At 71.1% G+C, this 112,446-nt stretch carries 103 protein-coding genes and 3 pseudogenes (2 of these 106 only partly in view); 41 read left to right on the top strand and 65 right to left on the bottom strand.

Annotated features, from left to right (window positions below):
* On the top strand, positions 1–19 hold the end of the coding sequence (gene bla / locus HNR67_RS25190; RefSeq protein WP_185004691.1) for a class A beta-lactamase. It extends 902 nt beyond the left edge of the window; only the last 19 of its 921 coding nucleotides appear in the window; its start codon lies off the left edge, out of view; the stop codon is at positions 17–19.
* 4 nt (positions 20–23) lie between these two features.
* Here the strand turns inward: bla and HNR67_RS25185 are convergent, their stop codons facing one another.
* A complete protein-coding gene (locus tag HNR67_RS25185; RefSeq protein WP_185004690.1) occupies positions 24–911 on the bottom strand; it encodes an AraC family transcriptional regulator in 888 nt (295 codons plus the stop codon).
* A gap of 145 nt (positions 912–1,056) precedes the next feature.
* Here HNR67_RS25185 and HNR67_RS25180 point away from each other — a divergent pair, with 145 nt between their 5' ends.
* A complete protein-coding gene (locus HNR67_RS25180) occupies positions 1,057–1,815 on the top strand; it encodes an SDR family NAD(P)-dependent oxidoreductase (protein WP_185004689.1) in 759 nt (252 codons plus the stop codon).
* Here HNR67_RS25180 and HNR67_RS25175 read toward each other — a convergent pair.
* The 6 genes from HNR67_RS25175 to HNR67_RS25150 all read right to left on the bottom strand — a co-directional run bounded on the left by HNR67_RS25175 (position 1,812) and on the right by HNR67_RS25150 (position 8,823).
* Positions 1,812–2,240, bottom strand: coding sequence for a nucleoside deaminase (locus tag HNR67_RS25175; RefSeq protein ID WP_185011078.1), 429 nt, complete (start codon positions 2,238–2,240; stop codon positions 1,812–1,814). The two genes, HNR67_RS25180 and HNR67_RS25175, sit on opposite strands and share 4 nt — an antisense overlap.
* Positions 2,241–2,251: 11 nt before the next feature.
* A complete protein-coding gene (locus tag HNR67_RS25170) occupies positions 2,252–3,439 on the bottom strand; it encodes an oxygenase MpaB family protein (RefSeq protein WP_185004688.1) in 1,188 nt (395 codons plus the stop codon).
* A gap of 2,054 nt (positions 3,440–5,493) precedes the next feature.
* Positions 5,494–6,099: a response regulator transcription factor gene (locus HNR67_RS25165; RefSeq protein WP_185004687.1), complete on the bottom strand. Its 606-nt coding sequence runs from the start codon at positions 6,097–6,099 to the stop codon at positions 5,494–5,496.
* Complete coding sequence (locus HNR67_RS25160) at positions 6,096–7,187, bottom strand: sensor histidine kinase (protein WP_185004686.1); 1,092 nt, start codon at positions 7,185–7,187, stop codon at positions 6,096–6,098. Before HNR67_RS25160 ends, HNR67_RS25165 begins: the two co-directional genes overlap by 4 nt.
* A 14-nt stretch (positions 7,188–7,201) precedes the next feature.
* Positions 7,202–7,930, bottom strand: coding sequence for an ABC transporter permease (locus tag HNR67_RS25155; RefSeq protein WP_185004685.1), 729 nt, complete (start codon positions 7,928–7,930; stop codon positions 7,202–7,204).
* Positions 7,930–8,823: an ABC transporter ATP-binding protein gene (locus HNR67_RS25150; protein ID WP_185004684.1), complete on the bottom strand. Its 894-nt coding sequence runs from the start codon at positions 8,821–8,823 to the stop codon at positions 7,930–7,932. The genes HNR67_RS25155 and HNR67_RS25150 overlap by 1 nt, the downstream gene beginning before the upstream one ends.
* Positions 8,824–8,993: 170 nt before the next feature.
* Here HNR67_RS25150 and HNR67_RS25145 point away from each other — a divergent pair, with 170 nt between their 5' ends.
* The 3 genes from HNR67_RS25145 to HNR67_RS25135 are packed head-to-tail and all read left to right on the top strand — an operon-like array spanning position 8,994 to position 13,040.
* The gene (locus HNR67_RS25145; protein ID WP_221490044.1) at positions 8,994–11,972 is read left to right on the top strand and encodes an endo-alpha-N-acetylgalactosaminidase family protein; all 2,979 of its coding nucleotides are present in this window, start codon (positions 8,994–8,996) and stop codon (positions 11,970–11,972) included.
* A 14-nt stretch (positions 11,973–11,986) separates the two neighbouring features.
* On the top strand, positions 11,987–12,631 hold the full coding sequence (locus tag HNR67_RS25140; RefSeq protein ID WP_185004683.1) for a LuxR C-terminal-related transcriptional regulator: 645 nt from the start codon (positions 11,987–11,989) through the stop codon (positions 12,629–12,631).
* The gene (locus tag HNR67_RS25135) at positions 12,624–13,040 is read left to right on the top strand and encodes a hypothetical protein (protein WP_185004682.1); all 417 of its coding nucleotides are present in this window, start codon (positions 12,624–12,626) and stop codon (positions 13,038–13,040) included. Before HNR67_RS25140 ends, HNR67_RS25135 begins: the two co-directional genes overlap by 8 nt.
* 255 nt (positions 13,041–13,295) lie before the next feature.
* Here HNR67_RS25135 and HNR67_RS25130 read toward each other — a convergent pair whose 3' ends face one another.
* Positions 13,296–14,711: a tetratricopeptide repeat protein gene (locus HNR67_RS25130; RefSeq protein ID WP_185004681.1), complete on the bottom strand. Its 1,416-nt coding sequence runs from the start codon at positions 14,709–14,711 to the stop codon at positions 13,296–13,298.
* 136 nt (positions 14,712–14,847) lie between these two features.
* A complete protein-coding gene (locus tag HNR67_RS25125) occupies positions 14,848–15,306 on the bottom strand; it encodes an NUDIX domain-containing protein (protein WP_185004680.1) in 459 nt (152 codons plus the stop codon).
* A 53-nt stretch (positions 15,307–15,359) separates the two neighbouring features.
* Here HNR67_RS25125 and HNR67_RS25120 point away from each other — a divergent pair, with 53 nt between their 5' ends.
* Genes HNR67_RS25120 through HNR67_RS25110 form a run of 3 tightly spaced genes read left to right on the top strand, consistent with a single transcriptional unit; the run spans position 15,360 to position 17,907 of the window.
* Entirely contained in the window at positions 15,360–15,803 is a 444-nt protein-coding gene (locus HNR67_RS25120; RefSeq protein WP_185004679.1) for a hypothetical protein, read from the top strand.
* Positions 15,800–16,660: a tetratricopeptide repeat protein gene (locus HNR67_RS25115; protein ID WP_185004678.1), complete on the top strand. Its 861-nt coding sequence runs from the start codon at positions 15,800–15,802 to the stop codon at positions 16,658–16,660. Before HNR67_RS25120 ends, HNR67_RS25115 begins: the two co-directional genes overlap by 4 nt.
* A complete protein-coding gene (locus HNR67_RS25110) occupies positions 16,657–17,907 on the top strand; it encodes an AAA family ATPase (RefSeq protein WP_185004677.1) in 1,251 nt (416 codons plus the stop codon). Before HNR67_RS25115 ends, HNR67_RS25110 begins: the two co-directional genes overlap by 4 nt.
* Here the strand turns inward: HNR67_RS25110 and HNR67_RS25105 are convergent.
* Positions 17,897–18,319 (bottom strand): DUF6314 family protein, encoded by a 423-nt coding sequence (locus tag HNR67_RS25105; RefSeq protein WP_185004676.1) that lies wholly within the window; start codon positions 18,317–18,319, stop codon positions 17,897–17,899. The genes HNR67_RS25110 and HNR67_RS25105 overlap by 11 nt on opposite strands.
* Complete coding sequence (locus HNR67_RS25100) at positions 18,316–19,752, bottom strand: flavin-containing monooxygenase (protein WP_185004675.1); 1,437 nt, start codon at positions 19,750–19,752, stop codon at positions 18,316–18,318. The genes HNR67_RS25105 and HNR67_RS25100 overlap by 4 nt, the downstream gene beginning before the upstream one ends.
* A gap of 133 nt (positions 19,753–19,885) precedes the next feature.
* On the opposite strand from HNR67_RS25100, the gene HNR67_RS25095 reads away from it, so the two are divergent.
* From HNR67_RS25095 to HNR67_RS25080, 4 genes are read left to right on the top strand one after another with little or no spacing between them, the layout of a single operon-like run.
* The gene (locus HNR67_RS25095; RefSeq protein ID WP_185004674.1) at positions 19,886–20,800 is read left to right on the top strand and encodes an ABC transporter ATP-binding protein; all 915 of its coding nucleotides are present in this window, start codon (positions 19,886–19,888) and stop codon (positions 20,798–20,800) included.
* A complete protein-coding gene (locus tag HNR67_RS25090; protein WP_221490043.1) occupies positions 20,797–21,573 on the top strand; it encodes an ABC transporter permease in 777 nt (258 codons plus the stop codon). Before HNR67_RS25095 ends, HNR67_RS25090 begins: the two co-directional genes overlap by 4 nt.
* Entirely contained in the window at positions 21,564–22,814 is a 1,251-nt protein-coding gene (locus HNR67_RS25085) for a sensor histidine kinase (protein WP_312987994.1), read from the top strand. The genes HNR67_RS25090 and HNR67_RS25085 overlap by 10 nt, the downstream gene beginning before the upstream one ends.
* Positions 22,807–23,454, top strand: a complete 648-nt coding sequence (locus HNR67_RS25080; RefSeq protein WP_185004673.1) for a response regulator — start codon at positions 22,807–22,809, stop codon at positions 23,452–23,454. The genes HNR67_RS25085 and HNR67_RS25080 overlap by 8 nt, the downstream gene beginning before the upstream one ends.
* An 11-nt stretch (positions 23,455–23,465) precedes the next feature.
* On the opposite strand, the gene HNR67_RS25075 is transcribed toward HNR67_RS25080, so the two are convergent.
* Complete coding sequence (locus HNR67_RS25075; RefSeq protein WP_185004672.1) at positions 23,466–23,816, bottom strand: hypothetical protein; 351 nt, start codon at positions 23,814–23,816, stop codon at positions 23,466–23,468.
* 116 nt (positions 23,817–23,932) lie between these two features.
* Between HNR67_RS25075 and HNR67_RS25070 the strand changes: the two genes are divergently transcribed.
* Positions 23,933–24,109 carry a hypothetical protein gene (locus tag HNR67_RS25070; protein WP_185004671.1) on the top strand — a complete coding sequence of 59 codons (177 nt, stop codon included), beginning with the start codon at positions 23,933–23,935 and terminating at the stop codon, positions 24,107–24,109.
* Between the two features lie 177 nt (positions 24,110–24,286).
* Here HNR67_RS25070 and HNR67_RS25065 read toward each other — a convergent pair whose 3' ends face one another.
* Complete coding sequence (locus HNR67_RS25065; RefSeq protein WP_185004670.1) at positions 24,287–24,733, bottom strand: MarR family winged helix-turn-helix transcriptional regulator; 447 nt, start codon at positions 24,731–24,733, stop codon at positions 24,287–24,289.
* Between the two features lie 194 nt (positions 24,734–24,927).
* Complete coding sequence (locus tag HNR67_RS25060; RefSeq protein WP_185004669.1) at positions 24,928–25,776, bottom strand: GNAT family N-acetyltransferase; 849 nt, start codon at positions 25,774–25,776, stop codon at positions 24,928–24,930.
* A 188-nt stretch (positions 25,777–25,964) separates the two neighbouring features.
* On the opposite strand from HNR67_RS25060, the gene HNR67_RS25055 reads away from it, so the two are divergent.
* Entirely contained in the window at positions 25,965–27,416 is a 1,452-nt protein-coding gene (locus HNR67_RS25055) for an MFS transporter (RefSeq protein WP_312987989.1), read from the top strand.
* Here the strand turns inward: HNR67_RS25055 and HNR67_RS25050 are convergent.
* Genes HNR67_RS25050 through HNR67_RS25035 form a run of 4 tightly spaced genes read right to left on the bottom strand, consistent with a single transcriptional unit; the run spans position 27,400 to position 29,959 of the window.
* Positions 27,400–27,948, bottom strand: coding sequence for a hypothetical protein (locus HNR67_RS25050; protein ID WP_185004668.1), 549 nt, complete (start codon positions 27,946–27,948; stop codon positions 27,400–27,402). The two genes, HNR67_RS25055 and HNR67_RS25050, sit on opposite strands and share 17 nt — an antisense overlap.
* 9 nt (positions 27,949–27,957) lie before the next feature.
* Positions 27,958–29,094 carry a hypothetical protein gene (locus tag HNR67_RS25045; RefSeq protein ID WP_185004667.1) on the bottom strand — a complete coding sequence of 379 codons (1,137 nt, stop codon included), beginning with the start codon at positions 29,092–29,094 and terminating at the stop codon, positions 27,958–27,960.
* Positions 29,091–29,441 carry a WXG100 family type VII secretion target gene (locus HNR67_RS25040; protein WP_185004666.1) on the bottom strand — a complete coding sequence of 117 codons (351 nt, stop codon included), beginning with the start codon at positions 29,439–29,441 and terminating at the stop codon, positions 29,091–29,093. Before HNR67_RS25040 ends, HNR67_RS25045 begins: the two co-directional genes overlap by 4 nt.
* Before the next feature lie 11 nt (positions 29,442–29,452).
* On the bottom strand, positions 29,453–29,959 hold the full coding sequence (locus tag HNR67_RS25035; protein ID WP_185004665.1) for a YbaB/EbfC family nucleoid-associated protein: 507 nt from the start codon (positions 29,957–29,959) through the stop codon (positions 29,453–29,455).
* A 304-nt stretch (positions 29,960–30,263) separates the two neighbouring features.
* Here HNR67_RS25035 and HNR67_RS25030 point away from each other — a divergent pair, with 304 nt between their 5' ends.
* The 3 genes from HNR67_RS25030 to HNR67_RS25020 all read left to right on the top strand — a co-directional run bounded on the left by HNR67_RS25030 (position 30,264) and on the right by HNR67_RS25020 (position 36,005).
* Positions 30,264–33,023: an ATP-binding protein gene (locus HNR67_RS25030; RefSeq protein WP_185004664.1), complete on the top strand. Its 2,760-nt coding sequence runs from the start codon at positions 30,264–30,266 to the stop codon at positions 33,021–33,023.
* Entirely contained in the window at positions 33,020–35,671 is a 2,652-nt protein-coding gene (locus HNR67_RS45805; RefSeq protein WP_185004663.1) for an AAA family ATPase, read from the top strand. Before HNR67_RS25030 ends, HNR67_RS45805 begins: the two co-directional genes overlap by 4 nt.
* Positions 35,672–35,735: 64 nt before the next feature.
* Positions 35,736–36,005, top strand: coding sequence for a LuxR C-terminal-related transcriptional regulator (locus HNR67_RS25020; RefSeq protein ID WP_221490042.1), 270 nt, complete (start codon positions 35,736–35,738; stop codon positions 36,003–36,005).
* Here HNR67_RS25020 and HNR67_RS25015 read toward each other — a convergent pair.
* From HNR67_RS25015 to HNR67_RS24985, 7 genes are all read right to left on the bottom strand, one after another.
* Positions 36,002–38,143: a peptidase domain-containing ABC transporter gene (locus tag HNR67_RS25015; protein ID WP_185004662.1), complete on the bottom strand. Its 2,142-nt coding sequence runs from the start codon at positions 38,141–38,143 to the stop codon at positions 36,002–36,004. The genes HNR67_RS25020 and HNR67_RS25015 overlap by 4 nt on opposite strands.
* 13 nt (positions 38,144–38,156) lie before the next feature.
* Positions 38,157–38,573, bottom strand: a complete 417-nt coding sequence (locus HNR67_RS25010) for a hypothetical protein (RefSeq protein ID WP_185004661.1) — start codon at positions 38,571–38,573, stop codon at positions 38,157–38,159.
* Complete coding sequence (locus HNR67_RS25005; RefSeq protein WP_185004660.1) at positions 38,570–41,854, bottom strand: type 2 lanthipeptide synthetase LanM family protein; 3,285 nt, start codon at positions 41,852–41,854, stop codon at positions 38,570–38,572. Before HNR67_RS25005 ends, HNR67_RS25010 begins: the two co-directional genes overlap by 4 nt.
* Before the next feature lie 92 nt (positions 41,855–41,946).
* A complete protein-coding gene (locus HNR67_RS25000) occupies positions 41,947–42,171 on the bottom strand; it encodes a mersacidin/lichenicidin family type 2 lantibiotic (RefSeq protein ID WP_185004659.1) in 225 nt (74 codons plus the stop codon).
* Positions 42,172–42,284: 113 nt separating this feature from the next.
* The gene (locus HNR67_RS24995; RefSeq protein WP_185004658.1) at positions 42,285–46,586 is read right to left on the bottom strand and encodes a hypothetical protein; all 4,302 of its coding nucleotides are present in this window, start codon (positions 46,584–46,586) and stop codon (positions 42,285–42,287) included.
* Positions 46,587–46,731: 145 nt separating this feature from the next.
* The gene (locus HNR67_RS24990) at positions 46,732–47,838 is read right to left on the bottom strand and encodes an FAD-dependent oxidoreductase (RefSeq protein WP_185004657.1); all 1,107 of its coding nucleotides are present in this window, start codon (positions 47,836–47,838) and stop codon (positions 46,732–46,734) included.
* Between the two features lie 10 nt (positions 47,839–47,848).
* Positions 47,849–48,523, bottom strand: a complete 675-nt coding sequence (locus HNR67_RS24985) for a TetR/AcrR family transcriptional regulator (RefSeq protein WP_185004656.1) — start codon at positions 48,521–48,523, stop codon at positions 47,849–47,851.
* 133 nt (positions 48,524–48,656) lie between these two features.
* Here HNR67_RS24985 and HNR67_RS24980 point away from each other — a divergent pair, with 133 nt between their 5' ends.
* A complete protein-coding gene (locus tag HNR67_RS24980) occupies positions 48,657–49,595 on the top strand; it encodes a catalase family peroxidase (protein WP_185004655.1) in 939 nt (312 codons plus the stop codon).
* A 213-nt stretch (positions 49,596–49,808) separates the two neighbouring features.
* Here the strand turns inward: HNR67_RS24980 and HNR67_RS24975 are convergent, their stop codons facing one another.
* Positions 49,809–50,279, bottom strand: a complete 471-nt coding sequence (locus HNR67_RS24975) for a PaaI family thioesterase (RefSeq protein WP_185004654.1) — start codon at positions 50,277–50,279, stop codon at positions 49,809–49,811.
* A gap of 172 nt (positions 50,280–50,451) precedes the next feature.
* Here HNR67_RS24975 and HNR67_RS45800 point away from each other — a divergent pair, with 172 nt between their 5' ends.
* From HNR67_RS45800 to HNR67_RS24960, 3 genes are all read left to right on the top strand, one after another.
* A complete protein-coding gene (locus HNR67_RS45800) occupies positions 50,452–53,127 on the top strand; it encodes a hypothetical protein (RefSeq protein ID WP_185004653.1) in 2,676 nt (891 codons plus the stop codon).
* A 92-nt stretch (positions 53,128–53,219) separates the two neighbouring features.
* The gene (locus tag HNR67_RS24965; RefSeq protein WP_185004652.1) at positions 53,220–54,083 is read left to right on the top strand and encodes an NAD(P)H-binding protein; all 864 of its coding nucleotides are present in this window, start codon (positions 53,220–53,222) and stop codon (positions 54,081–54,083) included.
* Positions 54,084–54,151: 68 nt separating this feature from the next.
* Positions 54,152–57,634, top strand: a complete 3,483-nt coding sequence (locus HNR67_RS24960; protein WP_185004651.1) for an nSTAND1 domain-containing NTPase — start codon at positions 54,152–54,154, stop codon at positions 57,632–57,634.
* A 1-nt stretch (position 57,635) separates the two neighbouring features.
* Here HNR67_RS24960 and HNR67_RS24955 read toward each other — a convergent pair whose 3' ends face one another.
* Together HNR67_RS24955 and HNR67_RS46725 are read right to left on the bottom strand one after the other, a co-directional pair.
* The gene (locus HNR67_RS24955; protein ID WP_312987983.1) at positions 57,636–58,910 is read right to left on the bottom strand and encodes a beta-galactosidase; all 1,275 of its coding nucleotides are present in this window, start codon (positions 58,908–58,910) and stop codon (positions 57,636–57,638) included.
* Positions 58,911–59,015: 105 nt separating this feature from the next.
* Positions 59,016–59,408 (bottom strand): annotated as a pseudogene (locus HNR67_RS46725) (helix-turn-helix domain-containing protein); the annotation flags it as partial.
* A gap of 10 nt (positions 59,409–59,418) precedes the next feature.
* Between HNR67_RS46725 and HNR67_RS24950 the strand changes: the two are divergent.
* Positions 59,419–59,820 (top strand): hypothetical protein, encoded by a 402-nt coding sequence (locus HNR67_RS24950; RefSeq protein WP_185004649.1) that lies wholly within the window; start codon positions 59,419–59,421, stop codon positions 59,818–59,820.
* A gap of 67 nt (positions 59,821–59,887) precedes the next feature.
* On the opposite strand, the gene HNR67_RS24945 is transcribed toward HNR67_RS24950, so the two are convergent.
* Entirely contained in the window at positions 59,888–61,933 is a 2,046-nt protein-coding gene (locus HNR67_RS24945) for a putative bifunctional diguanylate cyclase/phosphodiesterase (protein WP_312987981.1), read from the bottom strand.
* Positions 61,934–62,022: 89 nt separating this feature from the next.
* Positions 62,023–62,379 (bottom strand): hypothetical protein, encoded by a 357-nt coding sequence (locus HNR67_RS24940; protein ID WP_185004647.1) that lies wholly within the window; start codon positions 62,377–62,379, stop codon positions 62,023–62,025.
* A gap of 67 nt (positions 62,380–62,446) precedes the next feature.
* Between HNR67_RS24940 and HNR67_RS24935 the strand changes: the two genes are divergently transcribed.
* On the top strand, positions 62,447–63,241 hold the full coding sequence (locus HNR67_RS24935) for a glycerophosphodiester phosphodiesterase family protein (protein WP_312987978.1): 795 nt from the start codon (positions 62,447–62,449) through the stop codon (positions 63,239–63,241).
* Positions 63,242–63,383: 142 nt separating this feature from the next.
* Here HNR67_RS24935 and HNR67_RS24930 read toward each other — a convergent pair whose 3' ends face one another.
* Positions 63,384–64,010 carry a transglycosylase family protein gene (locus tag HNR67_RS24930; protein WP_185004645.1) on the bottom strand — a complete coding sequence of 209 codons (627 nt, stop codon included), beginning with the start codon at positions 64,008–64,010 and terminating at the stop codon, positions 63,384–63,386.
* 79 nt (positions 64,011–64,089) lie between these two features.
* Between HNR67_RS24930 and HNR67_RS24925 the strand changes: the two genes are divergently transcribed.
* On the top strand, positions 64,090–64,848 hold the full coding sequence (locus tag HNR67_RS24925; RefSeq protein WP_312987976.1) for an MBL fold metallo-hydrolase: 759 nt from the start codon (positions 64,090–64,092) through the stop codon (positions 64,846–64,848).
* Here the strand turns inward: HNR67_RS24925 and HNR67_RS24920 are convergent.
* A complete protein-coding gene (locus HNR67_RS24920) occupies positions 64,838–66,145 on the bottom strand; it encodes an RNA-guided endonuclease InsQ/TnpB family protein (protein ID WP_221490040.1) in 1,308 nt (435 codons plus the stop codon). The two genes, HNR67_RS24925 and HNR67_RS24920, sit on opposite strands and share 11 nt — an antisense overlap.
* A gap of 202 nt (positions 66,146–66,347) precedes the next feature.
* On the opposite strand from HNR67_RS24920, the gene HNR67_RS24915 reads away from it, so the two are divergent.
* The 3 genes from HNR67_RS24915 (at position 66,348) to HNR67_RS24905 (ending at position 69,163) form a co-directional block, all read left to right on the top strand.
* Positions 66,348–67,760 (top strand): MFS transporter, encoded by a 1,413-nt coding sequence (locus HNR67_RS24915; protein ID WP_185004643.1) that lies wholly within the window; start codon positions 66,348–66,350, stop codon positions 67,758–67,760.
* 32 nt (positions 67,761–67,792) lie between these two features.
* Complete coding sequence (locus HNR67_RS24910; RefSeq protein WP_185004642.1) at positions 67,793–68,566, top strand: thymidine kinase; 774 nt, start codon at positions 67,793–67,795, stop codon at positions 68,564–68,566.
* A 249-nt stretch (positions 68,567–68,815) separates the two neighbouring features.
* Positions 68,816–69,163 carry an RNA polymerase-binding protein RbpA gene (locus HNR67_RS24905; protein ID WP_185004641.1) on the top strand — a complete coding sequence of 116 codons (348 nt, stop codon included), beginning with the start codon at positions 68,816–68,818 and terminating at the stop codon, positions 69,161–69,163.
* A 116-nt stretch (positions 69,164–69,279) separates the two neighbouring features.
* Here the strand turns inward: HNR67_RS24905 and HNR67_RS24900 are convergent, their stop codons facing one another.
* Positions 69,280–70,074, bottom strand: coding sequence for a polyprenol monophosphomannose synthase (locus tag HNR67_RS24900; RefSeq protein WP_185004640.1), 795 nt, complete (start codon positions 70,072–70,074; stop codon positions 69,280–69,282).
* Positions 70,075–70,322: 248 nt separating this feature from the next.
* On the opposite strand from HNR67_RS24900, the gene HNR67_RS24895 reads away from it, so the two are divergent.
* Positions 70,323–71,093 (top strand): arylamine N-acetyltransferase family protein, encoded by a 771-nt coding sequence (locus HNR67_RS24895; protein WP_185004639.1) that lies wholly within the window; start codon positions 70,323–70,325, stop codon positions 71,091–71,093.
* 214 nt (positions 71,094–71,307) lie between these two features.
* On the opposite strand, the gene HNR67_RS24890 is transcribed toward HNR67_RS24895, so the two are convergent.
* The 6 genes from HNR67_RS24890 to kdd all read right to left on the bottom strand — a co-directional run bounded on the left by HNR67_RS24890 (position 71,308) and on the right by kdd (position 78,258).
* On the bottom strand, positions 71,308–72,825 hold the full coding sequence (locus tag HNR67_RS24890; RefSeq protein ID WP_185004638.1) for a trypsin-like serine protease: 1,518 nt from the start codon (positions 72,823–72,825) through the stop codon (positions 71,308–71,310).
* 70 nt (positions 72,826–72,895) lie between these two features.
* Entirely contained in the window at positions 72,896–73,294 is a 399-nt protein-coding gene (gene kal, locus HNR67_RS24885) for a 3-aminobutyryl-CoA ammonia lyase (protein WP_185004637.1), read from the bottom strand.
* Complete coding sequence (gene kamE, locus HNR67_RS24880) at positions 73,291–74,037, bottom strand: lysine 5,6-aminomutase subunit beta (RefSeq protein ID WP_185004636.1); 747 nt, start codon at positions 74,035–74,037, stop codon at positions 73,291–73,293. Before kamE ends, kal begins: the two co-directional genes overlap by 4 nt.
* Positions 74,034–75,617 carry a lysine 5,6-aminomutase subunit alpha gene (kamD, locus tag HNR67_RS24875; protein ID WP_312987971.1) on the bottom strand — a complete coding sequence of 528 codons (1,584 nt, stop codon included), beginning with the start codon at positions 75,615–75,617 and terminating at the stop codon, positions 74,034–74,036. The genes kamE and kamD overlap by 4 nt, the downstream gene beginning before the upstream one ends.
* Complete coding sequence (locus tag HNR67_RS24870) at positions 75,614–77,239, bottom strand: amidohydrolase (RefSeq protein ID WP_185011064.1); 1,626 nt, start codon at positions 77,237–77,239, stop codon at positions 75,614–75,616. The genes kamD and HNR67_RS24870 overlap by 4 nt, the downstream gene beginning before the upstream one ends.
* Before the next feature lie 5 nt (positions 77,240–77,244).
* Complete coding sequence (gene kdd, locus HNR67_RS24865; RefSeq protein WP_312987969.1) at positions 77,245–78,258, bottom strand: L-erythro-3,5-diaminohexanoate dehydrogenase; 1,014 nt, start codon at positions 78,256–78,258, stop codon at positions 77,245–77,247.
* Positions 78,259–78,405: 147 nt separating this feature from the next.
* On the opposite strand from kdd, the gene HNR67_RS24860 reads away from it, so the two are divergent.
* From HNR67_RS24860 to HNR67_RS24850, 3 genes are all read left to right on the top strand, one after another.
* Positions 78,406–79,782, top strand: coding sequence for a KamA family radical SAM protein (locus HNR67_RS24860; protein WP_407645140.1), 1,377 nt, complete (start codon positions 78,406–78,408; stop codon positions 79,780–79,782).
* A gap of 1,096 nt (positions 79,783–80,878) precedes the next feature.
* Complete coding sequence (locus HNR67_RS44795) at positions 80,879–81,190, top strand: tyrosine-type recombinase/integrase (protein ID WP_246492588.1); 312 nt, start codon at positions 80,879–80,881, stop codon at positions 81,188–81,190.
* 385 nt (positions 81,191–81,575) lie between these two features.
* A complete protein-coding gene (locus tag HNR67_RS24850) occupies positions 81,576–81,842 on the top strand; it encodes a hypothetical protein (protein ID WP_185004633.1) in 267 nt (88 codons plus the stop codon).
* Between the two features lie 25 nt (positions 81,843–81,867).
* Here the strand turns inward: HNR67_RS24850 and HNR67_RS24845 are convergent, their stop codons facing one another.
* Complete coding sequence (locus HNR67_RS24845) at positions 81,868–82,821, bottom strand: hypothetical protein (protein ID WP_185004632.1); 954 nt, start codon at positions 82,819–82,821, stop codon at positions 81,868–81,870.
* 215 nt (positions 82,822–83,036) lie between these two features.
* Here HNR67_RS24845 and HNR67_RS24840 point away from each other — a divergent pair, with 215 nt between their 5' ends.
* Positions 83,037–84,206 carry a serine hydrolase domain-containing protein gene (locus HNR67_RS24840; protein WP_185004631.1) on the top strand — a complete coding sequence of 390 codons (1,170 nt, stop codon included), beginning with the start codon at positions 83,037–83,039 and terminating at the stop codon, positions 84,204–84,206.
* Between the two features lie 36 nt (positions 84,207–84,242).
* Here HNR67_RS24840 and HNR67_RS44790 read toward each other — a convergent pair whose 3' ends face one another.
* The 4 genes and pseudogenes from HNR67_RS44790 to HNR67_RS46720 form a co-directional block, all read right to left on the bottom strand.
* Complete coding sequence (locus HNR67_RS44790) at positions 84,243–84,914, bottom strand: hypothetical protein (protein ID WP_246492587.1); 672 nt, start codon at positions 84,912–84,914, stop codon at positions 84,243–84,245.
* Positions 84,911–85,180, bottom strand: coding sequence for a hypothetical protein (locus tag HNR67_RS44785; RefSeq protein WP_185011814.1), 270 nt, complete (start codon positions 85,178–85,180; stop codon positions 84,911–84,913). The genes HNR67_RS44790 and HNR67_RS44785 overlap by 4 nt, the downstream gene beginning before the upstream one ends.
* Positions 85,135–85,926, bottom strand: a complete 792-nt coding sequence (locus HNR67_RS44780; protein WP_185011812.1) for a WD40 repeat domain-containing protein — start codon at positions 85,924–85,926, stop codon at positions 85,135–85,137. Before HNR67_RS44780 ends, HNR67_RS44785 begins: the two co-directional genes overlap by 46 nt.
* A 178-nt stretch (positions 85,927–86,104) precedes the next feature.
* A pseudogene (locus HNR67_RS46720) lies at positions 86,105–86,488 on the bottom strand (cellulose binding domain-containing protein); the annotation flags it as partial.
* Positions 86,489–86,602: 114 nt separating this feature from the next.
* On the opposite strand from HNR67_RS46720, the gene HNR67_RS46715 reads away from it, so the two are divergent.
* Together HNR67_RS46715 and HNR67_RS44770 are read left to right on the top strand one after the other, a co-directional pair.
* Positions 86,603–86,989 carry a lytic polysaccharide monooxygenase gene (locus tag HNR67_RS46715; RefSeq protein WP_185004630.1) on the top strand — a complete coding sequence of 129 codons (387 nt, stop codon included), beginning with the start codon at positions 86,603–86,605 and terminating at the stop codon, positions 86,987–86,989.
* Positions 86,990–87,101: 112 nt separating this feature from the next.
* The gene (locus HNR67_RS44770; protein WP_312987963.1) at positions 87,102–87,227 is read left to right on the top strand and encodes a hypothetical protein; all 126 of its coding nucleotides are present in this window, start codon (positions 87,102–87,104) and stop codon (positions 87,225–87,227) included.
* A 292-nt stretch (positions 87,228–87,519) separates the two neighbouring features.
* Here the strand turns inward: HNR67_RS44770 and HNR67_RS24805 are convergent, their stop codons facing one another.
* From HNR67_RS24805 to HNR67_RS44760, 3 genes are all read right to left on the bottom strand, one after another.
* The gene (locus HNR67_RS24805; protein ID WP_185004629.1) at positions 87,520–88,134 is read right to left on the bottom strand and encodes an NAD(P)-dependent oxidoreductase; all 615 of its coding nucleotides are present in this window, start codon (positions 88,132–88,134) and stop codon (positions 87,520–87,522) included.
* A gap of 95 nt (positions 88,135–88,229) precedes the next feature.
* The gene (locus HNR67_RS44765; RefSeq protein ID WP_312987962.1) at positions 88,230–88,640 is read right to left on the bottom strand and encodes a nuclear transport factor 2 family protein; all 411 of its coding nucleotides are present in this window, start codon (positions 88,638–88,640) and stop codon (positions 88,230–88,232) included.
* Positions 88,637–89,119, bottom strand: a complete 483-nt coding sequence (locus HNR67_RS44760) for a nuclear transport factor 2 family protein (protein ID WP_246492586.1) — start codon at positions 89,117–89,119, stop codon at positions 88,637–88,639. The genes HNR67_RS44765 and HNR67_RS44760 overlap by 4 nt, the downstream gene beginning before the upstream one ends.
* A gap of 174 nt (positions 89,120–89,293) precedes the next feature.
* On the opposite strand from HNR67_RS44760, the gene HNR67_RS24795 reads away from it, so the two are divergent.
* The gene (locus HNR67_RS24795; protein ID WP_221490035.1) at positions 89,294–90,133 is read left to right on the top strand and encodes a helix-turn-helix domain-containing protein; all 840 of its coding nucleotides are present in this window, start codon (positions 89,294–89,296) and stop codon (positions 90,131–90,133) included.
* Between the two features lie 103 nt (positions 90,134–90,236).
* On the opposite strand, the gene HNR67_RS24790 is transcribed toward HNR67_RS24795, so the two are convergent.
* Positions 90,237–90,437 (bottom strand): hypothetical protein, encoded by a 201-nt coding sequence (locus tag HNR67_RS24790; protein WP_185004628.1) that lies wholly within the window; start codon positions 90,435–90,437, stop codon positions 90,237–90,239.
* Positions 90,438–90,748: 311 nt separating this feature from the next.
* Between HNR67_RS24790 and HNR67_RS44755 the strand changes: the two are divergent.
* Positions 90,749–91,006 (top strand): annotated as a pseudogene (locus HNR67_RS44755) (hypothetical protein); the annotation flags it as partial.
* Here HNR67_RS44755 and HNR67_RS24785 read toward each other — a convergent pair.
* From HNR67_RS24785 to HNR67_RS24775, 3 genes are read right to left on the bottom strand one after another with little or no spacing between them, the layout of a single operon-like run.
* On the bottom strand, positions 90,912–91,454 hold the full coding sequence (locus HNR67_RS24785; protein ID WP_185004627.1) for a hypothetical protein: 543 nt from the start codon (positions 91,452–91,454) through the stop codon (positions 90,912–90,914). The pseudogene HNR67_RS44755 and the gene HNR67_RS24785 overlap by 95 nt on opposite strands.
* A gap of 19 nt (positions 91,455–91,473) precedes the next feature.
* Positions 91,474–93,210, bottom strand: coding sequence for a DNA/RNA non-specific endonuclease (locus tag HNR67_RS24780; RefSeq protein WP_246493493.1), 1,737 nt, complete (start codon positions 93,208–93,210; stop codon positions 91,474–91,476).
* A 2-nt stretch (positions 93,211–93,212) separates the two neighbouring features.
* Positions 93,213–93,785: a sensor domain-containing protein gene (locus HNR67_RS24775; RefSeq protein WP_221490034.1), complete on the bottom strand. Its 573-nt coding sequence runs from the start codon at positions 93,783–93,785 to the stop codon at positions 93,213–93,215.
* Positions 93,786–94,111: 326 nt separating this feature from the next.
* On the opposite strand from HNR67_RS24775, the gene HNR67_RS24770 reads away from it, so the two are divergent.
* Positions 94,112–94,834, top strand: coding sequence for a class I SAM-dependent methyltransferase (locus HNR67_RS24770; RefSeq protein ID WP_185004624.1), 723 nt, complete (start codon positions 94,112–94,114; stop codon positions 94,832–94,834).
* 13 nt (positions 94,835–94,847) lie between these two features.
* On the opposite strand, the gene HNR67_RS24765 is transcribed toward HNR67_RS24770, so the two are convergent.
* The 14 genes from HNR67_RS24765 to HNR67_RS24700 form a co-directional block, all read right to left on the bottom strand.
* On the bottom strand, positions 94,848–95,636 hold the full coding sequence (locus HNR67_RS24765) for a hypothetical protein (protein WP_185004623.1): 789 nt from the start codon (positions 95,634–95,636) through the stop codon (positions 94,848–94,850).
* 15 nt (positions 95,637–95,651) lie between these two features.
* Positions 95,652–95,966: a type VII secretion target gene (locus HNR67_RS24760; RefSeq protein ID WP_185004622.1), complete on the bottom strand. Its 315-nt coding sequence runs from the start codon at positions 95,964–95,966 to the stop codon at positions 95,652–95,654.
* Positions 95,967–95,979: 13 nt separating this feature from the next.
* Positions 95,980–96,711 (bottom strand): hypothetical protein, encoded by a 732-nt coding sequence (locus tag HNR67_RS24755; RefSeq protein WP_185004621.1) that lies wholly within the window; start codon positions 96,709–96,711, stop codon positions 95,980–95,982.
* The gene (locus tag HNR67_RS24750; RefSeq protein ID WP_185004620.1) at positions 96,708–97,142 is read right to left on the bottom strand and encodes a hypothetical protein; all 435 of its coding nucleotides are present in this window, start codon (positions 97,140–97,142) and stop codon (positions 96,708–96,710) included. Before HNR67_RS24750 ends, HNR67_RS24755 begins: the two co-directional genes overlap by 4 nt.
* A gap of 354 nt (positions 97,143–97,496) precedes the next feature.
* Entirely contained in the window at positions 97,497–98,363 is an 867-nt protein-coding gene (locus HNR67_RS24745; protein WP_185004619.1) for a phosphotransferase enzyme family protein, read from the bottom strand.
* Positions 98,353–100,110, bottom strand: coding sequence for a carbamoyltransferase C-terminal domain-containing protein (locus tag HNR67_RS24740; protein ID WP_185004618.1), 1,758 nt, complete (start codon positions 100,108–100,110; stop codon positions 98,353–98,355). The genes HNR67_RS24745 and HNR67_RS24740 overlap by 11 nt, the downstream gene beginning before the upstream one ends.
* A gap of 40 nt (positions 100,111–100,150) precedes the next feature.
* Entirely contained in the window at positions 100,151–101,026 is an 876-nt protein-coding gene (locus HNR67_RS24735) for a polysaccharide deacetylase family protein (protein ID WP_185004617.1), read from the bottom strand.
* Positions 101,023–102,345: a glycosyltransferase gene (locus HNR67_RS24730; protein ID WP_185004616.1), complete on the bottom strand. Its 1,323-nt coding sequence runs from the start codon at positions 102,343–102,345 to the stop codon at positions 101,023–101,025. The genes HNR67_RS24735 and HNR67_RS24730 overlap by 4 nt, the downstream gene beginning before the upstream one ends.
* Positions 102,338–103,510, bottom strand: coding sequence for an iron-containing alcohol dehydrogenase (locus tag HNR67_RS24725; protein ID WP_185004615.1), 1,173 nt, complete (start codon positions 103,508–103,510; stop codon positions 102,338–102,340). Before HNR67_RS24725 ends, HNR67_RS24730 begins: the two co-directional genes overlap by 8 nt.
* On the bottom strand, positions 103,507–104,127 hold the full coding sequence (locus HNR67_RS46340; RefSeq protein WP_185004614.1) for a hypothetical protein: 621 nt from the start codon (positions 104,125–104,127) through the stop codon (positions 103,507–103,509). The genes HNR67_RS24725 and HNR67_RS46340 overlap by 4 nt, the downstream gene beginning before the upstream one ends.
* Positions 104,124–104,759, bottom strand: coding sequence for a hypothetical protein (locus tag HNR67_RS24715; RefSeq protein WP_185004613.1), 636 nt, complete (start codon positions 104,757–104,759; stop codon positions 104,124–104,126). The genes HNR67_RS46340 and HNR67_RS24715 overlap by 4 nt, the downstream gene beginning before the upstream one ends.
* Before the next feature lie 3 nt (positions 104,760–104,762).
* A complete protein-coding gene (locus tag HNR67_RS24710; RefSeq protein ID WP_185004612.1) occupies positions 104,763–105,725 on the bottom strand; it encodes a nucleotidyltransferase family protein in 963 nt (320 codons plus the stop codon).
* The gene (locus HNR67_RS24705; protein ID WP_185004611.1) at positions 105,722–107,065 is read right to left on the bottom strand and encodes an aminotransferase class III-fold pyridoxal phosphate-dependent enzyme; all 1,344 of its coding nucleotides are present in this window, start codon (positions 107,063–107,065) and stop codon (positions 105,722–105,724) included. The genes HNR67_RS24710 and HNR67_RS24705 overlap by 4 nt, the downstream gene beginning before the upstream one ends.
* Positions 107,062–108,330, bottom strand: a complete 1,269-nt coding sequence (locus HNR67_RS24700) for a hypothetical protein (protein ID WP_185004610.1) — start codon at positions 108,328–108,330, stop codon at positions 107,062–107,064. The genes HNR67_RS24705 and HNR67_RS24700 overlap by 4 nt, the downstream gene beginning before the upstream one ends.
* A gap of 478 nt (positions 108,331–108,808) precedes the next feature.
* On the opposite strand from HNR67_RS24700, the gene HNR67_RS24695 reads away from it, so the two are divergent.
* The 4 genes in view from HNR67_RS24695 to HNR67_RS24680 are tightly spaced (each overlapping or abutting the next) and all read left to right on the top strand, a layout consistent with a single transcriptional unit that may run on beyond the window.
* The gene (locus HNR67_RS24695) at positions 108,809–109,996 is read left to right on the top strand and encodes a M16 family metallopeptidase (protein WP_185004609.1); all 1,188 of its coding nucleotides are present in this window, start codon (positions 108,809–108,811) and stop codon (positions 109,994–109,996) included.
* A complete protein-coding gene (locus HNR67_RS24690) occupies positions 109,993–110,787 on the top strand; it encodes a hypothetical protein (RefSeq protein ID WP_185004608.1) in 795 nt (264 codons plus the stop codon). Before HNR67_RS24695 ends, HNR67_RS24690 begins: the two co-directional genes overlap by 4 nt.
* Positions 110,784–111,851 carry a hypothetical protein gene (locus HNR67_RS24685; RefSeq protein ID WP_185004607.1) on the top strand — a complete coding sequence of 356 codons (1,068 nt, stop codon included), beginning with the start codon at positions 110,784–110,786 and terminating at the stop codon, positions 111,849–111,851. Before HNR67_RS24690 ends, HNR67_RS24685 begins: the two co-directional genes overlap by 4 nt.
* Positions 111,848–112,446 carry the 5' portion of an ABC transporter ATP-binding protein gene (locus tag HNR67_RS24680; protein ID WP_185004606.1) on the top strand. 355 nt of this gene lie beyond the right edge of the window, so only the first 599 of its 954 coding nucleotides appear in the window; its start codon is at positions 111,848–111,850; its stop codon lies beyond the right edge, outside the window. Before HNR67_RS24685 ends, HNR67_RS24680 begins: the two co-directional genes overlap by 4 nt.

Raw genomic sequence — 112,446 nt, 5'->3', positions numbered from 1 at the left:
GGCCGCCACCCTGCGCTGAGCCGTCAGGGCGGGGTGAGCGCGCGCAGCCGGGCCGCGTCCTGGCTCGGCGGCGCACCGAACTGGCGCCGGTACTCCCGGCTGAACTGCGACGGGCTGTCATAGCCGACACTGTGCCCCACCCCAGCGACATCCCCTGGCCGGGTGGCTAGCAGCAACCTGGCCTCCTGCAACCGGATCTGCTTCTGGAACTGGATCGGGCTCATCGCGGTGACCGCCTGGAAGTTGCGGTAGAACGCCGACACGCTCATGCCTGCCCGCCGGGCCACGTCCTCCACCTGGAAGGACTGCCGGTAGTGGTCGCGGATCCAGCCGACCGCGCGGGCGATGTGCGCCAGGCTGCTGTCGGCCAGGCCGAGCTGGGCGACCGTCGCGCCCTGCTCGCCGGTGATCAACCGCCACAGGATCTCCCGCTTGTACAGCGGGGCGAGCACCCCGCGGTCGCGTGGCTCGTCCAGCAGGCGCAGCAACCGGAGCACCGCGTCCAGCAGCTCGTCCGAGGCGGTGCTGACCGCCAGTCCCAGCGGCGGGATGCCGCCGCCCCGGGGCAGGTCGGCCGGTTCGGCGCGCAGCAGCAGTTCGGCCACCGAGGCCGGGTCCAGGGTCAGGCCGAAGCCCAGCGCCGGGTTCGCCGCGCTGGAGTTGATGAAGTGCCCGTTCACCGGCAGGTCGACCGAGGCCACCAGGTACTGCCCGGCCCGGTACTCATACACCCGGTCCCCCACCCCGATGCGCTTCGCGCCCTGGGCGATCAGCGCGAACACCGTGCCGGACATCGACGCCGACGGTTCGGACGGCCGGTCGATCCGGGAGATCAGCACGCCGTCGATGGCGGTGGTCCCGTCGGGTCGCGCGTGCCGGTCCAGCAGCGTGCGGAGTTGATCCAGGAGCATGCCCAGATTCAAACATCCGAGCCGACTTCATTCCTGTCGAGTGGAGGATCAGGCAAGAGCGAGGGAGCATCGATCTATGGTTTCCGCAGGTGGCGGTGATGTGATTGGGCAGTCCGATTCCCACAGATGAACAGGTAGGCAAGCCATGCGGATCGCCCTCGTCACTGGCGCCAGCTCCGGTATCGGCCAGAGCGCGGCCATTCACCTCGCCCGGCGCGGCACCGGCGTGATCCTGACCTACGGCGCCAACAAGACCGGCGCGCAGGACACCGTCACCGCCATCGAAGCGGCGGGCGGGACCGCGGTCGCGCTGCCGCTGGATCTCGGCGACTCCGGTTCCTTCGCCGATTTCCGCGAGTCGGTGACCGCGGCGCTGCGCGAGCGCTGGGGCCGGGACAGCTTCGACGTGCTGGTCAACAACGCCGGCATCGCCGAGTCCGCGCTGTTCGCCGAGACCAGCGAGGAACTCTTCGACCGGCTGAACCGGGTGCTGTTCAAGGGCCCGTACTTCCTCACCCAGACCCTGCTTCCGCTGCTGGCGGACAACGGCGCGATCGTCAACATCGGCAGCAACTCCGCGCTGAACTCGGGCATGGAACCCGGGTACTCCGCCTACGCCTCGTTCAAGGGCGCGCTCACCGTGCTGAGCCGTTACCTGGCCAAGGAGCTGAGCCCGCGCGGCATCCGGGTCAACTCGATCTCCCCCGGCGCCACCCGGACCCGCCTGGCCGACAACGCCTTCGAACGCTTCCCCGAGGTGATTCCGCTGGTGGCGGCCAAAACCGCGCTCGGCAGGGTCGGCGAGCCCGACGACATCGGCATGATGATCGCCGTGCTCGCCTCCGAGGAGGGCCGCTGGGTCACCGGCCAGGAGATCGAGATCGCCGGCGGCTACAACCTCTAGTCCTCGCCGATGTCCTCGTTCCACAGCGCGGGATTCGCCGCGATGAACTCGGTCATCAGCGTCACGCATTCCGGATCGTCGAGCAGGGTGACCCGCACCCCGTTCTCGGCCAGCCATTCGTGCTGGCCGGTGAACGTCCTGGATTCGCCGACGACGAGGTTGCTGATGCCGAACTGGCGGATCAGGCCGGAGCAGTACCAGCATGGGGACAGCGTGGTGACCATGGTGGTGCCGCGGTAGGTGGGCTGGCGGCCGGCGTTGCGGAAGGCGGAGGTCTCCCCGTGCATGGAGGCGTCGCCGTCCTGCACCCGCCGGTTGCGGCCGCGCCCCAGCAACCGCCCGTCCGCGCCGAAGAGGGCGGCCCCGATCGGGATGCCGCCCTCGGCGCGGCCGGCCAGTGCCTCCTCGACCGCGACGGCGAGCATCTCCTGCGGCGTCACGGCTTCGGCCCGTCACCGTGCGCGGCACGGAGAACGTCCACATAGGCCTTGCGGGCGGCGTGGCCGTGCACCGCCTGCGCGGTACGGAAAGCCGGGATGCGCCGGTAGGTCAACTCGGCCACGGTGTTCACCGCACCGGCCACCCGGACCAGTGCGCGGGCGAGCGGATCATCAGGCATGCCAAGGGAATCCGCACTGGCCGGCCCGATCACGATCCGGCTGATCGCGGTGTGCACCCGCTCGGCCCACCGAGCCCGCACCTCACTCTGATCAGGCCGGGGCCGCTGGTAGGCCGCACGCAGGTCGGCGGCCAGAGTGCGAGAGTCGGCATCCGGGATCAGTTCGGTGGCGGCCTGCTCCCAAAGATGTTGCCACGCATCGGCTTCATCGGCAGGCAGCATGTCCTCCTCAATGCCGACCAGCCACCCCACATACCGCCACAAATGCAGGATGTCCGCGCGTTCCTGTGCGGTATAACGAATTCCGAGCGCCTGCGTGGCCTCCATGACTCCAAGGGAGAACATCAGGGTGAGCTGGTTGGCCTGGGCGTCGTTGAGCGGCTGGTCCCAGGCGGCCAGATCCCAATCGCCGCGCTTGAGCAGCACATCCCGGATGTGCGCGTGCACCAGCCGAACCCGCAACGCGGCCGCGTAACCCACCCCGCCGACAACCAGACTGCCCGGCGTGCTGACATCCAGCCACCAGCTGGCGGTGTTGAGCACCCGGCGACTGGTCGCCTTGCCGGTCTGGCCGGTTGAGGTCAATGTCTTGCACACCCGTAACGAGTGAAACCCCACCACCAGATACACATCGCACAGGCTGAACGCGGCCAACTTCCCCGCCCGGCTGATCGCCTGCGCCCCACTACGCAACCGATCCTGGTCAACCCAAGCGGGGGTCTTCTCCACCGCCCGGAAGAAGTCGACCAGTTCCGCGGGCGGATTCTCGATCGAGTCAATCCCGTCAGCACAAGCCCGACTGAACAACTCCCGCGCCTCACCCTTGAGCCGGTGCATCATCGCCACCAGCCCATCCCCGAGGGCATCCACCGTGGTGGCCCGATGCCGCAGGTGCTGCAGCCGCTCCGCACTGGGCGTACGCGCGGCATGCCCACGACGGGCGGCGGTGGTCCGGAACGCGCTGTTGGTCAACGCGGTCGACTCATCCAGACTGACCGACGTCATGCGAGGCTCCTCAGTGGGGGTGGTCGGGACCGATCACTCCCCCGGATTCTCACTCGGGCGGGGCGGATTTCGCCATAGTTTCCCGGGTCTCGGTTGGGAATCGCCGGGGGTTTGGGGAATGTGGGCGCGTGAGTGTACGCGAGGTGGGGTGGATTGTGTTGGGGTGTAAGCGAATTCTGGGGGTGTGGGGTTTGGGGTGGTGATGGGGGTGGGTGGGGGTGTGCGGGTGGGGATTGGGGTTGTGCTTGGGCAGGGGGTGGTGGGGTGATTCTAGTGGGTTGGGGTGGGGGTCACGTTGGTGTCCAGACTTTCGGGGGTTACTCAGGGGGTGTGGGGGTTTAGGGCGTGAGGGGTGGGGGGTTTGGGGCAGGAGGGGGCGGGGTGAGTTGGGTGGGTTGTTGCGACTGAATGCGATCGGGAGGGCACGCAGCGCAGTCGGGTTGCGCGTTGTGGGGGTTGTTGGGGGCGCTGTTTGTTGACGCGGGCTGCTCTTGTCACGCGCGGTGGGGGTTGGTGTGCGTGGGGTATCGGCTGTCGAATGTTTACACCGGCTGCTCAACGGATCGCGAGTGTGAGCGTGGGTGGGCTGCGGAGGGGCGGGTGGGAGCGATCTCGGGCGCGGGTAGCAGCGGGTGGGCACTGACGCCGGTGGGCATTGCGTCGAGCTGTAGTCGCGTGCTTTGTCGAAAACCCTTGTCTCATCGGGGATTTTGACCCAGTGAGGGACGCCGTCGCACGGCATCGGACTGTCCAGCTCGGACTCGCGGCCGTCTTCGGCCGGCTCTCGCTTGGCCCAATCACGCCTTGCTCGGGTACCGCCTGGCGGTACTCATGACGCCGGTGCGTATGCGGCCGCGTACTCCGCGTTTCCGTTGCGTGCCAGGGCGAGCGCGATAGCCCCGGCTGGCGGGGACTGGGGAACCGGAGGGCATCGGCCGAGGAGCGGGCGCCCAGTCGACGGCGGTGGGCGCGCAGTCCGGGCACGCGGCAGCGGAGCAGGAGCGAAGTCCAGACGCGCGGTCAGCGGATCGGGAGCGCAGCCCAGGCCCGCGGCCAGCGAGTCGGGCGCGCAGTCCGGGTGGCGCAGTCCGGGCGCACGGTCCGGATGCCCAGTCAGCGGGCCGGGTGCCCAAGCCAGCAGGACGGCCATGCGGCCAGCAGCCCCGACGCAGCGAACACATCCAGCACCCAGCCTGCGGACCAGCCCAGCAGCGGGGTTCGGGTCGCTCCGGCGTTGTCGCCCTCGGGCACGACTGCCCGGACAGGTTCAGCTCGCCTAACTGCGCGCCTGGACGGGGGCGGCTACCGAGGTCGAGCCTGGGCGACTACCGCCCGGGTCCCGGGCCGACTGGGGTGACCGGCCCACGAGGCCGGGCAGCGCTGACCAGCTCGGTTTCACGCCAGACTCGCCCCTTCACGCCAGCCTCGCCCCTTCGCTCCGGCCGACCTGAGCAGCGCCGCCGCGGCAGCCACGGGTTCAGCGCCGGCGACTCACCGCGTGGGCTGACAGCCCTCCCGCCGCCCACACCTACCGGCCCCGGACTCAGCACCCCGGTCTCACCAGCGAGCGCCCCAGCCCGACCGGACCTGAGCGAGCCCGACCGGACTCGACCGGCCCTGACCGACCCGACCAGGTCCGACCGGGCCCGAGTGCACCCGCTCCCGGCAGGCCCGAGGCGACCTGGACTGCTGCCTGGCCGACACACCGCGCCTTCTCGACCGGACCGTTGCGCCGCTGGGGCTGCTGGGTGGCCGGTCGGGCTGCTGCGTTGCCGATCGCCGGGACTGTCGTATCGCCGGGACTGTCGCGTCGCCGGGGCTGCTTCACCACCGTGAGCCCGTGCCGGGGTCCGCCGCCGCCACCGTTCCTCTGCGGAACGCAAAAACCCCTGTTTTGGTTGCCTTGATGTTTGGATCTTGTCACTCGATCGGGTCTGGAGTGCCCTGTCTCAGGCGTGTACCGAGCCAGTTTACCGCGCAATTGTGTGCTGGGTCACAGCGGGGTCTGCGAGTGGCAGCGTAGGCGTGGTATTGGGAAGAGCCAGGGGGGTGGGTTACAGCCAGCCGTGGTCGGTGGCGGCTCGGACTGCTTCTATTCGGTTGCGGGTGCCGGTTTTCTGGATTGCGGAGGACAGGTAGTTGCGGACTGTGCTCTCGGACAGGAACAGGCGGGTGGCCAGGTCGGAGACGGTGGCGCCGTTGGCGGCGGCGGCGAGGAGTTCGCGTTCTCGGTCTGTCAGGGGGTTTGGGCCGGAGCGGAGGGCTGCGGCGGCGAGGCCGGGGTCGATTACCTGTTCGCCTGCCAGGACTCGGCGGATGGCGGCGGCCAGTTGTTCCACGGGGCCGTCTTTTACCAGGAAGCCGCTGGCTCCTGCTTCCATCGCTCTTCGTAGGTAGCCGGGGCGGCCGAAGGTGGTGACTATCAGGATTCGGCAGGTTGGGAGTTCTCGGCGTAGGTCGGCCGCGGCTTCCAGGCCGCTGCGGATGGGCATTTCTATGTCCAGGACGGCTATGTCGGGGGTGGTGGCGAGGGCTTGGGGGAGGACCTGGTCGCCGGTGGCGGCTTCGGCTACCACCTCGATGTCCTCCTCCATGCTCAGCAGGAGGGACAGGGCGCCGCGCATCATGCCCTGGTCTTCGGCCAGCAGGACTCTGATCACGGCTGCTCCCCGGTGGGTACGGACACCCGCAGGGTGAAGCCGGCGGGGGTGGGGGTGGCGGTCAGTTCGCCGCCTGCGGAGTGGACTCGTTCGGTGAGGCCGTTGAGGCCGTTGCCCCAGGTGATGGGGGTCTTGGTGGGGGTTGTTCCGTCGTTGGTGATGGTGAGGACTGTGGTTCCGTCGACTGTGTGCAGGTCGATCAGGCAGCGGCGGGCTCTGGCGTGGCGGAGGACGTTGGTGACGCCCTCGCGGACCACCCAGCCGAGCACCGGGGGCGCTGCCGCCGGCAACTCCCCCGGGTCCGGTAGTTCCGCGGTCACGCCTGCGGCGACCAGGGCTGCTCGGGCGCCGGCCAGCTCTTCGGGCAGGCTTGGTTCGCGGTAGCCGGAGACGGCTTGGCGGACCTCGGCCAGGGCTCGCCTGCCTACCGCTTCGATGTCGGCTGCCTGGTCCTGGGCTTTGGCGGGGTCGCGGGGGATCAGGCGGCGGACGGCTTCGGCCTTGACCACGACCAGGGACAGGGTGTGGCCCAGTAGGTCGTGCAGGTCTCGGGCGAAGCGTTGGCGTTCCTGGCCTACGGCGGTGTGCGCGAGTTCCTCTCTGGCGGCTTCGAGTTCGGCGACGGCGCGGCTCAGGCGGAGGACGACGAAGGTCAGCATGCCGGCCAGGAAGGTCAGGAAGGCGCCGATGACGATGGGCGGGGCGTCGCTGCCCACCCACACGCCGAGCAGGTGCACCACCAGCACGCCGATCACGTTCACCAGCGGCGCGCCGTAGTCCACGGTGATCAGCGACCAGACCGCGAAGACGAAGGGCATCGGCAGGTACCAGAAGTCGCCGAACTCCCTGGCGCAGGTCAGCGCGATCGTGGTGAGCAGGACGGCCAGCGCGATCGGCGCCCGGGACGGGCCGCGTTTGTTGAGCACCAGCCAGACCGCGATGCCGTAGGTCAGCGCGAACGCCCCGAGCGCGGTGGCGCCCAGGGCGTTGGCGCGGACGGCGGGCAGGAGCAACGAGGCCAGCCAGGGCAGCATCGCCACCGGCGGGAGCTGTCCGTGCAGACGGTCGGTCACCGGCCTCGTACCCATCCCCGCACGGTAGATCATGCCCGGCGTCCGCCGCGCTGGTAGGCGTAGATCGCGAACACCCCGAACAGCGTCAACCACCCGATCAGGACGCCGATCCCGCCCATCGACGGGCCGCGGTCGAAGACCACCGCCCACGACAGGTCGGCGTAGCGGAAGGTCGGGGTGAAGCGGGCCAACTCGGCCAGCCAGTCCGGGAACGCGGCCAGCGGGATCCACAGACCGCCCAACATGGACAGTCCGATGTAGACGAACACGCTGGCCAGCTGCGCGGTGCGCACGGAGAGCAGGTAGCCGATGCCGATGCCCGCCGCGGCGAAGGGCGCGGTGCCCACCCAGAGCAGGCCGACCGCGGCCAGCCAGCTCGGCAGGGACAGCTCGACGTCGTTGATCAGCGCGCCGGCCAGGCAGACCGAGACGATCGGCGGCAGTGCCAGCAGCATCGAGATCAGCACCCTGGCCAGCACGATCCGCAACGGGGACAACGGGGTCAGCCGCAGTTGCCGCAGCCAGCCCATGGCCCGGTCCTCGGCAACGCCGACGCTGCTGTTGAGCACGCCGCTGATCGCGCCGAAGGCGGACATGCTGACCATGGTGTACAGCGCGGCCTGCCGCGGTTCCTGGCCGATGGCCACGTTGAGGTTGTTGAACACCACGTACATCACCAGCGGGGTGAGCACGCTCATCAGCAGGAACCCGGTGTCCCGCAACAACCTCTTGCACTCGATGAGCACGTATCCCAACATCACACAGCCGTCCGATCCTGCGCGGTGAGCGCCATGAATGCCTCTTCCAGTCCGGCCCCGGCCACTTCCAGGTCGCGGATCGCGCCGAGCTGGGCCAGCGCCTGCACGGTGGCGTCGGAGTCGGCGCTGCTCAGGTAGGCCCGCCCGCCGCGCAGCGACACCGAGAGCACGCCCGGCAGCCGTTGCAGCTCATCGGGTCTGCGGCCGTCCGGGTCCAGTGAGACGGTCCGGCCGCCGACCCGGCCGCGCAGCTCGTCCGGGGTGGCATCGGCGATGGTGCGGCCGCCGGAGATCACCACCACCCGGTCCGCGTTCTCCGCGACCTCCTCCAGGTAGTGGCTGGAGAAGAGCACGGTCCGGCCGCGGGCGGCGAAGGCCCGCAGGTAGGTCCAGAACTCGCGGCGGTGCTCGACGTCCAGCGCGGTTGTGGGTTCGTCGAGCACCACCAGCTCCGGGTCACCGGCCATGGCCAGCGCGAACTGCACCCGGCGCGCCTGCCCCCCGGACAGGGCATCGGCCTTGCGCTTGGCCAGGTCGGTGAGCCCGGCGAGTCCCAGCACTTCGGCCAGCGGCAGCGGAGAGGGATAGCTGCGCCGGACGAAGTCGACAAGCTCGGCCACGGTGACCCGCGGGATGAGCTTGGCGTCCTGGGGCAGCACCCCGATCCGCCCGGCCCGGATCGCCGCCTCTGGGGTGCCGCCGAACAGGCTGACCTGCCCGGAGTCCGGGGCGAGCAGGCCGAGCATCAGGTTGATCGTGGTCGACTTGCCCGCGCCGTTGGGCCCGAGCAACGCCACCGTCTGCCCCGCGGGCACGCTCAGGTGAACGCCGTTGACCGCACGTACCGGTCCGTAGGCCTTGGTGACCGCGTGGAGGTGGACTGCCTCGTTCATGGGGCCAACCGTATTTCCTGGCGTTTCCGCAGGTAAGAGAGCTTTGTCCAGGGCTGGGTAGGACAAATGTCCTGCGGTTGGGCTGTTCAGTTCTGATCGATCGTCTGTTGACTAATGATGTTTAGCGGCTTAGAACAAGCACATTCGCGCAGTCGATCGTGGAGGTGCCCGTGTCGACCCGCCAGTCACTCCTGGCCTTATCGGCCGCCCTGGCCCTGCTCGCCCCCGGCCTGACCGCCGTGGCCCAACCCAGCCTGACCCTGCGTTCGGCCGAGCTGAGCGTGGCGGTGGGCGCGGAGTTCCCCAGGGTGGTCGTCTACACCGACCGCCGCTCCGGCGCGGTGCTGCACGGCCGGTCCGCGCCACTGACCTCGATCCAGCTCAACGGCGCTGACCAGCGCGTCACCGGCACCGCCAGGTCCGCGGTCGACTCGGTGCGCTACGCCCTGACCTTCCCCGACCTGCCCGGCGTGCGCCTGGACGCCAGCCTGGCGCTGCGCGGGCGGACCCTGACCTTCCGGATCGACCAGGTGCGCGACACCGCGGCCTTCCGGGTGGGCACCATCGACATCCCCGGGCACGACCTGCTCACCGTGCGCGCCGCCGATCCGGCCCCGCAGGTGGCCGCGGCCAGGGTGGAACTGAACAAGAACGGCAACGGCGACCGGATCTACCCGGTCACCACCGCCACCACGCCGGACGCGACCCCGCTGGGCTCGGCCTACGGCATGGTCAGCACCGGGAAGCTGGCCGCGGCGATCGAGACCAACTCGACCTATGACAACAACGGCGGCGCGGGCGCGGATGAGAACGGGCGGATCTGGCGGCAGGCCAGGCAGACCCCGGACGGCCCTGCGGTGAGCGTCTGGAGTGGACGGTGGACGCACCGCGCCCAGGGCTCCCCCGACACCGAACCGGCGCCGTGGGCCAAGGTCACGCTGACCGGGGAGCGCAACGGCGACGGCGTGCTGGACTGGCAGGACGCGGCCATCGCCTTCCGGGACATCATGTGGCAGCCCAAGGGCTGGGAGAAGACCAAGGACCGGGTGGTGCAACGGATTCCGTTCAACATCGCCTCCTCGGCCACGCACCCGTTCACCCGCACCCTGGACGACACCAAGCGGGTCAACCAGGCCACCGACGGACTCGGCCAGTTCGTGCTGCTCAAGGGCTACCAGTCCGAGGGCCACGACGCCGCGCACCCGGACTACGGCGGCCACTACAACGAGCGGGCCGGTGGCCTGCGCGGACTGAACACGTTGCTACAGCAGGGCAAGCGCTGGAACGCCGACTTCGGCGTGCACGTCAACGCGACCGAGTCCTACCCGGAGGCGCGGGCGTTCTCCGAGACGCTGGTGGACAAGAACAACAAGCAGTGGGCCTGGATGGACCAGTCCTACCGGATCGACCAGCGCCGCGACCTCACCTCCGGCGACATCCAGCGCAGACTCGCCGAGTTGCAGCGGGAAACCCGTGGCGGGCTTGACTTCCTGTACTTCGACGTGTTCCGCGAGACCGGCTGGACCGCGGACCGGTTGCAGCGCGAGGTGCGGAAACTGGGCTGGGAGATGGCCACCGAGTGGTCGCACCGGCTGGAGCGCGAGACGCTGTGGACGCACTGGGCCACCGACATCGACTACAGCAGCGAGACCCACCGCGGCATCAACTCCAGCATCATCCGGCTGGCGCGCAACCACCAGAAGGACGTCTTCGTCCACCATCCGCTGCTGATGGGCGCGCGGATCGTGGAGTTCGAGGGCTGGACCGGGGAGACCGACTACCGCGCGTTCCTGGCCAACACCTTCGAGCAGAACCTGCCCACCAAGTACCTGCAGCACTTCCCGGTGCAGCGACTGTCCACTGTGGAGGCTGTGCTGGACGGCGGAGTGAGCGTGACCGCGCCCGGCGGCAAGCGCCAGTTCCGCAAGGACGGGAGGCTGCTCTATGACGACGGCGCCTATCTGCTGCCCTGGTCGCCTACCGCACCCGACAAGGCCTACCACTGGAACCCGGCGGGCGGCACGAGCACCTGGGACCTGCCGGTGGAACTGGCCGGGCAATCCAGTGTGCGGCTCTACCGGCTCACCGACGACGGACGGCAGCACGTCGGCGCGCTGCCGGTGCGCGACGGCAAGGTGACGATCACCGCCGAGGCGCGCACGCCGTACCTGGTCACCGCGCAGTCCCCGGCCCCGGCGCCGCGCCTTGGCTACGGCGAGGGCACGCCGACCGCCAACCCGGGCTTCGACTCCGGTGACCTCACCGGCTGGCGGACCAGCGGCGCGGCCAAGGTCGAGACCAACGACCTCGGCCAGCGGGAGGCCGTGGTGCGTGGTGGCGCGGCGAGCCTGAGCCAGCGGCTGACACTGCCGCGCGGGCAGTACGCGGCCTCGCTGATGGTGGAGGTCGAGCCGGGGAAGTCCCGGCCGGTCACCGTGTTCGCCGGGGGCAAGGAGACCAGGCTGGCGCGGTCCACGGTGACCAACATCGTGGCCTCGGAGGAGAAGAAGGGCACCAAATCCCAGCGGGTCCGGGTGTTCTTCAGCAGTGACGGCAGCACCGAGGTCGGCGTCCGGGTCGGCGCGGGCGATGCCGTGGTGCGGCTGGACGATCTGCGGGTGGTCGCCGCGCCCGATCCCGGTAACCGGTGGGATTTCGAGCGGGTGGACCAGGGCTTCGGACCGTTCGTGCCCGGCGGCGAGATCGCCCCCACCGACGCGCGCACCCACCTGGCCGAGAAGCACGCGCCGTTCACCCAGCGCGGCTGGAACGGCAAGGCCGTGGACGACGTGATCGAGGGGAACTGGAGCCTGAAGTCCTTCGAGTACGCCGCGCACCTGGCCTACCGGACCACCCCGGCCACCGTGCGCTTCGAGCCGGGACACCGCTACCGGGTGAGTTTCCGGTACGCCGCCGCGGGCACCGCCTACAGCTGGGTAGTCGGCGAGGATCCAGCCAACGGCGCGCCGAGGGACGTCTCGGTGACCCCGTTGCCCGCCCGCGGCGAGCCCGGCACGCACACCGTGGAGTTCACCGCATCGAGCACCGGGGACACCTGGGTGGGCCTGCGCAGGCCCACCGGCGGCGACGGTGAGGAGTTCACTTTGGACGAGTTTGCGGTGTTCGATCTCGACGCCGGCGGGCGGTGATCCAGAATGGGCCCGTGCGCGTCGTCATCGCTGAAGACCTCGTCCTGCTCCGCGACGGCCTGATCAGGCTGCTCCAGGCGCACGACTTCGAGGTGGTCGCTGCCGTGGACAACGGCCGTGACCTGCTGGAAGCCCTCGTCAAGCACCGACCGGACGTGGCGGTGTGCGATGTCCGACTGCCACCCACGTTCACCGACGAGGGCCTGCGGGCCGCGATCGAGGCCCGGCGCCGATTGCCGGGCCTCCCCGTCCTGATCCTGTCCCAGTACGTCGAGCAGCTCTACGCCCGTGAGCTGCTGTCGGACTCCGCAGGCGGCGTCGGCTACCTGCTCAAGGACCGGGTGGCCGACGTCGGGCAGTTCGTGGACGCGGTCCGCCGGGTCGCCGCGGGCGGCACCGCGATGGACCCCGACGTCATCGCCCAGCTGCTGGCCAGGCACTCCAGGGACAAACCCGTCACCGCCCTGACCCCACGCGAACGCGAGGTGCTCAGCCTGATGGCCGAGGGCCGCTCCAACGCCGCCATCGCGGCCAGGCTGTTCATCACCGAGAAGGCCGTGTCCAAGCACACCAACAACATCTTCAGCAAACTCGGTCTGTTGCAAGCCGAGGACGACAACCGCCGGGTGCTCGCCGTGCTGGCCTACCTCAATGGCTGAGCCGGGGCGGCACATCCCGCTGTACGCGCGACTGGTCCTGGCGGTGCTGCTGGGCGGGTTCGCGGCGGCGCCGCTGGTGACCACGGTGCTGGTCGGGGCGTACGCGGATCAGGCCGTGTTGTGGATGAGCGTGCTGGGCGCGCTGGCGCTGGTGGTGTTGTGGTTGCTGTGCTGGGCGCTGGCGGCGGCCACGCCGACGGTGACGGCCCGGACGGCCACGGCCGGTGGGCGGCGGGGGTGGGCGGTGGTGATCGCTCCGGTCGCGGTGGTGGTGTCGGTGGGGTTGTGGGTGGGGCTGGATCTGCTGGGGTTGGTGAGCGGACTCCAGCCGATCCCGCTCGGGCTGGTCGGGGCGGTCGGGTTGGGGGGCACGGTGCTGGTGGACTGGGCGCTGGACCGGCGGCGCTGAGCGCGGCTCAGTCGGGCTCCCGGTCGGCCATGGAATCGAAGAGTTCGACGATCTCCACCAGCTCGTCGAGTCCCGGGTACTCGCCGGTCGCCAGGTACTGCCGGAGCACCTGCGAACGGCCGTAAGACCCCGTCCGCCGAATCACCGCCCGCACCGAGCGTGACCAGAGCCCTGGCCAGCCGCGTCACGTTCTCCTCGTGGGAGCGGGGCTGGCCAAGGCGTTCCGTCGGGGGCTGCTGGTCGCGCCGAAGTCACTCACTGGTTGATGAACCAGCCGAAGGCGGCCTGCACCTCTTTGTCCGACTCCGAGACGTAGAACTTCGACGGCGGCCCCAGGTCGGCGATGTGGCTGGTGTACCGGATCTCCCTGGGGCACACCGTGCCGGTGATCTCCACCTTCTGGTCCACCACCAGCTTGCCGGTGCGCAGCTCGTATGCCTTCACCGGGATCGCGATCTTGTGGAAGGTCACGTCCGTGCGGTACTGCGGCGGGGTGCGCTTCTGGTACGGGCAGGTGCGCACCGCCGCGCCGTACTGCTTCTCACCCGCGCAGACCACCAGCACCGCCTCGGCCGCGTCGCCGACCTTCCACTCCCCCGGCAGCCGGCCGGTGAAGGCGTCGTTGCCGAACATCATGGCGCGGTTGGTGCCCTTGGCGTACGGGGCGGCGCCGCTGTAGGGGGCGGGGCGGGTGCAGTAGGCGGGGTTGGAGCCGCGGAGCAGGTTGCGCACGTTGGCCAGTTCGATCTCCAGGGTGGCCTTGCGGGCGCCGTCCTTGGCCTTGTCGGTGAGTTCGTGGCCGGGGTACTGGTCGAGCAGTTGCTGGAACAGGGCGCGGGCCCGCTCCCAGTCCTTGGCGTTCATGAACCCGTCGGCGCAGCCGGTGAGCGCGGCGGGGGCGGTGCGGCCGACGACCTCGGTGGAGCGGTCCAGCACGTTGCCCGCGGGTTTGCGCTCGCGCAGCCAGTCGGTGATCGCCACGGTCTGGCAGGGTTCCTTGGCCGGCAGGCCGCCGAGGAAGCCGTTGACGAGTTCGCGCACCATGTTCTCGTGGCCGGGCAGGTCGGTCAGCACCGAGGTGAGACCGTCGTAGCCCTGCTTCAGCTCCTTGACGTCGCCACGCAGCGCGGTGGTCAGCCTGCCGGTGGCGAGCTTGATCCGTTGGCAGGCGTCCACGGTGAGTTCGCCGCGCACGGTCGAGGGCGCGTCGGCCAGGTGGTGGCCGAGCCAGACCCGGTCCAGCGCGGACATCGCCTGGGTGCAGTCACCGCGTTGCTTGGCCTCGGCCACGGTCTGCTCGATGCCGGCGGCGTCGTAGCGCAGCAGGCCCACCGCCAGCAGCACGACCACGGTGGCACTCAGCCCGATCAGCCGCTGCCTGCCGTTGACCACCCGCTCCGCGCGCCGGGCCAGCAGGAAGCCGTGCGCGATCATCGTCAGCCACCAGGCGAGCACCACGAACTCGAACCAGCCGCTGCGGGACACCGCGCCCAGCAGGACAAGGAGCAGGATGGTGACCAGCGCGGTGAGCACGAACAACAGCCGGCGGCGCAGCATCAGGTAGCCGAGGCCGAGCAGCGAGGCGTTGCCCAGGGCCACCGCCAGCGGGTCGTGCCGCCGGGGCACCACCGGTGCGGGTTCCGGCACCGGCAGTGTCTGGTAGTAGTCCATGACGCCCCCTTGGTCGCGGCACAGGTTCAGGCCGTGACTCATTGTGGGCAGCAGGGTGGGGAGGGCTCCCGGAGATGTTCAATTCGTGACAGGAAGCGGCCAGTTGGCGCAGGGCCCGCTCGGACAGCCTGACCACTCAGTCCAGGCGTGCGATCAGCCTCTCCAGGAAAATCCGCTGCCCCTTCACCAGCTTCACCGCCGCGGTCTCCAGGTCGAACCAAGCCACCCGGTCCAGTTCCGGAAACTCCGCGAACTTCCCCGAGCGCGGCGGCCACTCCATCTGGAAGGTCCCCAGCACCACCCGATCCAGGTCCACCGAACCCGCCACCGCCCACACCGCGACCACCTTCGCCGACTGCCGCGCCTCCCCCAGCGACACCAGCTCCCCCTCGGGCGCCGGCAACCCCAGCTCCTCCAGGAACTCCCGCCGGGCCGCCTCCTGCGGCGGCTCGTCCTCGGTGTGCTCCCCCTTGGGGATCGACCACGCTGCCTCGTCCTTGTTCACCCAGAACGGGCCGCCCATGTGTCCCAGCAGGACTTCCGGGCCGTTGTCGCCATTGCGGTGGACCAGGATGCCCGCACTTCGCCGCGCCATCGGCTCAGGTTAGTCCGGTCGCGTAGGCTTCCTGCGGAACTGGAGGGGGCACGGTGTCCGACGATCTTCTCCGGCCGACGATCCGCACGTCAGCCGGGACCCAACGGCCTTGGCGGGTGGCCAGCCAGGCCTATGTCGCGTTCTTCGGCGGCGTGCTGGCGGTCACCCTCATCGGCTACCTCAACTCGCGGCGGCTGGGCGTGCCCGCGCGGGACCGGCGCTGGTTGCTGGTGATCGGCGGCGCGGCGCTGGCCGCGGAGCTGGTGCTCGCCTCGGTGCTGGCGGACCTGATCACCTCCAGTCCGCTGCGGATCGTCATCCGGGTGGTGGCGTTGCTGGCCTACTTCGCGATGGCGCGGTTGCAGCACACCCCGGAGCGGGTTTTCCAGTTGCGCGGTGGTGAGCACGCGAAGTTGTGGGGGCCGGGGCTGGCGGCGGTGTTCGGCTGTGGCATCCCGGAGCTGGTGCTGGTGGCGATCGTGGTGGTGGCGTCGTGAGTGCGGAGACCTTCGCGCTGGCTCAGCACTGGCTGACCATCGGCCAGGCCGAGCGGGCCCTGGACACGCTGTCCCAGCTGCACGGTGAGGACGCGGTCGGCTATCCGGCCACGCTGTTCCGGGCCACCGCGCTGTGGATGCTGGACCGCTCCGCCGAGGCCGCCCAGGTCGCCGCGGACGGGATCAGCCGGTTCGGGCCGGATCACTCGCTGCTGCGGGTGCTCGGCAACGCCCAGCACGAGCTGGGTGACTGGCCGCGGGCCGAGGAAGCGCTGCTCACCGCGTTGCACCAGGACCCGGAGGACGCGCAGCTGCTGTGCGATTACGCGCGGCTGTGCCTGTCCGCCGGGCAGGTGGACAAGGCCGAGCAGCTGGTGGGGCGGGCGGCCGGGATCGATCCGCACCTGCAGAGCGTGGGTCAGGTGCGGGCGATGGTCGCACTGGCCAAGGGACAGGACGCGGAGGCGGCGCGGCACAGCGCGAACAGCCTGGCGCACGATCCGGACAGCAGTGCGGCGCGGGCCATGCACGGCAACGCCGCCGCCCAGCTCGGTGATGTGGACGGCGCCTACCGCTCCTTCCGCGCGGCCGCGGCCGCCGAACCCGGCAACGCCGCCTTCGTGGAGGCCGCCAGGGAGGCCCGGCTGGCCGCGCATCCGTTGCTGCGCCCGTTGCGGCCGATGTACAAGATCGGGCCGATGAAGCTGTGGATCGGCTTCGTGATCGTGCTGCTGGTCCTGCGCTCGGCCGGGCTGTGGCCGCTGTCCACCGCGCTGACCGTCTGCTGGGTCGTGTACTGCCTCTACTCGTGGGTGGCGCCGCCGCTGGTGCGCCGCTGGCTGGAGCGAAACCGATGAGCGAGCACCGGATCGAGTCCCTGCGCCGCGCGGTCGCGGCCAGCCCCGAGGACGCCATGCTGCGGCTGATGCTGGCCGAGGAGCTGGCTTCGGCCGGGCAGCATCCGGCGGCGCTGGACGAGTACGACTGGCTGCTGCACCACGACGCCGATCTCACCGAATCCCTGGTGCACATCGGCGAACTGGCCGCCGCCGAAGGGCGGCTGCCGCTGCTGCGGGCCTGCCTGGAGCACGCGCGGCAGGCCGGGATCGTGGAGGGCGTCGGCAAGTTGCAGCGGCTGGTGGACGAGCTGCTCACCGCCCGCGGTGCGATCAAGGTGACCGCCGACGGCCGCGGTGGCGAACGCCCGGCCGGTCCGGCCGCACGGGCCGAGACGCTGACCTTCGACCAGGTCGGCGGCATGACCGAGGTCAAGCAGCTGATCCACCGCATGATCATCCTGCCGCTGTCCCGGCCCGAGCTGTACGCCAAGTACGGCCGGCGCACCGGCGGCGGGGTGCTGCTCTACGGTCCGCCCGGCTGCGGCAAGACCATGATGGCGCGGGCCACCGCCGGGGAGTGCGGGCTGCCGTTCGTGAACATCCGGATCGAGGATGTGATGGACCCCTACCTCGGGGTCTCCGAACAGAACCTGCACACCGCCTTCGAGTCCGCCCGCGCCCAGGCGCCCTGTGTGCTGTTCCTGGACGAGCTGGACGCGCTGGCCTTCTCCCGGCACAAGCACCACGGTTCGGACGCCCGCCGCCTGGTGGACGTGCTGTTGCAGGAGCTGGACGCGATCGGCTCGGACAACGACGGCGTGCTGGTGCTGGCCGCGACCAACGCGCCGTGGGATGTGGACGAGGCCATGCTGCGGCCGGGCCGGTTCGACCGGGTGGTGTTCGTGCCGCCGCCGGATGAGCCTGCCAGGGCGGAGATCTTGCGGGTGCTGCTGGCCGCCGCGCCCACCGACGGGGTGGATCCGGCGCGGCTGGCCGAGCCGACCGCGTTGTTCAGCGGCGCGGACCTGCGTGCGGTGACCGAACGCGCCATCGACGCGGTGATCGACGAGGCGCTGCGCACCGGGTCCGAACCGCCGCTGCGGATGGCCCAGCTGGAACAGGCCGTCGCGCAGATCCGTCCGTCCACTGTGGACTGGCTGGTGCGGGCAAAGGCGTATGTGGAGTTCGCCAACCAGTCCGAGCGCTACTCCGATGTGGCCCAGTACCTGGCGACCAAGGAGGTCCGGCGCAGGCTCAGCCGCTGATGCGCTGGAACACGGTGGCGATGGTGAAGTCCTTGTGCGGTCCGGTCACCTCGTAGGAGATGTGCAGGGTGTCCGGGTCGGCCAGGCGGTAGTGGCCGGTGTAGACGTCCGCGCCGCACAGGTGCACGTCGGTGGCCTCGGCGGCGTCCGGGCGCAGGGTGTGCATGGTCCGGCCGTCCGGGAAGCAGATCCGCAGTGCCTCGCCGTCGAGCCGGTAGCGGTACTCGCGGTAGGCCGGGCCGGTGTAGCCGGTGTCCAGGGTGAGCGTGCCGTCCTCGCGGTAGTGCAGTTCGGTGCCGGTGACCGGCTCGAACCGGGCCTCGCCGGTCGCGCTGCCCTGGCCGGTGATCACCCGGCTGAACCGCCAGCGGCCGGGCAGCGCGGCGAACAGCTGCTGCGCCGTGATCGTCACACCGGCCTCCCCGCTACTCGGACCTGGGCCGATCGTAGCTGCTGGACGGCGATCTCCGGTTTGGCGCCCGGTCCCCTCAGCCGGTAGTGCCCGGCGATCACCGGGCCGTGCCAGAGCTGCTCGTACCACTCCCCCGCCGGATCCAGGGACGGCAGCACGTCGAACTGGGTGGCCAGGCGGTCGGCGAAGGCCACGTAGTCTCCGTGCGGGAACTGCGGTCGCGGGCGGGCCAGCCGGATATCCAGTTCGGCCTGGATTCCCGCCCGCATCACCTCGTCGGCGGGTGGTGGCAGCTGGACGGAGAGGACGGCGACCGCCCAGCGGGCCTGGAGTTCGATGACGGCGAAGAACGGGCCGCGGTAGACGCCGACGAAGGCCAGTCCGGGCAGGGCTGGGTGGAAGGTGCAACCGTGCAGCAGCAACGGTTGCAGCCAGTCGTCGGCGAAGTCGATCTCGGCGAGCAGGGGTTCGGGCAGGGGTAGTTCGGGGCGGTAGCCGGTGCACCAGATCACCGCGTCACAGTCCACTGTGGACCCGTCGGCCAGGCGTAAACCGTTGTCCGTCAAGGCGACCACGTGACCGACCGCGATCCGCAGGGTGCCCGCGTTGAGTTGGGCGGGCAGTCGGTCGGAGGCGACCAGGTGCGGGGGCAGGGTGCTGGACGGGTCCAGGGTGAGCCGGGGGTCGAAGCGGCCGGGGTTGCCGCCGAGGGCGTCATAGCGGGTGTTCGCGGCGCGGTTGGCCTCGGGTGATGGGAGGCGGTCGCGTTCGTGCTGGCGGGCGCGGGTCATGCCGAGCAGGTCGCGGGGCACGCCGTTGGTGTAGCGGGGCAGCAGCCAGAACGGGCGTCCGGTCACCGCGGTGGTCTCGACCCCGGCCTCGGCCAGTTCGGCGGCGATCTCGGTGCCGCTGAAGGACATCCCGACCACGGCCACCCGCTTGCCCAGGTAGCCGCCGGGTCCGCGGTAGCCGCTGCTGTGCACCGACTCTCCGCCGAACGCGCCGGGCAGTTCGGGGGTCCAGGGCCGGGAGAACACCCCGGAGGCCAGCACCGCGGTGTCGAAGACCTCGCGGTGCTCCCGGCCCGTCTCGGTCCAGGTCACCGACCAGCCGCGGCCGGCGGGCGCGACCTCGGTGACCGTGCAGCCGTAGCGTGGGGCGAGGTCGTGCGCGTAGCCGGACAGGTAGCCGTACACCTCGTCGCGGAGCGGGAAATCCCTGGTGCCGGCGGGCCAGACCCGGTCGGAGAAGGAGCAGAGCGGGTGCGAGAGGTTGGTGGTCATGCCCGGCCAGGCCGCGCCGGTGCCCGGTCGCCACACCCCGCCGAGCTGCGGTGCCCGCTCGAACAGCACCGGCCGCAGTCCGGCTTCCAGTGCCGCCCGCGCGGTGGCCAGTCCGGCCGGTCCGGCCCCGATGATCGCCAGGCTCCGCATGCCCCGACTCTACGACGCAGACCCGGCCGGATGGCGCATCAACCGATCAGTTGATCCCGGCTCCACCAGCCGCCGCCGCACTCCACCAGACTGAGCGATCCTGTGACGGGCTGGCACAGGACAGGCTCAGGGCATGCCAGTCATCGAGGTCGATTCCCTGCACAAGCGCTATCGCGAGCACATCGCCGTGGCCGAGGTGTCCTTCACCGTGGAACGCGGTGAGGTCTTCGGCATCCTGGGCCGCAACGGCGCGGGCAAGACCACCACGGTGGAATGCGTGGAGGGCCTGCGCCGCCCGGACGGCGGCCGGATCTCCGTGCTGGGCCTGGATCCACGCCGGGACGCCGCCACCCTGCGCGCCAAGGTCGGGGTGCAGCTACAGGAATGCCGGTTGCCGGACCGGATCACCGTGCGCGAGGCACTCCAGCTCTACGCCACCTTCTACCCCGATCCGCTGCCCTGGCGGCAGTTGCTGGCCGACCTGGGGCTGTCGCGGCAGGCGAACACCCGGTTCGAGAAGCTCTCCGGCGGTCAGCAGCAACGGTTGTCCATCGCGCTGGCACTGATCGGCAACCCGGAGATCGCCATCCTGGACGAGCTGACAACCGGCCTGGACCCGCAGGCGCGCAAGGACACCTGGGCGCTGATCGAGGACATCCGGGACCGCGGCGTCACCATCCTGCTGGTCACCCACTTCATGGCCGAGGCGGAACGGCTGTGCGACCGGATCGCGGTGCTGGAGGCCGGCCGGGTGGCCGCGATCGGCTCTCCGGCCGAACTGGTGTCCACAGTGGACAGTGCGCAGACCGTCCGGTTCCGCCCGTCCGCGGCACTGGATTCGCGGCTACTCACCGCGCTGCCCGAGGTCACCGGGATCCGGCGGGACGGGGCCGAGTTCACCGTCACCGGCCACGGAAACCTGTTGCACGCGCTGACTTCCGCACTGGCTGCCCAGCAGGTCATCCCGATCGACCTGCGGCTGGAGCGGGCCACCCTGGACGACGCCTTCCTGGCCCTCACCGGCCGCCGCCTGGACGAGGCGGCATGACCACCACCGCCATCTCCCACTCCCGCAAGGACTTCGCCATGAACCGCGTGCTGACCTTCGCCGCCACCGAGCTGAAACTGTTCTTCCGCGACCCGGCCGGGGTGCTCGTGGTGGCCGCGCTGCCGGTCGGTCTGGTGCTGGTCTTCGGCCTGTCCAGCACCGGCGCACCGCCCACCGGCGGCTCGCGCTCGGTCCCGGCCTTCCTGCCCGCGCTGGGCATCAGCATCGCGCTGGGCATGCTGGCCCTGTTCACCCTGCCCTCGGTGCTGGGCGCCTACCGGGAACGCGGGGTGCTGCGTCGGCTGGCCACCACCCCGGTCAGCCCGGCCGCGTTGCTGGGCGCGCAGTTGCTGGTGCAGGCCGGGATCGCGGTCGCGGCCACCGGCCTGGTCGCCACGGTGGCCGTGCTCGCGCTCGGCCTGCCCGCCCCGGCCAACCCGCTCGGCCTGGCGCTGTCCCTGCTGCTGGGCATCGCCGCGTTGTTCTCCGTCGGTCTGCTGGTGGCCGCGCTGGCCCCCAACGCCAAGGCAGCCGGTGGGCTCGGGCCGCTGTCCTTCTTCCCGCAGATGTTCCTGGCCGGGTTCTGGATGCCCTGGGAGTCGATGCCGGACTGGCTGGCCGCGATCGGCCGCCACTCCCCGCTCGGCGCGACCCTGCAGACCGTGGTCACCAGCTGGATGGGCGGCGCCCCGGCGGTGGGTCAGTTACTGGCACTGGGGGTGTTCGCACTCGTCGCGGGGGTCACGGCGGTTAGGTTGTTCCGGTGGGTCTGAGTCACCGCGAGCTGGACGCCTGGGAACGCCGGACCCTGCGGCGCACCGAGGCGGTACCCTACCTGCTGCTGCTGGTGGCCACCACACTCAGCGCGCTGCGGGCCGACCTCGACGCGCTGCCGGGCACCATCGGCCTGGCCGCGCTCACCGCGGCCTGGATCGCCTGGTGGATCACCCTGCACCCGGGGTGGATCGAGCGCCCCGGCCTGATGTTCGCCTACTTCGGCGGGCTGCTGGTGCTGATGGCGTTGCTGGGGTCGCGCGGCGAGTGGTACGGCGGGCTGTTCGCCTTCACCGGCTATGTGCACGCCTGGCACCGGCTGCCCGGCCGGTGGAAGTACGCCGGGGTGACCGCGGTCGCGTTCCTGGCCATGGCCTCGCTGAGCCGCGGCCTGCCGGACACCCTGTCGGCCTGGCTGGTCTTCCTGCTGCTCATGGTCGCCATCGTGGTGATGGTGAGCCTGTTCAGCACCTTCGGCGATGTGATCAACGCCCGCAGCGTGCAGCGGCTGCACATGGTGGACGAGCTGGCCGAGGCGAACCGGCGGCTGGCCCGCAGCATGGCCGACAACGCGGAGTTGCAGGCCCGGCTGCTCGACCAGGCACACGAGGCCGGGGTGCGGGACGAACGGCAGCGGCTGGCCAGGGAGATCCACGACACCCTGGCCCAGGGGCTGACCGGGATCGTCACCCAGCTCCAGGCCGCCGAGCAGGCCGGGGCCGCCACCCAGCCCGCGCCCTGGCGGCGTCACGTCCAGGCCGCCGCCGAACTGGCCAGGGAGAACCTGGTCGAGGCCCGCCGCTCGGTGGCCGCGCTCAACCCGCACCCGCTCACCGAATCCGGCCTGTCCACGGCCCTGGAAGAAGCCACCCGGCGCTGGTCCGCCATCACCGGCCTGCGCGCCGAGTACACCGCCACCGGTCCCGTCCGCCGCCTGCATCCGGAGATCGAGGGCAGTTTGCTGCGCATCGCCCAGGAAGCCCTCACCAACGTCGGCAAACACGCCGCCGCGAGCCGGGTCGGCGTCACACTGTCCTATATGGAGGATGTGGTGAGCCTGGACGTGCGCGATGACGGCCGCGGTTTTGCCGAGTCCACAGTGGACGGCACCGGGTTCGGGCTGCACGGCATGCGGCAGCGGGCGCGGCGGCTGGCGGGCAGTCTGGTCATCGAGTCCGAACCGGGTGCGGGCACCGCGGTCTGTGCCACCGTGCCCGCGGTGGAGGTGCGGGATGCCTGAGCCGATCACGCTGCTGATCGTGGACGACCACCCGGTGGTCCGGGACGGGCTGCGCGGCATGTTCGCCGGGGAGCCGGGGTTCACCGTGCTCGGCGAGGCCGCCGACGGCGCGGAGGCGGTCACCCTGGCCGAGGCGCTGGCCCCGCAGGTGGTGCTGATGGACCTGCGGATGCCGAAACTCGGTGGCGTGGACGCGATCCGGGCCCTGCGTGCCCGCGGGATCGGCGCGCACGTGCTGGTGCTGACCACCTACGACGCCGATCACGACGTGCTGCCCGCGATCGAGGCGGGCGCCACCGGCTACCTGCTCAAGGACACCCCGCGCCCGGAGCTGTTCCGCGCGGTGCGGGCCGCCGCCAGGGGCGAGTCGGTGCTCTCCCCCGCGGTCGCCACCGTGGTGCTGGGCCGCCTGCGCACGCCCAAAACCGAGGACGAACCACTCAGCCCACGCGAACTGGAGATCCTGGAGCTGGTCGCGGCGGGGGTGAACAACCGGGAGGCGGCGCAGCGGCTGTTCCTGAGCGAGGCCACGGTGAAAACCCACCTGCAGCACGTCTACGCCAAGCTCGGCGTGCGCGACCGGGCCGCGGCGGTGGCCGAGGGCTTCCGGCGCGGACTGCTCACCCCAGGCGGACGCTGAGTCCGGACCTGTCAGTCCAGGGTGACGAGCACGCTGGCGCGGTTGCCGCCGACCTGCCGGGACACCGCGTGCCCGGTCCGCGCGGCCCCGTCCAGTTCCAGGGTCAGCGGGCCGCCTTCGCCGAGGAAGTTGCGCCACCAGGTCTTGGTCCCGGCCAGCAGCACCGTGATGGTGACGGTCTCGCCCGCACGCCGGTAGCCGACCGGGAGGCTGAACGTTCGGCCGGAGCGTCGCCCGGTGTAGGTGAGGACGGTGAAGTACCTGCTCAGGAAGCTGCCCCAGCGGGCGGAGCCGCGCAACCGCAGGACCAGGCCGTTGAACCCGGTGACGAAGCGGCGGGTGATCGGTCCGTTGAGGTTCATGCCGCCGACGGTAGCCACCCGCGGCCGACCAGCTCGCCGAGGGCGGCCGCGAGGAACTCCTGGCCGGCCGCGCCTACCAGGACCTCATCGAACTCCAGACCGAGGGCCTGCAGGCCATGCGGGACCGTGGCGAGCTGCTGCCCTCGGCCAACCCCGCCGCCCTGGCAGCCCTGATGGTGAGCGCATTACAGGGCGGCGCGGTAGCGCATCGAGCCACCGGCTCCCGGCAACACCTGGTCAACGCGGTCCAGACCGCACTGACCCACCTGCGAGCCTTCGCCGCGCAACGCTAACCACCCCACCACCGTGTTGGCCGTTCTCGTACGGTGTGTTGGCCGAACTGGACGGTGTGTTGGCCGTTGTGGACGGTGTGTTGGCCGGAGGGTGTACCAGTTCGGCCAACACCGGGTACGAGAACGGCCAACACGCGGGTGGGGTGTGGGCTGGGCTTTGGGGTGCGGGGGTGGGGGTCAGCTGGACTGGTCGATGGCCTTGGCCAGGTCGGTCAGTGCCTTGACGATGGGTGCGCGGCGGGAGGGCGGCAGGGTTTCCAGGGCCGCGCGCTGGAGTTCGCGCATCCGGTCCACCGCGCCGGACAGGGCGGCGGTGCCCTCGGGGGTGAGGGCGACCAGGACGGTGCGGTCGTCCTGGGTGGAGCGGTCGCGGCGGACCATGCCGTGGGTTTCCAGCTGCTTGAGCGCGCGGGTGGCGGTGGGCTGGGAGACCTTGGCCAGTGTGGCCACCTTGCCCACCGGCAGCGGGCCGTGTTCGGCCAGCGGGGTCAGCAGGGCGAGCTGGGACTCGGAGAGCTGATCGGCGCCCGAGCTGGCGGCCAGGCTGCTGCGGTTGCGGCGCATCAGGGCGTAGACCCGGTTGCAGGCTTGGGCGAACTCGTCCACCTCGAGGTCGGAGACCATGCGGCCACCCTACCCGAGATCCATACCTTGCGAATATATAGCATGCTATGTAACCTGGCGGGCGAACACGGGTGCCGCCGGCCGCCGGGGCAGTCGGCGTACTTGGGTGGCGAATTTGTTTTTCGTCACCCGACAAAAGCGAACCGCCGGTGCGAGAATTCTCGCACCGGCGGTTGTTCCGCGTTTTTCCCGTATTAGCCGCGGGGTGCGCTGTAAGTGGTCCAGGTGTCCACCGTGCGGAATCCCAGGGTGCGGGCCAGTGCCTCATTGGTGGGTTCGGTGCCGATCAGCGCGGCCTTGACTCCGGTGGCGAAGGAGTCCTTGAGCAGGCGTTCGGCGGCCAGCTGCGCGTAGCCCTGACCGGCCACCTCCGGCAGCGCGAACAGGTAGTACGGCGCGACCATGCCGCCGCCGCGCAGACCCAGCGCGGTGGCCACCGGCCTGCCGTCCCGCTCCACCACGTACGCGCTCGCGCCGGGCAGGTCGAACAGCTCGGGGCGGAACAGGTCGCGCACGCTGTCCCGGTCCACGCCGGTGGCCTTGACCGCGATGTCCAGGAAGGTCCCGGCGGAGCGGCCGTCGACCTTGCGCACCACCGCGCCGGGGATGGCGATACCGGGCAGCGGCGTGCCTGCCTTGAGCACGGCCAGGTCCCGCGTACTCTGCTCGGTCAGGCCATAACCGCTGGCCAGAGCCTTGGTCTGCGGCGTGCCGGTGCCGCGGACCCGCAGCACCCACGGCAGCTGGTAGCCGGGCATCCTGGCGGTGAGCCGGGCCAGCTCGCCCAGGTCGGGGTCGCGGGCGATACCGAAGACGCCGTTCATCCGGGCCTGCGGCTGGAAGCTGACCAGCAGCGCGCTGTCCTTGCCCGGCTGGTCCACCGACCGGGGCAGCGCGCTGATCAACTGTTGGGTCACCCGCAGCCAGCTCTGGTTGGCCGCGTCGGCCAGGTCGGCCGGACCGGCGGGCGCGGCGAGGGCGGTCTGGCCGAGCAGCACCAGACCGGCCGCCACCGACACCCCGGTCTTCAGCACAGTGCGCATGTTCATTTCCTTCTCCCTGCTTCGGTGTTCGTGGCCGATCGCGAAACTACGGTATTCCGACGGCATTCCACGACCACTGCCCACACCGTGCATTCCCTCTGACACTTTTGGCCATTACCCGGCCCGGATGGACAGAAATCCGACAGGTTCGGCGCGCCGGTCCGGGGATTTCGCGCGAGGATGTCCCGGTGACCCGATCCGAACCCGAACCGAGCGCCGAACCGGACCCGCGGCGCTGGCGAGCCCTGGCCGTCACGCTGACCGCCGGGTTCATGGTGCTGCTGGACGTGAGCATCGTGAACGTGGCGCTGCCCTCGATCCAGCGCGACCTCGGCGCCACCGCGGGCGGCGTGCAGTGGGTGGTCTCCGGCTACGCGCTCACCTTCGGCCTGGTGCTGGTCTTCGGCGGCAGGCTGGGTGACGCGCTGGGCCGCCGCCGGATGTTCCTGATCGCGCTCACCGGCTTCGTGCTCACCAGCGCGCTGGCCGGGGCCGCGAGCACCCCGGAGCTGCTGATCGTGGCCAGGCTGTTGCAGGGCATGGCCGCCGGTCTGCTCACCCCGCAGAACACCGGGCTGATCCAGGAGTTGTTCCGCGGTCCGGAACGCGGGCGGGCCTTCGGGTTGTTCGGCGCGGTGGTCGGCATCTCCACCGCGGTCGGCCCGGTGCTGGGCGGGGTGATCCTGGCCGTGTTCGGCGATCCCGAGGGCTGGCGCTGGGTGTTCCTGGTCAACATCCCGATCGGCGCGCTGGCCCTGGTGCTGGCCGCCCGGCTGCTGCCGAAGTCCACGGCCCGGTTGCGCGGGGTGGCCCGCGAACTGGACTTCCTCGGCGCGCTGCTGCTGGGACTGGCCGTGGTGGGCGTGCTGTTCCCGATCCTGGAGATCGAACAGGGCAACCTGGGTCAGGTGTGGTGGCTGCTCCCACTCGCCGTCGTGCTGGGCGTGGCCTTCGTGTGGTGGGAACGCCGCCTGGTCCGGCTGGGTCGGCCGCCGCTGCTGGACCCGCGGTTGTTCAGCACGGTGCCGGGCTTCGCCAGCGGGGCCACCCTGGGCACGGTGTACTTCTGCGCGTTCACCGGCATCTGGCTCGTCTTCGCGGTCTTTTTCCAGCAGGGCCTGGGTTTCACGCCACTGGAGTCCGGGCTGGCGGTGACGCCGTTCGCGGTCGGCTCGGCGGTCTCGGCGATCATCGCCGGGCGGCTGATCGAGCGCTGGGGCCGCCGCCTCACCGTCACCGGGCTGAGCCTGGTCACCCTCAGCCTGCTGGCCATCGCCGGGCTCGCGCTGCTCGTCCCGGCCGCCGCACTGGGCTGGGCCATGCTGGTGCCGCTACTGGTGGGCGGGATCGGCAGCGGCATGATCATCTCGCCGAACACCACGCTCACCCTGGAACGGGTGCCCACCGCGATGGCCGGGGTGGCCGGGGGCGCGTTGCAGACCGGACAGCGGCTGGGCACCGCGGTCGGCACCGCGGTGCTGGCCACCGTCTTCCACACCGCGATCAGCGCCACCGGCGAGGACTATCCGTTGTCGCTGACCGTTTCCATGGTCTGCGCGGCCCTGCTGACCATGATCGCGCTGGCGCTGGGCGTTGCCGAACTGCGCGACCGCGCGCTGCGGGTCAGGACGACTGCTTGAGCACGCCCAGTTCCTCGTGGGTCAGGTCGAAGCGGAACTCCGACTTGTCCGGCCAGACCAGTGTCTGCTTGCGCGGCCACATCCTCGGCGCGTGCGGGGCGGTCTCGTGCCACACCAGCTTCGCCGGTTCGTTGGTCGCGGGATCGTCGGAGTAGCCGGTGTCCACCACGCCGATGTGCGAGGGCGAGTAGACCAGCCAGGGGTTCTCCGCCGCCTTGGCCGCGTCGACCAGGCCGAGGGCCTGGGCGTGCTCCGGTCCGCGCACCGCGCCCTTGCCACCGAAGATGCTGGCCGCGCCGCCGCCCATGACCGAGAGCACCACGCTGACCACCGTGCCGACCGGGATCCGGATCAGGTTCCAGAAGAACCGGCGGATCAGGCGCTTGCCCTTGATCGTGCCGTCCTTGCGCCTGCCGGGCACGAAGAAGTCGGGGCCGACATCGCCCAGGTGCAGCACGACAACGGGTTCGCGCCACTGGCCTTCGACCAGGGCGCGGACCCGCGGCCGGAACTCGGGATTCGGGACAGCCATGGCGCGACGCTACATGTCCAGGTTGCCGCGGGTTTCCTCAACGGTGTGATCGCCGCCGATGCCGCTCTTGTTGAAGATCGGGCCGTCTTCCTTGCGTTCCTCGTTGCCTTCCTTGTACACGCCCTTGCCCGCGCCGGCCCCGGCCTTGATGCCCACGCCGGTGGCCAGCGGGCCGACCCCGGTGTGCGTGCCGAAGCCGGTGGTGATCACCCGGCGGCTGGGCTGGAACACGGTGCGGTCGGCCACCTTGCCGATCAGCGGGATGGCCCGGTCGCCCTTCTCCACCACCTTGCCCACCCGCAGCTTGCCGGTGAACTCGATGACCTTGGTGGCGTACTTGGCCAGGAACTCCATGAACATGTTGAGCAGCTTGCCGAACTTGCCGAGGTAGCCCATGACCTTCTTGAACACCGCGGCGGCCTTGGCGATGGAGGCGGTCATGGCCGCGGCCACCGAGCTGCCGAAGGAGATGATCGAGGTGGCCAGCGCGGGCAGCCAGATGGTGATCAGCCAGGAGATCAGCTCGGAGATGATCGCCTTGATCACCTCCTCGATGACCACCATCACCATGGACCACATCTGCAGCACCTCGGCCACCGAGCCCGCGCAGGAGCCGACGCCGCGGATGCCGGTGGAGAAGTCGGCGAGGGCCTTGCGTGCCTCGTCGCCCGCCTCGTCCACCCAGTCCTTGAGCGAGTTGTCGCCGGTCTTCTCGAAGTCCTCGGCCAGTGCGACGAAACCCTGGGCCATGGTGACGAAGTTGTCCGAGGCGTGCCCGATGGCCGGGCCGTCGCCGGAGACCTGGTGCAGTGCGTCCTGCAGCGGCTGCACGAGTTCGAGCAGGATGTTGAGCCCGTTGCTGACCAGCCAGCCGATCGGGTCCATCATGAAGGTGGTGACGTCCGCGGCGGCCCCGCCGACGAAGGCCGCGCCGTCCCCGGCCAGCTTCCCGGCGGAGGAGGCCAGGTCGCCCGCGTCCTGGGCCTGGCCCATTTCCTGGGCGTGCGCGGCGATGGACTTGCCCGCCTTGTAGGCGTCGCCGATGATCGGCGTCTTGGTGGCCGCCCGATCGGCGTTGGCGGCGAAGCTCTCGTCGTACTGGGAGACGTTGAGGCCGTCCGCGATGCTCTGCCGTGGCTCGGTCATGGCTTCTTCTTCCCCCCGCGCGGGCCGTCGATCCTGGCCTCGTGCTTGCCGAACTTGATCACCGCGTCGTCCTCGGCGCCCTTGTAGATCGCGGCGGTGTCCAGGAGCTTGCCGGAGAGGTCCGCGACGCCCTCCTTCATCGCCGCCAGCAGCTCGCGCAGCTCGCCGAGCCGGTCGGTGTAGGCGCCCTTGGCGAAGGCGCCCATGACACCCCATGCCTCGTTGGTCACATCGGCCTGGTCGACCAGGCGGCCGAACTTGTCCGCCTCGGAGCTGTAGTACTCCAGCTGCTTGGCGTAGTTCGTCAGCGCGGGAACGTTGACTTTCACCTTGCCGGGGCCTGTCATCGGTGCCGTCCTCAGTGCCGGGGTTCTTCGTCGCCGTAAACGCTGTACTCGCCGAAGTACTCGTCGTCGTCCCGTTTGACCGGGCGGGCCTTCGGCTGGGCCTGCGCCTTGCCGTGGTGTGACGTGAGTTCCTCGACCGCGGTTCCCAGGTTCTGCTCCTGGGCCTGGCGGACCTGTTCGGTGGCGCTGAGGCCGAAGGCCGCGCCGACGGTCTCGTCCACGATGCCTGCCTGGCGGCGCACGGCCTCGGCGACCGCGGCGTTGAGGGTGGACATGATGGTGGCGGCCAGCGCGGGGGCGGGCTGGCGCACCGCGTCCGGGCTGAGCTGGATGCCGGTCACCGTGCCACCGGCGGCCGCGGTCACCGTCACGGTGCGGTCCCGGGAGGTCACCGAGGCTTCGAGCTGGCCGAGGCGTTCCTGCATCTCCCCGACGCCGGCGAACTTCACCTCGGCCTGCTTGATCTTGGCCTGGAACTTCTCGAACTCGGCGGCAAGCCGCTCCAAGTCGGCGGACACTTCTCGCTCCTCGCTCCGGGGCAACGGTGGGCCAACAGCATGACGGGCGGACCCGCTCCGCGGAGGGGAAACGCCCGGGTCCGCCAGGATCGCACACGGCGTGCCGGGCCGCCCCGCTGGCCGGGCGGAACGGTCAACGGTTATCGGGTCGCCGATTACCCTTTGTTTACCTATTTCGACAACAGCGGCGAGAATGGCGATCAGACAATTCGATCCCTTCGTCGGGTGAGCGTGACATTCCTGGGATAAACCGGGGTTAACCTGACTGGAGAAATCCGATGCCGCCAGATCGGGAGGGATGCTCGTGGGCGCACGCACCACCCCTGAGCTGCTGGACCGCGAGGACGAGCTGGCCAGGCTGACCGAGGAGGCCGCCCTGTCCGCGGCCGGGTCGGCCCGGGTGGTACTGGTGGAAGGCCCGGCCGGAATAGGCAAAACCAGTTTGGTTCAACATTTCACCAACGGCGCCGTCGCGGATACCGCCACCGTGCTGCGGGCCTGGTGCGGGGAATGGGAACGGGCCCCGGCATTCGGCATGGTCCGGCAGCTTTTCCGGCCACTGCTGGCCGGGGTGGCCCGGGACGACCTGCTCTCCGGACCGGCCGGGCCCGCCGCACTGGTGCTGACCGAGGACGCCGCCGCCGAGCCGCCCGCGGACGCCCCGTTCGCGGTGCTGCACGGGCTGTACTGGTTGTGCGCCAACGCCGCCCGCCGCGGACCGCTGGTACTGGTGGTGGACGACGCGCACCTGGCGGACGCGCCCTCACTGCGCTGGCTGCGCTATGCCGGGCGGCGGCTGCGCGGCTACCCGGTGCTGTTCCTGCTCACCAGGCGGACCAGCGACCGGGACGCGCCACCGGACCCACTGGCCTGGCTGGCCACTGATCCGCGCTGCGGGCTGATCCGGCCCGGCCTGCTCAGCGAGGCCGGCCTTGGCCGGTTGCTGACCAACGCGCTGGCCGAGCCGCCGACGCCGGAGCTGGTGCGGGCCTGTCACCAGGCCACCGGCGGCAACCCGCTGCTGGCCCGCTCACTGGCCATGGACCCGGCCGGTCCGCGCGAGCTGTCCCGGTTCACCAGCCTGCGTTTCGCCGACACCGTGCGCGGCTGGCTGGCCGGGTTCACCGAGGCGGGCCGGGCCTTCGCCGGAGCCCTCGCCGTGCTGGGCGAGTGCGCGGATCCCGGCCTGCTCGCCCGGCTGACCGGGCTGGACCTGGCCGACTGCCGCCGGGCCGGGGACCACCTGTGGCAGCTGGGATTGCTGCGGCCGGGACTGCCACTGCGCTGGAGTCATCCGCTGCTGCGCGAGGTGGTCTACGAGCAGCTCGGCCCGCGGCAACGGGATGACTGGCATCGCCGCGCCGCCACCCTGCTGCACGATGACGGCGCGCCGCTGGAGCAGGTGTGCGCGCACCTGCGGCAGGCCGCGCCGGCCGCGGATCCGTGGACGGTGAGCCTGCTCTGCGGCGCGGCCACCCAGGCGATCGGCCGGGGCGCGCCGGATGTGGCCGCGGACTACCTGGCCCGCGCGCTGGCCGAACCACCCCCGGCCGCCGAGCGGGTGGAGGTGGTGGTGCGGCACGGCCTGGCCGCGGCCTTCGTCAGTCCGGCCGACAGCATCGAGCACCTACTCGGGGTGCTGCCGGAGATCGCCGATCCGCCCACCCGGCTGCGGGTCGCGGTGGCGCTCTCGGAAACGCTGACCGGGCAGGGCCGGGAGCCGGAGGCGATCGAGGTGCTCGGCCGGGCCGCGGACGAGCTGGCCGGGTCCGAACCGGATGTGGCCCGGATCCTGCGTGGGCGCTGGCTGATGATGAGCGTGGACCACTCGGCCGCGCACCGGGCCGAGGTCCTGGCCACCGACGGCGCCGCCCTCCCCTGCGCCACCCCTGGCGAGCGGGTCGGACTGGTCGCGCTGGCGCACGGGAAAGCGCTGTACAACGCCCCGGCCAGGGAAACCGCGGCGCTGGCCGCGCGGGCGTTGCGGGCCACCCCGGTGGCCGAGCTGGCCAACCCGCTGCACACCTCCAGCGTCGCCGCGCTGACCTGGGCCGACGAACTGGACCTCGCCGCGCACTACTCGGATCAGGCCATTGCCGGGGCCCGGCGCACCCACTCCATCCCCGGCCTGGGCCTGCACCTGGCCCTGCGTGCCCAGGTGTCGTTGTTCGCCGGGAAACTGGCCGAGGCCGAGCTGTTCGCGGGACAGGCCGATGAGCTGGTGCCGGAGGAGCTGGCCGGGTTCATGCGGTTCATCCAGCTCGGCGTGCACGGTTCGGTGCTGCTGGACCAGGGCCGGGCGGCCGAGGCCGAGGAGTTGTTGCACAGCCTCGCGGTGCCGGTGACCAGGACGGTGATCGGGGCCGAGTTCCACCAGGCGGTGCTGGCCCGGATCCGGATCGAACGCGGCGAGGTGCGGGCCGGGCTGACCGAGTTGCTGGCGGTGGGCGAGGTGATGCGGACGGCAGGGCACGACAACCCGGTCGCGGTGCCCTGGCGGGCCTGGGCGGTGCGCGCCCTGCTCACCCTGAACGAGCAGGCCGAGGCGGTGCGGCTGGCCGAGGAGTCCCTGGAACTGGCCCGGCAGTGGGGAACCGCGCGGGCCATCGGCACCGCACTGGGCCTGCTGGGACTGGCCACCGGCGACCTGGCGCTGCTCGCCGAGGCCACCGGCCAGCTCGCCGGGGCTCCGGTGGAGCTGACCAGGGCACTCCTGGACACCGGCGCGCTGCTGGCCGAGCGCGGGGACCTGCCCGCCGCCCGGACCGCGCTGCGCCGGGCCCTGGAGACCGCGGACCGGTGCGGGGCCGGTGGCCTGGCCGCGGCCGCGCGGGACCGGCTGGCCGCCGCGGGCGGACGGTTCCCGACCCGCCCGGCGGCCGGGCTGCCCGCGCTGTCCCAGAGCGAGCGGCGCGTGGTGGAGCTGGCGGCCGGCGGCTACACGAACCGGCGGATCGCCGCCGAACTGCACCTCACCCTGCGCACCGTGGAAACCCACCTGAGCACCAGCTATCGCAAGCTGGGCATCCGCTCCCGGGCCGAACTTCCTGGCCAGGCCGGATGAACTGCGAACTGCTGGAGCGGGAGGCCGAACTGGCCCGGCTCGACGCGGAACTGGCCAGGGTGTGCGCCGGACAGTCGCGCACCGTGCTGGTGACCGGCCCGGCCGGGATCGGCAAGACCAGCCTGGTGCGGGCCTTCACCGCACGGCTGCCCGCCGGGGTGCCGGTGCTGCGCGCGCACTGCGACGAGCTGGAGCGGGAGTTCGGCTACGGGGTGGCCAGGCAACTCCTCGAACCGGTGCTCGCCGAGGCCGAGCTGTGCCGTGGCCCGGCCCGGTCGGCGCTGACCGGCGGCGGGCGGGATCCGTTCGCGGTGGCGCACGGGCTGTGCGCGTGCACCCGCGCGGTGCTGGGGCGGGCGCGGGCGGCGGTGCTGGTGGTCGACGACGCCCAGTTCGCCGACGAGGCATCGCTGCGCTGGCTGGCGCACCTTCGCGGCCGTCACCCACGCCTGCGGCTGCTGCAACTGCTGCTGCGGCCGGGTGGGCCGGAATCCGGCTGTGCGCACCTGCCGCTGGGTCCGCTGAGCGAGTCCGCGATCGCCACCCTGACCGGCACCGAACCGGCCACCTGCCACCGGCTCACCGGCGGCAACCCGTTGCTGGCCGGGTTGTTGCGCCGGGCACTGGCCCGGGATCCGGCCCGGCGGCTGAGCGGGTTCGGCGGCCAGGTCTTCGGGCGCTCGCTGCTGGACTGGCTCGCCCGCTTCCGGCCGGAGGTCTGGCGGTTCGCCGAGGCCCTCGCGGTGCTCGGCGAGACCACCGATCCCGGCCTGCCCGCCGCACTGTCCACAATGGACATCAAGCAGGCCGGTCGGTGCGCGGCGGAACTGCGGGCCACCGGGCTGCTGGCCGACGACACGCTGAGCTGGTCGCACCCGTTGCTGCGCGAGGCCGTCTACGCCGGGGTGTGCGGGCCGCGACGGCAGGAGTTGCACGGCGCGGCCGCCCGGCTGCTCACCGCGGTGGGCGCGCCGGTGGCGCAGGTCGCCGCACACCTGCTCCGGCTGCCGCCCGCGGGTCAGGACTGGCCGGTGTGGATCCTGCGGGCCGCCGCCGACGAGGCCACCCAGCGCGGCGCACCGGAGGCCGCCGCGCACTACCTGCGGCGCGCGCTGGCCGAACCACCCTCGGCCGCGGATCGTATGGAACTGTTGGTGGCACTGGGTTTCGCGGAGTCGGTGGCCCAGCCCGCGGCCGGTGCCCGGCACCTCGCGGAAGCCCTGGAGCAGCTCACCGACCCGGCCCGGCAGCGTGCGGTGGCCGAGGTGCTCGGCGATGACCTGGTGCGCGAATCCCGCCTGGACGAGGCGGTCCGGGTGCTGGCCCACACCGCGGACCGGCTGCGCCCGCACGACCGGGAGGCCGCGCTGGCCCTGGACGCCCGGCGGCTGACCTGGGGCGTGCTGGACGAGAGCACCGCCGCCGAGGCCGGGGCCGAGGCGAACCGGTTGCGGCACAACACCCTCGGCGACAGCGAGGGTGAGCGCACCCTGCTCGGCGCACTGGCCTTCGCCACCGCCCTCTTCGGCGGCCCAGCCACCCCGGCGGCCACCCTGGCCCGGCTCGCCCTGGCCGCGAGCGCGCGTCCGCTGGCCGGGGTGGCCGCGGCCGCGCCGGTGTGGGTGCTGCTGTGGTCGGGTCAGAACGCCTTGGCCCGCAAGCACATCGACGCCGCCATCAGCCGCGCCGAGCAGTCGGGTTCGGTGTTCGACCAGGCCATCATGCTGTCCCTGCGCGCAGCCCATTCCGCCGCCGACGGTGAACTGCGCGAGACCATCCGCACCGCGCGGGCCACCTTCGACCTGCTGCCCGCCGAGGTCTCCGGGTTCCCGCACCTGGTGCCGCTGGGCCTGCTCGCCGAGGCCCTGGTGGACCGGGACCGCCCGGCGCAGGCACTGCGGCTGCTGGACACCGTGGTCAGCACCCCGGCCCTGGAGTCCTCCTACCTGTGGAACTCCTTCCTGCTCGCCCGCGGCCGCGCCCGGCTGGCCGGTGGTGATCTCGACGGCGGCCTGGCCGACCTGTTGAGCTGCGGCGAACGTCAGTCCCGGCTGGGTCACCGCAACCCGGCCGCCCCAGACTGGCGGTCCTGGGCCGCCCGCGCCCACCTGCGCCGCGAGCAACCGCACCTAGCCCGCGAACTCGCCGAACACGCCTACGAACTGGCCGTGGAATGGGGTTCCGGCCAGGCCCTCGGCATCGCGCACCGCACCCTCGGCCTGGTCACCGGCGGCAGCCGCGGCCTGGACCTGCTCCAGGACTCCGCGGCCCTGCTCCGCCCGACCACCGCCCGCCTCGACCTGGCCCGCACCCTCCTGGACCTGGGCAAGGCCCGCCAGGCCGCCGGACAGTGCCGCCTGGCCCGCGAGGCCCTCGCCGAGGCGCGGGCGGTGGCCTTCGCCTGCGGCGCCTGCGGACTGGCCGCCTCGGCCCGGCGGCGACTCGGGACCTCGGCCACACCCCGTCCGGCCACCGGACCCGGCGCACTCACCGACCGCGAGTCCCGGGTGGCCGCGCTGGCCGCCAACGGCTACACGAACCGGGACATCGCCGCACGACTGGGCCTGACCGAACGGACCGTGGAGGGCCATCTCAGCGCCACCTACCGCAAGCTCGGCATCACCGGACGAGCCGGTTTACGGGCCTGAGCCGCCTTATTCTCGTGGTGGTTCCACGGTGCCTTCGCGGGTGTCCCGGCGAGATCATCAACTGGTGACAGCGCACGACAGGACTCCCGCCCTGAGCGCCACCCGCGCTCGCATCCTGGAGGGCATCGCCGCCGGTGCCACCTCCCAGCGCCTCGCCGCCCGGTTACACCTGAGCGTGCGCGGGGTCGAGTACCACCTGGCCGCCATGCAGCGGGCCTTCGCCGCCTCCAACCGGGTCACCCTGGTGGCCAGGGCCTACGCGGCCGGGGTGCTGGTCGCGGGGTCCTGGCCGCCGCGGGTGGCCGAGGAGGTCGCCGAGCCGGAGGCGAGTTAGATCAGCTGGGATTCCACCAGCGTGCTGTAGGGCCCGCCGCTGCGCAGCAGTTCCTCGTGCGAGCCGAGTTCGGTGATCGCGCCCTCGCCCATCACGATGATCAGATCGGCGTTGCGGACCGTGCTCAGCCGGTGCGCGATCACGATCCTGGTGCAGCCCAGCTCGTCCAGGTTCCGTTGCACCGCCGCCTCGGTGGCCGCGTCCAAGTGGCTGGTGGCCTCGTCGAAGAGCAGGATCCTGGGCTCCCCCAGCACCGCCCGCGCGATCGCGAGGCGTTGCAGCTGGCCGCCGGAGAGTCCGGCGCCGCCCTCGGAGAGCACGGTGTGGTAGTTCAGCGGCATCCGCATCAGGTCCTCGTGCACCTCGGCCACGGTCGCCGCGCGCACCACCTCGTCGAAGGTGGCGTCGGGGGCCTTGAGGGTGAGGTTGTCCAGGATGGAGCCGCTGTAGACGTGCGGGGTCTGCATGACCACCCCGCACTGGCCGCGCAGCGCGGTCAGGTCCAGCAGGCCCATCGGGATGCCGTCGAAGCTGACCGTGCCCGAACTCGGGCGGTGCAGGCCGAGCAGCAACCGGGCCAGGGTGCTCTTGCCGGAGCCGGTACGGCCGACGATGGCGATCTTCGCACCCGCCGGGCAGTGCACCGAGACCTCGCGCACCGCGGGTTCGGCCTCCGGGCCGTAGCCGAAACTCACCTGGTGCAGCTCGATCTCGCCGCTGATCCGCGGGCTGATCACCCGGTCCCGGTCCGGCTGCTCGGGTTCTTCACGCAGCACGTCCTGGATCCGGCCCAGGTGCACGCCAACGGTCTGGAAGGACTTGCCGGTCATGGCAAGGGAGGTCAGCGGCGCGAACACCGAGCCGGCCAGGGTGTTCATCGCCAGCAACTCCCCCAGTCCGAGCTGCCCGCCGAGCACCAGGTACGCGCCGAACCACAGCAGTCCCAACGGCATGCCGACCCGGAGCACGGTCAGCCACAGCTCCAGGTGGTTGTCCAGGGACTGCCGGTCCATGCTGACCCGCAGCTGCCGGTCGAACATCCGGGACCAGCGCTGGTAGGCCCGGTCCTCGGCGCCGGATGCCTTGATCGTCTCCACTCCGACCACGGTCTCGAGGAGGTAGCTCTGGGTGCTGGCCATCCGGTTGAGCTGCACCTCGGTCAGCTCGTGCGCGCGCCGGGCGAAGACCCACAGCACCACCAGGTTGAGCACCCCGGTGCCCGCCACCACCAGCGCGAAGGGCACCGAACCGGCGAAGAGCACGCCGAGGTAGAGCAGTACCAGCGCGCCGTCCAGCAGCACGGCCAGGAACTGGGCGGTGACCAGGTCCCTGATCACCTCGCTGCTGCCGAACCGGCTGAGCAGATCGCCGCCGGTGCGCAGCTGGAAGTAGGAGTAGGGCAGATCCAGCAGTCGCCGCAGGAACCGGGTGGACAGGTTCCGGCTGGTCCGGGTTTGCAGGTACACCAACAGTTCCGCCCGCGCGTAGCCGGTCATGGCCTGCCCGGCGACGAAGGCGATCAGGCCGAGGCCGAGTGCGGTGAGCGCGCCCGGCTGGCCGCCGGGCACGAGTTCGTCGACCAGGTAGCGGGTGAGCAGGGCGGGCAGCAGGCCGAGCAGCACCAGCAGCACCGAGCACAGCACCACCAGCGCGACCACCGCCCTGGCCCGCGGGAACACGGTGCGGACAAAGGCGATCAGCGCGCGCAGGGTCTGCCGTTTGCGGCGGGGCATGGCCGGGGTCGGGGTGAGCACCAGGGCGACGCCGGTGAAGCTGCGGTCGAACTCCTCGGCCGAGACCACCCGGCGGCCCGAGGCCGGGTCGACGATGGTGATCCGGTCGGCGGCGAAACGTTCCAGCACCACGAAGTGGCTGAAGTTCCAGTGCAGGATCAACGGCGTGTCCATTGTGGACAGATCGGCTGGTTCGACCCGCCTGGCTTCGGCGCGCAGGCCCCATTCCCTGGCCACCCGCAGGAGTTCCAGGGCGCTGGTGCCGTCCCGGCCGGTGCCGAGCCGGTCGCGCAGTTCCTGGGAGGAGATCTCGCAGCCGTGGCTGGAGAGGATCATGGCCAGGCAGACCAGGCCGCATTCGGCGTTGGTGTTCTGCAGTTCGACCCGGATTCGACGCGTGCGCACGGTGTTTCCCCCTTCAGTCCAGCAGGTCGAGCAGCAACGGGCGGCTGCCGAGGTTGATCGCGATGGCGGTGACCCGGTCCGCGGCCAGCCCCGGCACCCGGATCCGCAACTCGGGTGCGCCCGCCACTACCTCACCGGACAGCGTGCCGCCGCCGGTCGTCACCTGGGCGAGAGCGCCGAGGCCGGGCTGTTTCCCGTTGACCACCACGGCTGTGACGGTTTCGCCGTCCACCCCGGTCGGGGTGGCGCGGGCGGTGACCGGCACCCGGACCAGCAGGCAGGTGGCCACCGCGGCGGCCAGCATGCTGATCGCGGCCACCGCGGGCCACCAGCGCGGCCGGATCGGGCGGGCCTTCGGGTCCTCGGGTTCGCCGCCGCGCGGGGCGGCCTGGTGCGCGCGCACGGCCGCGGGGCGGTACAGCTCGGTCATCGGGCCGGTGCTTCCAGGAGCAGCACGGACGGAGTGGCCTGGGGTTCGGCGAAGCGCAGCAGGCCGTAGCCGATCCCGGCCAGGCCGAGCATCAGGCCGGGGGTGCTGGTGCCCTCGGGCACCGCGCAGCGCCAGCCGGTCCGCCCGGCGTCGGCGAGCTGGGCGGCGAGCAGCAGGTCGAGTTCGGGTCCGGGCAGGGCGCCGGTGCTGAGCAGGACGTCCAGGTTGCCGAGTTCGCCGTGGCACAGGCTGTGGTTGCCCAGCCCGCCCCAGTCCGCCGAAACCCGTTGCACCACAGCGGTGGTGTGCATGGCGGCGGCCAGGTCGGCGCGCAGCTGATCGGCCTGCCCGGCCAGGAAGTCGTGCCGCAGCAGGTCCTGGCGGGCCAGTGCGATACCGGGCGCGCCGTGGCACCAGGCGTGGCTGGCGCCGCCCTCGGGGGTGTACTCGCGCAGGTCCAGCCAGTTCGCCGCGCCGGGCACGAAGTGGCTGTTCTCGTGGGTGAGGGTGCCGGTGACGGTGCGCAGGTAGTCCGGGTGCGGGGTGCGCGCGTGCAAGCGGGCCAGGGCCATCGCGATGCCGGCGCCGCCGTGGGAGAGGCCGGTCAGCGGCTGGGTGGCGCCGGTGGCGATCCAGCCGTAGCCGGATTCGGTGTCCAGGCGGTGGGTCAGCAGGTGATCGGCGGCCAGCTCGGCCAGCCGGAGCGCTTCTGTCCGATGTGGACTGTCGGCCAGGGCGAGCAGGCCGAGGATGGCGCCTGCCGAGCCGCCGAGCACGTCGTATGCCTCGTCCCGGTGCAGCACCGCGCGCAGCAGTGGCAGCGCCTCGGCCGCGTGGTCGAGGTGGCCGGGCCGGTCCAGCACGGCGGCGGCGTGCGCGAGGTAGTAGATACCGCCGGAGAGGTCGCCGAAGCCGCCGACGTCCCAGGGCAGGTCGCGGACCAGGCTGGTGCGCTGACTGTGCGGCAGCTTGGCCCATTCCCTGGCGCGGCGGGTGGTCAGCCGGGCCACCTCGTCGGCGACCAGCCCGGCCGTGGTGTGCCAGCGGTCCCGGCCGGTGTGCTTGGCCAGGTAGGCCAGGAACAGGCCGATCCCGGCCAGGCCGCCGTAGAGGTCCTGGGTGCCGGGGGCGATCTGCCAGTGCCGTTCGTCGGCCAGGTCGATACCCAGCCAGCCGATCCGGTTGCCCTCGGCCAGTGCGCTGGCGAGCAGGCTCTCCCCCACCGATTCGGCGATCGCGAGCAGTTCGTCCCGGCCCAGCGGCTCGACCTCGGCGGCGAGGGCGCCGGGGGCGGATCGCGGTGGGATGGCGCGGACGGCGCCTGCCTCGGGACCGGCTTCCAGCAGCAGGAAGGAGTCCCGGATCAGGCCGAGCTGGCGGCGCAGGTCGGGCTCGCTCATCCGGCCGATCCGCTCTCGCACCAGATCGAGGGGCGCCCGGTCCAGCACCGCGGGCAGCACCCGGCCGTCGTCAAGGAGCAGGTCGCGGGCGCCGGGGGTGAACTCGAAGAACGGGATGTCACCCAGCCACATCGCGCGCAGTTCGGCGGCCAGCACCCCGGTGGCCTGGCCGAGGTCCTCGGGGGCCTCGCAGAGCCGGGACAGCGCGCGTTGCCGGTCGGTGGCATCGCGCAGGAAGTCCGGGTGCAGGCTCTCCTCCATCACCCGGCCGTAGAACCTGGTCGCCCGCAGGATCAGCCGCAGGGTGACTCCGGCGAACTCGCCGACCAGGCCGCCGGGGGCCAGCAGGTGTTCGCGGTCGGCCAGGATCTGCCGGTAGCAGAAGGAGAATCCGGCCCGCACGTCACCGGCGTACTCCTGCACCCGCACCTCGGCGCCGTCGGCCGGGCTGGGCAGGTTGCCGGAGCCCTCGGTGTCCACGTGCCGGTTGACCACCCGCATCTCGTCGGTGCCCATGGCCTCCAGCACCGGCACCGCCTCCAGGCTCTGCCCGCCGCGCCCGGCCACCCCGGACAGGTCCGCGGTGAAGCTGCGGCCCTCCGGATCGCGCACCACCACCGGTTGCGGCAGCAGACCGACCAGCAGCACCGATTCGGCGTAGGCGCGTTGCGGCGGCGACAGTTCAGAGCCGTCTCCCTCCCACGGGTTGGTGTGGAACAGGGCTTCCAGGTCGACCAGCAGTGGATCGGCCCCGGCGGCGATGATGTTCTCGATGTGGATGTCGGTGGCGCGCAAGGAGTGCAGCAGGCCGAGCAGGGCGCCGGTGCGCCAGTAGAACGCGCGTAGCTCCTCGGTCCCTGCGCACGGGCCGGTCTGGGCGAACTCGACCCAGCCGTGCTCACCACGGTCCAGCACCCGCAACACCCGCAGTGGGTGCTGGGGATCCCGGCGGTTGAACCAGTCGAGGTAGCGGTTGAACACCAGGTCGACGGCCAGGGAGCGGGGTTTGTAGACCACGGTGGCGTGCTCGAAGCGCAGGATGGCCACGGTGCGGCCACCGCGGTGGGTGTCGCCGGAGCCGAAACCCACCTCGGTCACCCGGCCCGGATCCGCGCCACCCAGCAGGGTGTCGACCAGGTCGGCCCGGTCCGCGGCCAGGTGCTGGGCGAACTCGACCCTGGTGCTGAACCAGCGGCACAGCACGCCCTGCACGTGCCGGGCCAGCACCGGGTACTCGCGCCAGAGGGTCAGCGCGGTCTCGGGGTCGCGCAGGGCCTGGGTGAAGCTGTGGAACCGGTCCTCCGGGGTGTCGCCGGTCAGCCTGCCCTGCACCCTGGCCACGTTCAGCTCCAGGGTGAGCGTGCGTTGCACGGCCTGGGCCAGTGGCACGATCGGGATCCCGTTGGCCAGCACGGAAAGCAGGCCCGGCGGCAACCCGGTCCAGTCCAGGGCGGCGGCCAGCCAGCCCAGCGCCAGGCGGAGCTGCGGGCGCACCAGTTCGGCGAAGCCGAGGTGCTCGGGCAGCACGTCCACCTCGGGCGGCAGTGGTTTCCGGTTGGTCAGCGCGGCGGTGAACTGCCGTACCCAGGCCGGTTCGTCACCCAGGCGTTCCCGCAGTCGTTCCGCTGGCTCGCCGAGCAGGTCGGCGAGTTCCGCGGCGTCGGCACCCAGTGGCGCGAAGGCCCGGTCCAGGTCCTCGGTCTGGAACGGCGAGAGTTCCCGCCAGAGTCGCAGCCGGCGCTCGCCAATGGCCGATTCGGCGGTGGACAGTGGCGCCGGGCCAATTCCGCGCAGGCGTTCGGCAATGGTGGCGGCGAGTTCCCAGGGCAGGTCGACGGCCGTGCTCGGAACGGCCGGAATGGCGTGGGTCGGCACGGACATGGGTCCTGCCCTCCTCGGAATTTTCGGAACGGTCGGCGGGAAATGAAAACGCCGGGACCGCGCCTTCTTCAGGCACGGCCCCGGCGGGACCCTTACGGGCAGACGCAGACGCTCTTGGCGGTCTGCGCGGTGGTGGTGGTCGTGGTCAGCTGGGTCGTCTGGCAGATGAACTTGCTGGGGCAGACCCAGGTCTTGCCGGCTCCACCGGCCACGGTGGCCAGCGTCGCGTCGGACAGGTCGACCTCACCGGCCGGGTGCGCCACGACGCCCATCGACCGACGGTATTCCGCGTCCTTCCAAACCCGCACGATGTCCATGAGTACTCCTCGGGATTTGTCTTGGATTTCTCGTCAGCCATTTGCGGCTGACACCAAGAACGTACGCCGAGAAGAACTTCAGTTTCCCACACTCTTTTCCGCGATTCGGACAATCAGCCACCCAGTTCCGTTAGCCGACGTTTCGCCGCCGCCAGTTTCGGCCCGTAGGTGCCCGGATCGGTGGCGTTGAGCGCGGTGTAGAGGTTGATCGCCTCCTTGACTCCCTCCACCGCCTGCGGACGCTTGCCGGTGCCGTCCAGGTAGTGGCTGGCCGGGCTGATCAGCCATTCGGCCAGGGTCGGCCGGTAGGACGGGTCGGCGGTGGCCAGTTGCCGGACCAGGGTGATGCCGTCGAGCACCCTGGCAGTGGCCTCGTCCTTGGTCCCGTTCTGCCACAACCGATGTCCGAGCGAGATGAAGGCCCGGCTCTTGTTGTAGCGGTGCACCGGATTCTGCGGCTGGGCGGTGATCAGGCGCTGGTAGGTGTCCACCGCCTCGCGCAGCAGGGTCACCGACTCGGCCTGCCGTCCCGACTCGGCCAGGTAGCCGCTGGCCGGGTTCATCAGCCACTCACCGAACACGGTGGCGTAGGCGAGGTCCTCGGTGGCCAGTTTCCGGGCCAGGTCAACGCCTTCCAGCACCGCGGCCAGGCCGTTGGGCCGGTCGCCCCCCTCCCAGAGCCGGGTGCCGAGGCCGATCAGCGCCTGCTGCTCCCGGCTGCGCAACTCCTTGTTGCCGGGCTGTTCGGCGACCAGGCGCTTGTAGGTCTCCCTGGACTCCCGTTGCACGGCAAGGGACTCCGGACCCTGCCCGGTGGCCGCCAGGTACGGGCTCACCGGCCAGTTGCCCCAGGTGGCCAGGGTTTCGGCGTACTTGCGGTCCACCGCGGCCAGATCGCGGACCAGGTTCAGCGCGGTCCGGGTGTGCGCGGCGCCCTGCCACCGGTCACCGGCGTTGTACAGCCGGATGCCCAGGTCGAGTTCCAGGGTCGCCTCATACGCCTGGTGCTCACGCTGGTCGGGCTCGCGCAGCTTGAGCATCCGATAGCCGTTCACCGCCTCGCGCAGCGCCGAGATCGCCTCGGCGTCACCGAGGTACTGCGCGATCGGCGAGCGCGCCCACTGTCCGAACAGGACGGTCGCCCGGCGGTCGTCCCTGGACACCTGCCGCAGCAGCCCCAGCGATTCCTGCCCCTTGGCCGCGGCCTCGGGTCGCTTGCCCTGCCCCCACAGCCTGGTTGCCTCGTGCAGGGCCGCCTCGGCCTGGGTGAGGCCGCAGGTGCCGTGGTTGGCCCGGACCACCGGCTTCAGCTCGGTGCGGAAGTCCAGTTCGGTCCGGCTGCCACAGGCCTTGTCGGTCAGGGTGAGCAGGCCGTCGTGCCCGGTGGCGCTGAGCGCCTCGCCCTGGGCCAGCGGGGTGGTGGACCAGTTCGGCTTGGCCACACCGTCCACCGAGGCCACCTGCGGGGCGTGGTAGCTGTTGTCCGGGGTGCGCAGGAAGAAGGTCAGCCGCTTGCCGTCGGGCGCGACGAACGGGTGCTCCTTGCCCACCTCCAGCACCTCGGGCAACGCCTTGTTCGCGGTGTGGGTCTTGTCCACGAACTGGGCGAAGGGCAGGGCCGTTGACTCCGCGGCGTAGAAGAACCCGCCGTTGCCGCGCATGCCCTTGCCGGCCATCTCACTGTCCACAGTGGACCGGATGGCCACCGAGATGCCGAGCTTGCCGCAGGCCTCGGTGTTGAGGTCGAGGAACTCCCAGTTCGGCTTGCTCACATCGCGGACCGCGCAGTCCTGCCACACCTTGGGCACCACCAGGTTCAGCCCGCAGGCGAAGCCGCCCTGCACGCAGGTGTTCACCACGCCGCGCTCGGTGTAGTACCAGCCGCCGCTCCCGTTCGACTTGAGGTCACCGCGGCCGTTGAAGCGGATCAGGTTCTCCCACATCGTCGGCGCGCTCTTGTGGTTGCGCACCGGCATCAGCGTGGTGGCCTGGGCCCAGGCGTAGTTCTCGTTGTCGGCGAACCGGTTGAACCACTCGTCCAGCCCGTACCCGCTGGGCAGCCACATACCGCCTGCGGTGACGGTGAAGGACTTGGACTGGGCGTAGATCTCCACCCCGCCCGCGGCGTTCTCGTTGGCGAAGCTCAGCCGCGGCCGCTCACCGTGGTAGTAGGCCACCTGGTAGGGCTGATCCGGCCGGGCCATCGAGGTGCGGATGGCCGAGTTCGGCGGCAGGTACCAGGTCATCGAGGCGATCGCGGCCTCGTGCGCGAACCACTCCGGGATCACGTCCCGGCCCTTCCAGCCGGGGAAGGTCTCATTCGGCGCGATGAACCACATGTCCTGCTCGCCGGAATTGTCCACCGGCCGGAAACCGGTCCACAGCATGAAGAACGGCGTCTGCGGGTCGGAGCCGCCGGAGAAGTAGACCTTGTTCTTCGCGTCCATGTTCGGGGTGACCCGGCGGAACGGGCCCGCCCGGCGCATCCCGTTGCTGCTGACGGAGAACTTGGTGGTCAGGTAGTCCAGCACGACCCTGGCCGCGGTGCGGATCTCCTCGTCGCGGGCGAAGTCGTGCAGGATGAACAGGGCCTGCATCGAGTAGCGGGTGTAGTTGCGGGAGTTGAACTCCAGCAGGTCGAACTTGGCGAAGCGGTGCAGCATCTTCAGCAGCTCGTCGCGCATGCCGTTGCCGGTGTTGTGGAACTCGGCCTTGCCGGTCTGGTCCAGCAGCACCTGGTTGGACAGGTACTTGGACGCCTCGATCATCAGCCGGTGGTTCTCCGACTCGGGCAGGTCGACCAGCCCGCACAGCCGGATCTTCTCATCGTCCTGGGAGTGCCCACCGGTCTCGGTCATCAGCTGCCCGGTGATGTGCTGCCGGGTCTCGGCCCGCAGCAGGTCCCAGTGCCGGTAGACGATGATCATCAGCGACTTGAGGAAGGTGTCGTAGTCGCCGACCCGGCGGGAGCAGGCGACCGGCCCGGCCGAGAACCCCGGGTGCGAGGTGCCGGTGCCGTGCGGCCGCATGTTGCGCAGCACCTCGTTGGCCAGGTCGATCGCCGGACGCTGGCCTGGGCAGGCGAAGTCCGGGCCGAACAGCCGGACGCTCTCCAGCATCGCGGCCAGGTGCACGCCCTGGTCGTCACCGGGTCGCTCCTCCGGCCACAGCACCACCGGGTCGGCCCCGTTGGGCTCGGGAATCCGGTAGCAGGCGTAGTAGCGCACCGACTCGGCCTGTCGCGCGCCGAGCTTGGCCATGGCCTGCGCCGGGTCGGAGGTGGTCAGGCCGGGCAGGTCCATCGACCGCGGCGGATCGGCGGACAGGAAGGCCTGCATGACCGGGTAGCTGCAGTTCACCGGGCCGCCCAACGGGTCAGGCCGGCAGCCGTGGATGGTGACCTCCGCGTTGCCCCCCATCCGGAAGGACACCTGGCCGTCGGCCCGCTGCACGCCCAGGAAACCGTCGTCGAAGCCGGGCGGCCTGCTGTAGTAGGTGGCCGGGTGCTCGCCCTTGACCTGGATGACGAACCGGTTGTAGAAGTCCGGCGAGTGCCAGCGCAGGTGCACCCAGCTCAGGTAGTTCGCGGCCGAGGCGGTGGCCATCCAGGGCTTGCCGTCGACCTGGCGGTACCAGGTGCTGATCGTGCCGTGGTCGAAAGACTGGCGCGAGCCCTCCGGCTTGCCGAAGACGTCGGTGGGCAGCGCGTTGTTCTTGGGGCAGGCGAAGATGCCGTCCTTGCCGCCGAGTTCCTGCCAGCGCTGCGCGTGGGTTCCGTTGACCACCTGGACCGCGCCGCAGTCGGCCTGCGCGCGCAGGTCGGCCAGGTTCACCCCGACCGGCACGCTGCGGCCGCGGTCGGAGTGGGTTTCGCTGTCGAAGCCCTCCACGGTGAACTCGTAGCGGCCGTGGCCCTGGCCGAGCACGGTGCTGAAGGTGCCCGAGCGCGGGTCGCGGAAGAGGAAGCCGTCGTTGCCCGCGAAGGCGCCGTTGTGCGTCCAGTTCAGCCGCCAGCTGCGGTGCTCGGGGCCGTCCATCACGCCCCAGTCGATGACCACCTCGGCCCCGCGCAGGTAGGCGGCCACGACCATGTCCGGGCCGTGATCGGGCGAGGTGGCGATCTCCCCGCGTTCGAAGACCTGCTTGCGCCCGTTGCGGCCGGGGATGCCGCCCTCGGCCGCGGTGGGGCAGCCCAGGCCGCCGTGTTCGCCACGCAGCGCGGTCCAGCGCTGGGCGATCTTGCCGGTGACCGGGAAGGCGCACCGGGTGGGTGGCGCGACCGAGGGCACGGCCGCCGGGGCCGCCGCGGCGGCGGGTGGCGCGCTGAGTCCGGTGGCGGTGGTCAGCACCACCAGCGCCAGGCAGGCGGCCGCGCGCAGGGCGCCGCCGAACCTGGGCGTGCGGGGTCTGGACATCGCTGATCTCCCCTGTCTGCCGGCCGGGCCGGGCGGCCATCGGCGTGCAGAGTGTTGGCCGCGTTCCGGCGTGGCGACAGGGGTGCGCCGTATCCTCTTTCACCCGGGCGCCGGAATACACCGGCTGACCAGGTACGACGGCTACTCAGGCGCGGAACTGGGCCATCTGCCCGACCAGGCCGCGCGGGGCGTCAGGGCGGAAACACAGCACCAGGCCGTCCGCGGACATCGCGGCCGCGGCCTCGCTGCGCGGGAACATCGCCTGCTCGTACCCGGCCAGCGCGGCCTCCGGGTCGCCGGGGTTGTGCACCAGCGCCATGCCGAGTTCGGCGGCGTCGATCAGGGCCAGGTTGGCGCCCTCCCCGGCGAAGGGGGACATCAGGTGCGCGGCGTCACCGAGCAGGGTCACGCCGGGCGTGCGTTCCCACCGGTGGCCGATGGGCAGGGCGTGCACGGGGCGGATGGCCAGGGGGTTCTCGGCTCCTTGGATGAACCCGCGGAGCTGCTCGTGCCAGTCGGCGAACTCGGCCAGCAGCGCGGGTTTGCTCGCCTCGATGGTTTCGGGTTCGGCGGCGAGTGCGCAGTAGACGTGCAGGGTGCCGCCGGGTTCGCGGTGGGCCAGGAAGCCGCGGCCCTCGCCGAGGGCGAACATCATCCCGCCGCCGACCGCCGCCGCGGCCGCCGGATGGCGTTCGTCCGCGTTGTGCAGGTAGAGGTCCACAAAGGACACGCCGGTGTAGGTGGGCCGGGCCGCCGAGACCAGCGGGCGGACCTTGGACCAGGCGCCGTCCGCGCCGATGAGCAGGTCGGTGGTCACCACGGTGCCGTCGGCGAAGGCGACCTCGTGCCGTCCGTCGCCCAGGGCTCGCACGCCGGTTGCCTTGGCGCCCCAGTGGATCAGGCGCGGGTGCAGCGAGTCCAGCAGCAGGTCGCGCAGTGCCGCGCGCGGGATCTCCGGGCGGCCGCCGTCCGTGTCCGGCTCGTCCAGGTGAACCACGGCCTTGCTGTCCAGCACGCGGAAGGCCTGGCCGCCGGGGTGCACCGCGGCCAGGAACCGCTCGTGGAGCCCGGCGGCGCGCAACGCTTCCTGGCCGGTGTCCTCGTGCAGGTCGAGCAGCCCGCCCTGGGATCGGGCACCGGGTCCGGTGTCCAGCTCGAAGATCGCACACTCGAAGCCGTGCTGGTGCAGCACCCTGGCCAGGGTGAGGCCGCCGAGGCCGGCGCCGATGATCACGATGGGGTGGTGGGTCATGGTGGACTCCTCAGTCGGTGGGGCGCGGGGTGTGCGCGAGCCCGTTGATCAGTAGCTGGAAACCCCAGGACAGCCGCTGTTCCGGGGTGCCGGAGAGCAGGTCCTGCCCGGCCGCGGCGATCCGCGGGTGGGTCTCCGGCGGGACGCGCTGGATTGCCGAGGACAACGCTGCCCAGTCAGCCGGATCCTGGGCCGCCTCGCTGTGTTCGGCCGCGGTCGCGGTGGCGTGCTGGAGCAGCAGGTCCACGCCCCAGGCCGCCGCGCCGGGCGGGATCCCGCCCTCGGCCAGCAGCGCGAGCATGGTCTCGAGCAGGTTCAGGTAGTGCGGTCCGGACGGCCGGGCGAGCAGCGCGGACTGGGCCAGGCCGGGGTGGGTGAAGAGCACCTTGGTGTAGGAGGTGAGCAGCCGTTCCAGGCGGGTCCGCCAGTCCCCGCGCGTGCCCCGGTCGACCGTGGCGAGCAGCTCGTCCAGCACCGCGGCGTGCAGTTCGGCGGTGTTGCGCACGTAGACGTAGAGCGAGGCCGCGCCGGTGTCGAGTTCCTGGGCCAGGCGGCGCATGGTGACCCGCTGCAAACCCTCGGCACGCACCAGTTCCAGCGCGGCGCCGATGATCGACTCACGACTCAGCGCGGGCTTGGCCGGGCGCTCACGGCGGCTGCGCGGTTGATCACTGGTGGGCGACATGGCACCACTATAACGAACATGTTCGTTACGAACACGTTCGTCGTGAGCAAGCCCACGATGTCTTCCAGGATGCTGAACCCAGCTCGGCGTTTTGTAGGACATCCCCCGGTTGGAAAGCGCTTACGCTGCGACTATGACCAGCTCTCCCACCACGCACGACCTTGCTGTCGACGCCGTTGACGGCATGGAACAGGTCTCCGGCACCCACCCCGGGTACCGCAGGGCGCACGCCCGCGGGGTCTGCTTCGACGCCACCTTCACCCCCACCGGCGCCGCCGCCGAACTGACCACCGCAGCCCACCTGCAGCAGGAGCCGGTCCCGGCCACCGTTCGCTTCTCCAACTCCGAGGGCAACCCGCACAGCCCGGACGGCCGTCGCTCCGGCCGCGGCATCGCGGTGAAGTTCCACCTCGGGCACGGCGTGGACACCGACCTGGTCGCGGTGAACCTGCCGGTGTTCGTGGTCTCCACCCCGGAGCACTTCGTCAAGCTGCTGGGCGCGCTGAAGAAGGACCCGCACACCGGGCAGAACGACCCGGCGCTGCTGGGCGCCTACATCAAGGACAACCCGGAGGCGATCCCCGGCTTCACCGCGGCCGGCGCGATGCCCATCCCGGTCAGCTACGGCACCGCGAAGTACTGGGCCATCCACGCCTTCCGCTGGACCAACGCCGCAGGCGAGTCCCGGTACGTGCGCTACCGCTGGGAGCCGGCCGCGGGCCTGCAGGAGCTGTCCCCCGAGGACGCGGGCCACCAGACCCCGGAGTACCTGACCGACGAGCTGACCCAGCGCCTGCTGGACGGCCCGGTCCGGTTCACCCTGCACGTGCAGCTCGGTGAGGACGGCGACCCGACCAACGACTGCACCAAGGCCTGGCCGGCCGAGCGGACCGAGATCGCGGTGGGACACCTGGACATCACCGCGACCTCCGCCGACCAGGAGCACTGGGCGGGCCAGGTCTTCGACCCCACCCGCGTGACCCCCGGCATCGACCTGTCCGACGACCCGGTGCTGGCCTTCCGCACCCGGGCCTACGCCGAATCCTTCGCCCGCCGCAGCCACGGCGGCTGAGACCAGGACGCCGCGCGGTGGCGCAGGGGCCGCCGCGCGGCGTCCATCCCCAACCCGCGTGTTGGCCGTTCTCGTACCCAGTCTTGGCCGTTCTCGTACCCGGTGTTGGCCGAACTGGTACACCCTCCGGCCAACACACCGACCACAACGGCCAACACACCGTCCAGTTCGGCCAACACACCGTACGAGAACGGCCAACACGGTGTGGGGTGGTTAGGCGTTGCCGTTGTAGCTCAGGTTTGGGGTGAAGCTGCCGCTGGCGCGCGCGACCCGGCGGCCCTGGGCGTCGGTGATCTCCGCGTCGGCCAGCATCCGCCGCTTGCCCGGGTGCACGACCACGCCGGTGGCCACGTACTCCACCCCGGCCAGCACCGGCCGCAGGTAGTCGATGTGCAGGCTCATGGTCAGCATCGGCCGGTACCGGTCGGTCAGCGTCACGCAGGACATCGCGCCCGCGTCGTCCAGGACCATGGCCAGGTAGCCGCCGTGCACCTGACCGGCGGAGTTGCAGGCGTCCTCGGTCGGCTTCCAGCGCAGCGTGACCCGGCCGCGCACCACCTCGCGCAGGCTCAGCCCGATCGGCACCGCGTGCCTGGGCAGCGGGGCCCGGCCATCGGCCATGGCCACCAGCATCTGCTCGCCTGTTGAGCGCTCCCACAGCGCGCCGAACTCGTTGTCCCCCATCGGGCCACCCTCCAGCTTCACACGATCATGACAAGGTAGGCCCTGCCCCGTGGCCCCCGGCGGGCGGGTGGCAGCACGAGGGTGCCCCCAGGTCTGCCCGGAAGGGACTTGTCAGCTCGCATGCGCCTCGAAAGGGTGCACGCGGGGAGGACTGACGAGGGGGATCGTCTGTATGGACACGTTCCAGAACTGGACCCAGAACATCGAGGCCCCGGTGGCCGAGTTCGCCACGCCGAAGAGCCTGGCCGAGCTGTGCCAGGTGGTGCGGGAGGCGGAGGCGGCCGGGTTGCCGGTGCACGCGGTCGGCTCGGCCTGGGCCTATTCCGCGCCCGCGCACTGCGAGGGGGTGATGGTGCGCACCGAGGCGCTGTCCGGGTTCCCAGCGGCGGTGCAGGCCGCCATCACCCAGCCGGGACCGGCGGATCGGCTGCTGGTGGCGGTGGGCGGGGGCATCACCATCCGCAACCTGTGCCTGGCCCTGGACGGCATACCCCGTCCGGACGGCAGGCCCGGCCTGCCGGCGGGGTTGTCCCGCGGCAGGCGGTGGACCATGCCGACGCTGGGTGGTTCGGGCGGGCAGAGCCTGGCCGGGGCGGTGGGCACCGGCACACACGGCGGGGACGCGGCCCGCCCGGCCATCGGCGACTACCTGCACGCACTGCTGCTGGTCGGCTCCGGCGGGCAGCTCACGCTGGTGCAGCGCACCGCCGTGGTGGAGGTCAACCTGTTGCGGGACAACCTGATCGCCGAGGGTGAGCTGCCGCCGGGCGCCACCGTGCGGGAACTCCGCGGTGACGCGGCCCTGGACGCGGCGGTGCTGTCGCTGGGCCGCTTCGGCATCGTGCACACCGCGGTGCTGGCCGTGCACGACGAGACCGAGGTGGCACTGGTCGAGCACCGGTGGCCGACCACCTGGCGGGGACTGGCCCCCGGGCTGGGCGCGCGGATCGAGCAGGCGGTGGCCGGGGACGAGTTCCTGGAGGTCCTGATCAACCCGGTCACCCAGGCCGACGGCGACCGCAAATGCCTGGTGAGCCAACGGAAATCACTGCCACGCACCGAACTCCCGGTGGCAGGCCGCGCCTTCGGGCTGGGCGATCAGGCCAGCACCCCGGTGCTCGACGAACGTTCCCGCTCGCCGCTGCCGCCGGAGATCGGGCAGGCCTTGTGCGCCAGGGAGTTGCCGCCGCTGCTGGCCGATGTGGCCAAACTCCTCGGCCTGCCCACCGACCGCCGCCTGGGCGATGTGCTCTCCGATCTGCTGAACCTGACCACCACCCTCGGCCTGCCGCAGCTGGTGGAGGTGGCCACCTCGGCGGTGACCGACGCGCTCAAACCGTCCCGGCGGCCCTCGGACAACCAGCCCTGGCTGGTGCACGGCACCCGGTGGGAGGTCGGCGACTTCTTCGACTACGACTCCGACTGCTTCCGGATGGACTTCGCCGAACTCTTCTTCCCCGCCGACGCCGACCTGACCGCCCGGGTGGACGGGGTGCTGGGTGTGTTCGAAACCCTGCGGGCGCACGGGATCGCGCTCGGCGGGTACGTCTCGCTGCGGTTCCTGCGTGGCAGCACCTCGCTACTGGCCCCGGCCCCGTTCGAGCGGTCCTGCGCGATCGAGGTGGCCATGCTGCGCGGGCTGCGCGGCAACCGGATGGCGCTGACCCTGTTGCACGAACTCGCGATCCGGCACGGCGGACGGCTGCACTGGGGCCAGCTCAACGAACTCGACAGCGCGGCCGTCACCCAGCTGTTCGGCGGCGCGCTGACCGGCTGGCGGCGCGAACTCGCCACCGCCGAGGGCGAGTCCACCACCTTCAGCACCGCCTTCACCCGCCGCCGCGGCCTGGAGATCGACCGCCCTGTCGACTGGACACAGTGGACGGACGGCGGCATCCGCGCGGGCGGCCCACCCGCGCTGGCCGGCAACCAGGTCTTCGTCGCCGACGAACGCCGGATCCTGCACAGCACCAACACCATCGGCGGCGGCTGGCGGCCGGTCCGGCCGGAGCCGATCGGCGCCCAGGCCAGGGTGGTGGTACTCGCCGGGGCGCGGCGGCTGGAGATCCTGGCCGCCGACGCCACCGGCCGGGTGCTGCGCAGCCGCCAGGAGGCCGACGGCGGCTTCCCCCGCTGGGAACACCTTGGCGGGGAAGGGATCGACGGCGATCCGGTGGGCGCGGCGCACACCGACGGCAGGCTGGAGTTGTTCGCCCGCGGGGATTTCCAGCGCCAGCGCAAGCTGATGCAGGCCTGGGCGCACTGGCCGGGCGGCCCGTGGGCCGGACTGATGCAGGTGGGGTCGGGTCGGCTGGGCGGTCCGCCGAGTGTGTGCGGACGCAGTTTCCACGGCAGCGACCAGCTCGTGGTGCTCGCCACCGGGCTCACCGGGTACGTGCGGTGGAGCGCGCAGACCGGCCCCGGCGGCGCCAGCGGCTGGACGGCCTGGCAGGACCTGGGCGCCCAGCCCGGCAGTCACCCGCTGGCCTTCCGCGATCCGCACGGCGTGGTCAGGGCACTGGTGCTGGACCCGGCGGGCCGGGCCTTCGAGGCGATCGAGCTGACCGGCGAACTGGCGGTGCGCTGGCAGCCCTGGCGCGCCCTGCCCACCGGCCCGCGCCTGGACCCGACCGTCGGCCTGACCGGCGCCGGTTCCTGGCTGCTCGGCCTGGACCGCGACGGCCGCCTGTTCGGCAGCCACCTCGACGGCGGCAGCTGGACGGCCTGGCAGGACCTGGGTGGCGCGCTGACCGGCCCGGTGGCCGCCAGTGCGGGCACCGACGGCGTGCTGGTGGCCGGCATCCGCCGCGGCGACGGGCAGCTGGTGTCCCGCAGGCTCAACGCCTAGCGAGGCAGGCACATCAATGTGCCTTCTTACCGGCTGACCGCAACGCTGGTTCCCTCTCGATTGATCAGCACATCAGCGAGAGGGAACCAGCCATGCACGTCGTCACCGGCGCCTCCGGCCAGCTCGGCCGCCGCATCGTCACCCACCTGCGCGAGCACGTGGACGCTGGCAAGATCATCGCCTTGTCCCGCACCCCGGACAAGCTCGCCGACCTGGGTGTCCAGGCCCGCTACGGCGACCTGGACCAGCCGGTATCCCTGCTGCCGCACTTCGCGGGCGCCGAGCGGGTGCTGGTCATCGCCACCGACGCGGTCGGCCGCCGCACCGCCCAGCACGCCAACGCGATCACCGCCGCCAAGCAGGCCGGGGTCGGCGGTTTCCTGTACACCTCGATGATCCGCGCGGGCGAGCCGGGCAACGCCAGCCCGATCCTGTTCGAGCACCGCGAGACCGAACGGCTGCTGCTCGACTCCGGCCTGCCGTTCACCCTGCTGCGCAACGGCATCTACATGGACATGCTCCAGCTCCTGCTGCCGCTGCGCGAGGCCGCCAAGACCGGCGTCCTGCCCGGCACCCTGGGCTCCGGCCACGCCGCCTACGTCACCCGCGACGACCTGGCCGCCGCCGGCGCCGCCGTGCTGGCCAAGGGCGGCCACGACGGCCAGATCCTCGACCTCACCGGCCCGCAACCCCTGGACCACGCGGGCATCGCCGCCGCCCTGGCCGAGGCCACCGGCCGCCCGGTCCGCCACGACCCGACCGTCGACGAGCCCCTGGAGTCCTTCGCCGCCCGCCTGCCCGCGCCCGCCAGGGACAACCCGGACGCCCTGCGCGCGGGCGAGCTGTTCTGGCAGAGCACGGTCGAGGGCTGGGCCGACGTGTTCACCCACCACGTCCCTCGGCTGACCGGCCGCCCCAGCACCACCCTCGCGGAGTTCCTGCGCACGGTGCTGTAGTACGGAATTCGGGTTGTCCGGTGCGGTTCCTCGGCGCCGGACAACCCGGCTCCGGACAATCCGGTGACATGCCCCGTGCGGAGAAACCCCTCGAAGCCAACGGCTCGCCCCTGGTCGAGTTCGCCCTGGCACTGCGGCGGCTGCGCGCGGCCGCGGGCAGCCCGTCCTACCGCGCACTGGCCGGGACGGCGCACTACTCCGCCACCACCCTGGCCGACGCGGCCAGCGGCGCGAAGCTGCCCAGCCTCGCGGTCACCCTGGCCTACGTCCGGGCCTGCGGCGGCACCCCCGCCGACTGGGAACCCCGCTGGCGCCGCCTCACCGCCCAGCTCGCCGGCCCGCCACCCGAACCCGAGACCGAGGCCACCGCCCCCTACGTGGGCCTGGCCGCCTTCGGTGTGGCCGACGCCGACCGGTTCTTCGGCCGCGACCGCCTCATCACCGACCTGTGCGCCCGGCTGGCCGACCACCGCCTGCTCGCCGTGTTCGGCGCCTCCGGCGCTGGCAAGTCCTCCCTGCTGCGCGCCGGCCTGCTCCCCCGCCTGTCCGCCCGCCCGATCCTGTTCACCCCGGGCGCGGACCCGTGGGAGGAATGCGCGCTGGCCCTGGCCACCCCGCTCGGCCTGTCCCCCGGCTCGATCCGGGACGAACTCCGCACCGACCCCCGCGCGCTGTACCGCCTGACCCGCCAGGTCGCGGGCGAGGGCGAGGTGGTGCTGATCGTGGACCAGTTCGAGGAACTCTTCACCAGCGGCCTGGAGGAGTCCGAGCGCGCCGGGTTCATCGCCACCCTGTGCGCCACCGCCGAGTCCGAGCGCAGCCAGTGCCGGGTCATCCTGGGCATCCGCGCCGACTTCTACCCGCACTGCGCGGGCACCCCGCAACTGGCCGACCTGCTGCGCGACAACGTGTTCACCGTCGGCCCGATGACCCCGGAGGAACTCCGCCGGGCCATCACCGGCCCCGCCCGGCACGCCGGTTGCGCGGTGGAGAGCGCCCTGCTCACCCACCTGGTCGCCACCACCGGCCCCGGCGCCCTGCCACTGCTCTCGCACGCCCTGCTGGAAACCTGGCGCCGCCGCCGCGGCAACACCCTGACCCTGGCCGGTTTCGAGTCCACCGGCGGCCTGGACCATGCCCTGGCCAACACCGCCGAGGCCATCTTCACCACCCTCACCGAACCCCAGCGACAGGCCACCCGCCAGCTGTTCCGCCGCCTCACCGCCCCCGGCGAGGGCACCGAGGACACCAAACGCCGCATCCCGCACACCGAACTCGACGGCGAGGCCGCCACCCTGGCCACCGTGGTCGAACACTTCGCCACGGCCCGCCTGCTGGTCACCGACGAACACGGCCTGGAAATCACCCACGAGGCCCTGCTCCAGGCCTGGCCCCGCCTGCACACCTGGCTCACCGAGGACCGCGAGGGCCTGCGCCTGCACCGCGCCCTCAGCGAGGCCGCCACCGAATGGCATCGCCTCGCCCGCGACCCCAGCACCCTCTACCGCGGCACCCGCCTGTCCCTGGCCCGGTCCTGGACCACCCGGGAGAACCCGTTGCTCAGCACCAGGGAACAGGACTTCCTGACCGCGAGCCAGTCCGCCGAACACGCCGACCAACGCCGAACCCGCCGCCACACCAGGCAACTCCGCCTACTCGCCGCTGCCCTGGCCGTGCTGCTGATCGCCGCCACCGGCATCGCCAGCGTGGCCTACGACCAGGAACGCCTGGCCACCTCCCGCCAACTCACCGCCGAAGCCCAACTCCGCCTGAACTCCGACACCGGCCAAGCCATCCGCCTCGCCCTGGCCGCCCACGACGCCGCCGAAACCGAACAATCCCGCGGCCTGCTGCTCAAACTCGCCAACACCCCACCGGAACACGCCCGCCTCAACTTGCGACAGACCAGGAGGATCGCCTTCAGTCCCACAGGCGACCAGGTGCTGACCGACAACGTCCGCTGGGACACCGCCAGCCGCCGCATGATCGAGGACAACGACCCCGAACTCCTGGTGCTCGACTACTTCCCCTCGGGCGGCGACCTGCTGGTCCGGCGAGGTTCCTGGGTCAGCCGATGGAACCCGGTGATCAGGAAATCCGCCGGGTTGGACCGCCCGTGGCAGTACCAGACCGAGGGAATCGCGCTCGCCGCGGACGGCAGGCAGGTGTGGCTGCACACCCCTGGTGGAGCACCGATCCGCAACGATCTCGACACCGGCAGGGACGTGAGCACGTTGCCGGTGCGGAGCAAAGACCTGCTCCTGAGCCCGGACCGGACCCGGCTGGCCACCATCACCGAGAACGGCGAACTGGCCCTGTGGGACGCACTGACCTCGGCGCCGATCCAGCACGCCCTGCCCGATCTCGGCCCAGTCAGCACCGTCGCCTTCCACCGCGACGGCCGGTACCTGGCGACCGCGACCCGGGACGGCACCGTACGGATCCACCAGGTGCACACCGGCGAACTGATCGCCGAACTCCCCGGCTCACCCGGATTCCCCCGCGGCATCGCCTTCGCCGCACAACCGCACACCGTGGCGGTGATCGCCAACGACGGCCGACTCACCCTGCGCAGCCCCTACCGGCCCACCGGACTCGCCATCGGCGGGCAGCACGACAACTTCGAGCGGGTCACCTTCGACCCGGTGGGCCGGATGCTCGCGGCCAGCTCCGCCACGGGGGTGTCGCTGTGGGACCGCACCCGGCTTCCGTTGTACGCCAACAACAACCTGGACTGGCAGTGGCCTCCGGTCTTCGAGCGCACCGGTCAGTCCCTGCGGGCGAGAACACGCACCGATCAGCTCACCTGGCAGCTCGGCCGCCTGGATCCGCCGACCAGCACCCCACTGCTGGGCACCGCGTCGCCGCTCCGCCTCGGCCCTGGCCAGGTGCTCAGCCCGGACGGCACGCTGGTCGCCGAGGTCGCGGTTCCGGCCTCGGCCAGTGCCACCACCGTGCGCCGGGTCGCGGATCAGACTCTGGTGGCCACCGGCCTCCCGGCCACCTCGGCCGACTCCGTCGGCTTCACCCCTGACAACCGTTACCTGGTCCTGACCCGGACCAACACTCCGCCCCAGGTCCACGATCTGCTCACCGGCGAAACCCGCCACCTCGACGCACTACGCGCGTCATCCCCCACCTTCTCCATCGGCGGCCACCACCTCGCGATCACCACCACGGACCGCACCATCGTCGTGTGGGACCTGCGCACCGGCACCCGCACCGCGGAAATACCCGCGCCGCCCAAACTCGACTACCGGTTCGCCCTCAGCCCCGACGGCCAAAAACTGGCCATGCCGAGCGGCAACCGCACCGTCGACCTGTGGGATCTGCCCACCGGCGACAATCTCGCCGCCCTGGACAGCGATCAGCCGGAAGTCCGCGCCCTGTCCTGGCACCCCGACGGCAGCACCCTCACCATCACCGGCTCCGACACCACCATCACCCTCTGGCGGATCTCCGTCCCCAACGCGATCACCGCGCTCTGCGAGTCCCTCGACCGCGACTTCCGCGACCCGGACCAGCCCAGCCCCGCGATCTGCACCCGCTGACCTACCGCCCCTCCACCAGCACCGGCGTCTCCGACACCGCCACCGCGTCCCCCGCCCGCGCCGCCCGGCTCGACCCGTCAGCCAGCCGAACCAGCTCAGTCCCGGCCGGTGCCGTGGTCGAGGCCGTCCCGGTGTGCGTCCACCGCACCGTCAGCACCCGCCCGTCCTCGGCCGCGAGCACGCACTGCCACACCGTCTCCGGCAACCCGGCCTCCGCCCCATGACCACACGACCGGGTGCGGGTCCGGTGCAGCCAGCGTTGCAGCTCCTCCACCGCCAGCGCGGCCTTGGTCGGGCGGCCGCCCTTGGGCTGCAACACGATCGGCAGGTTGGTGCTGCCCCAGTTGTAGAAGTACATCCGTTCCAGGCTCAGGCTGGTGCCGTAGATCCCGGCCAGGTAGAAGCGCATCGCGTAGTCACTCGCGCGCCGCTCGTCCAGCGCGCCCTGGGAGGGCAGTTCATACGTCGTGCTGGTGTTCCACACCCTCGGGTGCACCCCGGCCTCGTGCAGCGCCGACCAGGTCTGGCGGACCAGGGCGAGCATGGTCTCCGGCGGATCCGAGGCGTGCCGCTGATGCAGTTTGACCCCGGCCACATCGCAGTGGTCGTAGCCGCCGAGCTGGGCGAACCGGCGCAGCACCGCGCGGCCCTCCTCCTCCCACAACCGGCCCATCGGCGGGCAGACCAGCACCGCGGCCGGGTCCACCTCGTCGAGGATCCGCTTGGCCCGCCGGGTCATCTCCACCAGCGTCTCCACCGACCCGGCGAAGTAGCGGTGGTCGTTGGCGCTCACCCACAACTCGTATGCCTCCAGCCGACCGCGGTACCGCTGGCCGACCGCACGCACGAACTCCTCCCAGCGCGCCAGGTCATCCGGCGGCGCGGCCCGGGAACCGTCGTCGTAGGGCGCCTTCGGCCCCTGCGGCGCGGCCCATTCCGGGGTGCCGCCGAAGACCATCAGCGCGGGCAACCCGGCCCGGCGGGCGCTGTCCACCAGGCGGTCCAGCACGCTCCAGTCGTACTCGCCTGGACGGGGTTGCAGGGTGGCCCAGCGGGTGCGGCTGTCCCAGAACCGCAGGCTGCCGACCCGGAACCCGGGCATCTCACCGGTGGCCGAGGACAGCGTCACGCCGAACAGTTCGGGGGCCACCGGGCGGTCGAACTCCCAGGCTGGCCCGTCGATCCGCTGCGGCGTCGCGGCGGGCGCGGGTGCCTCCCCTGGCACGGCGAAGACCACCACCAGCACCACCACCGCGGTCAGCGCGGCCACTCCCACCGGCCACCGCCACCACCGTCGGCGGGGCGGGGTCCGGACCGGCTCCGGTTCCTCCGCGAGACCGCTGGCCACCCGCCAGGCCCGCAACGCCGAATTCAACTCGGCATCGGTCGCTCCGCATTCTCCGGCAATGGCCGCGACGATCTGATAGGTCGCCGGAACCGAGTCCCCAGTGCAATAGCGATGCACGGTCGAACTACTGGAATGTATACGCCTGCCCAGTTCGGCGTAACTCAGTCCGCTGCGTTTCTTGAGTTCCGCGAGCAGCGCCGCCAACTCCTGAGCACGAGGTGTTGCCCCCGTCACTGTCCCTCCCCGCTCCCCAGCCGGCGACGAGAGGCTACCCCATCTCTCCAGACATCCCGAACACCGCGAAAAACAGCAGCTCAACGGCCTGACAGCATCCCGGGACGACCACCTGCCCCAATCCCCTTGCCGACCGGTCAGTCCGTTGACACAGTTCGTCCTCGTTCGACATTCCACCTCCGCACTTTTCATGGGGAGATCAATGCGCACGACAGCGCGTACCGCAATCGCCGCCTTCTTCGTCGGCGCTCTCGCGATTCTCATTCCGGGAGTCGCCCAGGCCGACATCTCCCGCTCGCTGGTCCACGACGGGGTGTACAACGGCGAGTTCTATTACAACGCCGCGAAGAATCTGGTGCGCATCACCGACGGCAAGGACAACGACCACCTCTACATCGACGTCGGCTACCGCAGCGAGCCCTGCGGCACGGTGAACGACGCCTGCGAGCCCTCGCCCAAGCTGCGCTACCGCAACGCCCAGGCCAACTCCGGCTACAGCGGCTACCACCAGCTCAGGCCGGCCGGCGCCTACCTGTTCATCAAGCTGTGCAACGACGACACCCCGCCGGACACCTGCACCAAGTGGTTCATGACCTCGTCCTGACGCAGCACAACGGCGGTGTACCGGACACGCAGGGGGCGTCCGGTACACCGCCGTTTCACAAGCCGTTCTAGGGCTGGACCGCGGGCTGTTCCGGGGTCTCCGACGGCATCGGCAACGCGCGCCGGATGCCGTTCTGCTGTTCCTTGCGCTCGGCCAGCACCACCGGCAACGGCCGCGGCCGTCCCAGGTGGAAGCCCTGCGCGACCCGCACGCCGAGCCGGGTGAGCGCTTCGACCTGCGTGGGCCGCTCGACCCACTCGGCCACCGCGGACAGGCCGAGGCCGCGGGCGATCTCCATGATGCCGGTGACCAGCACGCCGTCCCTGCTGCCGGTGTCGATGCCGCGGACGAACTCGCCGTCGATCTTCAGCCCGGTGATCGGCAAATGCTTGAGGTGCACGAACGACCCGAAGCCGGAGCCGAAGTCGTCCAGGGTGATCCGGCAGCCGATGGCGCGCAGCTGTTCGGCCAGGTGGCGGGCGGCGTCCAGGTTGGTCACCGCGGCCGTCTCGGTGATCTCCAGGCCCAGCCTGCCCGGGGCGACCCCGGCGCTGGCCAGCCGGTCCAGCACGAACGCGGCGAAGTCCTCGTCCTCCAGGGTGCGCCCGGAGACGTTGACGTTGAAGCGCAGCATCGGGTCCGGGTTCTGCACCAGCTGGTCGATGGCCTCGCCGAGCACCCAGCGGTCGATGTCGTGCACCAGGTTGCTGCGCTCGGCCGCGGGCAGGAACTCGGCGGGGCCAGGGGTCGGCGAGTGGCCGTCCTCCAGCCGCAGCAGCAGTTCGTAGCCGACCGTGCGCGAGGTCCGCAGGTTCACCATCGGCATGGCGTGCAGGGCGAACCCGCCACGTTCCAGCGCGCGGCGCAGCCGGTCCAGCACCGAGACCCGCTTGGCGGTGTCGGCGTAGTGCGCCGGATCGTAGACGGTGACCCGGTTGCGGCCGTTGCCCTTGGAGGCGTACAGCGCCAGGTCGGCGTTGGCCAGCACCGCTTCCCAGCCACCGGCCCGGTCGAAGCGGGCGACGCCGGTGCTGGCGGTCATCCGGGTGGCCGCGCCACCGGCGACCACCGACAGCGCGGCGACCGCGGCGCCCAGCCGCTCGGCGATCTCCACCGCCTCCTCGGTCGCGATCCCGGGCAGCACCACGGCGAACTCGTCGCCGCCGAGCCGGCCGAGCAGCTGACCGGGCCGCAGCTTCTCCCGCAGCGCCGCGCCGAGGGTGCGCATCACGCGGTCGCCGACGGCGTGCCCGCGCAGGTCGTTCACGTCCTTGAAGTTGTCCAGGTCCAGCAACAGCAGCGTGCCGTCCGCGCCGGAGGCCAGTTGCCGCTCCAGCTCCCTGGTCAGCGCGCGCCGGTTGGGCAGCCCGGTCAACGGGTCCTCATCGGCCATCCGCAGCAGTTCGCTGTGCAGCTGCCGGGACTGGGTGACATCGCGCGCGGTGCCCAGCATCCGCTCCGGGGCGCCGGCGGCGTCGCAGATGACCTCGCCGAAGCACTCGAAGATCCGCTGATCACCGTTGTCCGCACGGCAGATCCGGTGCGTGTAGGAGAACTTCTCGCCGGTGTCCAGGGACTGCTGGATGGCCCGGTCCACCAGCGGCCGGTCCTCCGGCGGCACCAGCGCCAGGTAGCCGGCGTAGGTCAGTGCCGCGCCCGGCTCGTAGCCGAGCATCTCCAGCAGCGCCTCCGACCAGAGCACCCGGTCGTCGTTGACGAACCACTCCCAGTTGCCCATCTGCCCGAGCACCTGGGCCCGGTGCAGTGCCTGGGCCTGGTGCACGGCCTGTAGTTCGCGGTCGCGCCACTGGGTGATGTCCGCGGCCCGGTAGAGCAGCTCGTGGCCGGACTCCAGCGCGGTGCAGGTGATCTCCAGCCAGGTCGGCGGCTCGCCGGTGGAGTTGGGGGCCAGTACCGGCTCACCCTTGGAGGGGCCGTCGGGCACGCCGGGCAGCAGCGCGGGCAGCGATCGGCCCACCGCCTGCTCCTCGGGGATCCGCAGCAGTTTCGCGAAGGCCGGGTTGAGCCAGCGCAGCCTGCCGCCGAGGTCGGTGACCGCCACGCCGAAGTCGACGGTGCGCAGCACCGCCTCCGCACCGACCTGGTCCGTCACCTGCGCCTCCTTACCGCCGGGCGCCATCGTCATCTCCCTGTGCACACGCGGGCAAGAGCCCTCCGTCGGGCTCTGAGATCCGTTGCCGACTATCGCAGCCGCTCCAGACCTCGGGCAGAGTCAACCAGACCCGCCGCCATTCGTTGCAACTCGGCAAGCTCCACGCCGTCCTCAGCCGCGGTCATGACGTCCTCGGCCGCGCAGCGTAGCTGGAACAACCGGTCCTGGAGATCGGCGAGTTCGGCCGCGGAGAGCACCACCGCGTCCTCGGGCAGTCCACCGCGCTGCACCTGGGTGCGCCGTTCGTAGGCCCGTTGCCGGCAGGCCTGACCGCAGTAGCGACGGGGTCGGCCGATGCGGCCGGAACCGGGTAACGGACGCCCGCACCACGCGCAATGCCGCACTTCGTGCCTACGCGTGAGCGGCACCCCGGAGACCACCTCCATGGGTGAAGACGCTAGTCGGACCCGGCCTGCTCACTCACACGCCACGCCGCCGGTGCACACTCAGAGGGTGCTGCCTCACCTCCCGCTCCCCGCGCACCCGTACCTGGACGGCCCCTACCCGCGTGCCTTCGCCCACCGGGGCTGGCACCTGGACGAGCTGGCCGGCATGGAGAACTCGCTGAGCGGCTTCCGACGGGCCGTGAAAGAAGGGTTCAGTTACCTGGAGACCGACGTGCACGCGACCAGCGACGGCGTGGTCGTGGTGCACCACGACGACCTGCTGGACCGCACCACCGACGGTGTCGGCGCGGTCGCCGACCAGCTGTGGGCCTCGGTCAAACAGGCCAAGGTCGGTGGCGTCGAGCCGATCGCGCGGCTGGAGGACCTGCTGGAGGAGCTGCCGGAGGCCTACCTCAACGTCGACGTCAAGTCCGACTCCGCGGTCGCCCCGGTGTTGCGCCTGCTGCAACGACTGGGCGCCTGGGACCGGGTCTGCCTGGCCTCCTTCTCCGAACGGCGGCTGGCGAGGCTGCGCAGGCTGGCAGGCCCGCGGCTGATGACCGCGCTCGGACCGCGTTCGGCCGGGGTGCTCTGGGCGGGCGGCCGGTTCCGGCCGCTGGCGGTGAAGTCGCTGGTCAAGGGCAGGCTGGCGCAGGTCCCGGCCAGTGCGGGCAAGCTGAAGGTGGTCGACCACCGATTCGTGGCCGCCGCGCACCGGCTGGGCATCGAGGTGCACGTGTGGACCATCGACACCACCGAGGAGATGACCGCCCTGCTCGACGTCGGCGTCGACGGCCTGGTCACCGACCGCCCCGACCTACTCCGCGAAGTCCTCCGCTCCCGCACCCTCTGGCCCCACTAACCCACCCCACCCCACCCGAGTGTTGGCCGTTCTCGTACGGAGTCTTGGCCGTTCTCGTACGGGGTGTTGGCCGTTCCGGTACGCCCGACCGCCCACAACGGCCAACAAGGTGTACGACAACGGCCAACACTCGCGGGTGGGGTTATCTCGGGGGTTTGCCGGTCCAGGCGGCGGACCAGGTTCTGGGGCCGAGCAGGCCGGAGTCCTTGATGCCGTTGGCGCGTTGCAGGTCCAGCACCGCGGCCTTGGTCTTGTCCTGGTAGCAGCCGGTGCCGGTGAAGCCGTAGCCATAGGCGTTCATCCGCAGCTGCCAGGTGCGCAGCGCCGGATGGCAGTCCCCCGGCCCGAACACCCGGCCCGGCCACACCGGCGACTTCGCGCCGCTGATGTAACTGGCCTCGCCGTAGTCGGGCACCCGCTTGCTGCGCGCGTCCCGGTCATCGCGCAGGCCGAGCTTGCCCGCGCACTCCCAGGGCTGCCAGCCCCGCATCCGGTACAGGTAGAGCGCCCGGAAGTCCTGCTCGGCCGGACTGGCCTGGTGCGGCAGGCCGGAGCCGCCGACACTGCGCCAGGTGGGCAGGTCGAACTGGTAGGCGCCGTAGTAGCCGCTGCCGGTGTCCACGTGGTACCGATCGGTGGACTCGCACATCCGTAACCGTTGCCAGTCCACTGTGGACGGATCAGCGGCCGCGGTGCCATCGAAGGCGAACAGCCCCGCCCCCGCGGCGAGCAGCACGGCAACCAGTCGGAGCGGACCCGGTCTGTCCATAGTGGACACCGTAGGACTTGATCACACCGGTCACAACCGCGGCACGAGTACCGAGATGGTCACGAACTACTCTGTCCGGGTGAACGAACTGACCCTGACCGTCCTGGGCAACGCCACGCCCTACCCCACCCGGGACAACCCCTGCTCCGGCTACCTGGTGACCAACGGCGACACCCGCGTCTGGATGGACGCCGGCACCGGCACCCTGGGCCCGCTGCAGCACCACACCGGCCTGGCCGAGCTGACCGCGATCTGGATCTCGCACGCGCACGCCGACCACACCGCCGACCTGCTCACCGCCTACTACGCGCTGCGCTACGCCGACATCGACCGCGACCCGCTGCCGCTGTACTGCCCGCCCGGCCTGGCCGACCGCCTGGCGAACTTCCTCACCAACGGCCCCGAGCGCAGCCCGGTGGAGTCCGCCTTCGCCATCCACGAACTGCACGACGGCCACCAGGTCCAGCTCGGCGAGCTGACCCTGACCAGCCGCGCGGTCGACCACGGCATCCCGGCCTTCGGCGTCCGCGTCGAGTCCCCGGAAGCCTCCCTGGTCTTCTCCGGCGACACCGCCGCCTGCCCCGCGCTGACCGAACTGGCCAGCGGCTGCGACCTGCTGCTGTGCGAGGCCGAGAGCGACCAGCGCCCAGCCGACGAGCCCCCGGTGCACCACACCCCGGAGGACGCCGGAGAGACCGCACAGGCCGCCGGTGCCCGTCGGCTGCTGCTGACCCATCTCGGCCGGTCGGTCTCCCCTGACGACGCGGTGACCCGGGCGGCGGCGCGGTTCGCCGGGCCGGTGGAGTTCGCCGAACCGGGGTCGCACATCACGGTCTGAGGTGATCCACCGTGACGAATTGAGGGGAAATACCTGAATTCTTGACGTGCTCCTCGGCTTGGCCGCCCGGATTCCCCGGCGGCCAGGCTGCCCAGGTGCTTCCTGCTTCGTCACCGAGCGCCTCCCCAAGAGGAGGTCTTACACCGGCTCCACAGGCGTTTCGCCTCTCCGCCCGCCCGGCGGCGAGGATGTTGATCGCGGCGTTGTGATCTCGATCGTGCACAGCCGAGCAGACAGGGCAGCGCCAGGTGCGGACACTCAGCGGCAGATCCGCCAAGACATGCCCACAGCCCGAGCACGTCTTGGTCGAAGGCAGCCACCGGTTGACCCTGTGCACCGTCCGGCCGAAGCGCACAGCCTTCTCCGCCAGCAGCCGGAGGAACTGCCCCCAACCCACGTCGTGCAGTGCTCGGGCCAGCCGACGGTTGCGGACCATCCCCACGATGTTGAGATCCTCCACGTAGACCGCTTGGTTCTCGCGGACAACGGTGAGGGCCTGCTTGTGGTGGTAGTCCCGCCGGGCTCGTGCCGTCTTGCTGTGCTGAACAGCGACCTTGCGACGAGACTTCGCCCGATTCGCTCCGCCCTTCAGGCGACGCGACTTCTCCCGTTCCAGTCGGGCGATCTTGCGTTGCCGCCGGGACAGGTGTCTCGGATTGCCGATGTCACGTCGGTTTCCACGGGTGTCCGCGACTGTCGCCAGCCGGGCGATACCGAGGTCGATCCCGGCTTCCTGCTCGATCACCAGCAGCGGTCGCGGCTGGACGTCGACCACGAACGAGGCGTAGTGGTGGCCGTCCGGTTCCCGGATGATCGTGACCGAGGACGGCTTCGAGGGCAGGTCGCGAGACCACCGGACCCGCACCTCCCCGACCTTGGCGACGTAGAGCCTGCCATTCGGCCGCAGGCTGAACCCGTTGCGGGTGAATCGTGCCGACTGACGGTTGTCCTTGCGGGCCTTCAGACGAGGGTGGCCGACCTTGCGGCCGGTCCGCCTGCCCTTGATCGAGTCGAAGAAGTTCGCGAACGCCCGATGGGCATCCTGCACCGACTGCACCAACGCCACGCTGGGGACCTCGGACAGCCAGGCTCGTTCGAGCCTGGACTTGGCTTGCGTGATCACCCTGCGTTGCACCTCGGCCGGGGTGATCTTCTCACCAGCCCGGTACGCCGCCTCCCGGCAGCGAAGGGCGTCGTTGAACACCACCCGGGCACAGCCGAACGTGCGCGCCAGCAACTGTCGCTGAACCGGTGTCGGCTCGACGCGATAGCGGTACCTGACCTGCACGACGATCATTGTCCCGAACCCCACTGTCGATCATCACGCGCCACGCCGGACCTGGGGTCGCACATCACGGTCTGAGGTGATCCACCGTGACGAATTGGGGGTAAATACCCGGATTAATCACGACTCGCTTGCGGGCGGCTCGGTTCGTCATCCACGGCCAGTACAGTCCCCCCACTGCGCGGGCACGTCACACCGCGCCGGGAGGTCGGGGATGAGTGGGTTGGACACTGCGGGCACCGCGCTCGGCACGCCGGAGGACCGGCGCCGGACCCAACGCGGATGGTGTTGGTATGACTGGGCGAACTCGGTTTTCCCGACCTCGGTCGTCACCGTTTTCCTGTCGCTGTACCTGACCTCGATCGCGCGCGCCGCGGCCGAGGCGGACACCGCGCGCAACGGGCCGACCCCCTGTGCCAACGACAACACCCTGGTGCAGTGCGATGTCAGCATCCTGGGCCTGGTGTTCCCGGCCGGGTCGCTGTGGGGGTACCTGCTCTCCTTCGCCACCGTGATCCAGGTGCTGGTGCTGCCGGTGGCCGGGGCGATCGCGGACCGCAGCCAGAACAAGCGGCGGATGCTGGCCGGGTTCGCCTTCACCGGTGCGGTGGCCACCTGCCTGCTCGCGCTGGTGGAGGGGCAGAACTGGCAGATCGGGGTGTTGCTGTTCACCATCGGCAACATCTGCTGGGGCACCTCGGTGGTGGTCTACTACGCCTTCATCCCGGAGATCTCCACCGCGGACGAACGCGACGCGCTCTCCTCACGGGGCTGGGCCTTCGGCTACCTCGGCGGCGGGGTGTGCCTGGCGCTGCAGCTGGGGCTGTTCCAGGGCCACGAGCTGTTCGGGCTGGCGCAGAGCGAGGCGGTGCGGGCCTGCTTCATCCTCACCGGGATCTGGTGGGCCGCCTTCACCCTGGTGCCGCTGCGGGTGCTGCGCGACCGGCCCAAGCCCGAGCGGGCCGACCTGGGCGGCGGCAAGATCGGCGGCGGCTTCCGCGAACTCGGCGACACCATGCGCTATGCCAGGAAGTTCCCGCTGACGCTGGCCTTCCTCGGCTCCTACCTGATCTTCACCGACGGCATCTCCACGGTGGCCAACGTGGCGGGCCAGTACGGCAGCCTTGAACTGAAACTTCCGCAGTCCACGCTGATCACGGCCATCCTGATGACCCAGTTCGTGGCCTTCATCGGCGGCATCGCGCACGGCCTGGTGGCCAAGCGGATCGGCGCCAAGAAGACCATCCTGGGCAGCCTGGTGGTGTGGATCATCATGCTCGCGCTGGCCTACCTCGTGCAGGCCGGGGAGCAGTTGCAGTTCTTCGGCATCGCCGCGGGCATCGGCCTGGTGCTCGGCGGCACCAACGCGCTGGCCAGGTCCCTGTTCAGCCAGATGGTCCCGGCGGGCAAGGAGGGCCAGTACTTCGCGGTGTACGAGATCGGCGAGCGCTCGACCTCCTGGCTGGGCCCGCTGGTCTACGCCGGGATCGGGCAGGCCACCGGCTCGTTCCGGCTGGCGATCCTGAGCATGATGATCTTTTTCATCGTCGGATTCATCCTGGTTTGGCTGGTTCCGGTCCGCCGCGCGATCCGCGCGGTCGGCAACTCCGAACCGGCGGTGCTGTGATCAACAACGGCCTCACGTTAGGGTCACGGCCCGTGGACGTACTTGCGGTACCCAACCAACCGGATCCCACCGACGCCCTGTCCGCGGTGCCCGCGGCCGGAGCGCGGCGGGCGCTGCCCGTCTCGGGCCGGCTGCGGTTCTTCTACGGACCGATGGACTGCGGCAAGTCCACCCTCGCGTTGCAGATCGACCACAACCTGGCCCGCCAGGGCCGGGGCGGCCTGCTGCTCGTGCGGCACGACCGGTCCGGGAAGCCGCAGATCTCCAGCCGGATCGGGGTGACCCGGCACGCGGTGGAGGTGCACGAGGACACCGACCTGGTGTTACTGGTCCGGCAGTGCTGGGCCGAGGGGCGCCGGGTCGACTACGTGATCGTCGACGAGGCGCAGTTCCTCAGCGCCGCCCAGGTCGAACAGCTCGCCGAGCTGGCCGATGAGGTGCAGGTCGACGTCTACTGCTTCGGCATCGCCACGGACTTCCGCAGTGAGCTGTTCCCAGGCTCTCGGCGGCTGTTCGAGCTGGCTGACGAGCTGCAGGCGGTGCAGGTGGAGGTGCTGTGCTGGTGTGGCTTGCAGGGGCGGTTCAACGCGCGGATCCTGGGTAACCAGATAGTCCGAGCGGGTGACACGGTTTTCGTCGCGGACACGGTGACCGATACGGACCAGCCAGTACCGGATACGGACCGTGCCCAGCAGGAGAGCGACGCAGGAGCTACGGTCCGTTACCAAGTGCTGTGCCGTCGGCACTTTCGTCTAGGTGAGCTTGGTCCCACCTCGACACCGGTTGGCCAGCTCAGCCTGGCTTGATCTGCACCAGCCCTCAATACCTACCCCCAACTGGGTGAACTACCCGTAGCATGCGCTGATAACGCGTCATGACTCTGCGGCGATGACATCCCTATGGAGGAAGTCCTCGTTGATAGGTGAAATAGATCACCGAGGGCGACCAACTAGGCCAAACCGGGAACGACAACGACGCCCTCGTTGTTGCACTCTGTAAGCAGTACGCCGTGAGCTGAAGGCGGGCGGTCTTCAGCCGAGCGAAAGGACACCGTCATGGCCGACCGCGTTCTGCGTGGCAGCCGGCTCGGAGCTGTCAGCTACGAGACCGACCGTAACCACGACCTCGCACCGCGCCGGTCGGTGCGGTACGCCTGCCCGAAGGGGCACGAGTTCGACGTCCCGTTCGCCGACGACGCGGAACTTCCCTCCACCTGGGAATGTCGTCTGCACGGGACCGAGTCGGAGATGATCGACGGCAGCCAGCCGGAGGCGAAGAAGGTCAAGCCCCCGCGCACCCACTGGGACATGCTGCTCGAGCGTCGCTCCATCCCCGAGCTTGAGGAGCTGCTCACCGAGCGGCTTGAGGAGCTTCGGGGACGCCGGAGCGCCACCTCCGCCTGATCCGCACCTGGATCGACCCGGACTAGAACGCACCACCGCACCTCCCGCGCAACCAGGAAAAAACGAAGGCCGCTCGGTTCTCCCGCCCGAGCGGCCTTCGTGCGTCTACGGGCGACTCAGCGCCTGCTGAACAGCTTCTTGAGCTGACCGGCCCGGTGCTTGACGCCCCACTTGCCGACCAGCAGCAGTGCCTCGCTGATGATGTTGCCGCTCATCTTCGACACACCGATCTCGCGCTCGGTGAAGGTGATGGGCACCTCGACCACCCGGAACCCGGCCTGCACGGTGCGCCAGGCCAGGTCGATCTGGAAGCAGTAGCCGATCGAGGTCACGCCATCCTGGATGATCTTGTCGAGGGCCTCGCGGCGGTAGGCCCGGTAGCCCGCGGTGATGTCCTTGATCCGGACGCCGATGGCCACCTGGGCGTAGATGTTGGCACTGCGGGAGAGGATCTCGCGCCGCTTCGGCCAGTTGACCACCTTGCCGCCGGTGACATAGCGGGAGCCGATCACCAGGTCGGAGTCGATCAGGGCGTTGAGCAGCCGGGGCAGGTCCTCCGGGGCGTGCGAGCCGTCGGCGTCCATCTCCACGATGGCCGCGTAGTTGCGCTCCAGTGCCCATTTGAACCCGGCGATGTAGGCCGCGCCGAGGCCGGCCTTCTCCGTCCGGTGCATCACGTGGATGCGGCCGCGCTTGTCGCTGGCGGCCATCTCGTCGGCGACCTCGCCGGTGCCGTCCGGGCTGCCGTCGTCGACGACCAGCACGTTGGCCTCCGGCAATGTCGCGTGCAGCCTGCCCACGATGAGCTGGATGTTCTCCCGCTCGTTGTAGGTCGGGATCACCACCAGCACCGGGCTGGGCGGCCCGCTGGGGCTCGGGTTCTCCGCGTGGCTGTCGCGCTGGTCGGCCATTCCGTGTCCTCCTCGCCGGCGGTGGACGGCGCCATCGCCTCCGCCGGTCGGTGTTCGTCTTTGTCGTCAGGGCGCGCCGGTGTCGCAGGGCCGTGATCCATTCGGGCCATCGGCCGACTCACCCGGCAAGCGTAGTCGCTGACGGTAGCGGAGCCGGGGTCAGCGGGTGCTCGGACCGGCACAAGTGAGTCTTCCGGGTGACGAAGAACGCTGGACCTCCAGCGTGCGCGAGGTTGCAGACTCCCCCCGTGGACACCACGACCCGCGCTGCCTACCTCGCCCGCATCGGCGCCGAACTGCCGGCCGCCCCGACCGCCGAAGCACTGGCTGACCTGCAACGACGCCATCTGCGCACGGTCCCGTTCGAGAACCTGGGCATCCACCTGCCCGGCCAGTTGAGCCTCGACCCGGCCGACCTGGCGGAGAAGATCATCACCAACCGCCGGGGCGGCTTCTGCTTCGAACTCAACGGCCTGTTCGCCGAGTTGCTGCGCGCCGTCGGCTTCGAGGTCACCCTGGCCGGCGCCCGGGTCTTCCACGGCTCCGGCCTCGGCCCGCCCCAGGACCACCTGACCCTGCTGGTGACCGACCAGGAGGGCGTGGTCTGGCTCTCCGACGTCGGCTTCGGCCGCTTCGCCCTGAGCCCGCTGCGCTGGGACTCCCGCGAGCCCCAGGCGGACGCGGGCGGCACCTTCCGCCTGGTCGACGCGGGCGCCGAGGTGGAGGTCTGGCACGGCGACACCGGCGCCTACCGGGTCGACCCCCGCCCGCTACCCCTGCCCGACTTCACCCCGATGTGCTGGTGGCACCAGACCTCCCCCAAGTCCCACTTCACCCGCAACGTGATGATCTCCCTCCCCCTGGAACACGGCGCGGACCGGGTGACCCTCTCCGGCCACACCCTCATCCGCACCGAGGGCCCGCACCGCCACGAGGACCACATCCCCGAGTCCGACCTGCTCGCGACCTACCACCAGTGGTTCGGCATCACCCTCCCCCACCTCCCCACCTACCCCTGACCCACCCCCAACGGCCAACACCCCGTCCCACTCCGGCCAACACACCGTACGAAACCGGCCAACACGCCGAGAGCAGGTCAACCTCCCCGCGCGTGTTGGCCGTTGTCGTACGCCGTGTTGGCCGTTCTGGGACGGGGTGTTGGCCGTTGTGGGGCGGTGAGTGGTTGTGGAAGCGGGCCGGGGCCCGCGGCGAGGCGGGACCCGGCCCGGTTGATCAAGCCGCCGGGCGGTTCAGCGTGCACCCCGGCCGACCCAGATCCAGCACCGACCCGGCCCCCACGCAAGCCGGGATCATGCTGACCCGCTGCCCGTACCGATGCCCCTTCTTCACCGTCACCGTCCCATCCGCGGCCACCTCGCACGGGTTGTTCCGCGTGCACTGCTCCCCGTCGTCGTTCCCGGTGTTGTGCACCCCCACCACGCTCACCCCGTCCGCCGCCACCAACGGCGACCCCGAGGACCCGTGCGAAGCCCCGCACCCGGCCGCGTACCGCAGCGCGCCGTCCTGCTGATACCCGTCCTCCCGCAGATGCGGCACCTCGGCCTCGACGACACAGCTGAACCGGTTGCCCTGCCCGCCCGAGAGGACGTCGATCTTCTCCCCCGCCCGCGCCGGACTGGCCGCGAGCTGGAAGATCTTCGCCCCGTCAGCCGCCAGCTCGGCGTAGGTCCGATCCAGCCGGTACAGCGCGATGTCCGTCCCCGTCATGGTCGCGTACAGCAGCCGGTTCGCCTTGGCCGTGGCCTCGGCGTAACCATCCCGATCACCGATCCGCACCACCTCATCCGCGGGCAGATCCACCAGCGCCGAGCCGGGCTTGGGCGGTTCCGGCCGCACGCAGTGCCCATTCGTCAGCAGCAGCGCCGGGTCCTGCGGGCGGGACTCCGGGGTGCGGACCACCGAGGCCGCGCACATGCCCAGGTCGACCGCGCCCTCCAGGTTCGGCCGGGGGCTGTCCGGCGGGACCGCCGTGCCGCTGGTGATGCCGTTGATCCAGGCGGTGTACCAGTGCACGTCGGTGTAGACGATGGGCTGGGTGGAGTTGCCGCCGCTGACCGCGCCGACCACCACCCAGCGGTCGCCCTCGCGGATCAGCGCGGGGCCGCCGGAGTCCATGTTGGTCGGGGCCACGCTGCCGTCCTCCGCGCCCACGCAGATCTCCCGCTCCTCGTGGATGCCCGCGGGTTTGCACAGCTCGTCCGGCTGCACCTTCGTGTCCGCCTCGCGCAGGAATTCCGGGTAGCACTCCGGTTTCCGGTCATCACACGTCATGCCCCAGCCGATGATGCGGGCCGGGGTGTGATCGGCGGGCGTGGCCGACGGCATCTTGGCCGGTTCGGCGCGGACCGGGGTTTTCAGGTGCAGCAGGGCGAAATCGCCCTCGTGCACGAAGTTGGAGTAGCGGTAGAACTTGTCCACCTCGGTGAGTTCGCCGCCGGTTTTGGTGCTCAGCGCGCCGAAGCGGACCTTCCAGTCCCGCGGCGTGCCGACCTGGGCCAGGTTGGGGTTGCGCACGCAGTGGCTGGCGGTGATCGCCCACTGCGGCGCGATCAGCGTGACCCCGCAGACATGGCCGTCCGCTCGCGGCGAGTCGGGACGCTGCAACGACCCCATGAACGAGTAGGGCTGCGGTGACTGTTTGCCGCCCTTGATGGCCAGCGCCGGGAGGGCGCCGGCCATCGTGGCCACCACGGCGAGGGTGGCGGCCAGGGCTGTGGTCTGTAGTCGCATGCTCGCCAACCTGGCCCCGCCATGTCCGCGTGATATCCGCGTTATGTCATGGCTGGGTCACAGCAGGCGCTCAGCCCCCTGGCAGCGGCACCACCACCGTGCCGGTCGCCCTGGTGATCACCAGCGGCTCGGCCAGCACATCCGCCGAGGACGGGCCCCGGTCCGGGTTGGCCCGGCAGGTCACCCGCGCCTCGAAGGCCACCGACCGGGACCGGTTGCCGATCCGGGTCAGCGTGGCGGTCACCTCGACCACGTCCCCGGCGTGCAGCGGCGCCAGGAACTCCACGCCCGAGTATCCGGCGAAGAGGCCCTCGTCGCCGTCGGTCCGGATGCACAGCTCGGTGGCCACATCGCCGAACAGGCCCAGGCTGTAGGCGCCGTCGACCAGGTTGCCGCCGTAATGGGCGTGCGCGTACGGCACATACCGGCTGTGCGTGACCGAGAACCCTTCGACCAGTGCCGCGCTCACACCGCCACCTTCCGCTCGTTCATCGCGTGGACCAGGAAACTGGCCACCTCACCCGGGGTGGTGCCGCGGCCGAAGACCCGGTCCACGCCGAGTTCGCCCGCCATCAGCGGGTCGAACCTGGGCCCGCCCGCCACCAGCAGTGGGCGGCGTTCGCCCATGGCCTCGCGGAAGGCCGCGGACATCTCCTGGGTGTTGTGGATGTGCGCGTCCCGCTGGGTGACCACCTGGGAGATCAGCACCGCGTCGGCCTTCTCCGCGCGGGCCCGCTTGACCAGCTCGGGCACGGTGACCTGGGCGCCCAGGTTGATCACGCGCAGTTCCCGGTAGTACTCCAGGCCCTTCTCGCCCGCGAAGCCCTTGATGTTGAGGATGGCGTCGATGCCCACGGTGTGCGCGTCGGTGCCGATGCAGGCGCCGACCACGGTCATCTTGCGGCGCAACCGCTTCTTCACCGTGGCGTTGATGTCGGAGGGGGTCAGCAGCGGGTACTCGCGTTCGACCACCTGCACGGCGTCCAGGTCGATGATGTGCTGCACCGAGCCGTAGACCACCACGAAGGTGAAGTCGGCGCCGATGGGGTTGGAGTGCACCACCATGGCCGGGTCCATGCCCATCTTGTTGGCCAGCTGCTGGGCGGCGCCCTCGGCGCGCGGGCCGTGCGGGACGGGCAGGGTGAAGGACATCTGCACCATGCCGTCGCCGGTGGTGTCCCCGTACGGGCGGACGTGCCGCTTCTCGCTCATCGGTCGCTCCCCTCATCCAGCAGGTCACTGGCCGGGTTGACGTACCCGTCCGCCTTGACGATCACGCCGTCCGCGCCCTTGCCGCCGTCCGGCGGGCGTTTCATCAACCCGAAGGTGCCCTGCGCGATCGCGGTGAGCAGCCCGTCGTCGACCACTCGCTCCAGCAGGTCGACCGCCTCGCCGAGGACCTGGTTGGCGCGCTTGACGATGAAGCCGTCCGGGGCCGGCCGGAAGTCCTCGGCCAGCCGTCCGGCGGCGTTGAGCACGTAGCGCACGTTGGCCAGGGCCAGGTCGCGGTCGGAGAGCCACGGGGTCACCACGGCCTCGGTCATCATGCCCACCAACAGGATGCTCTGCCCAGTGAGCACCCCCGCCAGGTTGAAGAAGCCGTCGAGGAGGTGGCCGCGGAAAACGTCGCCGGTCATGTGCTTGGTCGGCGGCATCCACTTCAGCGGCGCGTCCGGGAACAGCTCGCGGGCCAGCAGCGCGTGCGCGAGTTCCATCCGGAAGGAGTCCGGCAGCTCCGGGTTGATCTCGAAGGCGTGGCCGAGGCCGAGCAGCTCGTCCGGCAGCCCGGCCTCGTGCGCGAAGTGCTCGTTGAGCAGCTGGGAGACCGTGACGGTGTGCGCGGCCTCGACCGCGTCCGCGGTGGTGAGGTAGTTGTCCTCGCCGGTGTTGATGATGATCCCGGCGCGGGCGTGCACCTGGCGGGAGAAGCGTTGGTCCACAAAGGTTCTGATCGGGTTGATATCGCGGAACAGGATGCCGTACATGCAGTCGTTGAGCATCATGTCCAGGCGTTCCAGCCCGCCGAGCACCGCGATCTCGGGCATGCACAGGCCGGAGGCGTAGTTGGTCAGCCGCACATACCGGCCGACCTCCTTGCTCACCTCGTCCAGCGCGGCCCGCATGATGCGGAAATTCTCCTGTGTCGCATAGGTCCCTGCGAACCCGTGGTGCGTGGCGCCTTCCGGCACATAGTCCAAAAGGGACTGTCCGGTGGAGCGGATCACCGCGATCACATCGGCTCCGGCGCGGGCGGCGTTGCAGGCCTGCACCACGTCCTCGTCGATGTCGCCGGTGGCCACGATCAGGTAGATCCACGGCCGCTGCGCCGGATCGCCGATGCGGTCGACGAGTTTGGCCCGCTGGGCGCGGTTGCGGTCGATCCGCCGCATGCCCTTGGCGATGGCCACCCGCGCGGTCTTGGCCGCCCGCTCGGCGGCTTTCCCGGTGGGCACGGTGAAGGTGACCTGACCGGCCGCGGTGGCCTCGGCCAGCTCGGTCAGATCGCCGAAACCGTGTTCCCGCAAGGCGTGGAAGACCGGCAGCACCGATCCGTGCTCCAGGCCGCAGTGCTCGCGCACGGTGTCCACCACCCGGTTCACCCAGGGCACATCGCCAGCGCGATGGGTGGTGTCCGCGCCGGTGATCCCGGCCAGGCGCAGGGTGGCGCGTTCCACCGCGACCGTGGTGTGCGCCTTGGCCAGGGTGACCACCGGCAGGGCGGCCTCGGCCGCCAGCCGCCTGGCCCGTGCGACGACCTCCGCGTCGAGGTCGAGCATTGTCTCGCGGCTCACCGGCGGTCCTCCTCGATGTGGTGGATGGTGCGCCCGCGCAACACGGTGCGCAGGCAGCGCGGCAGTTCGGCGTCGGCGTCCAGCCGGGGCAGGGCGGGCACCCGGGAGCGCGGGTCGGTGGACCAGCGCTGCACCTTCTCATCGGGCGCGGCCACCACCAGCTCCCCCGCCGACCACACCGCGTAGGTGGCGGGTGCGCCGGGCTGCAGGGTGCCGCTGATGCCGTCCTGGATGCCTGCGGCCCGCCAGCCGCCGCGGGTGTGCGCGGTGAAGGCGGCCCTCGGCGAGATGCCCAGGCCCTCGGTGCGGTGGTACACGGCGGCGCGCACGGTCGCCCACGGGTCCACCGGGGTGACCGGCACGTCCGAGCCGAAGGCGAGCACCATGCCTGCCGCGGCGACGGTGGCGAAGGGGTTGAGCTGGGCGCCGCGGGGCAGGCCCAGGCGCTGGGCGTAGGCGCGGTCGGTGCCGCCCCAGGCGTCGTCGAACAGCGGCTGCATGGAGGCGATCACGCCCCACCCGGCCAGCCGCGCGGCCTGTTCGGCGGTGACCATCTCCAGGTGCTCCAGGCGGTGGTGCCTGGCGGCCAGTGCGGCCGCGCCGACCACGTTCTCCGCCTTGGCGAAGCCCGCCACGACCTGGGCAACCGCCCGGTCGCCGATGACGTGGAACCCGCCCTGCACCCCGGCCCTGGTGCAGGCGATGAGGTGCTCGGCGACCGCGTCGGCGTCCAGGTAGAGCGCGCCGGAGGTACTCGGGTCGTCGGTGTAGGGCTCGCACAGCGCGGCGGTGCGCGAGCCGAGCGCGCCGTCCACGAACAGGTCCCCGGCCACCCCGGTGGCGCCGAGTTCCTTGGCCACGGCCAGCCCGCCCGCCTCGCCCCAGTAGCCGAAGACCTGCGGCACGTCCCCGGCCGCGGACAGTCGCAGCAGGTCGGTGAGGTCCTCGGGGCTGGAGATGTCCGGTCCGGCGCACTCGTGCACCGCGGCCACCCCGAGACTCGCCGCGTGCTTGAGGAAGAGCCGCTGGGCCTGCTGCCGCTGGGCGGTGGTCAGCGATTCCTTGGCCGCCCGGCGCACGTGGTGGTGCGCCGCGCGGGCCAGCGGGCCCTGCTCGGACCAGCCGTCGGCGTCCCTGGCCCCCGGGGCGCGGTGCAGCAGAGCGGTGGTGACCAGGGCGGAGTGCACGTCGATCCGGGACAGGTAGACCGGCGCGCCCCCGGCGGCCTCGTCCAGTTCGGCGCGGGTCGGCGGCCGGCCCTCGGCCCAGTTGACCTCCTCCCAGCCGTGCCCCCAGATCAGCACGCCGGGGTGCTCGGCGGCGTAGGCGCGGACCAGGTCCAGGCACTGGCCGAGGGTGCGGCAGCCGGTGAGGTCCAGACCGCTGTAGAGCAGCCCGGCGGAGGTGGCGTGCACGTGCGCGTCCACGAAGGCGGGCGCGACGAACGCGCCGTCCAGGTCGATGACCTCGGCGTCCGGGTGCAGGGCGCGGCCGACCGAGTCCTGCCCGACCCAGACCACGGTGCCGTCGGCGACGGCCATGGCGGTGGCATCGGGCGCGGCGGGCGAGTGCACGCGGCCGCCCAGCAGCAGCGTCGTGGTGGCGGGGTTCGGGAGGCTCATGGTGGTCACACCGGCGAAGTCTGCCGTTCGCGGGCCTCGAACATCATCCGGACCCCCGGCTCGGCGCGCAGCAGGTCCAGCGCGAAGTCGGCGTGTCCGGGCACGTAGCCGTTACCGACCAGCATCTCCACATCGGCGGCCAGCCCCTCCGCACCCAGTGCGGCGGCGCTGAAGGAGGTCGCCATCGAGAAGAAGATCACCGTGCCGCCGTCCGCGGTGGCCAGCACCGCCCCGTGCTCGCAGCCCGGCACGTCCACGCACACCACGGTGACGTCGACCTGCTCACCGACGGCCGCGCCGACCGCGACCGGGTTCCGGGCGTCGGCGAGCACCACCTCATCGGCGATCCCCGCGGCCCGCACCGAGGCGGCCTCGGCCTCGGTCGGCACCAGCGCCACCAGCCGCCCCGCCCCGGCCCGGCGTGCCGCGACCAGGGACAACGAGCCGGACTTGCCGCCGCCACCGAGTACGCACACGGTGGCCGGGCGGCCGCGTTCGACGTTCTTGCGGCGCACGATCCGGTCGGTCAGCGCGGGCGCGCCGCACACGTCCAGCACGGACAGCGCCAGCGATTCCGGCAGGTCAGCGGGCAAAACGGCGGCGATCGAACGGCCGAACAGCACCGCGGTCCCCCGGCAGGGCACCTGCTCCCCCGCCCCGTCCCAGCCGGCCAGCCCGTCGGTGATGACCAGCGGCGTCAGGCTCAGCGAGACCAGCGTGGCCACCCGATCCCCGGGCTTGAGCCCCAGCGGCGAGTCCGGGCCGACCGCGCGCACGGTGCCCATCAGCATGCCGCCGGACCCGGTCACCGGGTTCTGCATCTTGCCGCGCTCGGCCACGATGCCCAGCACGGCGGCCCGCAGGTCAGCGGCGTCCGGATGGGCTTCACGGAGCTGGCGATAGGAGGCCGCGTCCAGGTTGAGCCGCTCCACGTCGATCACGACCTCGGCCGGACCCGGCGTCGGATCGGGGTCCAACCGCCACGCCTGCTGGGGCAGCACCCCGGCGGGCTCGATCACGCGGTGCAAACCGTACGGGGACGAATCAACACGCTCCGTCACAGTCACCTCCGGAAGATTTACGTCAGCCTTGCGCTCTGGCAGCATATCTTTACGTCTTCCTGAGGGCGAGGAGTACTTATGACTGCGGTTCACGAGGTCGCGTCGGTGACTGAGGCGCTCGAACACGCTGCTCGGCAGCCGTACACCTATGTCCGGAAGGAGCTGGTCGAACCCGACTGGCGACGCTTCCCAGGATGGCGTGCGGTGACCGAGGCGCAGTGGCGCGACGCGCAGTGGCAACGGGTGAACTGCGTGAAGAACGCCAAGCAGCTGCGCAAGGTGATGGGCGATCTGCTCGCCGAGGACTTCTACGAGGACCTCGACGCCGACCAGCAGCGCATGGCCACCATGTCGATGCTGATCCCACCGCAGATGATCAACACCATGGTCCCCGAGGGCGCGTCCCCTGGCGAGGCGTTCACCAAGGCGTTCCTGGCCGACCCGGTGCGCAACTACATGATGCCGGTGGCCAGCGACCGCCTGCGCGAGTGGACCAGCCACCCGCACAGCAGCCGCGACTCCCTGCACGAGGCGGAGATGTGGGTCGTCGAGGGCCTGACCCACCGCTATCCGACCAAGGTGCTGGCGGAGATGCTCTCCACCTGCCCGCAGTACTGCGGTCACTGCACCCGGATGGACCTGGTCGGCAACTCAACCCCGTTGGTGGACAAGCACAAACTGTCCCTCAAACCGGTGGACCGGCAAGATCAGATGATCGACTACCTCAAACGCACCCCCGGCGTCCGAGACGTGGTCGTCTCCGGCGGCGACGTCGCCAACGTCCCCTGGCCGCAACTGGAATCCTTCCTGATGCGCCTGCTGGACATCCCCACCGTCCGCGACATCCGCCTGGCCACCAAGGCCCTGGCCGGCCTCCCCCAGCACTGGCTCCAGCCCAAGGTCGTCGAAGGCCTGGAGCGCGTCGCCCGCACCGCCCGCCGCCGCGGCGTCAACCTCGCCATCCACACCCACGTCAACCACGCCCAGTCGGTGACCCCACTGGTCGCCGAGGCCGCCCGCACCGCGATGGAGGTAGGCGTCCGCGACGTCCGCAACCAGGGCGTGCTGATGCGCGGAGTGAACGCGACCCCGGATGCGTTGCTGGACCTGTGTTTCGCGTTGCAGGGCGAGGCGAACATCCTGCCGTACTACTTCTACATGTGCGACATGATCCCGAACGCCGAGCACTGGCGGGTCGCGGTGTGGGAGGCGATGGAACTCCAGCACGCGATCATGGGGTACCTGCCGGGGTACGCGACGCCGCGGATCGTGTGTGACGTGCCGTATGTGGGGAAGCGGTGGGTGCACCAGATCTCGGAGTACGACCGGGAGCGCGGGATCTCCTACTGGACAAAGAACTACCGGACCGGGATCGAGCTGCAGGACGACGCGGCACTGGACCGGCGGTACCCGTACTACGACCCGATCACCTCGCTGCCGGAGACCGGCAAGCAGTGGTGGACCGAGCACCAGAACGACTAACCACAATGGACGGTGCGGAGCCCGACTTCCGGGCTCCGCACCGTCCATTCGTCATGTTCGGGACGAGCTGATCGAGCCCATCTGAAGCCTGACAATACCCGACACGGCCGGAGCAACTCCGTGCACGACACCGGCTCCCGCTCGCCGACAGGGCCGCAAGGTCACCTGGTCCGGGCGCCAGAAGCACGAAGCGGGCCAGCTTTCGCACGAGCTTCCCCGGAACAGACCTGATGCTGAGTTGGCTACCGGCACGGAATCGTTGTTGTTCAGGAAGTGTCGTCCCCACGCACGCGGGGCGGGTCTCAGCACTGAGGCCGAAGTGAGCTTGGAACCGCTGGTTTCGCGACAAGAAGGACCCGGTCACCGGCGAGCCGGTGCTCAATCGGTCCGGCACCGGTGACCGCCACCGCGTCCGCTACACCGACCTTGACGGCCACGAGAAGTCCCAGTCCTTTCCGGACAAACAGATGGAACTGGCGAGGGACTTCAAGACCAAGGCCGAGAACGACCTCATGGAAAAACCTACCGCTCGCCGAACGCGGGCCAGATCTACGCTTTCATGGGCCACAAGTACCTCGACGGCGTCGATGTCGACGTACTTCGAGACTGGCTCGAATGGATGAACCGGCCCAGCGGCGGAATCTCCTTGACCTACCAGCAAGAAGCCTGGCGCACCTGTCGGCGATGCTCGACGCCGCAGCTGTCGAAGGCAAGATCAGGTTCAACCCGTGCCGCAGCAAGTCGATCGCCGCCCCCAAAGCACGCCCCCGGCCGATCCGCCCATGGCCCATAGCCAAGCTGCACAAGGTCCACACCGGACTGGCGGACAGGTCAAAGGTGTGCGTCCCACTCGGCACCGGACTCGGACTGCGCCAAGGCGAGATCCTGGCCTTCACCCTGGATGACGTCGACCGCGAGGAGATGGTCTACCACTGCAACCGCCAGATCCACTACAAGGGCGGACTGCGCTCGTTCCGGCTGCCCAAAGGCCACAAGGCGCGCACGGTCCCCATCGGTGAAGGCATCCTCGAGGGGCTGGACGAGTACGCCGAGATCTTCCCACCGCGACGGAAAGCGGACCGAGACGGTCAACCTGTTGCTGACCAACAACAAGGACTGGGCCTGGATCGGCTCCATGTTCAACAGCGACCAGTGGCAGCCCGCCTTCGCCAACGCCGGCCTGGACTTCGTCACCGGCGACGAAGACGGCATGCACCAGATGCGCCACCTGTTCGCCTCCTACATGCTCACCCAGGGCGTCAGCATCAAGGAACTGGCCGCCTACCTGGGACACACCTCCGAGGCATTCACGCTCAAGACCTACGTCCACCTGATGCCGTCCAGCCACCAACGCGCCAGGCTCGCGGCGAACCTCATGTTCCCGCCCCGCGCAACCCAAGCAGCCTGACAACGCCTCGCGTGACACCATCCGAGGCACCCGCAGCAAGCAAGATCAAACATGTTGTCGGTCAGCGACCCAGTCAGGGACACAAGGCAGGCAAAGCGGCCGCATCTGAGCCGCCAGATCAGTTTGCGATCTGCCTGGGCTCCTCCTCCAGCCCCAGAGAACGAGGCTCCGGCAATCTGCGCACGATCCGCAAGTCCCATCCTGGGCTCGGACGAACCTGTCGCACCCGCATGGGTACCGACGCCACCCGACACAGTTGCCAAGGCGGCTTCGTGCCCGACCTACCCTCCTGCTGCCCGCCACGGTCCCGCAGGCACACGTGGCCCGAGCCCCTGATCGACCGCACCGCGCTGGCCCGCTACCTGTCGTCCCCGCGCGAGCGGGGGTGGTGTCCCCGCTCGGCACCCCGGTCCTGCTCGTCCACCTGGGGCTGGACGCGACCGAGTTCGCCACCGGTCACCCGATGTCCACCATCGTCGACGACTTCAACAAGTACTGGCGACCGACCGGCGACGCGGTCAGCGGCATCGACCCGCTGCTGGGGTCCTACAACCCGGTGCTGAACGCCTCGGCCTCGGGCGGAGCGCTCGACGCGGCCCGAAGGGCGGAACTGCTGGAGGCGCGGGCCCGATCCCGTGGTGACGGCTCCTGACCTCCACGCTGGACCGCCGGCGCGCTCAGTAGGGGGCGGCTTCAGCGATCCTGACCTGCTTGTGGTCGCTCCCGCCGTTGGGAGTGATCCTCATCAGCAGGGACTTCCCCATGGTGTCCACGCTGATCCCCACCGACCAGGGACCTGGGACCTCGAGTGCGCCGTGGATCTGGCGGTACTCGCAGTCCCGGGTGAAGCCGCGGCGCTGGGGGTCGAAGTCCGCGCCGAACTTGTAGTACAGCTCGAACGGGACGGACAGGCGGGTGAGGGTCACCGTGCTGTCGCGGCGGACGAAGACGCTGGCCTGCGGCTGGGCGGCGTCCTTACCGGACACGGCGGAGACCACGGCGTCCAGCCTGCTGTTGTTCTTGATGGTCACCGTGGTGGGGCCGCCGGGTCCGCGCTGCAGGAGTTCGCCGTTGCCAGGGGTGCGGGTCTCGAGCTCGGGCATGGCCGGCGCAGGGGGCAGGGGCCAGCCGGTGAACTGGAGGCCTGCCTTGGTGAAGGCCTCGGGCAGGGGTGCGGTGGTCGGGGTGTTCAGGATCTGCCGGGTGGCGATCTTGGCTTCGTGCAGGCTGAGTGCTTCTGGCGAAGGCACACCGCAGGAGTTGTTGCCGGTGCCGGAGATGGCGGTGCTCAGGTCCTTCCTGAAGGTGAACAGGTCCTCGAGCAGCTTCCGGTGGGGCACAGCGGCGGTTTTCGGCGGGAGGAAGGCGTCGAAGGCGATCCGCTGCTTGCCCGACAGGGTGCTGAGCCGGAGGCGGGTCTGGTTCAGCTGCTCTAGTGTGGCGGCCTGGTTCACCTGCTCGGTGAGCGGACGGATCTCCGCCACCAGGTCGTCGAGCTTGCGCTGGTAGTCCGTGGCGCTCAACTCGGGCGGGGCCGCGGGCTTGGGCGGCTGCGCGGACCCGCCGCAGGCGGAGGCGACCAGCACCAGAGCGCACACCACCGCACCGACCCGGACAATCAACACACTCATTTGCTTCCCCCGACTCACTCCGACTCCGAGTCAAGGTACAGACCATTCGGCCTAGCCAGTACTGACAAATGTACTCAGAACACCACCTCGCCTGGGCGCAGCAGCGCTCGGCCTTGGCCAGTGGCCACCGCGCTGAAGAACAGCTGACAGGTGTCACGCACACCCGTGATAGGCGGCACTGGTGCGATGACCACCCTGGCGGACATCCTGGCCCCATGGCCCCATCAGCTGTGAGCAGAAGGGCGCTGACCGTGCTCGGCGCCTGCGCCCTGGCGGTCAGCGCGATCACGCCCACCGCCACCGCCGACCCGTCGCGTCTGGACCCCGCACTGCGCGCGGTCGTCGCGGCGGGGGTGCCCGCCAGTTATGCCGAGGCGGTGACCGGCGGCCGCCCTGAGCGCGGCGTGGCAGGCACCGCGGAGCTGGGCCAGTCGCGGGCACCGAACCCGACCGGCCGGTTCCGGGTGGCCAGCGTGACCAAGACCTTCGTCGCCACCGTGGTCCTGCAACTGGTGGGCGAGGGCAGGCTGGGCCTGGACGACCCGGTGGCCCGGCACCTACCCGGACTGCTGCCGTACCCGGAGCCGATCACCGTGCGCCAGCTGCTCGGCCACACCAGCGGACTGCCCCGCGACATCGTGCACTGGACCACACCGGCCGAGGTGGACACCGTGCGCTTCCAGCGGTTCAGCCCCGAGCAACTCGTGCGCGAGTCGACCACCGGCAAGCCGCTGCTGTTCGCTCCCGGCGCCTCATTCTCCTACTCCAACACCGGCTACACGGTGCTGGGCCTGCTGGCCGAGAAGCTCACCGGTCGCCCGTTCGCGGTCGAGCTGGCCCGCCGGATCACAGTGCCACTCGGCCTGCGGGACACAGAGTTCCCCACGCACCAGCCATTCCTGCCCCGCCCGGCGGCCCGCGGCTACGAGCAGCTGTACCCGGACGAGCCGCCCACCGACGTGACGACCTACGTCATGTCCCGGCTCTGGGCCTCCGGCAACATGATCAGCTCGGCCCGTGACCTCAACCGCTTCTTCGCCGCCCTGTTCGCCGGCGACCTGCTGCCACCGGCGCAGCTGCGCGAGATGACCACCGCCCGCCCCGGCGCGCTGGGCCCCTTCGGTTACGGCCTCGGCCTGATGACGGTGGCCGGCCCGTGCGGCGGCCCGGACTGGTGGGGCCACGGCGGCGACTTCGCGGGCTTCAACACCTGGAGCATGCACACCAGGACCGCCGACCGCCAGATCAGCGCGGGCATGAGCATGGACCTCACCGCACCGACCGCCGCGCGGCTGGCCATGCTCAACCAGGTCCTGCCCGCCGCCCTGTGCACCGGCCCGGCACCCCGCACCGCCGCACCGCTCACCCCGCCCGACCTGCGCTGAAGCCCTGGGCGCCGGCCACAGCCCGGCTTGGCGGCGCTACCTGCCGGTCGCCGGGCAGACCGGCTGAGCAGGCAGTCGCACCGGCAGGGCGGCCTGGTCCTCGGCGGTGAAGGCCCGTTTGCCGATGACCCGGCACAGCTCCCGCTGCCAGTGGCCGGGATCCAGCGGCAGCGGGCCACCCAGCCCGCCCACCCGGGCCACCAGGACGATGCTGCTGTCCCTGGATCTGCCCATGAAGCCGTAGGACACGCCGCCCTGGCCGCTGGGGTCGAACTTGGCGCTGACCACGTCCGGCCCGATCGGCACGGTCGCGGTGACCCGGCCGGTGGTCAGCTCCACCACCGAGACCGGGGAATGGCCGCGCACGATCACGGTGACCTGGTTCGGCGCCGGGTACACGCCCACCCCGACGGTGCTGGCGTCCCCGGGGATCGGGGCGGGCACCAGGGCGGTGGCGTCGTAGTGGGCGAGTTGGCCGCCGGTGCGCGGATCCCACTGCCGCACCTGCCCGTCGACGGTGGTGATCAGGTTGCCGGTGTGGTCGAAGGCGTAGTTGTAGACCAGGTCCTGTTCTGGGCTGCCGCTGGCCGTGGTGATCCGGCTGACCTCCCGCAGCGCCGCGGTGTCCCGCACCATCACCGTGTTCCTGGTGGTGCGGTAGGCCAACAGCGAACCTTCGGGGTTGAGGATGAGGTTGTTCTCCTTCAAGTCCGATGGGTTCGCCGGAGCGGGCACCTCGGCGAGCAGGCGGTCGGCTGGCTGGGCACCTCGGTGTAGATGATCCGGTTGTTGGTGCTGCTGGCCAGCAGGAGTTTCCCGGCTGCCTCCAGCAGGTCGAACCGGTGGGCGGTCACGCCGGAGGTCATGGCGACCTCGGCTATCCGCTTGCCCTGCCGCAGATCCACGTGGGCCAGGGGCATCCCCGGGGTCAGGCTGAAGGGCAGGCCGGTGGCCAGACTGTTGTCCTGCACCATGGCTCGCTCCCCGGTCCGGTCCACCGCGAGGTTGGCGCAGACCAGCTCGGTCGCCTGGTGGGCGGGGCCAGGCGGCGCGCCTTCGGCGATCGGCTGGCGGTACAGCTCTTCCCGCTCCTGGTCCAGCTGGCGGCAGACCACCATGGCCGTGCGGTCGCTGGAGACCCTGATCCGCTGCCGGTGACCTGGCGCCACCACGGTCCGCGGCTGGCCGGCTGGGGCGCTGACCCGCCGATGGCGCCAGCGTCGAGATCCCACCAGACCAGCCGGTCCTCGGTGGGCACCAACAGCAGCCTGCCGTCCAACGACAGGGACACCGCGTTGCCCTGCTGCGCCATCTTCACCAGCCTGCCCGGCAGCCGGGGCAGCTGGCGGATCTCACCCATCGCCGCCTCGGCCTCCGGATCCACCGGGAACCAGCCACCGGTGCCGTCGTCGTTGACGAAGGCCGCCCGCCGCCCGTCCGCCGAGACCATCGGGTGCCGCACGTAGGAGGGTGGCACCTGCCTGGCGCGTACCTGGCCGGCACTGGTCTCGGTGAACAGGGTGGCCTGCCCGAGGTTGCTCACCGCCAGCACCACCCGGCCGTCCCGGCTCGCGGGCTCGTGCGCGAGGTACTGCCGCATCAGCTGGTTGCGCGCCTCCTGGGTCGGCGCCCGGGAGTCGGCCAGCGTGCGCTGCTCCTCCCCGCGCACCCAGGCGCTGACGAACAACCCGGCCAGCAGCACCGCGGCCACCACCAGCACCACCAGCTCCGACCGGGCCAGTCGTCGCGCGTGCCGCCGCCTCCGCCGCTGCTCGCGGCCCTGCTCGAGGTAGTCGCGTTCGCCCTGGTCCAGATCGGGGGCCCGGTCCGGCAGCCAGCGGGCCGAGCCGGCGGTGGGCCAGCACCGGCTCCAGGAAGTCCGCGCGCAGCGTGCCCGGCACGTGCAGCTGATCCGGGACGCCGGGGTCGAGGAGCACCTGGGCCAGCGCGTGCACCGCCTGCTCCGGCCGTTCCAGCAGTTCCTCGAACTGGTCGAGCACCACCAGCAACCGCCGCGCCCCGTGCCGCGCCAGCAGCAGCGGCAGCAGCTCGTGCAGCCCCTGCCCGGTCACGGACAGGCCGGGCTCCAGCAGCGGGAGCAGCGCCGCGGCCTGCCCGTTGGCCTGGTAGCCGACGGTCACGCTCTGACCGGGCTCGAGGTCGCCGTTCCAGCTCTCCGCGGCGGCGGTGACCGTCGAGCCGCTCTGCGTCACCGTCGCGTGCCAGCCGATGGTGATCGCAACGCCCGACGTCGTGTTCCAGGTGGACCACCAGTTCCGCACGTGCGCCACCGCCTGACTGATCGTGGTGACCGGCGGCCCGAGCGCACCGGCGCCGCGACCTGCTCGACCGTCCTCGTCCGCACCGACCAGGCCCCTGCCCTGGCACACGGGGCCATGATGCAACCGGGCAGCCGGACCTTCTTCTGCTGGAAGGACGGCCTCACCCCCACCGGCGAGATCACACCGAAGAACCCGGCCTGCGCGGCCGCGGTGGCACAGAGCGGCACCAATCCGCTGTACAACTGGTTCAGCGTGCTGTGCTCCGACGGCGAGGGCCGCACCCGCGGCTTCGTGCCGGACGGCCAGCTGTGCAGCGGCGGCAACACCGCCTTCTCCGGCTGGAACCAGCCCAGGAACGACTGGCCGCGAACCCGCCTGACCGCGGGCACCGCCATCACCTGGTCCTACAACTCCTGGGCGGGCAGGCTGCCTGCGGGCAAGAGCGGCAACCACCTCATCTACTCGGTGTGGAAGCGTTCGGACAGCAAGGAAACCTTCTAAGGCTGCTCGGACGTGGTCTTCGACGGCGGCAACGGCGAGGTCACCGGCATCGGCGGCGGGCCAGCGCATCGCCAGCCTGTGGGACGGCACGCACGCGGTCACGGGCGGCACCGTGACCGTGCGCAACACCGAATGGAACCGCAGTGCGGCACCCGGTGGCCAGACGAGCTTCGCACTGGTCCTGGACTCTCCCGGCGATCTCCAACCCGGGAGCGCCCTGAGCTGCGACAGTCCCTGACCGGCGCACCACAGGACGGGATCCCCCGCCGCCACCCGGGATCCCCTCCGCCCGGTGGCTTCGACCGGCCCGCGTACGCGAGCTGACTCGGAAGATCCGGGCCGCGGCGGCCGCCTGGCCGGTGGAGGTCAGCGGGAGAACTGCCGGACCGGGGCGGCAGTGGTGGAGCGAGCACCAGAACGGCTGACCAGCCGTCGATTCGAGCCCCGAAACCGGGCAGCCTGGAAGTGGACCAGCTCGGCTGCGTCCACAATGGACAGATGAGCGCAGCGCCCCGGCGGCAGGCAGATCGTCAGCGCGTGAGCGGGACGGCGATCTGGCCGGGGAACCGCGGGTTCTCCGCTTCGTCGAGCATCGCGGCGGCAACGGTGTCCCGGCTCACCATGATGCGGAAGATGCTCTTGGGGGAGGCATCGAGGCCGACGGTGCGCCGGGACGGGCTGATCGGTTTGTTCGACAGGGGCCCGGCGTGGAAAACCGTCCCGCCGGCTTCGGTGACCACGGCGTCCGACTCGACCTTGTCGGCGACCTCCGCTCCGAGTCCGCTGAGGATCAGCCGGTTGAGCGCGCTTGCCACCGCGGCCGAGGGGCCCGTGCCGTAAGCACCCAGCCAGATGACGCGGGCGCCCGAGGCCACCGCCGATCGGGCGCCCGCGGTCAGCACACCCGGTTTTGTCCCCTTGGGCACACCCAGTCCGGACAGCACCAGTTCACTGCCTTCCAGCGCCGAGTCAATCTCGTCAGTGTGGAACACGTCCGCGACGATCTTGGTCAGCCCCGGGGCGTCCGGAACGGTGATCCGGTCCGGATCGCGGGCGATGGCCCTGACGATGTGGCCACGTTCGAGTGCCTGCCGGGTGAGGGAGAGTCCGGTCGGGCCGGACGCGGCGAGAACGGTGAGGTGCATGAAAATCTACTCCTGGGGGGTCAGTGCAAACGATGTTTCCAGTTCGCGCGCCGCCGCGCGGGGGCCGGTTCGTCCCCTGCTTACCGAGTCGGATTTCAGTCGAGGATGTTCAGCTGTGCCGATGCATCCGGGGCATCGACCGGATCGAGGTAGAAGCGGACCGCTCCGGCGCGGCCGTCCTCGACCCGGATGATGACCGTGCCGCGGATGGTCTCGACGACCCCGTCGGCCCGCGTGCCGATCATCTCCCACTCCGTCCACACCCGGTCACCGTCCACCACGGAGTCGATGACCCGGGCGTCCAGGCCGTTCGAATACCGGGCGAAGATCGTCGTGTAGTTCGCGCGAACCTGGTCGGCACCGCGGAAGGAGCGAGCAGGGTGCACCGGCATCACGCAGTCGAAGTCGTCGGTGTAGTTGACCACCAGCTTTTCGACGTCACGTTCGGACATCGCCGCGGCCATTCGAAACGGAACGGCGCGCACTTCCTCGGTAGACGCACTCACTTCTCGCCCTCCTTGTACGCAGACCCCTTGGCGATCGCGTAAAGCTCGGGGTTGCCCTCGAAAGGGGCTTTTCGCACGACGCGGATGCGCCTCAGTCGCCATTCATTGTCGACCCGCCGCAGGTCGACGTGCCAGAAAGCACGCACGACGAGCCAGTCCACCTCGTCGGTGGGAACGTGGTGGTAGGCCACCATGAAACTCCGGCAGGTAGCGTGGTCGCCCGCAAGCTCGACGATGACGTTGGAGGTCGAGTGGTGAGTGCTCTGAAACCCTTCCAGCGCCGTCCGGCAGGCGGCCACGAAATCATCGGCACTCAATTCTTGTGGCGGCGCGCCCAAGTGCTCGGAGACGTCCATCGTGACGGTATCGGCGAGGATCGCACGCAGATCGTCCCAGTCCTTCAGATCCTGTGACCAAGCGAAACGGGCCACGGTCTCGGCGACAGCGACCCGGTCGGCGAGGTGGTTGACATCAGTCATGAAAATTCCTTTATCGAGAACACGATCGGAAAAAAAGTCGAGTGCGGAGCGCGTGTCTACACAGATTCACGTGCGCTGTCTCCGCCTTCCCGGTACCCATTCTTCCGGGTTTCGGCCGCCGTAGCAGGGGCCAGGATGTCCCCCCTAGTCGGATGCCGCTGATATTCTTCGGCCATGCCGGACGCGAGCACTTTGGGAACGGTGTTGCGGGAGCGACGTGAACGCACCCGACCCGAACAGGTGGGTGTCGTCGGTCACGGCCGCAGGCGCACGGGCGGCCTGCGCCGGGAAGAGCTCGCCGAATTGGCCGGCGTGTCGACGGATCACCTGAAACGCATGGAGCAGGGTCGTCGGCATCCCTCGCCCGGTGTGTTGAACGCCCTGGCCCGAGCACTCCGGGTGAGCAGAGCGGAGTACGAGCACCTGTGCGCGCTGGCCGGTTACGCGCCGGTGGAAGGGCTGGTGCCACGGCAGCTCAGTGATGGCGCGCGCCGGCTCGTGGACCGGCTGGCGAGCACGCCGGTGTGCGTACTCGACGCCACCTGGACGGTCGTCGGCTGGAACCGGGCTTGGGAAGCGCTGGCCTGCGGGGTGCCCTCGCTCCACCCGCGCGAGGGCAACATCCCCTGGCGGGTGTTCGTCGGTCAGGGCGGCCAGGTGCTGCGGTCGCCGGGTGACGACGCGCGCTTCCGGCGCCTGCTGGTGGCCGAACTGCATGCGGCCTCGACCCGCTACCCCGCGGACGAAGACCTGGCGTCTCTGACCGCCGACCTCCAGCGCGCCAGCGCCGTGTTCGCCCAGCTCTGGGCGAGCACGCCCACCGCCGGGCAGCACGACAGCCGGATGCTGCTGCGGCACGAGGATCTGGGGCGGATCGCACTGGACTGCGACACCGTCCACATTCCCGACGGCGACCTGAGGGCGGTGGTGTTCACGGCAGACCCGGGCTCGACCGAGGCCACGTCGCTGACCGAGTTCCTGCTGGAGGCCCGCAGCGCGCAGGCCGGCCAGTGAACGGCTGGATCGAGCGCATGAGCGGTCGCCGCCGCACCGGGAATCGCCGAGCAGCAAGGGTGTGGCGCGTTCGGCGGAGCCGGTGCTCGTAGCCACGGCTGCCTCAGCGTGTGAGGTTGCCGGCCCTCGGCTCGTCTGGGCGCGGTGCTGCCAGCCGCTGGAACTCCTCCTCGGAGATCGGGAGCACGGTGTTCCCGAGGAAGGCGTGCGATCTCCCCATGAACGCGGCGACGTGGCGTGCGCTGCGGAAGTGCGGCTCGCCGAGTTCCACCACCCACCAGCCGGACTCCAGCCGCCCGAGCACGTCGGTGTGTTGCCGGCAACGCGAGGATGCCGACCAGCCTGTCCGTCGTCCCCGCGTGTGCGGGGGTGGTCCCCTGCCCGCGGACTGGATGCGGCCCCTGCTCCCGTTGTCCCCACGTGTGCGAGGGTGGTCCCACGCCGACGGCCCGGAGAGGGCGCGCCTGCTGGTCGTCCTCATGTTTGCAGGGGCTGGCCCGTCGAACGTCAACGTGTCCGGGTTGACACGCCCAACTCTGTGACGGCCCACAGACGACCCCATGATCACCTAACAGGTCCAAAACACAAGTTCAGCACCCTTCCAGCTCTACTTCACTGATCATGTGCGACGTGCCGTATGTCGGGAAGCGGTGGGTGCGCCAGACCTCGGAGTACGACCGGGAGCGCAGGATCTCCTACTGGACAAAGAACTACCGGACCGGGATCGAGCTGCAGGACGACGCGGCACTGGACCGGCGGTACCCGTACTACGACCCGGTCACAGCTTCTTCCAGGTCGCCTCTCCCCTGCCCCACAGGACGATGTCCCCGTCCAGGGGACTGGTGGGGAAATCGCCGCGCAGGGTGCGGGTGAGGAATTCGGCCATGCCGCAGTCGTAACGGGTGAACCGGACCTCGCCGCGGTCGAACACCAGCACCGGCCACTCCGCCGGGTCGGTCGCGGTGGCGTCCCAGCAGAACATGTCCGCACCGCTGGAGGCCGCCCAGGTGATCAGTGCGGGGGATGTCCCTGCCAGCTCGGGGGACTTGGACGCCATGTTCCAGGTTTCCTCCGCGTTGCCCGTCTCGTGGACCATGCCGTTCCAGCCTGCCTCGTGCAGGGGTGCCTTCGCCTGTGGGGGGATGACCTCCAGGAAGTCCTGGATCGTCCCGGCGCCGTTTACCTGGATGAATCGCTGGTAGTCGGGTGGGAACGGGCGTTGCCATGACCGGGCGATCTCCGCCCAGTCGAGGTGGGGCCCGCCGGTGGGTGGTGGCGGCATCAACGTCATCAGGATGTCCACATCGGCTGCCGAACTCATCGGTGCTCCTTCGCCCTGGTCACGCTGTGCCGCCGGTGGGAACCGGTGCGCCCGCGTCGGTCTGCGTGCCCAGGTTGTATCCGTTGGAGAGGATGTTCGGCACGACGGCGTTGAGGCCGATCGCCGGGGTCCCGTCCGGATAGGTGCCCTGGATCGACACGTGGTAGCCCGTTGGGACCGTCCTGTTGCCCGAGTACCGGGGAGTCACGCGGTACATCACCTGGGCATCGCCGGCGTCGATCACCGTTCTTACCTGTTGCTCCCACATGGCCATGTGGTTGAACCTGTACTGCTGCGAACTTCGCTGACTGGCGTTGGCGCCGCGTGCGCAGGGCGAGAGGTTGCGCAGGTCGCTGCCGGACCCGCCGAGCTGTTTGGCGAGCAGATGACAGGCATTGATGTCGCGGGTCGGGGACAGGCCCTTGGTGGTGGCGAAACCCTGCGCCCACAGGTAACCGGGCGGCTGCGCGCCAACCGCGGTGCCGGTGTGGCTGGCGAGGTAGCCGCGGTTCAGGCATGCGGTGATCCCCTGGGCACGATGTCCGTTGGCGGGGTCGGTGTCCTGGATCTTGTCCCAGCCTTGCGGGCCGCAATCGACCGGTTTCTCGGGCCGTCGCCCGGTGGGACGGCCACCGGGCACGCTCTGGACCCGGATGAGGTTGAGCATCCTGCCGTCCACGAGGGCGGTGGCCTGCCCACCGTCGTTGATCGCCTGGGAGACGGGATCCGGTGCGGCTCCGGGAGCCACGACCTCCAGTGCGGTGAACGTGCGGTTGTCCGGGTTCAGGATGAGGCCGTCGTAGGAACGGTAGGGGGACAGGCCCGCCGCCTTGCCCGGCGTGAGCCGCTGCACCGTGCCGGGGGTGAGCAGGACCCGGACCGGTTGCGGGTGGACGGTGACGCCATTGGCTTCGCCGTACTTGGTCAGGGCGTCGCGGATGGCTTTCGGGGAGCTGGGGTCACCGCCGTCGTTGCCTGCCCGCCCGAGGTCGGCGGACACCCTCGCCGGGCGTCCCTGGTCGCCGCCGGCCGTCAGACCGGCTGCGGCTCCGTTGTTCTGGGGTGCTGTCGCGGCTTCCTGGAGTGCGGCGGCAGTCTGCTCCAGCATGGTCCGCAGCTGGGATTGCAGGGTGGTGATCCCGTTGTTGTGGGCCGTGATCCGCTGGTTGAGTTGCTGTTTCTCCCGATCCAGCTGCTGACCTTCGGTGGTGATCTGGTTCTGTTCGGCGGTGGTCGCTGCCTTCTCGGCGTTGAGTGCGTTCTGCTTGGCCTGGATCTGGCTCTGCTCGGACCGGAGCTGGGCGGCTTCGGCGTTGTAGGCCATGTACGCCGCTTGCTGCTGGGGCAACCGGAAGGTGTTCGGCCTGGCGTTGTGCGCGTTGATCCGCACCTGCAACGCCGCGGTCTCCTGGTTCAGCGCGGCGGCCTTGCCGTTCCAGCCCGCCGCCTTCTGCCGGACCGCACCGGATTTCTGGTTGTGCGCCTGGATCTTGGCTTCTTCGGCCTGCTTCTGCTGGTTCAGCTGCCGACTTTGCTCCTGCTCCTGGAGCACCCGCGTCTCGATCGCCTTCAGCTCGGCGAGGAACTTGGGGTCGAGCTGGCCGCCGAGGTCCAGCCCGCCGGGGCGTGGTGGCGCCAGCACCGCGGTGTCGGCGGCCGCCACCCCCACGCTGGGCAGGAAAGCCAGCAGGGCGACGGAGATGACGGCCAGGGCGCGTCGCAGGAACGGCGAGGGGTGGGGGCGGTGGCGTGTCATCGTCACCCACTCACCCTGGCGGCGAGCTGGTCGGCGATCGTGCCGGCGACCTGACGGCTGTCACCGGCCTGGCAGACCGCGACCTGGAGCACCGCGCGTCCTTTCAGCCGTGCCTGCCGGTGGCAGGCCCAGCCGTCGCCGGCGTCCTGGGTCGCGACCCAGCTCACCGCCTCCGCGGTGGCGGTGTGGAGTTCGTAGTTCCACTGGGAGGCACGGTGGCCTGCCGCGCCGCCTGCCCGCACCGCGGTGGGGCAGTTGGCGATGCCGTTGGACACGGTGGCGAAGACCTGGCTGGCGTCGTCGCTGGTGGGGTACAGGCCGATCACCTGGGTGACGGTGTGGTCGGCCTGGGTGTCGGAGTCCTGGTAGGTCACCGACCCGAAACTCGTCCAGCCGTTGGCGTAGACGGCCTGCGTGGCCGGGCCGACCGCCACCGCGCACTCCAGCGGGTCGGCGGACAGCGCCGGTGGCGGTTCGCTGGTGCCGTGCTGGGACCGCAGGGTCTGGCCGAGCGCCTTGCTGACCTCCTCGGCAGGCAGCACACTGGCCTGCACCGTGCCGGGCACCGCGCCCATCCCCGAGGGCCATAGCCACCAGGTGATCCCGGCTCCTACCGCCAGGATGGCCGTGGTGGCGCCGAGGATCCACCAGAGGCGCCTGCGTGGCCGAGGCTGGGCAGTGTGCAACCCACTCGTGTCCGGCTGTGGTGGTTCACCGGCCGGCGGTGGCTGGTGCATCGGTCCCCCGTTCGGAATGGTCGCGCTGATGTCGCGATCTATAGCGCGCGACCGCAGGCGGCTCGGTTGACTTCGGCCAACATCACCCGGATCGCCTAGTACGCCGCCTTGGCCGCGATTCCATCGCGGCCAACGGTTCGGGCACAGGCTGGGATGATGCCGGGGTGGGCTACACCGAAGCGTACGAGTCCGACCTGATCCGCGGTGACCAGGATCCCCTGCCATGGCGACTGCGCGCGGAGATCACCGCGCTGGCCCTCGGCACCGACCGGCTGCTGGACATCGGGTGCGGCACGATGTTCAAGACCCTCGCCCTCGCCCCGCTGGTCCGGCAGGTCGTCGGCGTCGAACCCAACCCACGCATGCTGGCCCAGGCGCACACCAACATCACGGCCAGTGCCGTGGGCAACGCGGTCGTCGTCGCCGGGCGCGCCGAGCAACTGCCGTTCCCGGACTCCTCCTTCGACCTGGTCACGGTGATGCTGGCGCCGCACGACACCAGCGAGATCAGCCGCGTCCTGCGGCCTGGCGGCCGGGCGGTCCTGGAGAAGATCGGCGACCGCGACAAGTGGAACTTCAAGACCGAGTTCGGTGCCGACGACCACGGCCCGCGTGGCCAGTTCGCCGACCTGGACCAGGGTCAACGCGCCCGTGAATACGAAGACGAGTTCGCCGGCCTCTTCGACCGGGTCGAGGTCCGAGAAGGGTTCTGGGCGACCTACTACTCCCGCACCGGCCTGGAGCTGCTGTTGGAACAGACCTCCGCCATCCGCGGCTTCGACCCGGTCGCGGACAAGGCGGTGCTGGACCGGATCTGCCAGGAATGGACCACCCACCGGGGAATCAAGACCATCCAGAACCGCATGCTCATCCAGGCCTGGAAGTGACCTGATCACCTCGCTACCGGTTGAGGGACCAGTCGGCGTCGCCGTCGCTGACGCTGCCGTCGTGGTAGGAGCCCGTGAACGGGTCCGGCCACCTGCCGCCGGGGAAGAAGCTGTTGTCGATGGCCTCGCCTTTGAGGCTGACCAGGTTCTGCGCCTGACTGCCCAGGAAGGCGACCAGTGCGGTGACCAGTCCTGAGATCATGCCGGTGGTCAGGCCAAGCTCGCCAACGAAAACCACCAGGCCCGCCAGCGAGAGCACGGCGCTGCCCAGCAGCACCACGGCGGTCGTGACGGCGGCGATGACCTTTGCCAGCAGCAGGGCGATGGCCGCGTAGAAGGCCAGGCCGGCCGCGGCGCTGATGGCCAGGGCGGCGGAGGTCTTCTCCGCGATGGTGGCGATCTTGTTCGCGGCGTCGCCCTGCGGCTTGATGTGGGACTTGTAGGACACCGCCGCTGAGCCTGCCCAGGAGTTGACCGCGGGCATCGCCTCGGGCTTCAACTGGCCGACGACGTTGGTGGCCTGGCCGCGAACGTCCAGCCATTCCAGGGAATAGGCGAAGAAGTACAGCGGGGCGGCGATGCCGACCGCGATGTCCTTGACGGTCACGCAGATGTGGTGTCCCGTGCGGTAGATCTGTTCGGCGCACCATTCGATGGCGTCCCTGAGGAACTCCGGCATCATCGCCACCTGGGGTTGCAGGCGAATGGCCGTGCGCAGCGCGGCCAGTTGAGCCTCCAGGTCGTCGATCCCCTTGTCCACCTTCGTCTTCACGGCATTGAACTGCGCGGGGCTGAAAGCCATCCCAACGCTCCCCCTTCAGTAAAGTCCCTTGATCCTGTGCAGGTTGGCGGCCTCTTCCCGCTCATAGGTGTCGGCCACCTGGCGCAGCGTGTTCGCGACCTCCCCCATCCGCCTGACGCCCTCGCCCGACCTGTCGACCACCTGGTTCACCACCTCGGTGTAGGTGTCGAAGACGAGCTGGAACAGCCCGGCCTGCACCCGGTTGAGCCGCATCGCCTCCGCCAGGGTGACGACCTCGCCCATCTCCCCGGCCTGCCTGTCCCACACATCGGCTTCGTCGCGCAGTGCCGCGGTCGCGGCGCGGACCTGGTCCGCGGTTGGCGGTGCCATGTCGAGTCGCCCTTCAGTCGAGGAGGCGGTCTGGGTTGTTCAGCAGGGCCAGGGTTTCGGCCAGCACGCTGTCCACGCCGGCCAGCGGATCCGCCCGCGGCGTGCGCTGCTGCTCCTCCAGCGCCGCCCTGGCTGTCTGGAGGGCCTCGCCGAGCGCGTTCATGAGTCGGGTGGCGGTCTGGTCGGCCGTCCAGCGCGCGTCCGCCGTGCAGGAGACCAGCCCGGCTGGGGACAAGGTGAGCGTGAGCCTGCCGGACCGGTCGGTGCCGGTGACAGTGGCGCCACCGGTTCCCGGATCGAAGGATTCGAGCCGGTCGAACGCCTTGAGCGCGTCCTCCGCGACCACGTCCAGCGGCCGCGGGGTCCCGATGTCGGGCAGCCGGTTGCCGGGAGTCGGCGCCGGTCCGGTCGTGCTCGACGCTGCCTTCAACTGATCGAGCTGGTTCTGCCACCCGTCCGTGGCCAACTTGTCCGACCAGGCCACCATCCGCTGCCCCACCGACGCCTGGAACGCCGCCAGCACCGCCGCCCCCAACGCTTCCGGCTGGAGCCTGCGCTGCCAGTCGTTGCCGACCCGGAACGAGACAGGCAGGCCGTCCGGCCCCGAGGTGACCTGGACCGTGCCGCTGGCATCGGAGCCCGCCGCCTGCCGGGGCATGGCCGCTTCGGCCGCACGCAACAGCGTCTGCATGGCCGCGGTCTGTTGTCGCAGCTGGGCCAGTCTCACCAGCAGCTCGTCGCTCATGGACTTCTCCCTCCGGTGGTCCTGTCCGTGGCGGGCGGTGCACCGACTACGCGGTGGGCCGCGCGTAGCAGGGGCAGGCTGGCGAACGCACCACCGAGCAGGAGCCAGGACAGCGCCGAGCCGGTGAGCAGAGTGGCGATCGCGATCACGGCCGCGGTGATGATCGTCAGCCACAACAACACGACGGTGGCGAGCCGCACCTGTCCGGATGTCCTGGCCCACAGCCCGGTGAGCACCGCCCCGATCGCCAGCGCCACCATCACCGCCACGATGATCACTCTGGAACCAGTCGGGCCGAACGGCGCCGTACTGGCCGCGATCGGACTGGTGGACCAGACAAGCGGCGCGGCCGCGAAGCTGATCTCGGCGATCACCACGACGATCAGCGCGTCCCGATGTTCGGCGCGGGCTCTGCGCTCGGCGTCCGGCACGCGGTCTCCTTCCCGTGGATCCCGCTGAGCGGCCCAGAACCAGTGGCCAGGACCGGCGGAGGCCGTCCGCGCCGATCGTGGCCACGCTGAACTGGCCCGTCGCCACGATCCCCGTGCGGGCGTGCGCGGACGCACGGACCTGATCCACGGATTCGCTGAGGTTCACCAGCTCCTGGGTGAGCTGCCGCAGGTCGGCACCAGCGGCGCGCGCCGCTGCGTCCGACCGTCGGAGGCAGGCTGGTGCCCCCGGTCCCGTTCCCCCCGTGCACGACCCATCACCTCGCACGCATCCCCATACGTACAGTCACCATACATGAACGTTCCGTGTTCGGGAAGGTGCACTCGGCCCCGGTGTCAGCTGCCGCTGCGGGCCAGGATCTCCCTGCCGTGTGCCTCGAACTCCGGGTCGGCGTGTTCATGTGCCCACACGACCGTGCTCACCCCGGTGTAGGCCGCGTAGCAGCGCAGTACGGCCAGGTCGAGTTCGGTCGGGGTTCGGCCGTAGCCGGACAGGAATGCCTCGCGCAGGTCTGGGCGGTTGTGCCAGACGCCGAAGTGCAGGCGGCTGAGGTCCTGGATCCACACGTCTTTGCGGGCGTGGCCGAAGTCGATCAGGCGGAGCCTGCCGGTGTCGTCGACCAGCCAGTTGCGGGGGTGGTTGTCCAGGTGGCAGGGCACCAGGGTGGGGGCTGGCAGGGTTGCCAGGCCGGACAGTTCGGTGCGGGCGGCGGCCAGCTGGGATTGCGAGAGCAGGGTCTCGGCTCGGGTGGCCCAGCTGTCGAACTTGGCGAGCAGGCGGGGGGCGAAGCCGGGATCGGTTATGGGGGCGGTGGACTGGTGGAAGCGCCGGGTCAGTTCGCCCGCACGGTGGTGCGCTTGGGGGGAGGTCGCGGCCGGGGTGCTTTCGGCCAGGGTGCCTGGCAGTTTGCTGATCAGCAGGAGTCGCAGGTTGTCGGCGGCGTCGAGCAGGTGGGGTGCGTTGTCCGCCAGTGCGGGGACCCAGTCGCGGTAGGCGTCGCGTTCGCGTTCGTAGGCCGAGGGTTTGGCCACGGACTTGGCGATCCAGCTCTGGCCGTCGGCGGCGTGCACCTCCACGGTGCGGGCCCCGCCGTGCGGCCAGGACAGGTCGGCGACCGGGTGGCAGGGGCCCAGTACCCGTTGGCAGTGGGCGACGGCCTCGGGCGGCAGGCCGAACCAGTCGGTCTGGTGGTCATCGGTCACTGTGCGGATCCCCGTCTTTCCCGTGGCGCTCGATGAACCGGCCGAGTTCGTGCTCGGAACGGCAGCACACGAAATCCCCGATGATAAGGACGTCCACCAGGCAGCCGAACAGGAAGGCCACCGCGTCGGCCGGGGTCTCCACGATCGGCTCACCCTGGACGTTCATCGAGGTGTTGAGCACCACGCCCACCCCGGTCAGGTCCTCGAGGTACCCGAGCAGGCGGTGCAGGCTCGGGTACTGCTGCTCGGTGACTTCCTGGACCCGTACCGTGCCGTCGAGGTGGACCACGGCCGGCACGGTTTCCTCGGCCTCCGGGGTGGCCCGGCCGATCAGCAGCATGTGCGGCGAGCGGCCGGAGAGGGCGAAGTAGCGCGCGGTGTCCGCCTCCCGCACGGCGGGCGCGTAGGGGCGGTAGGGCTCGCGGTACTTGATCCGCTCGTCGAGGGTCCGCCGCACCCCGGGGTCGCGGGGATCGGCCAGCACCGACCGGTTGCCCAGGGCCCGCGGCCCGTACTCGCTGCGGCCGGTGAACCTGCCGACCACCCGGCCGTGCGCGATGGCCCGCGCCGCGACCAGTTCCGGGTCGGCGACCCTGCGGTGCGGCACGCCCTGGCCCGCCAGGGTCGACTCGATCTCCGCCGGGGAGTACTCCTTGCCCAGCAACGGGGAGAACGGGCGCGGGTCGGGACACGGCCAGTTGCCGTCCCTGGCCGCGCCGAGCAGGGCCGCGCCGAGTGCGGTGCCGGAGTCGTGCGCGGCGGGCTGCACGAACAGCCGGTCCGCCACGCCCGCGCTCAGCACGGCCTCGTTGGCCAGTCCGTTGAGGAAGGTGCCACCGGCCAGCCCGAGGGCTCGTTCGCCGGTGAGTTCGGCGGCGTGCCGGGCCAGGTGCAGCACCATCTCCTCCAGGCAGTGCTGCGCGGCATAGGCGACATCGGCGCGCCGGGCGAACCACTGCTCCGGCGTGCCCCTCGGTTCCAGGTGGTGGCGGGCGATGTCCTCGAAGGACTCGCCCTGCTCGTTGGCCTGGAAGTGCACGCGTCCGGCGGTGCCGAGGTCGAAGCAGGCCCGCATCCGGTCCAGCAGCACCGGTGTGCCGTGCGCGGACAGGCCCATGAGCTTGCCGCTCTCGGTGTGCCGCTTGCCGTCGCCCAGCACCGAGTTGCACTGCGCGAGCTTGGCCAGCTGCGCGTAGAACCGGCCCAGTGAGTGGCCCGGCCGCTTGAGCAGGTCGATGCCCCGCGAGCCGCGCAGGTCGGTGGCGAACGGCCTGCTCTCCACGGTCACCGAGTCCGCGGAGGACTGCCGGTCGACCAGGGTCAGCTCGCTGCCCTCGCCCCGGTAGTAGGAGACGACCTCGGCGGTCAGGGTGCCGTCCTTGGTCCGCCAGCGCCCGCCGCTGTGGTCGGCCACGAGCACGGCCGCCGAGTCGAAGCCGGAGACGTAGTAGGCGCTGGCGGCGTGCGCGAGGTGATGGCCCACCACGTGCGTGTCCTTGCCCAGCGTCTCGTAGCTCCACGGTTCGAGCAGGTCGTTGACGAAGACCGCGTCCACGTCGGCCATGGTGATCCCGGCGAGGTCGAGGCAGTAGCGCACACCGGCCAGCGGGCCGTCCTCGGGCACCCCGTAGCTGCGCTTCTTGCGGGTGATCCGTTCTTCCTCGATGGCGGCGAGCACCTTCCCGCCGCCTACCAGGCAGGTGGCGAAATCGTGCTTCGATCCGCCGAGCCCGAGGTAGTACCGCATGGCGAGGTCTCCTTCTTCGATGAGTGGGGGCGGGGTGCGCTCAGTCCTGGCCTGCGACGGTGCGGATCCGCCGCAGCAGGTCCTCCGGCGGGATGTCGTCGGCGAAGACCCGCCGCAGCGCCAGCGGGTTGGTCGCCGGAGCGCCCATCAAGCGACCGGCTTCGGAGAGCAGGCCGTAGGCGTGCCGCAGCCCGACGACCTCCCGGATCTGCTCCCAGGTGATGTCGCTTTCCCGGCCGAAGGGGTAGGCCAGCGCGGACACGGTGGGCAGGCCGGCGCCGGTGATGGCCGCGTGGGCCTCGCGCAGCGCGTGGTCCAGCTCGCGCAGGGAGAGCAGGCTGAGGTTCTCGTGCCACCAGCCGTGGCTGCCGAAGCGCAGGTGTTCGTGGTCGAGTGCGGCGAGTTCGGCCCAGGTCGCCGCGCGGTCCGGGCACTGCGCCACCACCTCGGGGCGCACGAGGTCGAGCACCCGCGCCTCCGCCTCGGCGTAGCGCAGTCCGCGCAGCTCCCGCAGGGTGGCCGCGGGGTCGGCGGGCGCCGCGTCGCGCCAGCCACGCACGCCGTGCGCCCGGCCGAAGACGTCCCACCAGTAGGGCTGCTCGCGCGCGCAGTGCGCCGCTGGCACGAACACGGTGGCGGGCACCCCGACGGTGTCCCGGATCGCGGCCTGGGCCAGCTCCAGGGTCCGCGCGTAGGCGTCATCGAAGGTGATGGTCACGTACAGGTTCCGGGAGCGCTCCAGGCTGGGACCGTGCCGCAGCGCCACGGACAGTTCGAGCACCTCCGCGTTGGCGGCCAGGGTCTTGAGCTGCTCGCGGAACCGATGATCGCCCACGGACAGCCGGAGCAGGTCGTCACCGGGCCAGGCCTGTTCGGACGGGCGGACGCAGTGGTAGAGCAGTGCGACGACGGTCATGCGGTGAACCACTTCCTCAGTTGACGGGTCAGGTGCTGCAGCGGCCCCAGGTTCCGGCTGAGCGAGTACGCGAGCGTGCCTGCCGACAGGGCCAGGGAGCCCACGCCCGGCACCGCGGCGTCCAGTCCGGCCGCGCGGGCCGCCCGGCGCACCAGCAGGACCGACAGCACCGCGTTGGCCACCGGCAGCGCGGCCAGCCAGGGCCATCCGCCGAAGAACCCGCAGACCAGCAGCCACAGCCCGGCCAGCGGGCCGAGCAGCCAGGAGGCCACGTCGCGGTAGAGCGAGACGAGCCGCAGCAGGTGGAAGCGGGCGCCGAACTCGGCGGCCTCGGCCCCCAGCAACCGGCGGTAGCGCAGCACGTCCCACATGCCGGAGAACCAGTTGCTCTTCTGCGCCAGCAACTCCCGGACGGTGGTGGGGGTGTCGGTGTTCTCCACCACCGGGACCACCTGGACCGGGATGGCGCGCAGCGACAGGCGGAAGCCCAGCAGCAGGTCCTCCAGCGCGGTGCGGCTGCTCAGCCCGTCGAGCCTGCTGAGCAGGTCCAGCCGCACGGTCAGCCCGTGGCCACGCAGGTAGTAGGCGCCGCCCCGGCGGCTGTTGCGCCGGTACATGTCGAACTCGAAGCCCAGCGCCCAGCGGGTCTGGTAGTAGGCCGCGCCTGCCAGGTACCAGGCCCATCGGCCGCGCAGCCGGTCCAGGTTGCGCAGCGAGACGCACATCAGCTGGGCGACCGGCGGCAGGCCGGTGGCCGTCAGGGTGTCGCCCAGTGCCTGCACGGTGTCGGCCGCCGCGGTGGTGTCGGCGTTGTAGCAGACGAGGTAGGTGCGCCCGGCGCGCTCGCCAGCCTGTGCCCGCACCGCGGCCACGCCCGCGTTGAACTGGGCGGCCATGTTCGGCCGCGGCCCGTCGTGTTCGAGGTGGGTCACCTGCGGGTACTCGGCGGCCAGCCGCCGGGCCACCCGCGCGGTGGGCCCGTGCCCGTGGCCGCCCGCGCCCACCGGCACCTGTTCGGGGGCGGCCCGCTCGGCCAGCGAGGTGACCACGATGATCCTCGCCGGGTACTGGCCGGCCTCGATGGACCGGCACAGCGCGGGCACCGAGTCCGGCAGGGTGTCCGCCTCGGCGTAGGCGGGCACGATGAAGACCAGTTCCGGCGGATTGTCACCGGCGAACCGCTCGCTGGCGGCCAGGTCGCGTTCGCGATCGGCGGCCAGCCGCTGGGGTGCCGCCCACAGCCGGGCCCAGATCAGCGTGTAGCGCAGGGCCAGCCAGCAGGCCACCACGGCCGTGGCCACCGTCACCGGGTCAGGCATCGAGTTCGAATCCCTTGCCCACCAGGGTGATCGCGTCCTGGCGGGAGATCCAGTGCCGGTCATCGCCGACCGCGTAGAGCAGTTCCACCAGCTCCAGCGCCTGCTCCGGCGAGCACACTTCCGGCAGTCTGGGCGCACCCAGCTCACCCAGCACGTGGGCGAGGTCCCGGCCGGGATCACCGGAGAGGCCGGCGTCGGCGAAGAGCCTGCCCAGCCGCGCGACCGAGGGATGGCCGAGTTCGGCCTGGCGGGCCAGCACGGCGGGCAGCAGCAGGCTCGCCGCGTAGCCGTGCGGCAGGCCAAGGCGCAGGCCGGCGATGTCGGAGTACTCGTGCGCGGTGGTCAGGCCCGATCCGCTGGAGAAGGCCATCGCGCCGAACACCGCGGCGGTCATCAGCTGACCGGCGCCGGTCACCGAGCGCTCGCCGAGCGGCTCGGCCAGGCTGCGCACGACCAGGGTCGCCGCGGTGGCGGCGAGCAGGTCGCTGATCGGGAAGCCGCGCCCGGCCAGCAGGGACTCGGTGGCGTGGCAGAACACGTCCACGGTGGGCGGGCCGAGCACGGCGGCGGGCGCGCCGACGGCGAGGGTGGGGTCGAGCACGGCGAGGGCGGGATGGCGCGCGGGGTTGGCGAAGCCGTTCTTGACGCCATGGCCGTCGGCGATCACGGTGCCCCTGGTCACCTCGGCGCCGGAGCCGGACAGGGTTGGCACCGTCCACAGTGGAACCACGTCGGCAGGGCGGTACGTGCCGGGGGCGATCACGTCGGCCGCGGTGACCCCGGCCGGGGCCGCGCCGAGCACGGCCAGCACCTTGGCGCTGTCCATGGTCGCCCCGCCGCCGATGGCCAGGACCAGCTCGGGCCGGTGCGCCTGGGCCAGGTCTGCGCCACCGGCCAGCCCGGCGAGGGTGGGTTCTCCGGCCGGCGGGTTCCACTCGGCCAGCTCGATCGCCTGCTCGGCGCGCAGGGCGGCGAGCAGCTCGCCCGCCGGGCCGGTCGCGGCGGCGGCGTCCACGGCCACCAGCACCCGCCGGGCCTGGGCGCGCACCCGCGCGGGCAGCTCGGCGGCGCGGCCGGCGCCGAAGAGGATCTCGGTGGGGCAGTTGAACCGGAACGTGTCGCCGAAACCGGCGATCAGGTCCACGATCCGCAGGCCGTCAGTCACTTGGTGCCTCCGGTGAGCGCGGTGCGCAGCTGGTCGGCGATGGCATCCCAGGCCATCGACTCGGTGGAGATGGACATCTTGGGTTCCGCGCTGTGCTGGAAGTGCCGGTCGACCTGCTCCCTGCGGCGCCGGAACTCCGCCGCCTGGCTGAGCGGATCGGGCCCGAATCGCCGCAGATAGCGCTGCCAGCCTGGGCCGCGGTGCCGGACGGTGGAGAGCACGCTGCGTTCCAGCACCTGCTCGGCGCCGAAGTGCAGGCGCACCAGCACGATGCCCAGTTCGGCCCGCGCACTGTCCACTTCGGACAGCAGCGCGGAGTCCTCCAGTCCGCATTCGACCAGCAGGTTCACCCCGAGGCTCTCGCACACCAGGTAGCCTGCCGGGCCGAGCAGTTCGAGGGCGGCGGCGCAGCGGCGGGCCTGGGCGGCCAGGAACCCGCGCAGGCCCTCGGCGCCGTCGGTGGCGAAGACCTCGGCCCCCGGCGACTGCAGGAGTTTGTTCTGCAGCAGCACCGCCGAATGCCCACCGGCGGCCAGCCGCCGCACCACCGCCGTGGTCAGGGTGGACTTGCCCGCGCCGGTGACGCCGCAGAAGGCCAGACCGCGGGGGGCCGTCACGGGCGCGGCCCGGTCAGCCGGTCCACCACGCGCGCCAGGTACCCCGCCCAGTCGCCGGCCGAGGTGTCGATCCGCAGCACCTCCAGGGCGGAGGCCTCGACCAGCTCGCGGTGGGCGCGCTGGCGGCGGGTGAAGTACCCGGCGATCTCCTCGTGGGTCTGCCCGTAGCGGCGCAGGAATTCCCGCCACCCCGGGCCGCGGGTGCGCAGCGTGGACTCCACACACCGCTCCCTTACCGCGGACTCCTGGAGTTCGAGGGAGACCACCAGCGGCCGGACCTCGCGCAGCACCGACTCGATCTTGCGTTGCCCTTCGGCCCGCTGCTCGGCTGGCTGGTGCTCCAGCAGGCCGTAGAGGTGGAAGCCCTCGGCGAGCACGAGCATGCTGCCGCGTTCGTCGGTGCGGGCGGCGAACTCGCTGCCGGTGTAGAGCGCGTGCAGCGAGCGGATGCCCTCGGTGAGGTCCCGCAGGTGCTCCACGATCCCCTCGGGCCTGGCCATCCGCAGGGTGTACGCCTGGGCCAGGGTGAGGTGGGATTCGTAGCCCGCCGCGGTGGAATCGGCCGCCAGGTGCCGGAACAGGGTGCTCTTGCCGGTGCCGGTGATGCCTTCGAACAGCACGACGTCGAACATCGGTCAGTAGGTCCTTCCCAGTGCCAGCCGGATGATCCGGCGCTGCCAACGGGGCGTGTACCGCACCCGCCACCCGCCGTCCTGGCGCAGGGCGGCCAGCCGGGCCAGGCGCACCGCGGCCGGTTCCAGCCGCCGGCACCTGGCCAGTTCGGCCGCGGTGAGTTCGGGGCCCAGCAGCGCGTCGAAGGCGAGCAGGGCCGAGGCGCTCGCGCCGGGCACCCGCGCGGCCACCGCGAGGTCGAGCAGTTCGGGCACCCGGACCTGGGCCTGGCGCAGCAACAGCAGCACATCGGTGTAAGGCAGCAGTCCGGTGCGGGCCCAGCCGTCCTTGGCGATGTCGAGCAGGCGGTGCAACAGGTGTGCCACCGGCGGGAGGGCGCAGGCCGAGGGGCTGAGGCCGAGCAGCCGCGCCAGCCGGGACAGCGGCAGCTGCCGGGCGATGCGGTGGTGCAGTTCGACCGGCACGCCGCGGTCCGGGTGGTGCAGCTGGGCTCCGTGCAGGCGCTTGGAGGTGCCGTTGAACTCCTGCCCTGGCACCACCCGGTAGCCGGCCTGCCGCAGTGCCACCACGGCGCGGCCGTTGTCCTGCTCGGACACCAGCAGGTCCACATCGGACATCGGGCGCATGGCCGGCCGGGGGTACAGCTCGCCGGCGATCCAGGATCCCTTCAGCCGCAACGCCCGCACCCGCGCGGCGGCCAGGGTGGCGAGCACGGTGTCCGCCTCGGCCAGCGCCGGGCCGGGGGCCGGGCTCGCCGGGGCCTGGCCCGCGGCCGCGGCGATGCCGTCCAGGCGGTGCCGGTCGAGGAGTCCGGCGAGCGGGTCCCCCCGGTGCGGGACCGGGTGCCGCAGCGGGCGGCCCTCGGCCGGGAAGCGGGCGAGTTCGGTGAGCCGGGCGATGTCGGCCGCGGTCAGCGGCGGGGTCTGCAGGCGGCTGCGCACCCGGCTCTTGTGCAGGGTGGTCACGGGCGAGCCCAGCCCAGCCGCGCGCGCACCCGCTCGAGGACCCTGCCTGCCTGCTGCTGGTCCTTGCCCAGCACGCGGTGCCGGTTCAGGTAGGCCGCGAGGTGGTCGACGGTCAGCGGCGGGCAGCCGCCGAGCTGAGTGGTCACCGCCGCGACCGCCGCCGCGGCGATGTCCAGGATCGCCTCGACCATGCCGGTCTGGGCGAACATCAGGTTCACGTCGTCGAAGCAGTAGAGCAGCAGGCCGCGGCGCGCGCAGGCGCGGTAGAAGGCCGTGGCCCACTCCTGGTCGGCGAAGATGATCTGGGTGTTGCCCGGTCCGAGGCAGGCGTGCGCGCCCGTCCCGTGAGTGGCGAAGATCCGGTTGAGGCCGTCGGCCAGCTGTTGGCAGGCCGCCTGGTAGGCCGTGTGTTCGGCCTCGGTCCGCGCGGCGTAGAGGTCCAGGCAGGCGGTGGCCGCGGCCAGGCCGAGGCGTTCGGTCTCATAGGTCCCGGAGACGTGGATCTCCGTCTCGGCCGCCATCACCGCGACGTCGCCGAGCACGGCCGAGACCGGGTACCCGTTGCCGAGGGCCTTGGCCAGCACGGTGAGATCCGGCCGGACGCCGGCCAGGGCGGCGTAGCCGAGCGGACCGGCCCGGAACCCGGTCTTGACCTCGTCCACGATGAGCAGGGCGCCTGCCGCCCGCGCCAGTTCCGCGCACTGGCGCAGGAAGTCCAGGTCGAACAGCGCGGGCTCGGGGGTGACCACCACCGCGGCCGGGCTGGTGGCGGCGAGCAACTCGCGCAGGGTCTGCACGTCGTAACCGAACTCCACCACCGGGCCGGGGGCCTCCGCGCGTGGGTTCTTGTCCCGCTCGGCGAACCAGTCGTGCCAGCCGTGGTACCCGCAGGTGAGCACGGTCTGCCTGCCGGTGGCGGCACGGGCGATGCGGACCGCGGCGGTCACCGCGCAGGAGCCGGTGCGGAAGAACTTGGCCCGGTTGCCCATCCCGGTCACCGCGCACAGCCGCTCGGCGGCCACCGGGTAGTCGGTCGGGGTCAGCGGGGGCATGCTGCCGCCGCGGATGGCGGCGATCACGGCCTCGTCCACGGCAGGCTCGGTGTGCCCGATGAGCACACTGCCCTTGCCCGCGATGAGGTCGATGTACTCGTGGGAGTCCGCGTCCCAGGTGCGTCCGCCCGCGCTGTGCGTGAAGAAACAGGGGAACTCGGCCGGATCGTCGAGCAGGTTCATCCGCTTGACGCCGCCGACCACGGTCCGCGAAGACCGCTCGAACCAGGCCAGGCCCTCGGTCAGCGGCCGGTCCGGGACCGGTGTCTGCTGCGTGCCCTCGATCATCGGGAGCCTCCGGCCACTCCGGGCGCACCGCCGCCGACCAGGGCGGGCGAGCGCGAGATCATCGACATCACCAGTTCGCCCGCGCGGGCGGCCGCCTCGGCGCCGTGGCCGTACCGGAGCCGGTAGCAGGGCAGGTCGGAGGCGACCCGGCGCAGCGCAGCCGCCGCGTCCCGGCGCATCCGGTCGGCGTCCCTGCTGCGCGGCAGCAGCCACGGGGTGATCCACTTCTCCTCGTCGGGGGTGAAGCACTGCGCGAGAAGCTCGGCCACCGCCTCCGCCGGCCCGACCGGCTCGGCGGCGACCTCCCGGCGGTCGCGGTCGATCGCGGCGAAGATCAGGCAGCGCAGCGGGGCCTGGTCGACAAGGGGAATGCCGAGCAGTTCGGTGAGTTCGGCCGGCGCGAACTCCAGCTTGGTGCCGGGCCCGGCCGCGGCCAGTACCTCGGCGAAGTCCGCGTGCGGGGTGCTGAACAGGGGGTGCTGGGGCCGGGCCAGCCTGCCGGGCCGGGTGGCCAGCGCGGCGAGTTCGGGGAAGACCCCCGCGGTGCCGGGGTGGACCCGGCAGACCATCGGGTAGGCCAGCAGCGTGTGGCCCTCCGGGCCGGGCCGCAGCACGGTCCGGTCGTTGGCCAGGTAGCTCGCGCCGGCCAGGCTCCCGGCCGAGAGCAGCAAGGTGGTCTTGCCCGCGCCCTTCTCCCCCACGATGAGCGCGGCGCCGTCCGGCCCCGCGCAGGCGGCGGCGTGCATCATCAGGCCGCCTGCCTCCTCCTGGGTCCGGTGGAATGCCTCCCGGAAAGCGCGCACCGCGTAGGTGGCCAGCGACCGGTCGCCGTCGGCCAGCACGATCCGCACGTCACGGCCGCGCTGCAGCACGACGTGCCGCAGGCTGTCCTGTGGCACGAACAGCTCGGTCGGTCCGGCCAGGCGGTGGTGGTCGACCACGGTCTCCCCGGCGAAGATCTCCAGGGATTCACCCCGGCTGCCCTCGCCCAGTTCCCGCAGCCGCGCCAGCAGTTCCGGCGCGATCACCGTGTCCACCGACCAGTCCTCGGGCCCGCGCGGGGCGTGCGCTCGGGCGTCGGTGTCCCACGGCACGAACAGGCGCAGGGCCCGGTGCTGACCGGCCAGCGTGCTGTGCACCCAGCAGCGGAATCCGCCGATCCGGAAGACCCGGTGGGTCTCCGGCGGGCCCGCGGCCGCGGCGGTGAACAGCCGATCCAGCTCTGGTTGCAGGCCGTCCTGGTTCACCTGCGGTGATCCGCGCATAAAGGACCTCTCGCTGCTTTTACTAACGTTTTACTAATGAACTCGACCGTATGGGCACGTGGACGTGCCTCACCAGGGGTCATTGCAGTGCATGGTCTCCAGCATTACAGGATCGAAGCCGAATGGGATTGGTTTTGGCCGATCGCGGCCACAGTTCTGCAAGCCGGATGCGCGCCAAGTAGGCCCGGGATCGGATTCTTGTAGCCGTCCGAGCCCTATGCTACGTTCCAAAAAGGGCCATTCGCCCCATCAGCTGAGCGCCCGATTCCGGAAGTTTCTTCCGGATACTTTCGCGCGCTCGCTGTCCTATCAGAAGGCGAGGTGAATCGAATATGCGCAAGCACGCAAGCCTGCTCCGGCCCCGGCTGGACAAGGTGAAGGTCAAGCCGAACCGCTGATGACCGGCTGAAGGGTGCTGCCGCGAAATCGCGGCAGCACCCGCCAGCGAATTCCGCCCGTTGCCGAAGGACAGTCGCAGATGGCCAGCACAGCACCGATCCCGCTCGTCCCCATCGTGGACGAGCGGCTCAAGACCACCAGTGTGTGCCTGGCGGTGGGCTACGGCTCGCGCCACGATCCCGAGGGCAAGGGCGGCCTGGCGCACATGCTGGAACACGCGCTGATGTCGGCCCCTCGGGAGGGCGGGATCTCGGTCAGCGAGCAGGTGGAGAGCCTCGGCGGGCACGCCAACGCCGAGACCGGCCCGGAGTCCATGCTCTACTACGCCCAGGTGGGCGCCGCCGACGCCGAGGCCGTGGCCGGTGAGCTGTGCCGGGCGGTGCTGGCGCCGCAGCTCACCGAGACGTTGCTGAGCAGCGAACGCGAGGTCGTGCTGCAGGAACTGGCCGCCGCCGAGGCGGACCCGGCCGACACCGTGCAGGACGCGTTCCTGGCCACCGCCTTCGCCGGCCACCCCCTCGGCCGCCCGGTCGGCGGCACCCCCGCCGAGGTCGCCGGGCTCACCCTGGCCGATGTGCTCGAAGGCCACCGGAACGGATTCCTGGCCAGCCCAAGGGCGCTGGTGGTGGTCGGGCCGGAGATCCCGGCCTCGCTCCAGCACCACGACGCGGCCCCGGCGTGGCCACGGGCCGGGGAGCACCTCCCGTTGCCCCCGCTGGATCCGCCGGAGCCCCTCCGCTGGTCCACCGAGTTCTCCTGGGTGTGCCTCGGCGGCCGCTCCCCCGCGGCGAACTCACCCGAGCGGCATCCCTACGCGGTGCTGGCCAAACTGCTCGGCGCCAGCCCGACCTCGCTGCTCTACCGGGCCGTACGCGGCGAGCACGGCCTGGCCTACGCCTTCCAGGCCTGGTCGCGCGGGTACACCGAGGCCGGGGCCTGGCGGCTGCTGGCGGGGGTGGAGAGCGGCAACGGGGACAAATTCCTGGCCGTGGTGCGGGAGGTCCTGGCGCGGGTGGCCGAGCAGGGGCCGCTGCCAGCGGACCTGGCCTCGGCCCGCAACCAGGCGCGGATGAGCCTGGTGCTCAACGCGGAGAACCCCCTGGAACGCGCCACCCTCACCGCCAGGCGAGTCCTGGTCTGGGGGCCGGAGTGGTCCCTGGAGGAGGAACTCGCCGCGCTGGCGCGGGTCACCGCCGAGCAGGTCCGCCAGGCGGCCGAGCGGCTGGCCTGCGAGCTGATCACCGTGGTGCGCCCGGAGGCCCGATGATCGAGCAGGTCAGCCCCGACTACCTGCGGTCGGCCGAAGCCAGTGGCTTGCTGGCCACCCTCGACGGCCTGCCGTACGTGGTGGGCGAGCACCTCGACGCCGTCACCGGGCAGCGGCAGTGCCTGGCCGAGTACGTCGATCCCGGGCTGCTGGCCGACCCCTCGGCCCTGCGGCGACTGCGCCAGGCACTGGCCACCACCGCACCCGCCGCCGAGCGCACGGTGCTGCGGGTCCCACCGGACCTGAGCCCCGGACCGCCCTGGACCCCGCACCTGACCTACATCCGCTTCACCGGCAAGGCAGGCCCCGTCCCACCACACGTGCTGCCCGCCGAGACCCGGCACGAGCCCGCCCTGGTGGGCTGGCTGGCCGCCGCGTTCGACCTGGCCGGTCGCGAGCAGGGGCACGACGCCGGGGCGCGGTCCGCGGAGCTGGCCACCCAGCTGCTCGCCGCGCCGGACCGGCGCTCCTACGTCGCCACCGCAGGGGGGATCGCCGTCGGCCACGTCACGCTGCTGTGCGCGGCCCAGGACGAGGTGACCGGCCGCGACTTCGTGGAACTGCTCGATTCCCTGGTGGAACCGGACCAGGACGTCTCCGGGCTGACCGCGGACCTGGTCGCGGCCGCGGCGGCGCACGCCGAGGCCGAGGGCCTGCCCCTGATCGGGCACGTCGTGCACCCGGTCGGCGCGGCCGCCTCCCGGGCGGAGGCGGTGCTGGCCTCGCTGCTGCGCCGGGGCTGGGTGCTCGACCACCGGTACTACTCGGCTCCGCCGCTGGAGGGCGCGTGACCCCGCACATCGACCTGCCCCTGCTCCACCGCCTGCTCGGCCTGCCGGAACGGGAGACGCCGAGGGCCCTGTTGCGCGCCGCCCGCGCGGCCGCGCGCACGCTGCCGCACCTGGTGCTCTCGCTGGCCGAGCGGGACGGGCTGCCGCTGGGCACCGGCTCGACCGACGAACTGCGGCGGGCCCGGGTGCGAGCCGAGACCTACCGCCGGTTCCTCGGCCTGGTCCAGGCCGAGGCCGGGGTGCGGGTGATGAAGGGGCCCCAGCTGGCCCAGCGGTACCCGGCGGACCTGCTGCGCCCGGCAGGTGATCTGGACCTGGTGGCCGCGGACGAGGCGCGGCTGTGGCTGGCCGCACGCGCGGTGCTGGCGGTGCGGCAGGTCGAGGACATCGACCTGACGGTCTTCCAGCACTCCGGGCACCGCGATGTGGTGATCGCGCTGGCCTGGCCGTCCGAGGATCCCCTGCTGGACCGCGGGTACAAGATCGAGATCTCCACGATGGCCTTTCCCGGCGACGGCGGAGCGGTGCCCATCAGGGCGGCCCTGCCAGCCGATCCCTGGCTGGCCGACCTGCTGGCCCTGGCCGAGGAACGGCACCAGCGGGACTTCCACGCCAAGGACGTGCTGGACGTGCTGGTGCTGGCCGGGGACGCCCCGCCAGGCGAGACCGTGGCCGCCGCGGCGGCAGGCCTGTACCTGGCGCCTGAGCTGGCCGAACTGCTCGACTACGCCGCCGGGTTCGCCAGCCTGGGACCGTTGGCTCCGACACTGGAGCGGCTGCGCGCGCCTGCGGCTGCGGAGCTGGCGCGGCGAGCCCGGTGGCACCCGGCGGAGGCGGGCGCGGCGGACTCGGTGGCCGACCGGCTCGCCACCGGCAGGCCGGTGTACGGGATGCCGCTGCGGCAGGTCTCCGGCCGGGAGGACTGGCCGGTGGCCGAGCTGCGCGAGGTGGCCGGGTCCACGGTGCTGGCCACCCCGGTGGCCGACCTGCTGCTGGTCACCGGCGAACTGGTCGACCCCGAGCAGTTCACCTCGGTCCTGCGCGCACTGGGGGAATCGACGTGACCGCCATCCGCACCCAGGCGCTGACCAGGACTTTCCGCGCCCAGCGGGGCAAGGGCGAGCCGGTGCCCGCCCTGCGCGGGGTGGACCTGAGCATCGAGCCGGGCGAGGTCAGGGGCCTGCTCGGCCCCAACGGCGCGGGCAAGACGACCCTGTGCAAGATCCTGTCCACGGTGCTGCTGCCCACCTCGGGCACGGCCACCGTGCTGGGCCACGACGTGGTCACCGGCACCGCGGCGGTCAAGCGCACGGTCGGCGTCGTCTTCGGTGGCGACCGCGGGCTCTACGGCAAGCTCAGTGCCCGCCAGAACCTGCGCTTCTGGGCCTCGCTGTACGGCCTGCACGGCCGGGACCTGCGACAACGGGTGGAACACCTACTTGACCGGATGGGCCTGGCCGAGCGGGCCGCCAGCCAGGTGAACACCTTCTCCCGGGGCATGAAGCAGCGGCTGCACCTGGCCAGGGGCCTGGTCGCCGACCCTCGGGTGCTCATCCTCGACGAGCCGACCGCGGGCATGGATCCCGTCGCGGCGCACGAGTTCCGGGATGTGCTCGGCGAACTCCGGCAGGACGGGCGCACCATCCTGCTCACCACGCA

Origin of the sequence: Crossiella cryophila, assembly GCF_014204915.1 — a bacterium.
In the GTDB taxonomy this organism is placed as follows: domain Bacteria; phylum Actinomycetota; class Actinomycetes; order Mycobacteriales; family Pseudonocardiaceae; genus Crossiella; species Crossiella cryophila.
This window is presented reverse-complemented; position numbering and strand designations above follow the sequence as displayed.

Excerpts from the sequence above, each read along its gene's own strand:
- HNR67_RS25185 (WP_185004690.1), bottom strand. The coding sequence starts at position 911 with ATGCTCCTGGATCAACTCCGCACGCTGCTGGACCGGCACGCGCGACCC.
- HNR67_RS25180 (WP_185004689.1), top strand. The coding sequence starts at position 1,057 with ATGCGGATCGCCCTCGTCACTGGCGCCAGCTCCGGTATCGGCCAGAGC.
- HNR67_RS25175 (WP_185011078.1), bottom strand. The coding sequence starts at position 2,240 with ATGCTCGCCGTCGCGGTCGAGGAGGCACTGGCCGGCCGCGCCGAGGGC.
- HNR67_RS25170 (WP_185004688.1), bottom strand. The coding sequence starts at position 3,439 with ATGACGTCGGTCAGTCTGGATGAGTCGACCGCGTTGACCAACAGCGCG.
- HNR67_RS25160 (WP_185004686.1), bottom strand. The coding sequence starts at position 7,187 with ATGGGTACGAGGCCGGTGACCGACCGTCTGCACGGACAGCTCCCGCCG.
- HNR67_RS25155 (WP_185004685.1), bottom strand. The coding sequence starts at position 7,930 with ATGTTGGGATACGTGCTCATCGAGTGCAAGAGGTTGTTGCGGGACACC.
- HNR67_RS25150 (WP_185004684.1), bottom strand. The coding sequence starts at position 8,823 with ATGAACGAGGCAGTCCACCTCCACGCGGTCACCAAGGCCTACGGACCG.
- HNR67_RS25135 (WP_185004682.1), top strand. The coding sequence starts at position 12,624 with ATGGCTGAGCCGGGGCGGCACATCCCGCTGTACGCGCGACTGGTCCTG.
- HNR67_RS25130 (WP_185004681.1), bottom strand. The coding sequence starts at position 14,711 with ATGGACTACTACCAGACACTGCCGGTGCCGGAACCCGCACCGGTGGTG.
- HNR67_RS25125 (WP_185004680.1), bottom strand. The coding sequence starts at position 15,306 with ATGGCGCGGCGAAGTGCGGGCATCCTGGTCCACCGCAATGGCGACAAC.
- HNR67_RS25110 (WP_185004677.1), top strand. The coding sequence starts at position 16,657 with ATGAGCGAGCACCGGATCGAGTCCCTGCGCCGCGCGGTCGCGGCCAGC.
- HNR67_RS25100 (WP_185004675.1), bottom strand. The coding sequence starts at position 19,752 with ATGCGGAGCCTGGCGATCATCGGGGCCGGACCGGCCGGACTGGCCACC.
- HNR67_RS25095 (WP_185004674.1), top strand. The coding sequence starts at position 19,886 with ATGCCAGTCATCGAGGTCGATTCCCTGCACAAGCGCTATCGCGAGCAC.
- HNR67_RS25090 (WP_221490043.1), top strand. The coding sequence starts at position 20,797 with ATGACCACCACCGCCATCTCCCACTCCCGCAAGGACTTCGCCATGAAC.
- HNR67_RS25080 (WP_185004673.1), top strand. The coding sequence starts at position 22,807 with ATGCCTGAGCCGATCACGCTGCTGATCGTGGACGACCACCCGGTGGTC.
- HNR67_RS25075 (WP_185004672.1), bottom strand. The coding sequence starts at position 23,816 with ATGAACCTCAACGGACCGATCACCCGCCGCTTCGTCACCGGGTTCAAC.
- HNR67_RS25070 (WP_185004671.1), top strand. The coding sequence starts at position 23,933 with ATGCGGGACCGTGGCGAGCTGCTGCCCTCGGCCAACCCCGCCGCCCTG.
- HNR67_RS25065 (WP_185004670.1), bottom strand. The coding sequence starts at position 24,733 with ATGGTCTCCGACCTCGAGGTGGACGAGTTCGCCCAAGCCTGCAACCGG.
- HNR67_RS25060 (WP_185004669.1), bottom strand. The coding sequence starts at position 25,776 with ATGCGCACTGTGCTGAAGACCGGGGTGTCGGTGGCGGCCGGTCTGGTG.
- HNR67_RS25050 (WP_185004668.1), bottom strand. The coding sequence starts at position 27,948 with ATGGCTGTCCCGAATCCCGAGTTCCGGCCGCGGGTCCGCGCCCTGGTC.
- HNR67_RS25045 (WP_185004667.1), bottom strand. The coding sequence starts at position 29,094 with ATGACCGAGCCACGGCAGAGCATCGCGGACGGCCTCAACGTCTCCCAG.
- HNR67_RS25040 (WP_185004666.1), bottom strand. The coding sequence starts at position 29,441 with ATGACAGGCCCCGGCAAGGTGAAAGTCAACGTTCCCGCGCTGACGAAC.
- HNR67_RS45805 (WP_185004663.1), top strand. The coding sequence starts at position 33,020 with ATGAACTGCGAACTGCTGGAGCGGGAGGCCGAACTGGCCCGGCTCGAC.
- HNR67_RS25010 (WP_185004661.1), bottom strand. The coding sequence starts at position 38,573 with ATGACCGAGCTGTACCGCCCCGCGGCCGTGCGCGCGCACCAGGCCGCC.
- HNR67_RS25005 (WP_185004660.1), bottom strand. The coding sequence starts at position 41,854 with ATGTCCGTGCCGACCCACGCCATTCCGGCCGTTCCGAGCACGGCCGTC.
- HNR67_RS25000 (WP_185004659.1), bottom strand. The coding sequence starts at position 42,171 with ATGGACATCGTGCGGGTTTGGAAGGACGCGGAATACCGTCGGTCGATG.
- HNR67_RS24995 (WP_185004658.1), bottom strand. The coding sequence starts at position 46,586 with ATGTCCAGACCCCGCACGCCCAGGTTCGGCGGCGCCCTGCGCGCGGCC.
- HNR67_RS24990 (WP_185004657.1), bottom strand. The coding sequence starts at position 47,838 with ATGACCCACCACCCCATCGTGATCATCGGCGCCGGCCTCGGCGGCCTC.
- HNR67_RS24985 (WP_185004656.1), bottom strand. The coding sequence starts at position 48,523 with ATGTCGCCCACCAGTGATCAACCGCGCAGCCGCCGTGAGCGCCCGGCC.
- HNR67_RS24980 (WP_185004655.1), top strand. The coding sequence starts at position 48,657 with ATGACCAGCTCTCCCACCACGCACGACCTTGCTGTCGACGCCGTTGAC.
- HNR67_RS24975 (WP_185004654.1), bottom strand. The coding sequence starts at position 50,279 with ATGGGGGACAACGAGTTCGGCGCGCTGTGGGAGCGCTCAACAGGCGAG.
- HNR67_RS45800 (WP_185004653.1), top strand. The coding sequence starts at position 50,452 with ATGGACACGTTCCAGAACTGGACCCAGAACATCGAGGCCCCGGTGGCC.
- HNR67_RS24965 (WP_185004652.1), top strand. The coding sequence starts at position 53,220 with ATGCACGTCGTCACCGGCGCCTCCGGCCAGCTCGGCCGCCGCATCGTC.
- HNR67_RS24960 (WP_185004651.1), top strand. The coding sequence starts at position 54,152 with ATGCCCCGTGCGGAGAAACCCCTCGAAGCCAACGGCTCGCCCCTGGTC.
- HNR67_RS24950 (WP_185004649.1), top strand. The coding sequence starts at position 59,419 with ATGCGCACGACAGCGCGTACCGCAATCGCCGCCTTCTTCGTCGGCGCT.
- HNR67_RS24940 (WP_185004647.1), bottom strand. The coding sequence starts at position 62,379 with ATGGAGGTGGTCTCCGGGGTGCCGCTCACGCGTAGGCACGAAGTGCGG.
- HNR67_RS24930 (WP_185004645.1), bottom strand. The coding sequence starts at position 64,010 with ATGGACAGACCGGGTCCGCTCCGACTGGTTGCCGTGCTGCTCGCCGCG.
- HNR67_RS24920 (WP_221490040.1), bottom strand. The coding sequence starts at position 66,145 with ATGATCGTCGTGCAGGTCAGGTACCGCTATCGCGTCGAGCCGACACCG.
- HNR67_RS24915 (WP_185004643.1), top strand. The coding sequence starts at position 66,348 with ATGAGTGGGTTGGACACTGCGGGCACCGCGCTCGGCACGCCGGAGGAC.
- HNR67_RS24905 (WP_185004641.1), top strand. The coding sequence starts at position 68,816 with ATGGCCGACCGCGTTCTGCGTGGCAGCCGGCTCGGAGCTGTCAGCTAC.
- HNR67_RS24900 (WP_185004640.1), bottom strand. The coding sequence starts at position 70,074 with ATGGCCGACCAGCGCGACAGCCACGCGGAGAACCCGAGCCCCAGCGGG.
- HNR67_RS24890 (WP_185004638.1), bottom strand. The coding sequence starts at position 72,825 with ATGCGACTACAGACCACAGCCCTGGCCGCCACCCTCGCCGTGGTGGCC.
- kamE (WP_185004636.1), bottom strand. The coding sequence starts at position 74,037 with ATGAGCGAGAAGCGGCACGTCCGCCCGTACGGGGACACCACCGGCGAC.
- HNR67_RS24870 (WP_185011064.1), bottom strand. The coding sequence starts at position 77,239 with ATGAGCCTCCCGAACCCCGCCACCACGACGCTGCTGCTGGGCGGCCGC.
- HNR67_RS24845 (WP_185004632.1), bottom strand. The coding sequence starts at position 82,821 with ATGAGTGTGTTGATTGTCCGGGTCGGTGCGGTGGTGTGCGCTCTGGTG.
- HNR67_RS24840 (WP_185004631.1), top strand. The coding sequence starts at position 83,037 with ATGGCCCCATCAGCTGTGAGCAGAAGGGCGCTGACCGTGCTCGGCGCC.
- HNR67_RS44785 (WP_185011814.1), bottom strand. The coding sequence starts at position 85,180 with ATGGTGCAGGACAACAGTCTGGCCACCGGCCTGCCCTTCAGCCTGACC.
- HNR67_RS46715 (WP_185004630.1), top strand. The coding sequence starts at position 86,603 with ATGATGCAACCGGGCAGCCGGACCTTCTTCTGCTGGAAGGACGGCCTC.
- HNR67_RS24805 (WP_185004629.1), bottom strand. The coding sequence starts at position 88,134 with ATGCACCTCACCGTTCTCGCCGCGTCCGGCCCGACCGGACTCTCCCTC.
- HNR67_RS44760 (WP_246492586.1), bottom strand. The coding sequence starts at position 89,119 with ATGACTGATGTCAACCACCTCGCCGACCGGGTCGCTGTCGCCGAGACC.
- HNR67_RS24795 (WP_221490035.1), top strand. The coding sequence starts at position 89,294 with ATGCCGGACGCGAGCACTTTGGGAACGGTGTTGCGGGAGCGACGTGAA.
- HNR67_RS24785 (WP_185004627.1), bottom strand. The coding sequence starts at position 91,454 with ATGAGTTCGGCAGCCGATGTGGACATCCTGATGACGTTGATGCCGCCA.
- HNR67_RS24780 (WP_246493493.1), bottom strand. The coding sequence starts at position 93,210 with ATGACACGCCACCGCCCCCACCCCTCGCCGTTCCTGCGACGCGCCCTG.
- HNR67_RS24775 (WP_221490034.1), bottom strand. The coding sequence starts at position 93,785 with ATGGGCGCGGTGCCCGGCACGGTGCAGGCCAGTGTGCTGCCTGCCGAG.
- HNR67_RS24765 (WP_185004623.1), bottom strand. The coding sequence starts at position 95,636 with ATGGCTTTCAGCCCCGCGCAGTTCAATGCCGTGAAGACGAAGGTGGAC.
- HNR67_RS24760 (WP_185004622.1), bottom strand. The coding sequence starts at position 95,966 with ATGGCACCGCCAACCGCGGACCAGGTCCGCGCCGCGACCGCGGCACTG.
- HNR67_RS24755 (WP_185004621.1), bottom strand. The coding sequence starts at position 96,711 with ATGAGCGACGAGCTGCTGGTGAGACTGGCCCAGCTGCGACAACAGACC.
- HNR67_RS24740 (WP_185004618.1), bottom strand. The coding sequence starts at position 100,110 with ATGCGGTACTACCTCGGGCTCGGCGGATCGAAGCACGATTTCGCCACC.
- HNR67_RS24735 (WP_185004617.1), bottom strand. The coding sequence starts at position 101,026 with ATGACCGTCGTCGCACTGCTCTACCACTGCGTCCGCCCGTCCGAACAG.
- HNR67_RS24730 (WP_185004616.1), bottom strand. The coding sequence starts at position 102,345 with ATGCCTGACCCGGTGACGGTGGCCACGGCCGTGGTGGCCTGCTGGCTG.
- HNR67_RS24715 (WP_185004613.1), bottom strand. The coding sequence starts at position 104,759 with ATGTTCGACGTCGTGCTGTTCGAAGGCATCACCGGCACCGGCAAGAGC.
- HNR67_RS24705 (WP_185004611.1), bottom strand. The coding sequence starts at position 107,065 with ATGATCGAGGGCACGCAGCAGACACCGGTCCCGGACCGGCCGCTGACC.
- HNR67_RS24700 (WP_185004610.1), bottom strand. The coding sequence starts at position 108,330 with ATGCGCGGATCACCGCAGGTGAACCAGGACGGCCTGCAACCAGAGCTG.
- HNR67_RS24695 (WP_185004609.1), top strand. The coding sequence starts at position 108,809 with ATGGCCAGCACAGCACCGATCCCGCTCGTCCCCATCGTGGACGAGCGG.
- HNR67_RS24690 (WP_185004608.1), top strand. The coding sequence starts at position 109,993 with ATGATCGAGCAGGTCAGCCCCGACTACCTGCGGTCGGCCGAAGCCAGT.